General features: G+C 57.7%; 91 protein-coding genes and 14 pseudogenes (2 of these 105 cut by a window edge). 48 read left to right on the top strand and 57 right to left on the bottom strand.

The features are described 5' to 3' along the window. The 4 genes and pseudogenes from JFV26_RS00580 to JFV26_RS00595 form a co-directional block, all read left to right on the top strand. Window positions 1–901, top strand: the 3' portion of a protein-coding gene (locus tag JFV26_RS00580) for an acyl-CoA dehydrogenase (RefSeq protein ID WP_201188777.1). 893 nt of this gene lie to the left of the window's left edge; only the last 901 of its 1,794 coding nucleotides appear in the window; its start codon lies beyond the left edge, outside the window; it ends in the stop codon at window positions 899–901. Between the two features lie 39 nt (window positions 902–940). Then, window positions 941–3,051 (top strand): annotated as a pseudogene (locus JFV26_RS00585) (3-hydroxyacyl-CoA dehydrogenase NAD-binding domain-containing protein). Window positions 3,052–3,105: 54 nt separating this feature from the next. Then, complete coding sequence (locus JFV26_RS00590) at window positions 3,106–4,290, top strand: acetyl-CoA C-acyltransferase (RefSeq protein ID WP_201188779.1); 1,185 nt, start codon at window positions 3,106–3,108, stop codon at window positions 4,288–4,290. Further along, a complete protein-coding gene (locus JFV26_RS00595) occupies window positions 4,290–5,060 on the top strand; it encodes an SDR family NAD(P)-dependent oxidoreductase (protein WP_201188781.1) in 771 nt (256 codons plus the stop codon). Before JFV26_RS00590 ends, JFV26_RS00595 begins: the two co-directional genes overlap by 1 nt. 432 nt (window positions 5,061–5,492) lie before the next feature. Here JFV26_RS00595 and JFV26_RS00600 read toward each other — a convergent pair whose 3' ends face one another. From JFV26_RS00600 to JFV26_RS00635, 9 genes and pseudogenes are all read right to left on the bottom strand, one after another. Further along, on the bottom strand, window positions 5,493–6,989 hold the full coding sequence (locus JFV26_RS00600; protein ID WP_201188783.1) for a cytosine permease: 1,497 nt from the start codon (window positions 6,987–6,989) through the stop codon (window positions 5,493–5,495). A gap of 460 nt (window positions 6,990–7,449) precedes the next feature. After that, entirely contained in the window at window positions 7,450–8,247 is a 798-nt protein-coding gene (locus tag JFV26_RS00605; protein WP_201188785.1) for an SDR family NAD(P)-dependent oxidoreductase, read from the bottom strand. A 326-nt stretch (window positions 8,248–8,573) separates the two neighbouring features. Further along, on the bottom strand, window positions 8,574–9,689 hold the full coding sequence (locus tag JFV26_RS00610; protein ID WP_201188787.1) for an AraC family transcriptional regulator: 1,116 nt from the start codon (window positions 9,687–9,689) through the stop codon (window positions 8,574–8,576). A 577-nt stretch (window positions 9,690–10,266) separates the two neighbouring features. After that, a pseudogene (locus JFV26_RS34605) lies at window positions 10,267–10,782 on the bottom strand (methyl-accepting chemotaxis protein); the annotation flags it as partial. A gap of 342 nt (window positions 10,783–11,124) precedes the next feature. Next, window positions 11,125–12,408: pseudogene (locus tag JFV26_RS34610) on the bottom strand (PDC sensor domain-containing protein); the annotation flags it as partial. Window positions 12,409–12,457: 49 nt separating this feature from the next. Further along, window positions 12,458–12,985, bottom strand: coding sequence for an NAD(P)-binding domain-containing protein (locus JFV26_RS00620; RefSeq protein WP_201188791.1), 528 nt, complete (start codon window positions 12,983–12,985; stop codon window positions 12,458–12,460). A 12-nt stretch (window positions 12,986–12,997) separates the two neighbouring features. Then, on the bottom strand, window positions 12,998–13,948 hold the full coding sequence (locus JFV26_RS00625; RefSeq protein WP_201188793.1) for an NAD(P)-dependent oxidoreductase: 951 nt from the start codon (window positions 13,946–13,948) through the stop codon (window positions 12,998–13,000). A gap of 102 nt (window positions 13,949–14,050) precedes the next feature. Further along, entirely contained in the window at window positions 14,051–14,932 is an 882-nt protein-coding gene (locus JFV26_RS00630) for a phytanoyl-CoA dioxygenase family protein (RefSeq protein WP_201188796.1), read from the bottom strand. A gap of 95 nt (window positions 14,933–15,027) precedes the next feature. Continuing rightward, the gene (locus tag JFV26_RS00635) at window positions 15,028–16,008 is read right to left on the bottom strand and encodes an aminotransferase class IV (protein WP_201188798.1); all 981 of its coding nucleotides are present in this window, start codon (window positions 16,006–16,008) and stop codon (window positions 15,028–15,030) included. Between the two features lie 147 nt (window positions 16,009–16,155). Between JFV26_RS00635 and JFV26_RS00640 the strand changes: the two genes are divergently transcribed. Then, window positions 16,156–17,220 (top strand): NAD(P)-dependent oxidoreductase, encoded by a 1,065-nt coding sequence (locus JFV26_RS00640; protein WP_201188800.1) that lies wholly within the window; start codon window positions 16,156–16,158, stop codon window positions 17,218–17,220. 80 nt (window positions 17,221–17,300) lie between these two features. Here the strand turns inward: JFV26_RS00640 and JFV26_RS00645 are convergent, their stop codons facing one another. Continuing rightward, entirely contained in the window at window positions 17,301–18,392 is a 1,092-nt protein-coding gene (locus tag JFV26_RS00645) for an AraC family transcriptional regulator (protein ID WP_201188802.1), read from the bottom strand. A 406-nt stretch (window positions 18,393–18,798) separates the two neighbouring features. On the opposite strand from JFV26_RS00645, the gene JFV26_RS00650 reads away from it, so the two are divergent. The 7 genes from JFV26_RS00650 (at window position 18,799) to JFV26_RS00680 (ending at window position 27,399) form a co-directional block, all read left to right on the top strand. Next, window positions 18,799–19,440, top strand: coding sequence for a TetR/AcrR family transcriptional regulator (locus JFV26_RS00650; RefSeq protein WP_201188804.1), 642 nt, complete (start codon window positions 18,799–18,801; stop codon window positions 19,438–19,440). Between the two features lie 119 nt (window positions 19,441–19,559). Continuing rightward, window positions 19,560–20,591, top strand: coding sequence for an AraC family transcriptional regulator (locus tag JFV26_RS00655; protein ID WP_201188805.1), 1,032 nt, complete (start codon window positions 19,560–19,562; stop codon window positions 20,589–20,591). Between the two features lie 160 nt (window positions 20,592–20,751). Beyond that, entirely contained in the window at window positions 20,752–22,056 is a 1,305-nt protein-coding gene (locus JFV26_RS00660) for an alginate export family protein (RefSeq protein WP_201188807.1), read from the top strand. 144 nt (window positions 22,057–22,200) lie between these two features. Continuing rightward, complete coding sequence (locus tag JFV26_RS00665) at window positions 22,201–23,082, top strand: 5'-nucleotidase, lipoprotein e(P4) family (RefSeq protein WP_201188809.1); 882 nt, start codon at window positions 22,201–22,203, stop codon at window positions 23,080–23,082. 119 nt (window positions 23,083–23,201) lie between these two features. Then, window positions 23,202–24,542, top strand: coding sequence for an OprD family porin (locus JFV26_RS00670; protein WP_201189005.1), 1,341 nt, complete (start codon window positions 23,202–23,204; stop codon window positions 24,540–24,542). Between the two features lie 518 nt (window positions 24,543–25,060). After that, window positions 25,061–25,957 (top strand): alpha/beta hydrolase, encoded by an 897-nt coding sequence (locus tag JFV26_RS00675; RefSeq protein ID WP_201188811.1) that lies wholly within the window; start codon window positions 25,061–25,063, stop codon window positions 25,955–25,957. Between the two features lie 146 nt (window positions 25,958–26,103). Beyond that, complete coding sequence (locus JFV26_RS00680) at window positions 26,104–27,399, top strand: NAD(P)/FAD-dependent oxidoreductase (protein WP_201188813.1); 1,296 nt, start codon at window positions 26,104–26,106, stop codon at window positions 27,397–27,399. A gap of 32 nt (window positions 27,400–27,431) precedes the next feature. Here JFV26_RS00680 and JFV26_RS00685 read toward each other — a convergent pair whose 3' ends face one another. After that, window positions 27,432–28,232 (bottom strand): SDR family NAD(P)-dependent oxidoreductase, encoded by an 801-nt coding sequence (locus tag JFV26_RS00685; RefSeq protein ID WP_169369657.1) that lies wholly within the window; start codon window positions 28,230–28,232, stop codon window positions 27,432–27,434. Between the two features lie 380 nt (window positions 28,233–28,612). Between JFV26_RS00685 and JFV26_RS00690 the strand changes: the two genes are divergently transcribed. Next, window positions 28,613–29,512, top strand: coding sequence for a phytanoyl-CoA dioxygenase family protein (locus tag JFV26_RS00690; protein ID WP_201188815.1), 900 nt, complete (start codon window positions 28,613–28,615; stop codon window positions 29,510–29,512). Between the two features lie 274 nt (window positions 29,513–29,786). On the opposite strand, the gene surE is transcribed toward JFV26_RS00690, so the two are convergent. From surE to JFV26_RS00735, 9 genes are all read right to left on the bottom strand, one after another. Then, window positions 29,787–30,758, bottom strand: a complete 972-nt coding sequence (gene surE / locus JFV26_RS00695) for a 5'/3'-nucleotidase SurE (RefSeq protein WP_201188822.1) — start codon at window positions 30,756–30,758, stop codon at window positions 29,787–29,789. A gap of 458 nt (window positions 30,759–31,216) precedes the next feature. Next, on the bottom strand, window positions 31,217–32,488 hold the full coding sequence (locus tag JFV26_RS00700) for an OprD family porin (RefSeq protein WP_201188824.1): 1,272 nt from the start codon (window positions 32,486–32,488) through the stop codon (window positions 31,217–31,219). 73 nt (window positions 32,489–32,561) lie between these two features. Further along, window positions 32,562–33,767, bottom strand: a complete 1,206-nt coding sequence (mhpT, locus tag JFV26_RS00705) for a 3-(3-hydroxy-phenyl)propionate transporter MhpT (protein ID WP_201188826.1) — start codon at window positions 33,765–33,767, stop codon at window positions 32,562–32,564. 83 nt (window positions 33,768–33,850) lie between these two features. Continuing rightward, the gene (gene dmpG, locus JFV26_RS00710; protein ID WP_201188828.1) at window positions 33,851–34,870 is read right to left on the bottom strand and encodes a 4-hydroxy-2-oxovalerate aldolase; all 1,020 of its coding nucleotides are present in this window, start codon (window positions 34,868–34,870) and stop codon (window positions 33,851–33,853) included. A gap of 10 nt (window positions 34,871–34,880) precedes the next feature. Beyond that, window positions 34,881–35,816: an acetaldehyde dehydrogenase (acetylating) gene (locus JFV26_RS00715; RefSeq protein ID WP_201188829.1), complete on the bottom strand. Its 936-nt coding sequence runs from the start codon at window positions 35,814–35,816 to the stop codon at window positions 34,881–34,883. Between the two features lie 32 nt (window positions 35,817–35,848). Continuing rightward, entirely contained in the window at window positions 35,849–36,643 is a 795-nt protein-coding gene (gene mhpD, locus JFV26_RS00720; protein WP_201188831.1) for a 2-keto-4-pentenoate hydratase, read from the bottom strand. 14 nt (window positions 36,644–36,657) lie between these two features. After that, window positions 36,658–37,521, bottom strand: a complete 864-nt coding sequence (locus JFV26_RS00725; protein WP_201188833.1) for an alpha/beta fold hydrolase — start codon at window positions 37,519–37,521, stop codon at window positions 36,658–36,660. A gap of 15 nt (window positions 37,522–37,536) precedes the next feature. Next, window positions 37,537–38,490 carry a 3-carboxyethylcatechol 2,3-dioxygenase gene (mhpB, locus tag JFV26_RS00730; RefSeq protein ID WP_201188835.1) on the bottom strand — a complete coding sequence of 318 codons (954 nt, stop codon included), beginning with the start codon at window positions 38,488–38,490 and terminating at the stop codon, window positions 37,537–37,539. Window position 38,491: 1 nt separating this feature from the next. Continuing rightward, complete coding sequence (locus JFV26_RS00735) at window positions 38,492–40,150, bottom strand: bifunctional 3-(3-hydroxy-phenyl)propionate/3-hydroxycinnamic acid hydroxylase (RefSeq protein ID WP_201188837.1); 1,659 nt, start codon at window positions 40,148–40,150, stop codon at window positions 38,492–38,494. A 134-nt stretch (window positions 40,151–40,284) separates the two neighbouring features. Between JFV26_RS00735 and JFV26_RS00740 the strand changes: the two genes are divergently transcribed. Both JFV26_RS00740 and JFV26_RS00745 read left to right on the top strand, forming a co-directional pair. Continuing rightward, a complete protein-coding gene (locus tag JFV26_RS00740; RefSeq protein ID WP_201188839.1) occupies window positions 40,285–41,061 on the top strand; it encodes a DNA-binding transcriptional regulator in 777 nt (258 codons plus the stop codon). Between the two features lie 132 nt (window positions 41,062–41,193). Further along, window positions 41,194–41,976 (top strand): HAD-IIB family hydrolase, encoded by a 783-nt coding sequence (locus JFV26_RS00745; protein WP_201188841.1) that lies wholly within the window; start codon window positions 41,194–41,196, stop codon window positions 41,974–41,976. A 97-nt stretch (window positions 41,977–42,073) separates the two neighbouring features. Here the strand turns inward: JFV26_RS00745 and JFV26_RS00750 are convergent, their stop codons facing one another. The 5 genes and pseudogenes from JFV26_RS00750 to JFV26_RS00770 all read right to left on the bottom strand — a co-directional run bounded on the left by JFV26_RS00750 (window position 42,074) and on the right by JFV26_RS00770 (window position 48,132). Next, window positions 42,074–43,774, bottom strand: coding sequence for an FAD-dependent oxidoreductase (locus JFV26_RS00750; RefSeq protein ID WP_201188843.1), 1,701 nt, complete (start codon window positions 43,772–43,774; stop codon window positions 42,074–42,076). Between the two features lie 6 nt (window positions 43,775–43,780). Beyond that, entirely contained in the window at window positions 43,781–45,139 is a 1,359-nt protein-coding gene (locus JFV26_RS00755) for an MFS transporter (RefSeq protein ID WP_201188845.1), read from the bottom strand. A 75-nt stretch (window positions 45,140–45,214) separates the two neighbouring features. Continuing rightward, the gene (locus JFV26_RS00760; RefSeq protein WP_201188847.1) at window positions 45,215–45,535 is read right to left on the bottom strand and encodes an NIPSNAP family protein; all 321 of its coding nucleotides are present in this window, start codon (window positions 45,533–45,535) and stop codon (window positions 45,215–45,217) included. Further along, window positions 45,504–47,283 (bottom strand): annotated as a pseudogene (locus JFV26_RS00765) (FAD-dependent oxidoreductase). The gene JFV26_RS00760 and the pseudogene JFV26_RS00765 overlap by 32 nt, the downstream one beginning before the upstream one ends. A gap of 33 nt (window positions 47,284–47,316) precedes the next feature. Continuing rightward, window positions 47,317–48,132, bottom strand: coding sequence for a shikimate dehydrogenase family protein (locus JFV26_RS00770; RefSeq protein ID WP_201189009.1), 816 nt, complete (start codon window positions 48,130–48,132; stop codon window positions 47,317–47,319). 145 nt (window positions 48,133–48,277) lie between these two features. Here JFV26_RS00770 and JFV26_RS00775 point away from each other — a divergent pair, with 145 nt between their 5' ends. After that, window positions 48,278–49,051 (top strand): IclR family transcriptional regulator domain-containing protein, encoded by a 774-nt coding sequence (locus tag JFV26_RS00775; RefSeq protein WP_201188848.1) that lies wholly within the window; start codon window positions 48,278–48,280, stop codon window positions 49,049–49,051. Window positions 49,052–49,055: 4 nt separating this feature from the next. Here the strand turns inward: JFV26_RS00775 and JFV26_RS00780 are convergent, their stop codons facing one another. Next, window positions 49,056–49,943, bottom strand: a complete 888-nt coding sequence (locus tag JFV26_RS00780; protein WP_201188850.1) for a helix-turn-helix domain-containing protein — start codon at window positions 49,941–49,943, stop codon at window positions 49,056–49,058. A gap of 338 nt (window positions 49,944–50,281) precedes the next feature. Here JFV26_RS00780 and JFV26_RS00785 point away from each other — a divergent pair, with 338 nt between their 5' ends. The 8 genes and pseudogenes from JFV26_RS00785 to JFV26_RS00820 all read left to right on the top strand — a co-directional run. Next, on the top strand, window positions 50,282–51,556 hold the full coding sequence (locus JFV26_RS00785) for an OprD family porin (RefSeq protein ID WP_242487704.1): 1,275 nt from the start codon (window positions 50,282–50,284) through the stop codon (window positions 51,554–51,556). 246 nt (window positions 51,557–51,802) lie between these two features. Then, the gene (locus tag JFV26_RS00790; RefSeq protein WP_201188852.1) at window positions 51,803–54,199 is read left to right on the top strand and encodes a membrane-bound PQQ-dependent dehydrogenase, glucose/quinate/shikimate family; all 2,397 of its coding nucleotides are present in this window, start codon (window positions 51,803–51,805) and stop codon (window positions 54,197–54,199) included. A 314-nt stretch (window positions 54,200–54,513) separates the two neighbouring features. After that, the gene (locus JFV26_RS00795; protein WP_201188854.1) at window positions 54,514–55,353 is read left to right on the top strand and encodes an SDR family NAD(P)-dependent oxidoreductase; all 840 of its coding nucleotides are present in this window, start codon (window positions 54,514–54,516) and stop codon (window positions 55,351–55,353) included. A gap of 116 nt (window positions 55,354–55,469) precedes the next feature. After that, entirely contained in the window at window positions 55,470–57,215 is a 1,746-nt protein-coding gene (locus JFV26_RS00800) for an FAD-dependent oxidoreductase (RefSeq protein WP_201188856.1), read from the top strand. Next, complete coding sequence (locus tag JFV26_RS00805) at window positions 57,215–57,547, top strand: NIPSNAP family protein (RefSeq protein ID WP_201188861.1); 333 nt, start codon at window positions 57,215–57,217, stop codon at window positions 57,545–57,547. The genes JFV26_RS00800 and JFV26_RS00805 overlap by 1 nt, the downstream gene beginning before the upstream one ends. Window positions 57,548–57,629: 82 nt before the next feature. Beyond that, window positions 57,630–58,990, top strand: a pseudogene (locus JFV26_RS00810) (MFS transporter). Window positions 58,991–59,301: 311 nt separating this feature from the next. Further along, on the top strand, window positions 59,302–59,991 hold the full coding sequence (gene aqpZ, locus JFV26_RS00815; protein ID WP_201188863.1) for an aquaporin Z: 690 nt from the start codon (window positions 59,302–59,304) through the stop codon (window positions 59,989–59,991). A 216-nt stretch (window positions 59,992–60,207) separates the two neighbouring features. Further along, a pseudogene (locus JFV26_RS00820) lies at window positions 60,208–60,381 on the top strand (transporter); the annotation flags it as partial. A gap of 510 nt (window positions 60,382–60,891) precedes the next feature. On the opposite strand, the gene JFV26_RS00825 reads toward JFV26_RS00820, so the two are convergent. Beyond that, on the bottom strand, window positions 60,892–61,566 hold the full coding sequence (locus JFV26_RS00825; protein WP_201188865.1) for a polysaccharide lyase family 7 protein: 675 nt from the start codon (window positions 61,564–61,566) through the stop codon (window positions 60,892–60,894). Between the two features lie 302 nt (window positions 61,567–61,868). Here JFV26_RS00825 and JFV26_RS34065 point away from each other — a divergent pair, with 302 nt between their 5' ends. Then, window positions 61,869–62,003, top strand: a complete 135-nt coding sequence (locus tag JFV26_RS34065; protein WP_274610312.1) for a hypothetical protein — start codon at window positions 61,869–61,871, stop codon at window positions 62,001–62,003. A gap of 35 nt (window positions 62,004–62,038) precedes the next feature. Here JFV26_RS34065 and JFV26_RS00830 read toward each other — a convergent pair whose 3' ends face one another. The 4 genes from JFV26_RS00830 to JFV26_RS00845 all read right to left on the bottom strand — a co-directional run bounded on the left by JFV26_RS00830 (window position 62,039) and on the right by JFV26_RS00845 (window position 64,145). Next, window positions 62,039–62,242 (bottom strand): hypothetical protein, encoded by a 204-nt coding sequence (locus JFV26_RS00830; RefSeq protein ID WP_201188867.1) that lies wholly within the window; start codon window positions 62,240–62,242, stop codon window positions 62,039–62,041. Between the two features lie 312 nt (window positions 62,243–62,554). After that, window positions 62,555–62,836 (bottom strand): DUF1654 domain-containing protein, encoded by a 282-nt coding sequence (locus JFV26_RS00835; protein WP_446739886.1) that lies wholly within the window; start codon window positions 62,834–62,836, stop codon window positions 62,555–62,557. A gap of 178 nt (window positions 62,837–63,014) precedes the next feature. Beyond that, complete coding sequence (locus tag JFV26_RS00840) at window positions 63,015–63,350, bottom strand: c-type cytochrome (protein ID WP_201188869.1); 336 nt, start codon at window positions 63,348–63,350, stop codon at window positions 63,015–63,017. Window positions 63,351–63,899: 549 nt separating this feature from the next. Beyond that, a complete protein-coding gene (locus JFV26_RS00845) occupies window positions 63,900–64,145 on the bottom strand; it encodes a hypothetical protein (RefSeq protein WP_201188870.1) in 246 nt (81 codons plus the stop codon). A gap of 531 nt (window positions 64,146–64,676) precedes the next feature. Between JFV26_RS00845 and JFV26_RS00850 the strand changes: the two genes are divergently transcribed. Together JFV26_RS00850 and map are read left to right on the top strand one after the other, a co-directional pair. Continuing rightward, window positions 64,677–64,907 carry a hypothetical protein gene (locus tag JFV26_RS00850; protein ID WP_045060682.1) on the top strand — a complete coding sequence of 77 codons (231 nt, stop codon included), beginning with the start codon at window positions 64,677–64,679 and terminating at the stop codon, window positions 64,905–64,907. A 390-nt stretch (window positions 64,908–65,297) separates the two neighbouring features. Further along, window positions 65,298–66,089, top strand: a complete 792-nt coding sequence (gene map / locus JFV26_RS00855; protein WP_201188871.1) for a type I methionyl aminopeptidase — start codon at window positions 65,298–65,300, stop codon at window positions 66,087–66,089. 189 nt (window positions 66,090–66,278) lie between these two features. On the opposite strand, the gene JFV26_RS00860 is transcribed toward map, so the two are convergent. The 4 genes from JFV26_RS00860 to JFV26_RS00875 all read right to left on the bottom strand — a co-directional run bounded on the left by JFV26_RS00860 (window position 66,279) and on the right by JFV26_RS00875 (window position 70,864). Continuing rightward, entirely contained in the window at window positions 66,279–67,292 is a 1,014-nt protein-coding gene (locus tag JFV26_RS00860; protein WP_201188873.1) for an isocitrate dehydrogenase, read from the bottom strand. A gap of 344 nt (window positions 67,293–67,636) precedes the next feature. Continuing rightward, window positions 67,637–68,398: a DUF1275 family protein gene (locus tag JFV26_RS00865; protein ID WP_201188874.1), complete on the bottom strand. Its 762-nt coding sequence runs from the start codon at window positions 68,396–68,398 to the stop codon at window positions 67,637–67,639. Between the two features lie 365 nt (window positions 68,399–68,763). After that, window positions 68,764–70,008, bottom strand: a complete 1,245-nt coding sequence (locus tag JFV26_RS00870; protein ID WP_201188876.1) for a malic enzyme-like NAD(P)-binding protein — start codon at window positions 70,006–70,008, stop codon at window positions 68,764–68,766. A gap of 625 nt (window positions 70,009–70,633) precedes the next feature. Then, a complete protein-coding gene (locus JFV26_RS00875; RefSeq protein ID WP_201188877.1) occupies window positions 70,634–70,864 on the bottom strand; it encodes a hypothetical protein in 231 nt (76 codons plus the stop codon). A 140-nt stretch (window positions 70,865–71,004) separates the two neighbouring features. Here JFV26_RS00875 and JFV26_RS00880 point away from each other — a divergent pair, with 140 nt between their 5' ends. Beyond that, on the top strand, window positions 71,005–72,660 hold the full coding sequence (locus JFV26_RS00880) for a SulP family inorganic anion transporter (protein WP_201188881.1): 1,656 nt from the start codon (window positions 71,005–71,007) through the stop codon (window positions 72,658–72,660). Window positions 72,661–72,733: 73 nt separating this feature from the next. On the opposite strand, the gene JFV26_RS00885 is transcribed toward JFV26_RS00880, so the two are convergent. The 5 genes and pseudogenes from JFV26_RS00885 to JFV26_RS00900 all read right to left on the bottom strand — a co-directional run bounded on the left by JFV26_RS00885 (window position 72,734) and on the right by JFV26_RS00900 (window position 76,913). Beyond that, window positions 72,734–72,919 (bottom strand): ribbon-helix-helix protein, CopG family, encoded by a 186-nt coding sequence (locus JFV26_RS00885; protein WP_201188883.1) that lies wholly within the window; start codon window positions 72,917–72,919, stop codon window positions 72,734–72,736. 348 nt (window positions 72,920–73,267) lie between these two features. Next, window positions 73,268–74,563, bottom strand: coding sequence for an NRAMP family divalent metal transporter (locus JFV26_RS00890; RefSeq protein WP_201188884.1), 1,296 nt, complete (start codon window positions 74,561–74,563; stop codon window positions 73,268–73,270). A gap of 130 nt (window positions 74,564–74,693) precedes the next feature. Beyond that, window positions 74,694–75,233: pseudogene (locus JFV26_RS00895) on the bottom strand (DUF2252 family protein); the annotation flags it as partial. 56 nt (window positions 75,234–75,289) lie between these two features. Next, on the bottom strand, window positions 75,290–75,406 hold the full coding sequence (locus tag JFV26_RS34615) for a DUF2252 family protein (RefSeq protein WP_446739887.1): 117 nt from the start codon (window positions 75,404–75,406) through the stop codon (window positions 75,290–75,292). Window positions 75,407–76,001: 595 nt separating this feature from the next. Next, the gene (locus JFV26_RS00900; RefSeq protein WP_201188886.1) at window positions 76,002–76,913 is read right to left on the bottom strand and encodes a LysR family transcriptional regulator; all 912 of its coding nucleotides are present in this window, start codon (window positions 76,911–76,913) and stop codon (window positions 76,002–76,004) included. A 105-nt stretch (window positions 76,914–77,018) separates the two neighbouring features. On the opposite strand from JFV26_RS00900, the gene JFV26_RS00905 reads away from it, so the two are divergent. Beyond that, complete coding sequence (locus tag JFV26_RS00905) at window positions 77,019–78,365, top strand: MFS transporter (protein WP_201188887.1); 1,347 nt, start codon at window positions 77,019–77,021, stop codon at window positions 78,363–78,365. Between the two features lie 31 nt (window positions 78,366–78,396). Then, complete coding sequence (locus JFV26_RS00910) at window positions 78,397–79,671, top strand: glucarate dehydratase family protein (RefSeq protein ID WP_201188889.1); 1,275 nt, start codon at window positions 78,397–78,399, stop codon at window positions 79,669–79,671. A gap of 88 nt (window positions 79,672–79,759) precedes the next feature. Here JFV26_RS00910 and JFV26_RS00915 read toward each other — a convergent pair whose 3' ends face one another. From JFV26_RS00915 to JFV26_RS00945, 7 genes and pseudogenes are all read right to left on the bottom strand, one after another. Continuing rightward, entirely contained in the window at window positions 79,760–80,704 is a 945-nt protein-coding gene (locus JFV26_RS00915; protein WP_201188891.1) for a bifunctional 5,10-methylenetetrahydrofolate dehydrogenase/5,10-methenyltetrahydrofolate cyclohydrolase, read from the bottom strand. Window positions 80,705–80,924: 220 nt separating this feature from the next. Continuing rightward, window positions 80,925–81,323, bottom strand: a pseudogene (locus JFV26_RS00920) (helix-turn-helix transcriptional regulator); the annotation flags it as partial. Between the two features lie 9 nt (window positions 81,324–81,332). Beyond that, a complete protein-coding gene (locus JFV26_RS00925; RefSeq protein WP_201188893.1) occupies window positions 81,333–82,094 on the bottom strand; it encodes a bestrophin-like domain in 762 nt (253 codons plus the stop codon). 285 nt (window positions 82,095–82,379) lie between these two features. Beyond that, complete coding sequence (locus tag JFV26_RS00930; RefSeq protein WP_201188895.1) at window positions 82,380–82,793, bottom strand: VOC family protein; 414 nt, start codon at window positions 82,791–82,793, stop codon at window positions 82,380–82,382. A gap of 150 nt (window positions 82,794–82,943) precedes the next feature. Next, window positions 82,944–83,537, bottom strand: coding sequence for a hypothetical protein (locus JFV26_RS00935; RefSeq protein ID WP_242487705.1), 594 nt, complete (start codon window positions 83,535–83,537; stop codon window positions 82,944–82,946). A gap of 71 nt (window positions 83,538–83,608) precedes the next feature. Then, window positions 83,609–84,204 (bottom strand): annotated as a pseudogene (locus JFV26_RS00940) (TetR/AcrR family transcriptional regulator). Then, on the bottom strand, window positions 84,191–85,042 hold the full coding sequence (locus tag JFV26_RS00945) for a 3-hydroxybutyryl-CoA dehydrogenase (protein WP_201188897.1): 852 nt from the start codon (window positions 85,040–85,042) through the stop codon (window positions 84,191–84,193). The pseudogene JFV26_RS00940 and the gene JFV26_RS00945 overlap by 14 nt, the downstream one beginning before the upstream one ends. A 166-nt stretch (window positions 85,043–85,208) precedes the next feature. Here JFV26_RS00945 and JFV26_RS00950 point away from each other — a divergent pair, with 166 nt between their 5' ends. Beyond that, the gene (locus tag JFV26_RS00950) at window positions 85,209–86,234 is read left to right on the top strand and encodes an AraC family transcriptional regulator (RefSeq protein WP_201188899.1); all 1,026 of its coding nucleotides are present in this window, start codon (window positions 85,209–85,211) and stop codon (window positions 86,232–86,234) included. A 40-nt stretch (window positions 86,235–86,274) separates the two neighbouring features. Here the strand turns inward: JFV26_RS00950 and JFV26_RS00955 are convergent, their stop codons facing one another. Next, the gene (locus JFV26_RS00955; RefSeq protein WP_201188901.1) at window positions 86,275–87,180 is read right to left on the bottom strand and encodes a hypothetical protein; all 906 of its coding nucleotides are present in this window, start codon (window positions 87,178–87,180) and stop codon (window positions 86,275–86,277) included. Then, window positions 87,173–87,751, bottom strand: coding sequence for a DUF6932 family protein (locus JFV26_RS00960; RefSeq protein WP_201188903.1), 579 nt, complete (start codon window positions 87,749–87,751; stop codon window positions 87,173–87,175). The genes JFV26_RS00955 and JFV26_RS00960 overlap by 8 nt, the downstream gene beginning before the upstream one ends. Before the next feature lie 166 nt (window positions 87,752–87,917). Between JFV26_RS00960 and JFV26_RS00965 the strand changes: the two genes are divergently transcribed. Then, a complete protein-coding gene (locus JFV26_RS00965) occupies window positions 87,918–89,729 on the top strand; it encodes an ABC transporter ATP-binding protein (protein WP_201188905.1) in 1,812 nt (603 codons plus the stop codon). Between the two features lie 3 nt (window positions 89,730–89,732). On the opposite strand, the gene JFV26_RS00970 is transcribed toward JFV26_RS00965, so the two are convergent. After that, window positions 89,733–90,683, bottom strand: coding sequence for an alpha/beta hydrolase (locus tag JFV26_RS00970; protein ID WP_201188907.1), 951 nt, complete (start codon window positions 90,681–90,683; stop codon window positions 89,733–89,735). A 270-nt stretch (window positions 90,684–90,953) separates the two neighbouring features. Between JFV26_RS00970 and JFV26_RS00975 the strand changes: the two genes are divergently transcribed. From JFV26_RS00975 to JFV26_RS00990, 4 genes are all read left to right on the top strand, one after another. Then, entirely contained in the window at window positions 90,954–91,799 is an 846-nt protein-coding gene (locus JFV26_RS00975; RefSeq protein WP_201188909.1) for an SDR family NAD(P)-dependent oxidoreductase, read from the top strand. A gap of 219 nt (window positions 91,800–92,018) precedes the next feature. Beyond that, window positions 92,019–92,945 (top strand): ribokinase, encoded by a 927-nt coding sequence (gene rbsK, locus JFV26_RS00980; RefSeq protein ID WP_201188911.1) that lies wholly within the window; start codon window positions 92,019–92,021, stop codon window positions 92,943–92,945. Between the two features lie 42 nt (window positions 92,946–92,987). Continuing rightward, window positions 92,988–94,319, top strand: coding sequence for an L-fucose:H+ symporter permease (fucP, locus tag JFV26_RS00985; RefSeq protein WP_201188919.1), 1,332 nt, complete (start codon window positions 92,988–92,990; stop codon window positions 94,317–94,319). Next, window positions 94,316–95,374: an aldose 1-epimerase family protein gene (locus JFV26_RS00990; RefSeq protein ID WP_201188921.1), complete on the top strand. Its 1,059-nt coding sequence runs from the start codon at window positions 94,316–94,318 to the stop codon at window positions 95,372–95,374. Before fucP ends, JFV26_RS00990 begins: the two co-directional genes overlap by 4 nt. Here JFV26_RS00990 and deoR read toward each other — a convergent pair. Continuing rightward, window positions 95,367–96,137: a DNA-binding transcriptional repressor DeoR gene (gene deoR / locus JFV26_RS00995; protein ID WP_201188923.1), complete on the bottom strand. Its 771-nt coding sequence runs from the start codon at window positions 96,135–96,137 to the stop codon at window positions 95,367–95,369. The genes JFV26_RS00990 and deoR overlap by 8 nt on opposite strands. A gap of 121 nt (window positions 96,138–96,258) precedes the next feature. Between deoR and deoC the strand changes: the two genes are divergently transcribed. Beyond that, window positions 96,259–96,942 (top strand): deoxyribose-phosphate aldolase, encoded by a 684-nt coding sequence (gene deoC / locus JFV26_RS01000; RefSeq protein WP_201188925.1) that lies wholly within the window; start codon window positions 96,259–96,261, stop codon window positions 96,940–96,942. Here deoC and JFV26_RS01005 read toward each other — a convergent pair whose 3' ends face one another. Both JFV26_RS01005 and JFV26_RS34620 read right to left on the bottom strand, forming a co-directional pair. After that, entirely contained in the window at window positions 96,943–97,941 is a 999-nt protein-coding gene (locus JFV26_RS01005; RefSeq protein ID WP_201188927.1) for an NAD(P)H-quinone oxidoreductase, read from the bottom strand. It abuts the gene before it with no gap. Window positions 97,942–98,078: 137 nt separating this feature from the next. Next, window positions 98,079–98,210, bottom strand: a pseudogene (locus tag JFV26_RS34620) (MFS transporter); the annotation flags it as partial. Here JFV26_RS34620 and JFV26_RS01010 point away from each other — a divergent pair. Then, window positions 98,195–98,828: pseudogene (locus tag JFV26_RS01010) on the top strand (LysR substrate-binding domain-containing protein); the annotation flags it as partial. The pseudogenes JFV26_RS34620 and JFV26_RS01010 overlap by 16 nt on opposite strands. Before the next feature lie 96 nt (window positions 98,829–98,924). Here JFV26_RS01010 and JFV26_RS01015 read toward each other — a convergent pair. Further along, window positions 98,925–99,647 carry a pirin family protein gene (locus tag JFV26_RS01015; protein ID WP_201188929.1) on the bottom strand — a complete coding sequence of 241 codons (723 nt, stop codon included), beginning with the start codon at window positions 99,645–99,647 and terminating at the stop codon, window positions 98,925–98,927. A gap of 327 nt (window positions 99,648–99,974) precedes the next feature. On the opposite strand from JFV26_RS01015, the pseudogene JFV26_RS01020 reads away from it, so the two are divergent. Both JFV26_RS01020 and JFV26_RS01025 read left to right on the top strand, forming a co-directional pair. Next, window positions 99,975–100,924, top strand: a pseudogene (locus JFV26_RS01020) (GlxA family transcriptional regulator). A 187-nt stretch (window positions 100,925–101,111) separates the two neighbouring features. Continuing rightward, the gene (locus JFV26_RS01025) at window positions 101,112–102,590 is read left to right on the top strand and encodes an ATP-binding protein (protein WP_201188931.1); all 1,479 of its coding nucleotides are present in this window, start codon (window positions 101,112–101,114) and stop codon (window positions 102,588–102,590) included. On the opposite strand, the gene JFV26_RS01030 is transcribed toward JFV26_RS01025, so the two are convergent. Further along, window positions 102,555–105,392, bottom strand: coding sequence for an ATP-binding protein (locus tag JFV26_RS01030; protein ID WP_201188933.1), 2,838 nt, complete (start codon window positions 105,390–105,392; stop codon window positions 102,555–102,557). The genes JFV26_RS01025 and JFV26_RS01030 overlap by 36 nt on opposite strands. Before the next feature lie 319 nt (window positions 105,393–105,711). Between JFV26_RS01030 and JFV26_RS01035 the strand changes: the two genes are divergently transcribed. Together JFV26_RS01035 and JFV26_RS01040 are read left to right on the top strand one after the other, a co-directional pair. Next, on the top strand, window positions 105,712–106,287 hold the full coding sequence (locus JFV26_RS01035; protein ID WP_201188935.1) for a flavodoxin family protein: 576 nt from the start codon (window positions 105,712–105,714) through the stop codon (window positions 106,285–106,287). 31 nt (window positions 106,288–106,318) lie between these two features. Further along, window positions 106,319–107,143 carry an alpha/beta fold hydrolase gene (locus tag JFV26_RS01040; protein WP_201188936.1) on the top strand — a complete coding sequence of 275 codons (825 nt, stop codon included), beginning with the start codon at window positions 106,319–106,321 and terminating at the stop codon, window positions 107,141–107,143. Window positions 107,144–107,374: 231 nt separating this feature from the next. On the opposite strand, the gene JFV26_RS01045 is transcribed toward JFV26_RS01040, so the two are convergent. Next, window positions 107,375–107,836, bottom strand: a complete 462-nt coding sequence (locus JFV26_RS01045) for a helix-turn-helix domain-containing protein (RefSeq protein ID WP_201188938.1) — start codon at window positions 107,834–107,836, stop codon at window positions 107,375–107,377. Between the two features lie 277 nt (window positions 107,837–108,113). On the opposite strand from JFV26_RS01045, the pseudogene JFV26_RS01050 reads away from it, so the two are divergent. The 6 genes and pseudogenes from JFV26_RS01050 (at window position 108,114) to ycaC (ending at window position 113,935) form a co-directional block, all read left to right on the top strand. After that, a pseudogene (locus JFV26_RS01050) lies at window positions 108,114–109,096 on the top strand (MBL fold metallo-hydrolase). A 71-nt stretch (window positions 109,097–109,167) separates the two neighbouring features. Next, complete coding sequence (locus tag JFV26_RS01055; RefSeq protein ID WP_201188940.1) at window positions 109,168–110,091, top strand: LysR family transcriptional regulator; 924 nt, start codon at window positions 109,168–109,170, stop codon at window positions 110,089–110,091. Window positions 110,092–110,372: 281 nt separating this feature from the next. Continuing rightward, window positions 110,373–110,788, top strand: a pseudogene (locus tag JFV26_RS01060) (DoxX family protein). Next, window positions 110,781–111,404, top strand: a complete 624-nt coding sequence (locus JFV26_RS01065) for an antibiotic biosynthesis monooxygenase (protein WP_201188942.1) — start codon at window positions 110,781–110,783, stop codon at window positions 111,402–111,404. The pseudogene JFV26_RS01060 and the gene JFV26_RS01065 overlap by 8 nt, the downstream one beginning before the upstream one ends. Further along, window positions 111,401–113,239: an amidohydrolase gene (locus JFV26_RS01070; protein ID WP_201188944.1), complete on the top strand. Its 1,839-nt coding sequence runs from the start codon at window positions 111,401–111,403 to the stop codon at window positions 113,237–113,239. Before JFV26_RS01065 ends, JFV26_RS01070 begins: the two co-directional genes overlap by 4 nt. A 69-nt stretch (window positions 113,240–113,308) precedes the next feature. Then, complete coding sequence (ycaC, locus tag JFV26_RS01075) at window positions 113,309–113,935, top strand: isochorismate family cysteine hydrolase YcaC (RefSeq protein ID WP_201188946.1); 627 nt, start codon at window positions 113,309–113,311, stop codon at window positions 113,933–113,935. Between the two features lie 101 nt (window positions 113,936–114,036). On the opposite strand, the gene JFV26_RS01080 is transcribed toward ycaC, so the two are convergent. Beyond that, a protein-coding gene (locus JFV26_RS01080; RefSeq protein ID WP_201188948.1) for a mechanosensitive ion channel family protein crosses the window boundary here: on the bottom strand, window positions 114,037–115,343 show its 3' portion. Its footprint extends 124 nt past the window's final position; only the last 1,307 of its 1,431 coding nucleotides appear in the window; the start codon falls outside the window, past its right edge — the gene reads right to left on this strand; it ends in the stop codon at window positions 114,037–114,039.

Consider the following 115,343-nt stretch of genomic DNA (forward strand, 5'->3'; position numbering starts at 1 on the left):
CGGCCTAGGGGCCGCCAGCCTGGCCTGCCAAAGCTACCTGCACGCCCTCGACTATGCGCGTGAACGTCCGCAGGGACGACACGCCAGTTGCAAAGATCCCCTGACGCGTCAGGTGTCGATCATTGAACACGCCGATGTCCGTCGCATGCTCCTGATGCAGAAGGCCTATGCCGAAGGCAGTCTGGCGTTGTGTTTGTACGCTAGCAGCCTGGTGGAGGATGCCCACACTGCCACTGATCCAGACAGCCGAGAGGACGCCGCCCAATTGCTCGATCTGTTGACGCCAATGGTCAAGACCTGGCCTTCGCGTTATGGCTTGAGCGCTTGCGACTTGGGTATCCAGATCCTCGGTGGCGCGGGCTATACCCGTGAGTACCCATTGGAGCAGCTGTACCGCGACAACCGGCTCAACCCCATTCATGAAGGCACCGAGGGTATTCAGGCGCTCGACTTGCTGGGGCGCAAGTTGGGGCCGAAGGGCGGACGAGGTTACGCGTTATTTCTGTCGCAGGTTCGCCGCAGTCTCGATGACGCCGCAGGGCTGGCGCATTCATCGGTGCTGGCGGCGCAGTTGGCCAAGGCACTGGCGATTCTGGAGGACGTGACGGCGTCATTGCAGCGTCAGGTCGGTATCGAACCTGACCTTGGGCTTTGCAACGCCACCGCGTACCTGGACCTGTTTGGTCGAGTGCTGGTCGGCTGGATCTGGCTACGCCAGGCATTAGTCGCAGAGCGGGCATTCGCTGCGGCTACAGCCGACAGCGAAAGCGATTTCTATCAGGGCAAGTTGCATACCGCTGCCTATTACATGGAGTGGGAGTTGGCGTCGTTGCAGGGCCAGGCGGATTTGCTGTGTGCCGGTAACCGCACCACGTACGACATGCAAAACGCCTGGTTCTGACTTGGTTGGCCAAGCCCTTAATCCATTGGGAGACAGTTGATGAACACCCTGATCCACTACCGCGTCGAAGAAAACCTGGCCCTGATCAGCCTGGCCCGTCCGCCCGTCAATGCGCTGGGGCAAGCCCTGCGTGCTGCTTTGGCTGAAGCCTATGATCGGGCGATCGCTGATCCGGATGTGCAGGCTATTGTGCTTTACGGCGAGGGTCGAGCCTTCAGCGCGGGCGCCGACATTGCCGAGTTTGGCAGCGCATCGGCCTTTGCCACGCCAGACCTTGCCAGCCTGTTGAATCGACTGTCGCAGTCCGAGAAACCCTTGATTGCCGCCATCGGTGGTCTGGCGTTGGGCGGTGGGCTGGAGGTGGCATTGGCCTGTGGTTATCGAATCAGTGAAGTCAGCGCTCGATTGGGCCTGCCAGAAGCAAAAATAGGCCTGCTGCCGGGTGCTGGAGGAACGCAGCGATTGCCACGGCTAGTGGGTGCCGAAGTGGCTTTGGATATGATCCTCTCCGGAGAGCCCGTCTGGGCGGTTCGTGCCCGTGAAATCGGCTTGGTGGATCGTCTGGTAAAAGGCCAGCAAACGCTGCTGGACGCTGCCTGCGATTTTGCTCGGGAGCTCTTGGCCCAGGCTGCACCTGCACAGCCCGCCTGGCGCCGACCACAACCGGCAGATCAACTGCCTGCCGGTTTTTTGACGAGTTCGAACGGGCACGTGCCGCGCGCTGGCGCGGGCAAATCGCACCTGGGCTGGCGCTCGCCGCAGTGAAGGCTGCCTGTGAGCTGCCACTGGAGCAAGGCCTGGCCCATGAGCAGGTGCTGTTCAAGCAAGTGGAGGCATCGCCGCAATCAGCGGCTTTGCGTCACCAGTTTTTTGCCCAGCGTGAGGCCGCCAAAATCTCTGGGGTCAGTGCAGATACGCCACTTCGTACCATCGACGCCGTCGCGATTATCGGCGCAGGCACCATGGGCGGCGGGATCGCCATGAACTTCGCGAATGCCGGCATCCCCGTCAAGTTGCTTGAACTCAAGGCCGAAGCCCTGGATCGAGGCTTGATTCAGATTCGCAAAGTCTATGAAACCAGCGTCAAACGCGGCAAATTGAGCACCCAGGCGCTGGAGTCGCGCATGGCGCTGATCTCCGGGACCCTGGACTATGCGGATATCGCTGAGGCCGACCTGGTCATCGAAGCGGTGTTCGAAAGCCTTGCCGTCAAACAGGCGGTGTTCCGCACGCTGGATGAAGTCTGCAAGCACGGCGCCATCCTGGCCAGTAACACCTCGACCCTGGACGTCGATCTCATCGCTCAAGTGACGCGCCGTCCGGAAGACGTCATAGGCCTGCATTTTTTCAGCCCGGCCAATGTCATGCGCCTGCTGGAAGTGGTGCGCGGTAAACAGACCGCTCCCTCGGTGCTGGCGACGACCCTGGCCTTGGCCAAACGTATCGAGAAGGTGGCGGTCGTTTCCGGGGTCTGCTTCGGCTTTATTGGTAACCGCATGTTGGAACCCTATGCGAGGGAAGCCCATCGTCTGGTTCTTGAAGGTGCGACGCCGGCTCAGGTTGATGGCGTACTCACGGAGCTGGGGTTGGCCATGGGCGTGTTGTCCATGTATGACCTGGCCGGGATCGACGTGGGTTATCTGGTGCGTGAGTCACGTCGCGAGGCCATCGCCCATGACCCGAGTTATTGCAAGCTGGCCGATGAGTTGTATGCCCGGGGTCACTACGGGCAGAAGACCGGGCGCGGGTTCTATCGCTATGAAGGGCGTGAGCGACAGGAAGATTATGAGGTGATCGCCTGTGCCGAAGTCCTTGCCGCAGAGCTGGAGATTTCTCGGCGAGCGATTTCCAATCAGGAGATTCACGACCGCTGTCTGTTCATGCTGATCAATGAAGGCATTCAGTTGCTTGATGAGGGCATTGCCGAGCGCAGTGGCGACATTGATCTGGTCTGGGTCAATGGCTACGGCTTCCCTGCGTGGCAGGGCGGGCCGATGTACTACGCCGAGCAACTGGGATTGGAGAAAGTATTGGCGGGTATCGAACACTATCGGGAGCAATTGGGCAGCTACGGCGACATGTGGTTTACCCCGGCCGATTTGCTCAAGCGACTGGTTGCGGCCAAGAAAACTCACATCCACACATTGTGACCCTTCCGGGCCACCTGTTCATGGGTGGCCAAGACTTATCCTGGAACCCAGACCATGCAAGAAGCCGTGATTCTATCAACCGCCCGTACCCCCATTGCCAAGGCTTTTCGAGGGGCTTTCAATCACCTGAAATCACCGAGCATGGCCGCTTTCGCGATAACCGCTGCCGTTGAAAGGGCCGGGGTCGATCCCGCAGAAATCGAGGACCTGGTCATGGGCACCGCGATGCCGGGAGGCACTGCGGGCTGGAACGTGGGGCGCATGAGCGCACTGGCGGCAGGTTTGCCCCATAGCGTCTGCGGCCAGACCATTGACCGTCAATGCGCTTCGGGTCTGATGGCGATTGCTACTGCGGCCAAGCAGATTATCTACGACGGCATGCGCGTGACCATCGGCGCCGGTCAGGAAAATATCAGCGCCGTGCAGACACGCAATATGGAGTGGGCGTTCGCCGAGCGCGACTTGCAAGTCGAGCGTTATGCCGCGCACGCGTACATGCCGATGTTGCAGACCGCGGAGCATGTCGCCAAACGTTATGGCATCACCCGCGAGATGCAGGATGCCTATTCGTTGCAATCACAACAGCGGGTTGCGGCGGCGCAACAAAGCGGCGTGTTCGAAGAGGAAATTATCTCAGTCAGTACCACCCGGGCGGTGACTGATAAAGCCAGCGGCGCGGTGAGTTATGAGCCGGTTACGCTCAATCTCGATGAGGGCAATCGCCCGGGTACCCGTCTTGAGGACCTGGCCAATCTGAAACCGGTGATCGAGGGCGGCTGCATCACGGCGGGTAACGCCAGCCAACTGTCCGACGGCGCCAGTGCTTGCGTGCTGATGGACGCGCGTTTGGCGCAACAGCGAAATATCGAGCCCCTGGGGCTTTATCGCGGGATCGCCGTGGCGGGTTTGGCTCCTGAGGAAATGGGCATTGGGCCTGTTTTGGCGATTCCCAAACTGTTGAAGAAGCATGGTTTGAAAGTGGATGACATTGGCCTGTGGGAACTCAACGAAGCGTTCGCCTGCCAAGTCATTTACTGTCGCGACAAACTCGGCATTCCCAACGAGCGACTCAACGTCAATGGCGGTGCCATTGCGATTGGTCATCCCTACGGCATGAGCGGTGCCCGGATGGTCGGGCATGCCTTGCTGGAAGGTAAACGGCGCGGCGTGAAGTACGTCGTAGTGACGATGTGTGTGGGCGGTGGCATGGGTGCCGCCGGCCTGTTCGAGGTGCTTTGATGAACACGATTTTTTCTTTAGCGGGCAAAACCGTTCTGGTCACCGGTGCCTCCAGTGGCCTGGGCGAACACTTCGCCCGACTGGTGGCGAAGGCGGGCGGTCGGCTGGTGATTGCGGCGCGTCGCGTCGAGCGTCTTGAGGCGCTGGCCACTGAACTGCAATGGCATGGGGCCGAGGTGCTACCCGTGGCGCTGGACGTCACCCGGCGCGACAGTGTTGAAAGTGCCTTCGATGCGGCTCAGGCCGCTTTTGGTTGTGTCGACGTGGTCATCAATAACGCCGGCGTCGGTGGAGCAGTTCGGGCGCTGGAGGTCAGCGAAGAAGAGTGGCGTGCAATGCTCGCGACCAACCTGGACGGTGTCTGGCGCGTAGCTCAATGCGCTGCGCAACGACTGGCCAAAGCGGAGCGGGGAGGCAGCATTATCAATATCGCGTCAATTCTTGGTGAGCGTGTCGGCAATGGCCTGAGTCATTACTGTGCTGCCAAGGCAGGGGTCGTGCAGTTGACCAAGTCACTTGCCCTGGAACTTGCTCGTTACGACATTCGCGTCAATGCGATAGCCCCCGGTTACTTTAAAACCGAGATGAATGGTGACTACTTCGACACGGATAAAGGCCAGGCATATATCCGCGATACCGTGCCGATGCGTCGTTTGGGACGCGTTGAGGAGCTGGACGGACCGGTGCTGTTGCTGGCCAGTGCCGCTGGCAACTTCATGACCGGTTCAGTGTTGGCGGTCGATGGCGGACATCTGGTGAGTTCGCTGTAAGCGTCAATGTGATAACGCGCAGGGGCTCAGGTATCTGGTTTGATCTCTTGCGCGCTGTCTGTCCCCCGCAGGTTTGAGTCGTGCGTCAGCAGTACGGATGCCCCCGCCAGGATTCGCCCCGCAATTACCCTGTCGAGTGATCACCGGGAGTCTCTTCTTGGGGGCTTCTTCGATCCGTTTTTTCAACTGTCCGCACTTTAGCCTGTTAGCGCTGATTGAGAAAATCACCTGCAAGCCGCCGAGGGGAAGGTCTGTCTTTCCTCATCACGGGTGTCGCAACTCATAACTGCCGAAAGCAGTTCAGTTGTTTAGCAACCAGTGGTCAGGAGTGTTGATTGCGGACCTTTTTGGATTCTGCAATCTGGATTTTTGCGGGGGAGAGGGTAGTTGCTAGGAAACCGCCCCATAAGGGGCGGTTGAAAGGAGGGGATTTTAAAGGCTGACTTTCAGGCTGCCTGGCGTTGCTTCTAATGCCGGGCGGCTAAACTCTTTACCCACAAAATTGTAGCCACCTTTTTTCAACGGTAGTGCAATAAGGCGCATGGCCAAGTAGTAAGTAATACCCGAGAGTACCAGGACTGGAATAGAAGCTCCGAAGTAGCGGAATCCGGGGCTCATTGCCGCAGTGACGGGGTCATAAAGTTTCAGATAACCGTATATTGCAATAAAGGTGACGGCGACAGCGACCCAGTTGATGCCGTTCCAGAAAGTGTATTGGCTGTTCTTCGTGGCAAAGAGGCTGGCAGGGTCCAGTTTCTCGTTGCGCAGGAAGAAATAATCAACAAGTGTTAAACCGGTGATGCCGACAAACATGACGCCATTGTAAGACAGCCAACTCATTACCGATGCCAGCAGCCATTCTGTTTTAAATGCAAAGTAAAGTCCTGGCGCTAATATAAGGGCCAGTAGCAGTCCCCAGTTGATTCGGGCAAATAGTTTTATCTGCTGAATCGACACGGCGGACAAATAAATCATAACGACCATGGTGGCGATGTTCGCTGATAGAACAATCGTCATGACGATTGAACCAAAGACTTTGCCACCCACTGCAATCATCCAGACCGTAGGGTCATAGGTCCCTGCACTGATGGCGGCCAACGCTGCAACGGTAGAGATGATCGCGGCACCCAGAATGCCGACCCCAATGACCGAAGGTCCGATCATGTGTTTTTTATGCTTGACCAGGCGGGTCAAGCCGCCCATTACCGGCCACCAGGTCAGGGCATTTGAAACACCAAACTCGATTGCCAGCGAAAACCCCTGGACAGGGTCCTTGGTCAACATTTGATCCGCAGCTACCTGGCTATGCCAAAGTGTCGACACGCCAAATTTGTTGATGAGGATGCCCATCATTACTACGGTAATCACCATATGCAGCGGCCCAATATAGCCATTGAGTCGCTCGAAAAGTTTCGGTCCCTTGAGGGCGATAGCCCATACCAGAACCAGCGCCGCCAACGCCACGCCGATGACGAGGTGTTCATGGGCGTTGCCGGTGATTTCTGAACCTGTCACCGTCGCCGCAATGTTGGCCGCGCCTCGGGCCGTCAAGGCTTCAACGACAAAGGTCCAGCCGACTAATGTCGCGAGCAGGCCAAACAATGGGATGATCGCGCCTCTATAGCCAAACGATGACTTGGCCGTGTCGATGACATCGGTTCCATATTTGTAACTGGGAACGCCAGAGGCCAATGTGACGACAGCCATCCCGATAATCAGCCCGACAACATAGCCCATGACGCCTAATCGCCAGTCTCCCACGTAGGGTAGATAGCCACCGATCAAAAAGGCCCAGGTAGCCGCGCTAAATGTGCAACAGGTCCAGAGGAATGAACCGTACGACTTATAAATCCGTTCACCGCTCAACACCGGCAGTCTGCCTGCCAGCGCTTCCTGTTCTATCGAATGAGATGATTCAATTGATTTCATTTATTTGTACTCAAGAAATGATCAACAATGTTGAAATCCAGAGAATCACACCCAGTGCAATCCAATAAACGGCTTCATTTATTGTTGATTTAGCAGACGACCAGCATTCGGAAGTGGAGTGTTCTCCATTGCACATTTCCTCCAGCTGTATCAGTAAGTCCTTATTCAAGCTCTCGCTTGTACTGATCATCCCTGAGCTCGGTTCTATATTAGCTTTGCTCATATCTATGCCCTCTGGATGCAGTCCGAAAACACGATCCGTTTTAGTCTTTTACTGTGAGTTGGGCAGGAATGGTTAGACATTGAAGTAGCCTTCTTATTGTTAGATTAGCTCAACGGGCAGCCTGCAGGACTCGGGACGCACGCAAACAAAATGCTTCGCTGAATTGAGGCTGCGCTGTGTTGAGACCGCTGCTTTTTCGAATTCGGCAATCATCGACTGCTCCCTTCGTTTACCTCATTACTGTGCTGTGTAAGCACCATCGACCGTCAGGAGCGACCCGGTTATCCACTGGGCGTCGTCGGAGGCCAGGAAGGTGACCGCTTTGGCCACGTCCTGGACGTTTCCGATTCGCGGCCAAGGCGTCAGACTTTCCAAAATGGCTTTGATCTTCGGATCGTCCAGCTCCTGACGAACCATGGCGGTTGCCAGAAACCCCGGGCAGATGGCGTTGACGTTGATCTTTTCGGCAGCGAAATCCACCGCCAGCTGACGGGTCAGATTATTCACCGCGCCTTTGGAGGCACAGTAAGAAGGCTCCTGGGCCAGCCCTACCAGCCCGCCGATCGACGAGACATTGACGATACGTCCGCGAGTACCGTCGGCACGCGGTGGTTGCTTGAGCATCTGAGTGATCGCGAATTTACAGCCCAGCCAAACGCCTTTCGTGTTGACGTTCATGGTCAGGTCGTAATCGGCTTCGGTCTCTTCGACGATGGTCTTCAACTCGATGCAGACACCGGCGTTGTTGATCATCACGTCGAGGCGACCAAAGTGTTCGACCGCCTGTTTCACGAGGTTCTCGACATCTGCGGCTTTCGAGACGTCGGCCTTCACGTATACAGCCTGGCCTCCTTGCTTGCGGATTAAGGCGTCGGTGTCGATGTCCAGGTCGGCTTCAAAACCTTCCGGGCGTGCCTTTTGAACCAGATCCGAACACACGATCCGGGCCCCCTCTGCCGCCAAGGCCAGTGCAATGGCCCGGCCGTTGCCGGAGCTCGAACCGGTGACGATGGCTACTTGATCGATAAAACGCATGGACTTGTCCTCATTACAGGGTTTCTGGGTGAGCAGGGTTGTTCGGTTCCGGGTGCTTTCGCCGGTTTAAAAAATGAAGCGCGTTGCAAGCAGCTTAAAGTGCGAGCGATGCGTCCAACAGGTGAATGGCGGCCATTTGAAATAGCGAAACTGGACACTTTTTCAGTACGCAGACCAGGCCTCTACGCCCACCTGTCAAGGCACTTGCTACTTGGAAATACCGGCACCCTGACGCTTGTTCGTGGAAGCGCTGGGTGCCGGGCTGACTCGCCCGGGTGTCGGATCGAGTCATGCAAGTTGAGTCGAGCCGAAGCTCAACCCGTTGATCAGAGACTGAAGGCGCTCACGCTGCTGGTGCTGCCGTAGTTTTTTCCATAGCTGAACCCCACTGGCTGTTCGTGTCCTCGATTGAGCACGCGGTATTCTCGAGGCGAGCGTCCGGTCCAGCGTTTGAAGGCATGCCTGAAGTTGGCTGCATCGCTGTAGTTCAAATGCTCGGAAATCGCCTCGGTGGTCATGGGCGTGTTCAGCAGGTAGCGGATAGCGAGTTTTTTACGTACTTCGACCAACAGTGCGTTGTAGGAAGTGCCGAGGACGTCCAGCCGGCGGCGCAATGTGCGCGGCGACAAATGTAGCCGGTCGGCGACGTCGGAAAGGGAGGGGATGCTGTTGCTCGAATTGAGTAGCAGGTTTTGTACCTGATAGCTCAAATCGTACTTCTGGATTATTTCCTTGTGCTGCGCCTGGCAGACCAGTTTGCAGCTGCTGTGGGTGATGCTGTTGGATTGGGGCAGTTTGCGCTCCAGCCATTCCTCGGCAAACACCAGGCGAGTCTCACTGCCGTTCAGCCGTACCGGGACACCAAGAATCCGGCCAATTTCTTCTGCTTCGCTGGCGTTTCCGGTAAGGCTCAAGTCGATGTATTCGGGATTGAAGTCCTTGCCCAGAATGTCGTGCAGCAGCGTGAGCAGCTTGGAGACTTCCAGGCACAGCCAGTACTTCCACTCCAGAGAGACGAGCCCATATTGATCGAACAGTTTTAGCTCGGCTTGCCCAGCATGGCGATGCAGGCTCAAGCCGAATTTAAGATTGATCAACACACCAAAGGTGCTGGCCGTTTCCAGAGCTTCCAGCAGTGTCGCACTGCTCAACATCGCAAAACCGACGATGCCATAGGAGGTCAGGTGCAAGCGCTGGCCCACCGTCAGGCTGAGCAGAGGGTTCTGTGCAGCTTGTACGAATGCGCTATGGATCAGTTCCTGTTGGTTCAGCGAGATTTTTGTTTGCGGGTTGTACAGGTCCTGGATCGAAAGCGACCCTGTCTTGACGCAGCTGCTGAGCGTGACCTCATCAAAACCGAGCAATCCCGCTGCGGCCAAAATTTCGGTCGTTGAAAATACCTTGTCGTCCAAGGTGACAGGGGTTGCTTCATTGATGCTCATCGTACGGCCCTCGCAGGTGTTGCCAAGCAGGAAAGACTGGGGTGATGTCCGAGGTGTTGTGCCTGGAGATCACTTCAGTTCATTCATGTGTAAAACGCGGTCAGGGCAGGCCGGGGGCGTGAGCAGGAGATTGGCGTCGATAGGCGGCGCGCAATGTTTGCTCGGTAAACGAAGAATCCATCATGGCCGGTGGTCATTTGTGAACGATGACCATTGGCCGTGCTGTGAGCTGTCATTCTCATCTTTTTATCTCCTGACCTAAGGCGCTGCGTACAGGCCCTGTTTTTTGTTGATCTATGTAGGTAGGAATCGCTGTTATCTGACCTGGATTTCATTAGTAGGTCGTGTGACCTATTAAATTCGGTCGATCGACCTAAGTCAAGCGTGTTTTCACAAATTGCTGCGCCCTGATGACGAGCGGAAGGGGGACTATCGAAAAGCCATGGCGCAGGCGTGTGCCAGAGCCATCAGGGCTCTGGTATGGCGCATCATGATTGCGGCCGATGGCGCGCAAGCATCAAGAGGAGGGGCCGCGCTGCCGACAGTCGAGCAGCGACAGCGGGGTGGATTGCCTATGTCAGGCGCGGAACTGCTGAACCTTTTCGCTGAGTGTCTGGGCCAATTGATCAAGTTCCGAATTGATCTGCGCGGATTCGTTGCCGCTCACGCTCAAGGCTTGGGTCAGATCTCGAATATTGTTCACGTTCAGATTAACTTCCTCGGCGACCGCGCTTTGCTCTTCAGTCGCGGTGGCGATTTGCAGGTTCATCTCGTTTATCTGGCCGATGGCATTGGTAATGTTTTGCAGCGACTCGACCACCTTACCCACCTCGTCGACGCTGACCTGTGTCAGCTCATGGCTGTCTTGCATCGCACCGACCACGGTATCGGTGTCCTGCAGCAACGACTCGATGACTTTCTGACTTTCAATGACAGAGTCTTGAGTGCGCTTGGCCAGCGTCCTGACTTCGTCGGCGACCACGGCGAAACCTCGACCTGCTTCACCTGCCCGGGCAGCCTCAATGGCGGCGTTCAGAGCCAGAAGGTTGGTCTGCTCGGCAATGCTTCTGATGACCTCGAGCACACTGCTGATCTGGCTGCTGCTGGTGGCGAGGTTTTTGACCTGAGCCATGGTTCCGGTCATCCCCAGTGCCAGCTTGTCGATGGCCTGCGTTGCATGCTCGATAATGTGCCTGGCTTGTAACGCTGCCTTGTCGGTGTCTTGCGCCGCCTGGGCGGCGCAAGAGGTGCTGCGTGCGACCTCTTGGGCCGTGGCGGCCATTTCGGTAGAGGCGGTGGCCACCTGATCGACTTCGCCAGCCTGTTGCTGAAGGCGTTCACGTGACTGACTGGCGACGACGGAGGCCTGAGCGGCCGCTTCTCGGGTTTGCTGGGCGGCGTCCTGTATGTCGCGGACGATGGGCTGTAGTTTGTCCAGAAAACGGTTGAGCCAGCCGGTGAGTTCGCCCAGCTCATTTTTTTGCGCGTAGGTAATGCGTTTGGTCAGATCACCGTCACCGACTGCGATCTCTCGAATCATGTCCGTAATGGATTTGAGCGGGCGGAACACTTTATGCGTGCTCAACGCAATGAGGGCCAAGCCTATGATCGCCAGCAGGGCACCGAGACCCACAACCCTGACCGTCGAATCATAGCGTTGGGTATCGAGTTGCGTGCCCAGAGTGTTGGCCGGTGCCATCAACACGTCCCATGGCACGTCTATCTTCACTGACCAAGGGGCCGCTCCAGGTAAGGGTTCGAAGGACGACAGCAGTTGAAAGGTGTCGCCATTCTGTTGGCTACGGGTCGTTCCCGTCGTTTCTGCGGCATTAATTTGTTGCTGGCTGCCAAGTCCGACTGCGTCGGACATTTTTCCGCTGGCTTGCTCATTCGAGCTATTGGCGGCGACCACGCCAGTGTTGCTGAGAACGCTAACAGTTGCTTTGCCTGCATAGAGCGATGCGGCCAATTCCTGGCTCTGTTTCTGCAAATCGGTGATGTTGATGTCGATAGCAACAACGCCTATGAAACGGGCATTTTCAATCACGGGCACCGCCAAAGAAATCAACCGGACAGGGTTGCCGTCTAGTACGTCGGCGTAGGGCGAGGTGAGACAGGGGGCCAATGTCTGTTTCACGCAGACATACCAATAGTTGTACGGAACTCCGCTGGCATCCGGGGTTGTTCTGTTGAACATTTCCTCTTCGAAGACGCTCATCTCTGGGTGTCCAGGGCGGGTTTGTGACCAGTAACTGGAATAGCGGCCTGTGGCATTGCCACCCAGCTCGGAATTGCCCTGGAAATCGGCATCACCCGCTGCGAGGGCATTGGGCTCGAACGCAACGAAAATACCGAGTAGCTCGGGATGGGCTGCTAATGTGAGCCTGGTTTGCTGCAGGAGATTGCGGCGAGTATCGCTTTCGTTCGAAAGCCCTTCGGTAATCTGCCCACGCATATACAGAAACTGCCTGGACAGGTCGTTAGCCAGCAACAACGCATCATCGAACTTTTTCTTCACCTGCAGACGCTGAACTTCGCCACTGCTCGTCAGCTGTCGGCGCGCGGCCTCTTCGAGTGTTGCACTGCTGCGTTCGCGTATGAGGCGGTCTGCTTTGTTCGCTTCGTAGAGGTTGGTGCCGATCACCGCGCCCAGTGTCAGTGTCGAACACAGCCCGGTCAGGGCCACGATTTTGAGTTTGATCGAGAGAGTACGTGGCATGTCGACGCAGCCTGATAGCGAGAGGAGAGAGGGGCGAGTCAAACGCCGGTCATGGTTCCAGAATGGCGCCGCAATCGGTGCCCAAATAGGTCAACGAACTGCTGAGTTTCTGGCACAGCGGTTTCAGGCGTTCGAAAGCCCGGCGTGGTCCGGAGCAACGGAGTTGCCAGGCGCTGTGGCTTGAGTCTGGCGCGGGGCTGTCGAGGCGGATTTCCAGGTAGTCGATATGCTCGCTACGAGCCCATTCGCCCATGGAGCGTGCCGATGCGGCGGGGCGCGTGTGCGAAGTGTTGAAACTGATCAACGCTTTGCCGTGCAGGCCAAAGGTGGTTTCAGGACTGCATAGCCTTGCATTCATCAGGAGCTGATCCGGAAAACAGGCAATGACCACATCGCTGGCTTCGATGGCCTGCTCCAGGTTGCGCAGCAGTTTGACGCCATCGCAGGGCGCCACCAGATTGCACCGCAACGGATCGAGCCCTGCCACCTGGAAACCCTGGCCCGCCAGGATGCGTGCGATGTTGCTGCCCACAGTGTCCAGGCCGATGATTGCGATTCTGTCAGGGGGTGTGGTCATGTCAGTTCTCCGTCAGTCGAAGAGGGCTATATCAGGGGTGCATGGCGCGGAACAGCGAAGCGATGTCTTGCTCGCCCATGCCTTTTTCTGCGCCATGTTGCAGTAGGTAAGGAACGCATCGGTGGCCGCGTATGGGGCGTTGGCACTGCGCAAGGCATCGCGGACGATTTCCTGGCCGGCGACATGGACATCGACAGACGCCTGGTCACCGCCGTAGTTATCGTCCTTGATGCGGTCGCTGGCTGTTTTGATCCCGTCTGCCAGCATCTCGATCATGATCGGCGAAAGTTGCTCGAACGCCTGTGGCGTCACGCCGGCGCTGCTTGCCAGAACGGCACCTTCGAGCCAGGCGGCGAGGGCGCCGAAATAGAACGCATACAACGCAAGGTAGGTCGGGGTGCAGGTGGTTGGGTCAGGCCCGAGGTATTTCGGGTTGCCAGCCAGCACGCGCAGCGTGCTTTCGTGCAGGGTGTAGGCGGCGTGATTTCCGGAGTACAGGATGGCTGTGTTGAGCCCTCCAATATCCTTCGGATAACACATGATTCCGCCGTCCAGATAAATGCCGTTGTGCCGTTCAACGAAACTGCAGATGCGTTTCACATCGGCCACGGTGCCGGTACTGAGGTTGACGATGGTGCGTCCCTGTAGGTCCAGGGAATCGTGTAAGTCATGCAAAACAGCTTCAGCGGCCAACTTGTCGATCATGCAAATAATGATCAACTGACTGCCCGTGACTGCGTTTGCAATATCGACGGCAACCGTAGCGCCGGCACTTGCGAGCGCAACACAGCGCTCCGGGCTGCGGTTCCACACGGTCACCGGATAACCGTTCTGTAGCAACGTCTTTGCAAGCGTACTGCCCATTGCCCCCATGCCGAGAATGCTGACGCTGTTGTCGACCGAGTTAGTCAAAGACATGGCAAGCCTCACAAAAAAAGCCAAAAACAGGCGATCGAACAGCAAACATGTGCCGGGAAAAGGCCGTTACTTGAAAGCACTGAAGCCAGGCTCGAAAAAACCGTGGACAGTCTTGCCGAGCACTATCCACGGTTTGCGCGACGAGGCTTATTTCGGAGGATTCAGGCCGATGTAATCGGCGATCTCTTCGTAATTGACCTGCCACAGACCAGGCAGGCCATACAGGTCGGCGGTGAAGGAACGGAATCCCAGTATTTGCTGCACGCGCGGTGTCAGTGTCCGGACCAGGTCCATGTTGACGACAAATGGATAGGCCTCTTCTGGTACGAGCCAACCCAGGTTGAAGGTGAAGGCCACGCCGCGGCGGTACTGATCGGCGGTGACGTTGGCGCCGCCGCCATGGGCGATCTTTCCGGTAAAGAACAATGCATCGCCGGGCTCCAGGATCGCCGGTACGGTCTGATCATGGGTGCCCCGGTCGTTGTAGTCGGGCCAGTTCTGACTCCCCGGGATGATCCGGGTGGCACCGTTCTCTTCGGTAAACGGCGTGAGTGCAATCAGGAAGTTACAGATCACGTCCGGGGCCTTGACGCCCATTTCCTTGAACGCCATGTAGTTCTCGAAATCGCGGTGTAGCGGTTGAGGCTTGTTACCTGGCCCAATCTCGATGACTTGAGCGGTGCCCATCCAGTAAGTGTCACACCATGGGCTGAGGATCGCGTGGGCCAGCTGATGGACTTTGTCGTGATCGATGATTTCTTCACGGAAGGTCTTGCTGTGAGTCACCAGGTTGGTCAAACGTTTGGTTTGAGCACCGTGGAAATCCTGGGCCCCTTCATTGGTCTTGGAGGACCCGGCTGGAATCTTGTCCATTTCCGGTTGGATCTCGGCGTTGAATCGAGCGACTTGCTCTGCGTTCAACAAGCCCTTGATGATGACACCCGCGTCCTCGGCGAGGATCTTCAGAACCTCTTCCTTGGGGGTATCAATCGTGATTTCCTTGAAGACGTTTTTGCTTGTGCTAGCCATGGTCAAAACCTTTCGTCAGGCTGAATAGGGTGGGTGGATTGAAGGGGGGCAGAAGCGGCTTTGCGCAGAGGAAAGCCCCAGGCTCAACGCGACCCTCAAGTGGGGTGGCTGTAATCGACTGGGGTGCCCAGCCAGCCATCCCAGCGTTTGGTCCAATAAAGGTTGTGCAGTGTTGTTGTCAGTTCGCCAGGGCCTGCTTTACCCCCGAGCACTTTGCCGTCGACGGAGTTGACGGGCATGACTCCTCCAGCGGTGGAGGTCAAGAAGGCTTCGTCGGCGTTGCGCAGTTGCTCGACGTGAACTTTTTCGACATGAATTGGCATACCGATTTGTGCTGCCAGTTCAAGGGCGGTTTTTCGGGTAATACCTTCCAGGCAGCCGGCGTCGGGAGTGAACAGTTCCCCGTCCTTGATCAGGAAGATGTTTGAGCCGGGAGCTTCAGTCAGGTTGTCCTTGGCATCACACAGCACCGACCAGTCGGACTTGTTCCGCCCGGCCTCGAACAGCGAAAGCTTGAGGTCCATCCAGTGGAAATTCTTGGCGGTCGGGTCCACGGACTCGGGTGGGATACGAAGGTATTTTTGGCTGACCATCAGATCGATACCGCGAGTACGCTGTTCGTCCGGGCAGATAAATACATACGGCACTACGAAGGCGTAGAAGCGGTTTTCGTAGTTGTCCGGATTTTTGCGCCGAGCGCTGTCCTGCGGTTTGCCACGGGTGACCGCCCACCAGACGTAAGCTTCTTTGGTACCCGCCTGCTTCACCAGCGTGGTGAGGATGTCGATGGTCTGAGCCTTGGTGTAAGGGTTGCGCAAGTAGAACTTGGCACAGCCCCTTTCGAAGCGTTCCAGGTGATCTTCCAGACGAAACAGCCAGCCCTTGCTGACGCTGACTACGTCATAGACGGCGTCAGCCTGTGTGAAACCCAGGTCGGATAAGGGAACGGTGGCGTGATCAAGATCGGCGTAGATGCCGTTGGTGAAGGCCGACCCATGAGCGTACTTCGGATCGAAGGCGGCACGGGCGTGAGCCGGGTCATTCAGCATGATGTGTTGTGCTTGGATGATGCTCATTTTTGATATCTATCCACCGTTGAAGATGGGCTTTGCCGCCGCGTCCGCCGCTCGGTCATCTAGCCCGTGAGCTCATAGTAGAGGCGTCCCGACATCCTCCAACAGGTGAGCGGGGGCCAAAATTCAAATGCTCGACGGCCACAACTTTTGACACTCGACTTTGGTCGTTTCAACCCCTTTGAACAGTGGGGTGGTGTTGATTCGCTCACGGATATCACGATCAGCCAAGGACTCTTTGTTGGCCATAAATCACCTTTTTCAATCATGCGAGCCTGCCTAGAGTTAGCCCGGCATCACGCTCTGTGTCGCCGAGTTGTTTATTCGTCAGAAGGGTTTGATATGGAAAAGTCCGACGTTACGTTCATTGGGTTGGGGCAAATGGGCGCCGCCCTGGTTTCGCCATTTCTTCAGGCGGGGTTGACTGCCACGGTGTGGAACAGATCGCCCGACAAAAGCGCGGCCCTGGTGAAATCGGGTGCTCGTATGGCGACCAGCTTCGAGCACGCCATTGCCGCCTCAGAGCTGATCATTGTCTGTTTGGCCGATTACGAAACCAGTAACGCGTTGTTCCATGTCGAGGCGATAAAGCCGCTACTCAAAGACAGAACGGTGGTGCAGTTCACCACGGGGAACGAAAGCGAAGCGCGTCTCGGCGCGCAGTGGGCCGAGCAATTCGGTGTGCGCTATCTGGACGGGGCAATCATGGATTACCCGACCCAGGTGGGTAAGCCTGAGTGCATGTTGCTGGTATCGGGTGAGCGCGACGTCTGGGGCAACTGGGAGTCAAAACTCAAGCTGCTGGGAGGGCGTATGACCTATGTCGGCGAGAAGCCCGAGGCCGCCAATCTGCTCGACGGTGGGCTGTTGACCATTATGTACGGCAGCGCCTTCGGCCTGATGCAGAGTGCGGCGATGCTGGCTGCTGAGGGCGTCGATATCAAGACGCTGAAAGGCGCGCTGGATGTCTTCAAACCTGTCATTGAAGCCACTTGGCAACGGACGGTCGATCTGGTCGATAAACAAGACTACTCCGGTAATGAAGCGTCCGTTCATGTGCATGCGCTAGGTGTGCGCTCTTTGCTCAAGCGCGCGAAACATGCGGGGGTGGAACATCGTCTGCTCGAGTTGTTTGCCGGCTACGTGGATGAGGCTGCTGCCAAAGGCTATGAGAAGGATGAATTACCGGCGGTGTACGAAGTGTTTCGACGCTGAAAGGCGTTTGGCGGCTGGCGATTTTTTATCAAGCTCCGATCGTTGATCGGAGCTTTTCTCGTTCTACCGGTCAGGTTGACTCAAGTGTGCCTTATGCTCGGAATGCTCGATGATCGACTATTGCCTGCAATAGCCTGCAGACCAATGGGCATGCAGTCGATCTCTCGATTCTGCGAACGAAACGCCTTGGGGCCAGTGCCAGTCCAGCGCTTGAAGGCATGACGAAAATTTGCAGCGTCGCTATAGCTGAGTTTTTCGGAGATGGCTTCAGTCGTCATTGGGGTGTCAAGCAGATAACTGATGGCCAGCTTTCTGCGAACACCTTCAAGGATCTGGTTGTAAGAGGTCTGTCCCGCTTCCAGGCGCCGTCGTAATGTACGGGGAGACAGGTGCAGTTGGTCAGCGATTTCCGGGAGGGTGGGAATGCGCTGGGTCGATGACAACAGGATCCTTTGCACTTGATAACACAGGTCATAACGTTGGCTGATTTCCCGAAGCTGGTGTTTGCACAGGGTTTTGCAGGTGTTATGGGTGATGCTGTGAGACTGCGGCAACGAGGCAACCAAGTAACGGGTGTCGAAACAGATGCTATTTTCCGGGCTGTTCAGGGTCACAGATGTTTGCAGTAAACCGCTGATGGAGTCGGCATCCTGTTCGCTCCCACTGACGTTCAAAGTGACCCGGGCTGGTGCGAAGTCCTGTCCCTGAATATCTCTGAGCAGCGTGAGCACTTTTGCGGTTTCCAGCAGCCCACAGCAGTATTTGTCCGCACCAAGTAAGGAGAAATGGTCGACCAAAGTGATTTTTGTCAGGCCATCCTGGTGCCCCAGACGCAGCTGTTGTTTCAAGTTCATCAGCAAGGCGAAGTCATTGGCAATATTGATTGCCTCTTCCAGCGTTGCGCTGCTCAGCAGTGTAAATCCGACCATGCCGTAGGCGGTCAGGTGCAACTGCTGGCCGACCCGCAGCGCCAGTAATGGGTCCTTGATGGCGGAGCAGCAGGAGGAGAGGACCATGAAAAGCTGATTCAAGGAGACCCTGGTCGAAGGCTCATCCAGGGCCTGTTGTGTGAGCGCGGCGCTAGCAAGGCAATCTTCCACCGTATCTGGCCGATGTTTGGCGAGCGCGACCACGGCGAGGAGTTCGGCAGTCGAGAAAACCTTGTCGTCCAAGGTGATGGGTGACGTGTGTATTGAGACCATTTCACAGCCCTCGTCGATTGATCGCGTGCAAACCCTGATCTGATTGGGTTCCATCAGTCAGGAGCCGATACGGATTACTCGGTTATGGCGGGCCGGGGAGGGTGATGATCACAGTTAAGAAAAATCGCTACAGACTGAACGCGGCGATTAATCGCTCTGATTGCTCGGTCGTGTTTGACGCAAAAATACGCATAGGTCGATTGACCTATAAAATACGGTCGATTGACCTATGTCAAGCGAAGGAACTAAAATTCGTTGCAATCTTGTCGGGTGGGCGACGTCAACCGGACGTTGCAGGGACTACCCTTGCGTCTGGACCGGGCCCGAGCAAACTGGCATGTTCATGAAATTAATTTGAGTCTGGAGGGAGCGTCTAATGCCGACGGAAACTGCACGAGCCGAGTCGTTGTTTGAGAGAACGGCGAGTCCTCGCGAAAAAAAACGCGTTCAGCGTATTGAAGACATCATAGAAGTCGCCGCGAGCATTTTCGTCAGCGACGGCTATGCGCAGTTTTCCGCCCGCAAAGTGGCGAGCGAACTGGGCATCAGCCTGAGCAACCTCCAGCACTACTGCGGGACGACTGAAAACCTGCTGGCGTCGATGATCAGGGCCAAAATAGAGAGTTTCGTCACGCTTTTTCACGATATCGCCAGCAACACCGCGATGCCGCCTCAAGAGCGCTTTATGGCAATACTCGATGGAGACATGGCCGCCACGCTGGACCCATGGATTGCTTCGTTTTCATTTCAGGTCTGGGCGTTGGCAGAACATGATGAGGTTGTAAATGCCTTGCTGAAGAGGATTTACGGTGATTTTTGCCAGACACTCAGCGAGTTGATTGTGGAAGTTAACCCTTCGATATCGCTCGAGAAAGCTAGGGTTCACGCGATCCTGATCGCCTCTCAAATCGAAGGCGTAATGTTTTACAACAAACAGATCGGAGCCGAGTCGGTGAGTTGGGACACCCTGCTCGATACCATGAAAACGTTGTGGTTGAAGACGATCCTCGAGGGGTGATTTTCAAGGTGTGGAGATCGGCCAGTCCCACCTGCTTTATTGGTCATTTGCCACCTGTTTGATGGCAAAGGCCAAGCCTACCCTTCCTCTCAAGATTGTTATCGAGGGGGATCCACGTCATGGCAATGTCCACGGATCAAGAGATTGATCGGATGGCTACGCTGCACTTCATCGCACTGGTGGACTCACTGGTTTGTGAGACCGGACATGCAACCGAAGCGCTTTTGCAGGGTGTCGATCTCAAGGTTGAAGAGCTTCATCAGGGCCTGAAACTCATTACATCTGCTCAGGAATTCTCGATTCTGCGCAATGCCTTGCGTCTGACGGGTGACAGGCATCTGGGGCTGGTGCTAGGCAGCCGATGCAAGTTGGCGTCCTATGGGATTTTCGGATTCACTCTGCTTTCCAGTAGCAATCTCAGAGCGGCACTGGCCTTGTTGTTTGAATACCCGTTGCCGCTCGGCACGGGTTACGTCCTGAAATTGACCGAAGTCAACGGCGTTGCGACGCTCCATATCAGTGACACCTTCGAGATCGAAGCAGAACTGCGTTTATTGGCCGTCGAGTTCTGTTCGATGGCATTGCAGAGGCTGATAAGCGACCTGCTCTGGAAAGACCTGCCATTGCTGGCCGTCAATATTCGCGGTGCTACGAGCGCCGACTGCACTGCCTATCAAGCCCATTTCAAGTGCCCAGTGTCGATTGGGCCGGGTTCGTCCTGTGCGCTAATGTTTGATGCTCGCTGGCTCGATCTGCCATTGCCGTGGGCTCATCCGGCAGCGCACGGTGAAATGCAGAAACAGTGCTCTGAATTGAAATCCAACCTTGAGGTTCCGCGTAATTTTCTGAGCAATGTCCGTTCAGCCATTTGCGCCCAATTCGACAAGTCTCCAACCCTGACGAATGTTGCCGACTCCGTGGACTGTTCGAGCAAAACATTACAACGTCATCTGCGCGCCGCCGGTACAAGTTTCAATGAGGTGCTGGGTGAACTGCGTTATGAACGTGCGCAAAAATTGCTGTTGCAGCAGGTGCCGGTGGCGCGGGTTGCCGAGCAACTCGGTTTTAGCGAGTCGGCGGCCTTTCGCAGAGCCTTTCAACGCTGGAGTGGCTGCACGCCCTCCCAGTATCGATCTCGTATTCGGCACTGATGTGTCGCTGCCAGGCTGGATTGATCTGTGTCTTGTTCGATCCCCTTTTTGACCCGTTTGCGCCTTTAGCCCTTTGCCACTAACTCAGACAATCCTTATCAAGTCGCCAGTGGTTGGTGCGTGATTTTTCACATCATGGCTATTGAGAAAGGGGCAGGTTATGAAAGTTTCGGTTCGCTATTTGGCTGCGGGCGTGGGGGCCTTGTACGCGGGTTCAAGTTTTGCTCTTGAGAGCTTCAATATTGGGGATGTGCTCGTAGAACCCTCGGTGACGTTGGGCGCTGCCTATCTGGATCACCACAATCAAGACTTTGGTGCGCGTACAAGCAGTATCGGTCTTGAGGTTGATCGTTCCTCCAGCCGCTTTGAAGGCTTCGTCCTGCCGGCACTGAAACTTACGGGTCCACAGACTGCCTACGGCACGATGTTTGGTGGCGTTTCTGCCGTAGGCGCGATGACCCGAGGTGGCAGCGATGCTGGCGGTTTCACCCACGGCGACCCGGAATCCATCGGCCTGGAAACAGCCTTTGTCGGCTGGAAAAGCGGTGATCTTTTGTCTGGCCTTGGGAAAGATGCCATTTCGCTGAGTGCCGGCTCGCAGAACTTCATCATTGGCGATGGCTTCCTGATTGGGGATGGTCACGCCGACCAGGGCAAAGATGCGGCGGCCTGGATTGGACCACGCACGGCCTTCAAGCAGGCTTACCTCGCGCAACTTAACACCGGCAAGATTCACGCGGACCTGTTTGATCTGACTGCTACGGCCGATCTGGACTACGCGGACTACAAGGAAAACCTGCGGATGCGGGGTGCCAACCTTGAGTGGCGCGATACCCTCGGTACGCTTGGCGCCACCTACTACCACACGATGGATGCTGATAACGCCTTGCGTGACGGCGTCGATGTTTATGATCTGCGCGCCAAGGGCACACCGATTGCCAGTCTGCCGCAGATAGGCGTAGCCGGTGAATACGTATGGCAGAAGGGCGGTGATGCAAACAAGTCGGCTCACGCCTGGTACACCCAATTGAGCTACACCTTCACCGATCTGCCTTGGACTCCCACTCTGAGTTATCGCCGCTCCGAATACTCCAGCGACTATGACGCAATGGCCTATGGCTACGGAGGAGAGTATGGCACGTGGTACCAAGGCGAGATCGTCGGGGAGTACATGCTGTTCAACAGCAACGAAAAAATCGACTTGCTTAAATTGACGGTTAAACCCAGAGAAGATGTGACTGTCGGCCTGATGGGTTATCGATTTACCCTGGATAAAGCGCCTGCTGGTGTCGACAGCCGTGACTTTGCCAAAGAGTTGGATATGTACGCGAACTGGAACGTAACTCCGGCGCTTACTGTGAGCGCATTGTATGGTGTTGCGTTGCCTGGTGACGCTGCGAAACAGAGTTTTGGTAACAACAATACCTCGCAACTTTTCGAAACGCTGGTGACGTGGAGTTTTTGAGTAAGTTAGTTCTGTCGCGTGATGTTGGGCTGCGGCCCAACTTCAGAATCAGCGCGAGCCAGTTGTATTGAAAGTCTGAATCTATTTGGTGGATAAGCAATGGGCAATTCGGTCAAGCGCCGTTTTTGATAAAGGATGGAGTATATGATGAAGAAAATCACTCGGGTTTTAGGTTCCCTTGCGCTGGCTTGTTCGCTAGTGACGGGGTCGGCATTGGCGGAGGAAGTGGCCAGTGAAACAAAAAAACCGCCTTTGGAAAGTACGACTGGCATAAAGTCGAGTGGCTTCGAAAATAACAATGTCAATGCACTTCTGTGGCTTCAGAAGTCGGCGGAGGCACGAGCACTGTTCTATCAGGCCTTCAATTTAGGTGACATGATCCTGGATAAGGCGCTGGCGGATAAAAGCTATAAGAAAAAGCCGGCAGTGGTGGTAGATATTGATGAAACCATTCTGGAAAACGGCCCTTACCTGGCGCTGCTAGCGCTTGAAGGAACGGACGATTACCCATTCTGGGACGAATGGACCGATGTTGCGGATGCAGCCGCAACGCCGGGTTCTGTTGAGTTTCTCAATGGCGTAGCCAAAAAGGGTGTGGATATATTCTACGTGTCCAACCGTTATCTGGAGAACGTTCCGGGAACCCTGAAAAACCTTAAAAAACTCGGGTTCCCTCAGGTCGAGGAAAGTCATTTGCTGTTCATGGATAGAAATGGCAGCTCGACCAAAGAACCGCGCAGACAGAAAGTTTCACAGACGCACGATATCGTTCTGTTGATGGGCGATAACCTTATCGATCTTTCTCAAGCCTTCGAAATGCCAACCAGCGAAGAAAGAAACAAAAAAGTTGACGAGTTAAAAGATCAATTCGGAAAACGCTTGGTAATACTGCCCAACCCGACCTACGGCTTCTGGCTTGACCATCTTCAAGAAGGGTATGGGAAGATGAATGCCGAACAAAAGCGCAAGGCAAGACTTCATGCGCTTGAGTACTGGAAAACCGATCTGCTAAAAGTTTCTCGCTAACCCTTAATCATCAAGTGCGCGCCGGAATAGGCGCGCGGCTTAGCGGTGCTCTTTGTTGACAACTACAGCGTATGAATGAGCAGAGCCATCTATAAGGCCAACGAGTTGAGGTGGATAAAATGACACAAAAGGTACAGTCTTTTAAGCAGGGGCTTATTGCGCTGGCAGTTACCATCGCAGTGCCAGAATTGGTAGAAGCTGATGAACGTGCGAACACTTCACCCGTCCCAAAAGGTTTTGTCGGTGATAGTAGTTTTGAGCTGCTTTTGCGTAACTACTATTTCGGCCAGAACAATACACGAGGGGCAAAAGACAAAAAGGATTGGACGCAGGGATTTCTGGCCACCTACAAATCAGGATTCACCGAAGGGCCGATTGGATTCGGCTTCGATGCCTTTGGCTATTTGGGGGTGAAGCTCGATGGCGGAGGTGGGACCACACGTACCGGTAACCTGCCGATAGGGCGTGATGGAAAACCGGAAGATGACTACGGCCATGCCGGCGGGGTCTTGAAAGCCCAGGCTTCAAAAACCTTATTGAAGTGGGGGCAGATGCAGACAACTGCTCCGGTCTTTGCGGCAGGCGGAAGCCGCCTCATGCCACAGATGGCGACAGGTTTTAATCTGCTCAGCAAGGAGATTGAAGGGCTGGATCTTGAGGCGGGACATTTCACCGCGGGATACGGGCCGACGACGACCAGTTCCAAAGGCGAGTTGTTTGCTTACTACGCCAACAAGACGACGCCCAGCGTCGATTTCGCCGGTACCAAGTACAAGATAAATGACGTGCTGTCCGCCTCGCTGTACGGGTCCCAGTTCAAAGATATCTGGAATCAGTATTACGCAGACCTGAACTACCGTCAGCCGCTGTCTGATGGACAGACGTTGGCGGCGAGCTTCAACATCTACAGGACGTTGGACGAAGGAAAAGCCGAAGCAGGGGACATCAACAATACGTCTTGGTCCCTGTATACCGGTTACACATTTCTTACCGCCCATACGCTCTCTCTGGCCTATCAGAGCGTGCGAGGGGATACGCCGTTCGACTATGTAGCTTTCGGGGATAACGGGGCGGGCGCGTATGGCGACTCGATTCTCCTGGCCAACTCTGTCCAGTACTCTGACTTCAATGGCCCCGGAGAAAAGTCCTGGCAGGCACGTTATGATTTGAAATTCGATACCTACGGCGTTCCGGGTCTGAGCCTGATGGCGCGCTATATCAATGGCAGAGGCATTGATGGGACGAAGATGGATGAGGACAGCCCTTATCAGGTCTACGGTTACGGTAAGGATGATCGAGAGCGTGAAACCAACGTCGAGCTCAAGTATACGAAGCAATTAGGTCCAGCCAAGGTGCTGCTGCGTGCCCGCCAGGCCTGGCACCGCGGCGATGCCGAACGAGCAAAAGTCGATCGCAGTGAAATACGCTTGATTGTCGACTACCCCATCAAGTTTTTGTAGGTTTCGGATTTTTCGATTCGTTGGTTTCAGGGCCGGGGTGTCTTATGACTCCCCGGTTTTTTGCGCCTGTAATGCCCTTTTGGGCGCGATGAATGGCACAAAAAAAGGCGTCCAGAGGACGCCATAAAATCACCTGAACCAAGGGTATTGCCAGGTGAACCCGAACGAAATGGTGGAGCGTTGGTAAGGCGCAAATTTCGTTGGGTCTCGCAGGAGAGCGAGTGGATCTACTTTAAAACTAACCGTGATTTTCTAAAGGTGCAGCGTGGCCAATGGTCGGTGATGGATGGCCAGTTTGTTGTGTATCGACATCTCATCTTTATTTGATGCAGTGGCGTAATGAGAGGAACACGCTGATTTCGGTTCCCCCCGAAGGCGTTTGAGCTGGCCGGATGATCCATGCATTTTGGCCGCGACGCACCTGTGAGGCAGTAGCCACCATCCCGATACTTTGAACAGCTATCCGGTTCGCCAGTCGAGACCGGTCAGTTCATTTTATCGACACAGGGGCCTGACAGATGCGCACCGATATAAGCTTTAAAACAACCGACGGCTTGACCTTGAAAGGGTGGCTGTTTACGCCGGGGGACAATTTCAAGGCGCCTTATCCGACGATCGTCATGGCTCATGGTTTTACGGCGGTCAAAGAACAATATCTGGATAAATACGGCGAGGCCTTTTCCCGTGAGGGCTTCGCTGTGTTGATCTATGACAACCGCAATTTCGGTGCAAGCGAAGGCCAGCCACGTCAGGAGGCCGATCCGCTGCTTCAGGTTCGTGATTACCGCGATGCAATCAGTCACGCCAGCACGCTCGACGTCGTCGATGCGCAGCGTATTGGCGTTTGGGGCTCAAGCTACAGCGGTGGTCACGTACTGCAAGTTGCAGCGTTTGATCGTCGGGTTAAATGCGTCGCCTCACAGGTGCCAGCCATCAGCGGTTCCATGGACGTACGTTTCGCTATCCGTCCCGACCTGCTCCCAGGTGTGATCGACTACTTTGAGCAAGATCGCGCCGCTCGTTATGCCGGTGAGCCGCCGATTGTCATGGAAGTGGTGAATGAAGATCCGAAAAGTGATTGCGCCTTGCCAGGTCAGGACTCTTACGATTACTTCATGGATAGCCACCGCGCCGTTGCCCCAAGCTGGCGCAACGAGGTCACGCTCAAAAGCATCGAACTGTTGAACGAGTACGAACCGGCTTACGCAATCGACCGCATCAGCCCAACCCCACTGCTGATGATTGTGGCGAAAAAGGACACCGTTACCGTTCCGGATCTGGCACTAAAAGCCTACGAGCGAGCGTTGCAGCCCAAGCAGTTGATGCTGCTCGACTGCGGGCATTTCGATCCCTACTTGAGTGAATTCCCGGCCTCAAGCTCGACTGCGGTTGAGTGGTTCAAACAGCACCTCTGACTTCACGCGATGAGTGTTCACCTGTTGCACTTTCGAAGGCAATGGGTGAGGGACTCTAACGGGTCATACCACCAGGCATGTTCCTGGATTGTGGATAGACCTGAGGTTACGACTTCAGGGTGAACAGTGCATTTGGGGTAATCGTATTGACTCACCGTATCGTTATCGTCGGCGGCGGCGCTGGCGGGTTGGAATTGGCAACTCGCCTGGGTAAAACCTTGGGTAAATCGAACAAGGCCCACATTACGTTAGTGGATGCCAACCTTACCCATATCTGGAAACCGCTGTTGCACGAAGTCGCCGCGGGTTCTCTGAATCCTTCGGTTGATGAACTCAACTATGTGGCCCAGGCCAAGTGGAATTATTTTCACTTTCAATACGGGAGGATGAGCGGACTCTGCCGTGAAGACAAAAAGATTCGATTGGCGACCAGCATCGATGGAACCGGCGAACCCATCAGTGACGAGCGCGAAATAGCATACGACACGCTGGTATTGGCGGTTGGAAGTCAAAGCAACGACTTCGGTACAAAAGGGGTCCAGGAGCATTGTCTTTTCCTGGACAGCCGCGCTCAGGCTGAGAGGCTGCACAGAGCGCTGCTGAGTCGTTACTTGAGTGGGCATGCCTCCAACGCGGCACAACCTTTGCGCATCGCCGTCGTAGGCGCTGGCGCGACGGGTATTGAGCTGTGTGCCGAGCTGCACCACGCCGTACGCCTGATGCAAGGTTATGGCGTGCGAAAGGCCTGCCCGGAAGACTTGTGCATTACCTTAATCGAAGCGGGGCCGCGAGTTTTACCGGTACTGCCGGAACGCATCAGCCAGGCTGTTCATCGTGAACTGCACAAGATCGGCGTGGAAGTGTTGAGAAACTCTGCGGTCAGTGAAGTTACTGACGACGGATTAACGATCTGTGGTGACGAGTTTATTCAGGCCGATATTCGGATCTGGGCAGCGGGGATTCGTGCACCGGCCTTTTTGCAAGATATTGATGGTCTCGAAACCAACCGGATCAATCAGTTGGTGGTGCAAGGAACATTGCAGACTACCCGCGATGAGTCGATTTTCGCGCTGGGCGATTGTGCCGTGTGCCCGATCCCGGAGACTGAAGGCCGTACTGTACCGCCGCGCGCGCAGGCCGCTCACCAGCAAGCAGAGTTGATGGCACGAAACATAGCCTTGCGCATCGCGGGCAAGGCCCTGCGGGAGTTTCATTACAAAGACTACGGGACACTGATTTCTCTGGCTTCGTTTAGCGCAGTAGGCACCTTGATGGGCAACCTGACCGGCAGCCGATTTGTTGAGGGTTTGCTGGCCAGGGCGTTTTACCTTTCCCTGTATCGCATGCACCAGGCTTCGTTGTATGGCGTGCGAAAGGTGATCTTCATGATGATCGCGGACCTGCTGCAAAGGAAGGTTCGGCCGCGCTTGCGTCTGCATTGATAAAAATCCCCTCGTTAGAGGGGATGTGAACCTCAGACCGAGTAGCGGGAAAGGGTTTCACCGCCGTCGATGCGCACTAGCGCACCATGGATGTAACTTGAGCGCTCGGAGGCGAGGAACACCGCTAGATCGGCAACATCGTCGATTTCCCCCCAACGCTTGAGTGGAATCGTTTCACTAAAGTCATCGACATAGCCGGGCTGCTCCATCAAGGCGCGAGTCAGGGCGGTTTTGGCATACGTCGGACAGATACCGTTCACGCGGATGCCTTCGTGGCCGTATTCGATCGCCAGGCAACGCGTCAGGTTGGCCTGGGCGCCCTTGGAAACGTTGTACACAGATTGCCATGGGTGACCCTGCAGGCCTGCGGTGGACACCAGGTTGATGATGTTGCCGCCCCCGCCTTGGTGCAGGAATGCCCTGACTGCGGCTTGGGAGCCGAAGAAAGTGCCTTTCACGTTGACGTTCAGGCACAGATCCAGTTCTGCCTCAGAGAACTCATGAATCAGTTTGCCGTCGCGATAGACGCCGGCATTGTTGATCATGATGTCGATTCGCCCGAACGTCCGGGTGGCTGCTTCGACGAGTGCCGTCAAGTCGCTGCTGCGGGTCACGTCGCAATGCTGGAACAGCGCTTGGCCGCCACGTTGAGTAATCAGCTCGGCCGTTGTCAGCTCAGGTCGCTCGTCGAAGCCGCCAGGATTGCTCGCCTCGCTGATATCGCCGATCACCAGATGAGCGCCTTCCTCGGCCAGTTTCAACGCGATGCCTCGACCGAGCCCCGTGCTCGCGCCGGTGATCACTGCGACTTTTCCAGCCAGTTTCATATCCATTCAAGGGTCCCTTGTAGTTGTGAGTTCATGGGCTACGCCTGCGCGTTACCGGTGAACTCAGGGTAGAGCGGCCTTGACGGTGGCGAACAGGTGAGCAAGGGCCAATTTCCCGCTGCTCAATGGTCATGTCCTGAGCGGACGTAGCGCAAGGCGTCATCAGCGGTTGAGCGTTCGCCTTGAACACCGTGATGACGTGTCGCATACGATCCCCTTTTTGACCCCTTTGCGCCTTTAACCCCTGCGACCTTTGCCCGGACAATCAATGGCAAGCCATCCCGATTGGCTGGATACATCAAGAGTGAGTCTCAGTGCTTTGCACGTATTTTCCTGTTGTCGATCGCCTGAGAAAAACCACCCACCCCATCCAGAGGAGTACATTCATGTCCAAGCTGTCCCTTGTGACCCTGCCGGGCAACGCTTCGGTAGAACAGGTCGTTGAGATCATCGAGCGTGATGGCGGTGTCATCATTGCTGACTTCATGCCCAATGATGTCCTTCTTGAACTCAACGGGCAGATCGATGCGGCGCTCGATACCTCCAGTTTTGGTCATGAAAACGTTTTCGTTGGCACATCGACCCGCCGTGCAAGCCGATTGTTTGCGCGCTGCAAGCGAATGGTGGATGTCGTGATGCACCCTTTGTATCTGGGGGCAGCACGCAGAATCCTGCAAAAACCGGTGGACGTATGGTTCGGCCAGGAGCGGACGACCATCACCCCGCAAATTCAGATTGGTATGACCCAGGCAATCCAGCTTCACCCAGGGCAGGGTAAGCAACCGCTGCATCGCGACGATACGAGCTTCCTTTGGCGTCACCCGCACTATGGCCGTGAAGCGCGGTTGCAGATCATGCTGGCGCTAACTGATTTCACCGCGGCCAACGGTGCCACTAAAGTGATTCCTGGTAGCCACAAATGGGACGACGAGCGTTGCCCCATGCCTGAAGATACTGTCGATGCTGAGATGGCTGCTGGTTCCGCTTTGTTGTTTATCGGCTCGACCTATCATGGTGGTGGTACCAATGCCAGTGACAAGCCTCGCACCGGATTGACTATGGCTCTCGACCTGGGCAGTGTCCGTCAGGAAGAAAACCAGTATTTGTCTGTGCCGTTTGACACGCTCAAGCAGTTGCCCAGCGAAGTGCAACGTCTGCTGGGGTGGGATGCGGGTGACAACTACATGGGTTGGATCGAGACGGGGGGGAAGCTGGTGAGCCCACATACTTTCCTGCAGGCTGATAATGTTCCTGAGGCATTGGGGTTGATCAGTACAAATCGCTGACAGACCACTTACATACTGAAAGCCAAGACTGAATGATTGCAGTTTTGGCTTTTTTTATTTTCAGAAAGTACCATTGTGTTCTGGGATGGCCTGCCGCTGATGTAAAAAGCGTTCGAGGACACCTGGATGATCACAAGTCCAAAGTGCGGGGAATCACTTGAACAGCATGCTCGATAGGGAGCAGGGGGATGCAAGTGTAAGTTATTTCTCAAGCAGCACACAGAGACATATAAAAATGTCAAATGGCCAAAGAGTGGCCATTTGAATACAGAAGCTACTTCGATAGTTTCAAGCTTGAAGCATTCCAACCTGTGGCCGGCGGTACACCATAACTTGAATCAATCAGGGTGACAGCGGCGTAGCCTTGCAGCAATGCACCAACGTCAGTCTCTGTGTTTTCTTTATCTCCAGTAAATGAATATCCGATTTCATAAATGCCAGGTGTTTTTTGAGCATAGGATGTAGTGAATGAATCCTTCGTTGCGAGAGACGTATACTTGGTACCTTTCGCTTCGTGCCTTGGGTAGTTGACGTTAAGCACGGTGTGTTGCGGAAGCAGGGCGTTTTGATCGGCGTTATTAATCAGTGCTCTGACAAGGTTAACCAAATAGGCAGATGCGTGGCCAAAGTCAGGCGTCTCAGTGCTGTTAACATCATAATCACCTCCGATCTCCTGGCTGATCGCAATGGCGGGAATACCTTCTTTTGCGGCTTCAAGAGCGGCACCAAATGTGCCCGAGTTGCTGACCGTTGATCCGGTATTTTGACCGGAGTTTGTCCCTGCGATCACCAGGTCTGGCTTTTTATTCTCAAACACAGAGGAAAGCCCAAATAGAACAGAATCTGCGGGAGAGCCAGGAACCGCACTGCTACCTTCACCGGCGGTTGTTCCATTTTTTACAGGGCCCACGGACCATACATTCGCATTTTTATACTCTGGTGATTTGGAGAGGTCAGGATGAACAGCGGAAATTTTACCCCAATATGTCTTTCGAGCTCCTGAGCCAGACTGTCCGTTAGAAGGCGCCACCACAGTTACAATGTGGCCAGCTTTAGTCAGCGCAGCGTAAGCGGCTCTAATTCCAGGTGCATTCCAGCCATCATCATTGGTTAGAAGTATACGGAGATGCGTTGACTGAACCCCCATTTTAAGTGGCTCGGTGGCCGTCTCCGATGCCATGCTGAGACCGGTGAATAATGTGGAACTCAACATTGCAGACAATAGAGTTAGTTTTGTATTGTTCATTCTGGTTCCTTGGGTTGGTTAAGTATTTGGTGAAGTATGATTGATAACTATGCGGGTACTGTGTTTAGTCGATGGGGTCGATAAAAACTCACCCTCTGGCGTGCTCCCCGTTATCTTCAATCTGTTGAAAATTATGTAGGGTCGGAAATTCGAAAAAAGGCGAGAACAGGCCAAAATAAGAGATCGAAAAAGACACAGGTCGGCGCCACGAAATAGTTAACGCAGACAATTTCCAGAAACATCAAGTAACTCTTTATTTTGCTCACTACGGATAGCATTCAATTTCGGCGATGAGGGCCGTAAGGTATTGCACTTTCCCATCGCCTGGCGTTGATCCAGCCTGATTGCTCCGGAAGTACTTTGCGAAGCTCACCCCATGGCGAAAAAGAAAAGCTTACAGTCGAGGGGCTCTGGGCGGAGTCTTTTGTCAGGCGGACTTCCATTGCTTTATATGAAACTCACCATAGCTTCCATGTGTAATCGACATTCACCCGTAGCTCATTGTCGTCCCTGTGGCTGGCCTGGGCGGTGAAGTCGTTGCGGTACCAGGCGTTGCGCACGCGCAGGGCCAGGCCCTTCAACGGTGTGCCCTGCAGCACGTAGGACAGTTCGATATCCTTTTCGCTTTCTGTCAGGTTGGAGCCGCCCAGCTTGGACAGTTCAATATTGTCGCCGCTCACGTAGCGCAGCATGCCATTGAGCCCCGGCAAGCCCATGGCCACGAAATTGTAGTCATACCGTACCTGCCAACTGCGCTCCTTGGGGTTGAGAAACTCGGAGCTCAGCGTGCCTTCGGTGATGACGAGCGGCTCGGTGCCGAACAGGTAGGGCATGGCAGTCTTACCGGTCAGTTGCATGTAGCCGGCACCGAATTTGTGAGCGCCCACGGCGTACGTCAGCATTAGTGCCGCATTACGGTTGTCTACCGGGCCGGCCTTGGCTGCGCCGTCTTCCCCGGTGACGAACAGACGAAAGTCGCTTTTCAGGCTGCCGGGGCCCATCGGACGAGTATCGACAAAGCCGTAGAAGTCCTTGCGGTACAGGTCTGCGAGCTCCGCGTGGTAATACTTCAATGTCAATTGCGGCGACCAGGCATAGTCGCCGCCGAGGAAGGAAAAACGGTCCGACTCGGCGGCACCATTGAAGCGTCCGTTGGGTGAGGCCACCGACATCTTCTGGTAGTTGGTGGAGTCACGCAGGTTGATGCGGTCCAGCCAGCCGACATGCAGGGTCAGGTTGTCGATTTCCTGGGACTTGAGGTACGCGCCACGGAAGGTCTGTGGCAGCAAGCGGGTAGGGCTGGCGAAGGCGATTGGCAGGAGCGTACTGATGGTGCCCAGTTGCAACTCGCTTTTCGATGCCCTGACCTTGGCGGTCAGGCCCAGCTCCGAATATTCACTGGCCGGTTCCCGGGTGGTGGGGTTGTACGGCAGCAAGCCAGTGCCCGTGCGATCAGGCGAAGAGTCCAGGCGTACACCCAGCAACCCCGAGGCGTCCAGACCGAACCCCACAGGTCCTTCGGTATAGCCCGAGCGCACGTTCAGGATGAAGCCTTGCGCCCACTCACGGGCAGCTGCCTGGGGCGTGGCATTCACGTAATTGCGATCGAAGTAGTAGTTGCGCATCGTCAGATCAGCGTGGCTGTCATCGACAAAGCCGCTGGCGTAAGCCTGGGTAAAGGTTAAAACGCAGGTGCAGGCGCTGAGCGCACGAAGAGTAGTCTTGAGCATGCCGGTGTTCACTTTTATTGTTGTTGGGGGGTGAACCCGCACCGCTTGGGTACGGGGTATTGCGAGTGGGTTGTCAGTCAGGCTGAGAGCCGTTGCGTCGTACTGACAGGTAAAACATCGCCAATGCCGCGATGACAATCCCCGGTGCCGAGGCCATCATCACCCCGGTGGTACCGGTGCCCAGCGCAAGCATCTTGCCGGCTACCAGCGGGCCGCTCATCGCCCCCAGCCGGCCAATGGCGACCGCGCTGCCTACGCCCGTAGCGCGCACGGACGGGCGATAGAAATGCGGTGCCAAGGCATACAGCACGCATTGCCCGCCGGTGGCAAAAAAACCGGCGACGAAACCGGCCGCGAGCATGCTCTGAAGTTGGCTGGCCATGCCCAGCGCGGTCAGCGAAGCGAGAATGCCGATATAGATCAGCGCCGACAGAGCCCAGGCCGGCAGTCGGTCCATCACCCAGCCCAGCAGTAAAGTCCCGGTCGCGGCGCCAAGCTGCAGGGCAAACATCACCCAGCTTGCTGATCGGGCGCTGAAACCCTGGCCGACCAACAAGCTCGGCAGCCAGTTGATCAAGATGTACACGACCATGAGGGTAAAGAAATAACTCACCCAGATCATCGCGGTCGGCAGTGCTGCGCCCTCGCGGAACAGGCCCCGGACCACGCCGATGGGGGCGACGTCCTGGACGCTGCGAAACTGCGCCGACTCCGGCAGGTAAAGCCCGAGCAGCGGCGCGATCAACAGCGGAACCAGCCCGCCCACGCAGAACACCACCTGCCAGCCACCGGCTAATTGAGCGATACCAATGCTGGCCGCCACCGCGGCACCCAGCGGCACGCCGCAATACATCAGGCTCACGGCCATGCCACGCAGGCGCGGGCCAGCCACTTCACTGGTCAGTGCAATCAGGTTGGGCAGGGCGGCACCCAAACCCACACCTGTGAGGCAACGTGCAACCAGCAAACTGTTGAAGTCCCAGGCCATGGCCGTGACCAGCGAGAACAGCCCGAACAGGGCCACCGACGCCATCAGCACACGTTTGCGGCCGATGCGGTCGGCCAGCCAGCCACCCAGGAAAGCACCGGGCATCAGGCCGAAAATCCCGGCACTGAAGACCCAGCCCATGTGTAATTTATCCAGTTCGAAAGCGGCCGCCATGCCTTGGGCGGCGATCCCGGAGGCCTGCAGGTCAAGGCCTTCCATGAGGGCGACGAGGAAACACAGACCGATGGTCCGCGTCATGTGCAGTGGCGTTGTCTGGTTGAGCGTTGTCATGGGCAGTACCCGTTTTATTGTTGTAATGGGCAAAACAGGGCCGACTGACCGCTGCGTGGGCGGCCAGTCGGGGTGATGCCTGGTTAGCGCTTGAGCAGATCCAGTGCGACGTCAACGATCATGTCTTCCTGACCGCCGACCATCCGCCGTTTGCCCAGTTCGACGAGGATGTCGAGGGTCTTGAGGCCGTACTTTTCGGCGGCGATTTCGGCGTGGCGCAAGAAGCTTGAATAGACACCGGCATAACCCAGCGCCAACGTCTCGCGATCGACACGCACCGGACGGTCCTGGAGCGGGCGAACGATGTCGTCGGCGGCGTCCATCAGCGTGTAAAGGTCGGTGCCGTGGTTCCAGCCCAGGCGCTCGGCGGCGGCGATGAACACTTCCAGCGGCGCGTTACCGGCCCCGGCGCCCATGCCGGCGAGGCTGGCGTCGATGCGGTCGCAGCCTTCCTCGACGGCGGTGATCGAGTTGGCCACGCCCAGGCTCAAGTTGTGGTGGGCATGCATGCCGGTCTCGGTTTGCGGTTTGAGCACAGCCTTGAACGCACGAAAGCGGTCGCGGATGTCCTGCATGTTCATCGCCCCACCGGAGTCGGCCATGTATACGCAGGTGGCGCCGTAGCTTTCCATCAGCTTGGCCTGAGCGGCCAACTGTTCGGCCGGGATCATGTGGCTCATCATCAGGAAACCGACGGTGTCCATGCCCAGCTCGCGGGCGTATTCGATGTGCTGTTTCGAGACATCCGCTTCGGTGCAATGGGTGGCGATGCGCACCACCCGGGCACCGGCGTTGTAGGCCGCTTTCAGGTCGTGGACCGTACCGATGCCCGGCAACAATAAGGTAGTGATTTTGGCGTGACTGATCACATCGGCGGCGGCTTCGATCCACTCCAGATCGGTGTGCGCCGCAAAGCCGTAGTTGAAGCTCGAGCCTTGCAGGCCGTCGCCGTGGGCGACCTCAATCGAATCGACCTTGGCCTTGTCCAGGGCGCGAGCAATGTCCTGCACATTCTGGATCGAATACTGATGGCGAATCGCGTGGCTGCCGTCGCGCAAGGTCACGTCGGAGATGTAGAGTTTTTTGCCAGGATTAAAAGTCATGTCGATCTCCTCAGGCGTTCAGCATCGACTGCGCCATGCGCTCGGCGGTGGCCAAGGCTGCGGAGGTCATGATGTCGAGATTGCCGGCGTAAGCCGGCAGGTAATGGGCGGCGCCTTCGACTTCGAGGAACACCGAGGTCTTCAGGCCCGAAAATTTTCCAAGGCCTGGAATGTTCAATGGTGCGTTTTCAGGGATCACGTCGAACTGCACTTTTTGTTTAAGGCGATAGCCCGGCACGTAGGCCTGCACGGCAGCGGCCATTTTTACGATGGAGGCCTCGACCTCAGCCTGATCGGCTGCCTCAGACAACACGAACACCGTGTCGCGCATCATCAGCGGTGGCTCGGCCGGGTTCATCACGATGATCGCCTTGCCCTTGGCTGCACCGCCGATCACCTCGATGGCTTTTGAAGTGGTTTCGGTGAATTCGTCGATATTGGCGCGGGTACCGGGGCCGGCAGACTTGCTGGCAATCGAGGCGACGATTTCGGCGTAATGCACCTTCGCCACGCGCGACACCGCGGCGACCATCGGGATGGTCGCCTGGCCACCGCAAGTGACCATATTGACGTTGAGCCGGTTGAGGTTCTGCTCAAGGTTGACCACCGGAACGCAGTACGGACCGATGGCCGCGGGCGTCAGGTCGATCAGTCGGATGCCGGGTTTGATCGAGCGCAGGAACGCATCGTTCTTCACATGCGCGCCAGCACTGGTGGCATCGAAGACGAAGTCGATGTCTTTGAACACATCCATGCGGGTCAGGCCTTCAACGCCTTCATGGGTCACCGCCACGCCCATGCGCTGAGCGCGGGCCAAGCCGTCAGAGGCCGGGTCGATGCCGACCATGACCGCCATTTCCAGGTGCGTGGCGTTCCGCAGCACCTTGATCATCAGGTCGGTGCCGATGTTGCCGGAGCCGACGATGGCGACTTTGAGTTTTTTCATTGTTATGACCTCTATTGCACGCAAGTTGCCGATCACTCGGCAGTGAACTCCACACCCACCCGACCGATGCCTTCGATCTCGGCCTCGAAACGGTCACCGGCAGCGACTGGCACCATCGGTCCGAGTGCTCCGGTGAGAATGATGTCGCCGGCCCGCAACGGATCGCCCAGGCGCGCCATGGTGCGGGCCAGCCAAACGGCCGCATTGAGCGGATGACCAAGGCATTCGGCGCCGCTGCCGCTGGACACTTTTTCACCATTGCGGGTCATGCACATGCTGGCTTGGCGCAGGTCGAGCCCGTCGATATGTCGAGCCGGCCCTCCCAATACAAAGCAGCCACTCGAGGCGTTGTCCGCCACGGTATCGACGAAGCGGATGTTCCAGTTCTGCACGCGGCTGCCAACGATTTCCAGTGCCGGGACGACCCAGCCAGTGGCCGCCATCACGTCGGCAAACGTGGTGTCGAGGCGGGGCAGATCGCGTTCGAGGATCAAGGCGATTTCGGCTTCGATTTTGGGTTGCAGCACGCGGCCCAGCGGCACGCTTTCGTTATCGCCGTAGCACATGTCGGCGAACAGCGTGCCGAAGTCCGGCTGGTCGACGCCCAACTGCGCCTGCACTTTGGGGTTGGTCAGGCCGATCTTGCGGCCGACCACGCGGCGGCCGTTGGCCACGCCGTGGGCGACGTTGAGCCGCTGGATGGTGTAAGCGGCCTCGGCGTTGTCTTCGCCGATTTGCTCGCGCAGTGGCGCGATGGCTTCGCCGTCAGCCTCGGCCTGGCGCAGGTTAGTGGCCAGTCGTTCCAGGGTGTCTTGAATAAGGGTCATGTCAGCCTCGGTGATCAATGGGTCAGGAAGTCCAGGACCATGCGGTTGAAAGTCTCGGCGTGTTCCCACTGGGCCCAGTGGCCGCAGCGATTGAACACATGCAGTTGAGCATGGGGCAGGCCGGCCAACAGGCGCAGGCCAGTGTCCATGGGTACGAAGCGGTCTTCGCGGCCCCAGACGATCAGCGTTTGGGTGGTGATCTCGTGCAGGCGATGGCTGAAATCCGGAAACTGCTTGGGGTTGAGGGTGCTGCTCTTGACGAAGTTTTCCAGGTGGTCGCGGCGCGCAAGGATATTGTCCAGGCGGGTCTGGAACAGTTCGTCGGTCATGCTGCTGGCGTCGAAAACGAAGACGTTCATCATCTTCTTCAGGTTTTCGATGGTCGGTTCGCGGTACAACGCGCCGATCAGCTTGATGCCCTCGGTAGGCTGTGGGACGAAGGCGCTAGGGCCACCGGTGCCGCCGCCCATCAAGACCAGTTTGCCGATGCGCTCCGGGTAGGCGAGGGCAAACGCCACGGTGCTGTGCCCGCCCATGGAGTTGCCGATGATGTGCACGCGGTCCAGATCCAGCGCATCGACCAAACCCTTGAGGGCCTGGGCGTTGAGGTCCGAACGCGAGCCGTCGCAAACGATCGGGTCGCTTTTGCTCCAGCCTGGGCAGTCCATGAGGATCACGCGATAACCGGCGTTCACCAGCGGTTCGATGTTGCGGTGGAAGTTGGCCCAGCCGCTGGCGCCGGGGCCGGAGCCGTGGAGCATGACCACGGTTTCGGTTCCCTGACCCACGTCGTTGTAATGCAGTTGCAGGGCCAGTTCACCTTCCTTGATACGGGCAAAACGGCTGGTGGACGCTTCGGTGAATGCAGTGGCAGTCATGACAGTTCCTCGGATTCAGTGGTTGTTGTTCAGCGGCTGGGCGCCAAGGGCGGCGAAGCCTGCGATCCATTCGGGAATCGGACGGTAGTAGCGGCCTTCGCTCTGATAAGGGCCGAAGGCGGATAGTGCAGCGAAGGCAGCGACCCAGGTTTTCACTTCGTGGGTGGACTTGCCGGCCAATGCCGACAGCTCGTCATTGCCCAGCGCATCGAGGTCGCTCAGCCGCCCCTGTTCGAGGGTGTCGAGAAACTGCCGGTCCCACGTAGGGTTGAGCGGGTGCAGGCTGTATTGGTCTTCGACGAAATCCAGGGCTGCCTGAATGACCCGCTGCTGACGCGCCTGGCGTTCATCGGCAGGCAAGTTGCGGCCGCTGCCCATCAGGCGATCGGCCATGCGCGCATCGACCCTCGCCAGTTCCGGAACCGGAGGCTGGTGGGACAAACCACCGGAAGCCAGAAACATCACGCGTTTGTTCAGCGTCAGCGCCCACTGGCCGATGGCTTCACCGAGCAGGCGCGCACGTTTGAAACCGGGCAAAGGCACGGCCACTGAGTTGATGAACACCGGAATCACCGGGCAGCTTTGCAAACCGCCAAGCAATAATTCCAGCGGCTGGGCGAACGCGTGATCGACCTGCATACGATAGGAAACGGCAGCGTCGACACCCGCATCGAGGACCGCCTGGGCGCAGGATTCGGCCAGCGCTTTGGGTACGTCCAAGGGGCCGGCGGCGGTGTCGAAATCACCGATGGCGTGGGCGGCCATGCCGATGCAGAAGGCCGGCATCACGTCGTAGAAAAAACCGTTGTAGTGGTCGGGGCCGAAGAGCACGATTAGCTCCGGGTCGAAGCGGGTGATGCGCTCGCGGGCGTCGGCGATCATGCCGTCGACTTCGGCCAGCACGTCAGGCGTCGGGTCGACGTAACCCACCAGCGGCGTGTGCGACAAGCAGTGCAGATAGGCGCTCATCTCAGGCCACCTTGCTGGCAATGATCGCCGCGGCAGGTGGCGGCAATGCCTTGAGGGCCAGGGCCAGTTGATCGCAGGTCTGGCCGACGGTTTGCGGAATGGCCAGCCCGGCAAGGAAGCGGTCCGGGCGCACCAGGGCGATGGACGCCGAACCTCGGGCGAACCATTCCTTGAGACGGCCGGTGCTGTCGCCGATGCGAATCACACCCTGGCTAACGTCACTGACGGCTTTGAGCTGGACGTCTGGCAACACTTGGATAAAGCGTGTGCCCAGTGCTTGCCATTGTTCTTTCTGTGCAGCCGTCAGGCCCCAGGTCGGGTCGCAGCCCCAGGCGATGATCGCGAAGTGCTCGCCGATCACTTCATCCAGCAATACCGTATCGCCGGCTTCGGTCAGCACCCGAGGCTGAATGAACATCTTGCCCACGGGGGAGCGTTTTTCGCTGGGTACGATCAAGGCACCCTGGGTGTATTGCGGCATCGGTTTGAAGCGCATTTCCACGAAGTAGCGTTTGACCGGTGGCACATAGTTAAGCAGCCACGATACGCCATCGCGCAGGTTGCCTTGCCAGCGCTTGGGCGGTGCCAACACGTGGCCGGCGAGCACGGAAAGGTCAATCATCGCCTTGGCGTGGTCACGGCGTTCCTGTTCATAGCTGTCGAGCAGGCTGTCGGCGGCCAGGCCCTTGATCACCAGTGACAGTTTCCAGGCAAGGTTGGAGGCATCGCGCATACCGCTGTTGTAACCCTGGCCTTGCCATACTGGCATGATGTGCGCGGCGTCACCGGCCAGCAGCACCCGGCCCTCACGGAACCGCCCGGCCAGGCGGGCGTTGTGGGTATAGACGCGGCTGCGGATCAATTCGATGTTGTCCGGGTTCGGCAGCACCTTGCCGAGAAGTTTGCGCATGTTCTCCGGTTTGCTCAGCTCGGCTTCGGTCTCACCGGGCATCACCATGAACTCAAAACGGCGCACGCCATGGGGCAGGGCGGCGGAAACGTAAGGGCGTACCGGGTCGCAGCACAGATAAACATGCGGCGTGCTCAACGGGTCGTTGGCAATGTCGACTACGATCCACTGATTTGGCGCGGTTTTGCCTTCGAAGCTGATGTCCAGGCTGCGCCGAACCAGGCTATTGCCGCCATCGCAACCAATCAGATACCGGGCATGCAGGCGTTCGCTGCGGCCGTTCTGATCCTTGAGGTTGAGCACCACAGCGCTGTCGCTTTGTTCAAAGCTGTCGAGCTCACGGCTGAACAGCACCTTGACGTTGGCAAAACGCTGCAAGCCTTCGAACAGGACACGGTCGGCCAAGGGCTGGATGAAAGCATTGCGCCGCGACCAGCCGAACTCATCGGTCCTGGGCTGTATGTCGGCAAAGCAGCGACCCTTGGGCGTCAGGAAGCGCATGGCGTGCCAGGGGGTAGTGTGCGGCAGCACGTTGTCGGCCAGACCGACGGCCTGGAACGTACGCAGGCTTTCGTCGTCCAGACCGATAGCGCGGGGGTAATCGATCAGGCTGTCGAGCTTTTCCACTATGGTGACATTCACACCACATTGGCCCAGGTAATTGGCGATCATCAAGCCAACAGGACCGGCGCCGACGATCGCGACGTCGGTGGTCAGTTCCAATGTGGAAGGCGTGGGGGCAGAACTCATGGGTATCTCCGTACAGCGCTTTTGGATTTCTTGTTGGGCGCAGTATGGAAATCGCAGGGCTGGTCGACAACGACAACCCTTGATAGTGTGCACTAGGTGCACATCGTTGATTTATAACAATAATGGAGCCATCCATGAGTGACACAGAATACAAGTCCGTACGTGGGCTGATGCGCGGTCTGGCTCTGATCAATAGCTTGAACCGCTTCGATGGCGGGGCCAGCACGGTGCAACTGGCCGAGCAGATCGGACTGCATCGCACCACGGTCCGACGGTTGCTGGAGACCTTGCAGGCAGAAGGTTATGTGCGGCGCAGTGAGTCAGATGACAGCTATCGACTGACGTTGAAGGTACGCGAACTCAGTGAAGGTTTTCGCGATGAGCAATGGATCTCCTCAATCGCCGCACCCTTGCTCGGTGAGTTGCTGCAGAAAGTCGTCTGGCCCACCGACCTGTGCACACTGGACGGCGATGCCATGGTGATTCGCGAGACGACCCATCGCTTCAGCCGCCTGTCGTTTCACCGCTCCATGGTTGGCCGGCGTCTGCCGTTGCTGATGACCGCGACGGGGCGCGCGTACTTTGCGTACTGCTCGCCCGCTGAGCGAGAAGAACTGATTGAGTTGATGATCAGCCGTGAAGATGAACAGTCGGTGCTGGCGGCGGATCGTCGTTTTGTCGATCGGCTGGTGGAGCACACCTTGGCCAAAGGGTATGGCGAAAACAACTCGCACTGGGGCCTGGAACGCAAGATTGCCGCCATTGCGATCCCGGTCATGCACGAGGAACGGGTCATGGGCTGCCTGAACCTGGTGTACATCGCCAAGGCGATGCCCATTGAGGAAGCGGCGCGCCGTTATCTGCCGGCGATGCAGGGTGTAGTGAAACAGATCCAGGCTCAATTGGGCTGATGTTGCCTGCGTTGAAAGCCAATTCACCAAGTAAAGCTTACTGGCGTTCCACCGACAGAAAACATCAGAACTGGCCGTCACCGAATTGGGTTCGGTATTCTGCGGCTTTTCTCCAAACGGTATGAAAATCCTATGCGTCCACTGACCGATCACGCACCAGACACATTTGCCTCTATACGATTCGTTTTGACTGATATGGATGAGACGCTGACTCACCGTGGGCGTTTGGCAGCCGCTACCTATGAGGCGTTGGAGCGTCTCCAGGCAAGCGGCATTAAGGTGATACCTGTGACTGCCGCACCTTCCGGATGGTGTGATCAAATGGCTCGGATGTGGCCAGTGGATGGTGTTATTGGGGAGAACGGTGGACTGTTTTTCAGACGCGGCACGGACTCCCATAAACTCGTGCGGGACTATTGGCATGACGGCGATCAGGCCACCCTCGCACATCAAAAAAGAAAGCAGCTCATAGAGTTTGTCCTGGACCGATTGCCTTGGGCCCGCCTGGCGGAAGACCAGGATTTTCGACAGACAAGTGTGGCATTTGAACTACCCGGCGAGGATGCCCATCGCCAAGCGTTGGGCGATGCCCTGAGTGCCGCCGGTGCCGAGCATACGTTTAATAACCTATGGGCGTTGGGCTGGTTTGGGGCCTACGACAAACTGACCATGGCGCGACGCGTCCTGCACCGGATCTACGGACTTGGCACCGAGCAAATGTTGGACAAGGTTTTCTACAGTGGTGACTCGCTCAATGACGGCCCAATGTTTAATTTTTTTCGGCATACCTTGGGTGTCAGTACCATTCAGGAGTGCCTGCATCAATTACCGAAAGCGCCGGCCTGGATTAGCACCGGGCCTGGAGGGGCTGGATTCGTGGAGGCAGCTGAGGCGATCTTGGCCTGTCAGCGTTAAACGCCTATAAGTCCCGCGTTGCCGGCGCAGTAATCCTGTACTGCTGTGCGTAAAGCAATCAGTCGGATCAGAACCTATAGCGGCTGCCTCCTTCTGCCTACTCTGAACATCCGGCAAGTATTCTTCCGGCAATGTAGCCAAACGTCATGCCCGGGCCGAGGGTGATGCCGCCGCTTGGGTAGTAACCGTTCATGATGCTGTTCATATCATTGCCCACGGCGAATAAGCCGGGGATCGGCGCATCATGTTTATCCAATACCCGAGCACAGGCATCCGTGTTCAAACCGGCGAAAGTCCCCAGACTGCCGGGCACCAGCTTCACGGCGTAGAACGGCCCTTGGCGCAGGCTGCCCAATGAAGGGTTGGGGTTGTGCAGCACGTCTCCTTGAGCTTTGTTGTACAACGACTCGCCGCGATCGAAGAGTTGATCGTGACCTTCCTCGGCGCCCTGATTGAATGCGCTGACTGTGACTTGGAGTTGCTTCGCATCAATCCCGCATTGGCGCGCCAGTCCGATCAAGGTCGGATCCTTGAGCAGGTAGCCTTGGCGTACGTAGGATGCCGTCGGAAAAGGAAATGGCTTGGACCAGCCCAGACCATAGCGTCGCTGGGCACGATGGTCGCAGATCAGCCAGGACACCGGCGTTTCTTCCGGCCTGGTGACATTGAACAGTGCACACATGTAATCGTGATAGGAGTTGGCTTCATTGACGAAGCGCTGACCATCCTGGCGCACGGCGAGGAAGCCCGGCTTGGCCCGATCCATCAGATGCGGGAAGCCGCTGAAACCACCGTCTGCTCGCGGCACCCGGGACACCGGCGCCCAGGCCGCGGCGTGCGGCAGGTCGGATACAACACCTGCCCCGACGCTTTCGCCCAGGCGCAGGCCGTCGCCAGTATTGCCCTTGGGTGCGGCGCTCAAGTGCTCGGTGCCATTGGGTGCATGGGCAAACAGGCTGGCAATGCGCTGTTGGTCGTGTGGGAAACCGCCACAGGCGAGCACGACACCACACCGCGCACGAATTTCGACCAGTTGCCCCGCCCGTTCGATGCGTGCCCCGACCACGCGATCATCCCTGTTCAGCAGCGCTCTCACCGGCGCATCCGTCAGCAGACGGACGTTGCGATCCAGCGCGCTTTTCAGCAAACGGGCGACCAGTGCGTTGCCGTTCACCAGGTGCATGCCTCGGCCATGCCTGATCAGGTCATGGGCATGGCGCAACAGACGCTTGCCGGCGTAGAACAGTGAGTTCGCAGACCTGCTGGCATTGAGGAAATGATTGAGGTCAGCGCCGCCGGCGATGCCCATGCCGGCGAGGCTGATGACGTCGAGCGGGCGCCGAAGTTTGTTGATCCAGGGTCCTAGTCGACGGCCGTCGAACGGTAGGGCGCAGACCGAGCGGCCACCTTTGGAGTAGCCTTCGCTGGCGTGAAAGTCCGGCATCTTGCTGCCGGAGAAAAACTGTACCTCGGTATGACGCTGAAAGAACTCGACCATCTTCGGACCTTGCTCCAGATACTTCTCCACTCGCGGATCAAGCACGTCGCAGTGCAGTTCATTGCGTAGGTAGATCCGGGACTGCTCGATGCCTTCAACTATTCCGTCGGCGATGGCCAGTGGGTTGCGCGGAACCCATAACCAGCCTCCCGACCAGGCACTGGTACCACCCAGTTGCGGCTCCTTTTCAACCACAATGACGTCCAGGCCGAGTTCGGCGGCGGTGACCGCCGCTGCCAGCCCCGACGCTCCAGAACCGACGATCAGAACATCACAGAGTATTGGGTCGCTGTTGTGCATAGAGGGTTACCGCAAAGAGGAATGAGGTTGGGCCAGGCCGGCGGGTTGTGTCAGGCTGCCTTTGATGAATACCGCGATGCCAGCAATCAGGGCCGGAACTGCCAGAGCCGCGAAGACCGTATCGAATGACCAGCCAGCACCGAGCATGTGAGCGCCGGCGAAGCCGCTAGCGATTGATCCCAGCCCGCCGATGCCTCGCATCCAGCTGACACCGGTGGCGCGCGCCGGCGTGGGATAGAAGTTGGCCGACAGCGCATACATGCAGGCGTTACCACCATTCATGCAGAAGCCCGCCGCAGCGGCGAGTACCGCGAACAATGCGAAACCGTGGTTAGCGGTGCCGATCAGGAAAATCGCCAGGCCACCCAACAAGTAAGTTAGCGCCAGTGTGTGGTGCGGGTTGCGGCGATCAATGAACCAGCCGAGAAACAGCGAGCCGAAGGTTCCGCCAAACTGGAACAAAGCAGTGATCAGCGCAGCATCACTGACACTCAGGCCATTGTCTTTGATCAATGTCGGCAACCAGCTACCGAGCAGGTAGACCAGGAACAACCCCATGAAATAGGTCAGCCAAAGCAGCAGCGTCCCGGTGAAGAAACCCTTGGACAGAATTCGCCCCACCGGGCTGGCGCGAGGGCGTTCGACCTCGTCGATTGTGAACCGTGTCTGGTCGTTTGCGAGTTCTGGTGCCAAACGCTGCATGATCCGTGCACTGCCTTGTTGGCTCTGCACCGGACGTCGGGTGACTAGCCAGCGCAGGGACTCCGGCAAGCCGGCGATCAACAATGGCAACGCCAGCAGCGGCAATAAACCACCTATGAGCATTACGCTCTGCCAGCCAAAAAGGGGGATCACATAGGCCGAGGTAAAACCGCCCGCAGCCGCGCCGAAGGTGAAGCCACTGAGGACCAAGGTGATCAGCATCGAGCGTCGATGGAGCGGGGTGTATTCGCTGACCAGAGTACCTGCATTCGGCATGGCCGCGCCCAGACCAAGACCGGCCAACAGCCGCAGGACTTCCATCCATTCCAGGTTCGGGGCGAAGGCCGAGGCGAGGGTTAGCGCACCGAAGAACGCCACAGCGCAAATCAGCACAGGCTTGCGTCCCAGGCGGTCGGCCAACGGTCCGGCAATCAACGCGCCGATGGCCACGCCAATCAAAGCCGCACTCATCACGGGTCCCAGGTCCAGCTTGCTGACCGCCCATTCACGGGCCAGTTCGGGGGCGATGAAACCCATGATTGCGGCGTCGAAACCGTCCAGCGCAATCACCAGGAAACACAACACGACAATCCGCCACTGAAGGCGACTCATAGGGCGGGCGTTGATCAACTGGTCAACATTGATCGATTGCAAGGTGCTCATGGCGACCTCCATTATTATTTTTATTAGCGATGGCTGGCCGCTCCTTGTCAGAAGCGGCTCAACGCTGCTGCGGGGCTACTTCAATGGCGAAAAATCGGTCGGACGCAGCAGTCGAGATTCCAGGGTTACCACCGCGTCCAGTTCCTTGTTCTGCCGTGCGAATGCCTGCCAGCGTGGGTCGGCAGCCATGGCGTTGCGACGGGTAATACGGTCGTCGAGACTGGTATAGCCCCAGATATGCACCACCTGATTGGCTTCGCCGAATTCGGTTGTGAAGAAGCCAACCAGATTGCCCAGATGCTCTTCCTGCACGGCCAGAGCGGCACTTTTGTAAAGAGCCAGCCAATCGGCGAGTCTGGTCGGTTTAAGGGTGTAGGTGCGCAGTTCGTAGTACATGGTTTTCTCCAGTGCGGGATGGGTGTACAGCGGTGTTTTCGAGGTGGCTGGCGATATCGCTTGCTGCGAGGTAGCCGAAGGTGATGCCTGGGCCGAGGGTAATTCCGGGGCCAGGGTAGGTGCCGTTCATGATCGAATTCATTTCATTGCCAGCGGCGTAAAGGCCGGGGATTGGAGTGCCGCCCTGATCCAACACGTTGGCCTGGCCATTGGTGACTAGCCCGCGGGCGGAGCCGAGATCTCCGGTAAACAACCGGATCGCGTAATAGGGCGCCTTACGCAGTGGTTTGATGCACGGGTTGGGATGGTGTAACGGGTCACCCATATAGCGGTTGTAGGCTGTGCTGCCCTTGCCGAATTGTCTGTCGACGCCTTGCTCCGCATCGGCGTTGTACTGCGACAGAGTCTCTTCCAGGGCGCGCGCATCAATACCGACAGCGCTGGCTAACCCGGCCAGGCTGTCGGCACGCAGCAGGTAACCGGCGTCGATCAACGCGCTGTTGTCGACCGGCCGCGGTCGCGCCAGACCCATGCCGTAGTTGTTCAGAGCATCGGCATCACAGATCAGCCAGCAGGGCGCATTTGCGCCGCCGTTGGCGAACATGCCTTCGACGAAACAGTGATAGGAGTTGGACTCATTGACGAAACGCAGGCCGGCGCGGTTGACCGCGATCACGCCGGGCTTGGCGCGATCAGTGACCAGATGAGGGAAGCGCTCCAGGCTGCCATCGGACTTGCGTAGTACCGAGACCGGGGCCCAGAAAAAATTCGCTGCAAGGTGTTCACCGATAGCCGCTTTGACGGAGGCGGCCAGCCGCTGTCCGTCGCCCACATTGCCAGGTGGCGACAGGGTCCAGTGTTCCGAATCAGTTGCCGGGCGCTGCTCGGCGGCCTTTGGGCTGGCGGCAAAACCACCCATGGCCAGCACCACGCCCCCTCTGGCGAAAACCGATCGGGTTTGGCCGCGCCACGCTAATCTGGACACCCTTAACCGTTCCCTGTTTGACGATCAATGATTCGGGCACCGCTTGTAGCCACAGTTCGACGCCATTGGCCAAGGCTGTGGTGGCCAGACGGGCGATCAAGGCGTTTCCGACGGTCAGACGTGTGCCGCGCGGATGGCTGAGGCGGTCGACGGCATAACGTCCCATCAGTTTCAGGCAGTGCCAGAGGGATTTTGGCGAGCGCTTGAAACTGAGGAAATGCTGGATATCGACCCGATTGACCATCATGCCGCCGAACAGCAGCATCCCGTCCGGAGGTCTTTTCAGGTCTTTGAAATGCTCACCCAGTCGGCGCCCGTCATACTCGTCGATTTCCAGCGCGCGGCCGGCCTGCGTACCGCCGGGAAGGTCCGGGTAATAGTCGGGCGACAGCGGCCGTAAGCTGTATTTGAGTTCGCTGTGGGTTTCCAGATAACGCAGAGCTTCACGGCCCTGCTCGATAAAGGTCTCGATCAACTCAAGGTTGTAGCCGGTACCAATAACCTCCTTGAGGTAGAGACGCATCTGCTCGGCGGGCAGATGGTGCCCGGCCGCGCGGGCCTGGTCGGTGTCGTGAAGCCAGACGGCACCACCGGAAATCGCCGAAGTGCCACCGAAGGCTTCGGTCTTTTCCACGAGCAAAACCTTAAGACCGCGACAACTGGCGGTTACCGCCGTGGCAAAACCGGCGGCACCGCTGCCCAGAACAATCACATCATAGGTCAAGCTGGCGTTCGCCGAAGACAGGGACGTCGTCGTGTTCATTGTCTATCACCTGTTAAGGACAGCGCTGGAGGTTCAGATCTCCAGCGGTGTCACGCCCATGAAATGACCGAGGTTGCCCAGTTGTGCCAAGGCCATTTCCGGACCGGCCTGGATCGGGCAGCCCATGCGGCGGGCGAAGGCGAGAAACGGTGTAATTGCCGGCGAGGTCACCACATCAGCCACCAGCGTTGTGGTTTGAAGGGTTTCCATCAGGGCTACTGGTAACGGCATCGGCCCATTAACCGTGGCGCCCATACCAACCGGCGATGCGTTGACTACCAGGTCGAACGGCTCCAGTGAGGTCGGGTTTGCACCGATGACAATCTTGGGAAAGTCGCGGCGCAAAAGATCACCGAAGGCCTCGACGCGCTCTTGGCTGAGGTCGCTAATGACCAAGTGGCTGACCCCGGCCTGGCACAGCGAATAGGCAATCGCGCTACCGACGCCGCCCGTACCGATCACCAGAGCCTGTTTGTGTTGAGGGGCAAAATTGTGCTTGCGCGCGGCATTGAGAAAGCCATCGCCGTCAACGATATCGCCCACCAGCCGACCGTCGGCCTCACGGCGGATCACATTGACCGAGCACAGTGCGATCGAGCGTTCACTGAGCACGTCCAGGCGGCTGGCGAGCAGTTGTTTGTAAGGGACGGTCACCACGCAGCCGCGCAGGTTTTGCCAACCGCGCAGGGTTTGGACGAAATCATCCAGCGCGCTCTGCTGCAGGTCGATGGCGAGCATGGCGATGTTCTGCTGGTGGTCGGCGAACCAGCGGTTGAAGTTTTCCGGAGACTTCACCTGGGCAATGGGTGAGCCGACGATGGCGACCAGTTCAGTCGAACCTTGAATCATGTGGAATTCCCGCTTATTGGCTGTGTTGTGGGCCGATACTGCAAGCGGGGGGCGAAACGGACAATCAATCGGAATGGCGAATTTATTGATAATCGCATTCACAGTGCGATAATCGCTGCCTAACTCCAACAAAGTATCCAAGTCGATGAAGCAGCCAAACATCCACTCACGGGATTTGATTGTCGGCCTCCAGAAGGGGCTGGCGTTGTTGCAGCTTTTCTCCCAGGAGCATCCACGCTTGAGCGTGCCCGACGCTGCCAGGCTGGCTGATATGACTCAGAGCGCCGCCAGACGCTTTTTACTCACCCTGGTGCATGACGACTTTGCACAGACCGATGGTCGTTACTACTGGTTAACCGCCAAGACGTTGCGCATCGGCCAGGCTTATGTCGATTCGGCGGTATTACCGCGCATGTTGCGGCCGATCGTCGAGCAAGTGGCGCGAACCACCCAGGAGCATGTATCGGTGGGTGTTCGCGACGGTGACGATATCGTCCATATCGTGCGTAGCCGTTACAGCCATATCACCTCGATGTCGATCCGCCCTGGCTCACGAGTGCCGATGTATTGCACTGGCAGCGGCCGGCTTTGGCTGGCGAGCCTTTCGGCGCAGGAGCTTGAGGCGTATTTCACTCGCAATACGCCACGCGCCATAACCCCTTACACCGTGACCGATCAAGCGCAGATCTGTGCCGAAATTGCCTTGGCGAACGAGCGCGGCTATGTCCTGGTGGATCAGGAATATGAAGTGGGCATGCGGGTATTGAGCGTGCCGCTGAGTGATCGGGAAGGTCAGTTGCAGGCAACGTTGACCCTCACCACGCATGCCTCGCGCATGACCCTCGACGAGATGCGCGAGCGTTATCTATCAACGCTGTACGAGGGGCAGGCGCTGCTACGGCCAATCATGACTCTTTGAGCGTTCAGCGGCCCGAGGCCCGGGCCTCCAGACGAAATTCACTGGGACTGTGCTGGGAGTGTTTGCGAAAAAAACGGCTGAAATAACCGACATCAGAAAAGCCCATGCCGTGGGCTATTTGCTTAACACTCTGGTGTGAATGGGCTAGCTCGCGCTTGGCCTCGAGGATCAACCGGGCGTTTATCAGGGTCATGGGCGTCGTGCCCAACTGCTCATGGCACAGTCGCCCTAGAGTGACAACGGTGATACCCAGGCGATTGGCGTAGTCATTGAGCGACAGGTGTTCGCGAAAATGTCGATTCACCAGTTCGCGAAAAGCAATGATCTGCTGGCTGCGCCGATCATGGTGGTGCACAGGCAAACCGTCCTTGTACTCGCCCAGGCGCAGCATCTGGATCACCAGCGCGAGCAGCAATGACATGCTGCACGCGACGTGTTCCCTGCCACGGCTATGATATTCCTCGTACAACGCCCGATACAGCGGCTCCAGCGGGTCATCGGCGGGCTCCCAATGCGGCAGGGCGACGATGCAGGGCTTCTGGATCTGCGGTAACAGGCCGGGGGAGAGCACTTGGACGATGCTTTCCAGCGGGTGCTGGACGGCTGTGATCACATGCCCGTCGACCCGTCCGTGCCAGGCGAAGCCATGGACGATCTGCTCAGGGATGAACAGCAGACATGGGGCCTTGACCTGGACCCGTTGGTTATCCAGCAGCACTTCACCTCCACCGCTTTGCAGGTACAGCATCTGCAATAACCCATCGTGTCGATGGGCGGCGATTTCCCAGTTGTAGGCGCCGGAGCGTAGGGAGATCGATTCGACATGCAACGATTCATGCCAGATCGGCGGCGCCAATTCACCGTACAGGGCGTAGTAGGGGATTTTGTTCATTATTTTTATGTTCTACGGGAGCACGTGTTTCTACCTTAACGAAGAATTCGTGCGTTAGGCAATGCACGTTTGATTTGTCGTAAAAGTTTCTATGATTGTTGGTTTTGTCCATTTTGTGAGAGGGGCCGCACTTTTATCCTGAGTGTCGGCCATTGCCTCTGATGTATCAATTTAACGGGGCATTGGCTCCCTGCTGTATAGGGGGGACTCCAGCAATCAAAGTTGTGCTTGTCGAGATCGATACTGACCAGTGCTAACTCGCCCTTGCCGATGATGGTTGAGTATTTAACGTTTTAAGTGCCATTTGGCCTGGCCTTAAGTTTATAGAGACCTATTGAATGACCTTAAATCTCATGGGTGAGAAATTAGCCGGGTGTATCACTTTAATGCTCGGTACGTTATTGTCGTTGCAATCCTCAGCTGCAGGCGCTGAAGGGTTTTCCGACGACACCAAGATCGATCTGACGCTTAAGAACTTTTACCAGAATCGTAATTTCCTGGGCAATAACGTTGCCCAGGGACAAGCGGTGGAATGGGTTCAATTTTTCACCCTGGATGTTCGTTCAGGCTATACGTCAGGGCCGCTCGGCTTTGGAGTGGATATGATCGGCCAACTGGGTATCAAACTAGACGGTAGCCCGGGCACCAGTGGCACGCAACTGCTGCCGCCGGGCTCTCCCGACGATGTCAGTCGTATCGATCCCGCCGTTAAGATCAAGTATTCGAAGACGGTCCTCAAGGTTGGCGACACGGTAATGAATTTACCGATCCTACGCTCTGACCCCGGCCGCGCTAAACTGCAGACCTATGAGGGCGCCACGCTCACTTCGCAGGAAATTGAAAACCTGACGTTATATGCCGGTCAGATTCGTGCCACCAGCCTACGTAACTCCATCGATATGGACAGCAACCTCACTTACGGAGGCGCGATATCAGATCGATTCAACTATGTGGGGGGCGAGTACCACTTTAACCAGAACCGCACGATGATTGGCCTCTGGAATGCGCAGCTCAAGGATATCTACCAGCAGCAGTTCATCAACCTGACTCATACCCAACCGCTTGGCGACTGGGTGCTGGGCAGTAATGTGGGGGTGTTCTTCGGCAAAGATGACGGAAGTGCGCGTGCTGGTGATCTGGACAACAAAACAATCACCGGTTTGTTCTCTGCCAAGTACGGCATGCATACATTTTACGTTGGCTTGCAAAAGGTGGGAGGCAACAGTTCCTGGATGCGCGTCGGCGCAACCGATGGGACCAGCGGCGGCGGGAGTTTGGCCAATGATAACCTCAACTCCAGCTTCGACCGTGAAGACGAACGCTCCTGGCAACTTCGTTACGATCTGGACTTCGCTCAAATGGGAGTGCCAGGCCTTACTGTCTCAAACCGTTATATCCGGGGCGACAATGTCAGGGTTAGAGATAGTGGCATCGGCAATGGTACGGAGTCCGAACGCGAACTTTTTATCAGTTATACCGTGCAATCTGGAAGTTTTAAAAATCTGAACGTTGTCTGGAAGAACTCAACCGCCCGTCATAGCTGGCGTACTAGCTCGACCAGTGACTTTGACGACAATCGCTTATTCATCAGTTACCCTATTTCGTTATTGTGAATGCGTCCTCATGCGTTTGACAATTGTGACAATGCTTCAATAATAAGCGGGTTGTCTGATCTGTTTACTTGCAGTTTTGAGCGCGGTGGCTCTGTAGAGTGTTTCGGCCATTCGCGAATCATTTATTACTGTTTCGTAAACTATTTGTTGGCTTTAAAAATATTCGTGAATGAACGACTGCCGTCACTAAACCGATGGTGGAGGGTTCAATCATGGCTTTAGCACATTCGTGAACAGGTGGACTCGATGGATACCTCACATAGCCTCGGAAAATATGCGAATCGTATTTTCCTGCTTATTATTTTAATTTCAGGCGTCATCCTGGCGCTCGGCGGCATAAAGCTACTGTCACTGGGGGGGTCTTATTATTATCTGATTACCGGTGCCTGCTTGGCTGTGGCCGCAGTATTAATGTGGCGAGGTAACGCTTGGGGGGCCTGGCTCTATGTCGCCACGCTGTTGTGGACTCTGGTCTGGGCGTTGGCGATTGGCGGCATTGATTTTTGGGGGCTGCTTGGTCGTCTGGCGTTTTCCTTCGTATTGGGCCTATGGCTGCTGACACCCTGGTTTCGCCGCTCGATGGTCGCAGGGCCACGTTCTCTCGTCCTTGGCCGGGCCGCTGTAGCCGGCCTGTTTGGTCTGTTGCTGGTAGTGATCGTCACCGGTTTTGTGCAAGGCGACAAGTTTGAAACCGCCGCCACTGAGTCCTTACCGCCAGCGGAAAAAATGGACCTCGATGGCAAGGATTGGAAAGCCTATGGCAAGGACGAATCCGGTACGCGTTTCTCTCCACTTGATCAGATCAATACGGGCAACGTAAAGAACCTTGAAGAGGCCTGGACCTATCGCACTGGTGACTATCCTCCACCTGACAAGGGCAAGAAGCGTCGTTTGGAAGTGACGCCGCTGAAGGTTGGCGACACCCTGTACTTGTGCACCCCACGCAGTGACATTGTGGCCTTGGATGCCGAAACCGGAAAAGTCCGCTGGAGGCACAATACCAGCAGCAACCTCACCGGTATCTCCGGCTCGGTGGCCTGTCGCGGTGTTGCGTATTACGAAGTACCAGGCGCTGGTGGGCGCTCCAGCCCGACGGCTTGTGCTACACGGATCTATTCGCCTACCGTCGACGCACGACTGGTTGCGGTGGACGCCATGACTGGAGAGTCCTGCCAGGACTTCGGCAACAAAGGTGAGATTGATCTCAAGCGGGGCCTGGGTGACGTCATTCCCGGTTATGCATTCGTAAGCTCGGCACCGTTGGTGTTGCGCGGCAAACTGGTCGTCGGTGGCTGGATCACTGATGGACAATTCGTCGGCGAACCCGGCGGAGTGATTCGTGCCTATGACGCGCTCAGTGGCAAGTTTTCATGGGCCTATGATCCGGGTAACCCGAACGATCGTGCAGAACCGGCCGAAGGCCAAAGCTACGTGCGTGGTACGCCGAACTCCTGGGGCCCAAGCAGCGGCGACGAGCAACTGGGTCTGGTTTACCTGCCTACCGGTAACGCCGGCCCGGACTATTTCGCAGCGCAGCGCAGCCAAGAGTCTGACGCTTATGCCAGCTCCGTGGTTGCACTGGACATCGAAACCGGTAACAAGCGCTGGCTGTTTCAGACGACCCACCATGATGTCTGGGACTACGATGTGGGCTCGCAACCGACGCTAATCGATCTGGAAATAAACGGTCAAAAAGTACCCGCGTTGCTGCAACCAACCAAGCGCGGCCAGGTCTTTGTTCTGGATCGACGTACAGGCAAGCCTTTGTCCGAAGTGAAGGAACTGCCCGCGCCACAGGAAAATGCGGTGCCCGAAGAACACTTGGCGGCGACCCAGCCGTACTCGGTTGGCATGCCGGCCTTCGACGGCTACCAGTTTCCGTTTAACGAGAACAGCATGTGGGGCGTTACCCCGTTTGACGAGATGATGTGCCGTATAAAATTCAAAGAGGCGCGCTTCAACGGTCCCATGACCAACCCTGGTACCGACCACTACATCACCATGCCTGGCTCATTGGGCGGGGTAAACTGGGGCAGCGTGTCGGTTGATCCCGAACGTAAGCTGATGATCGTCAATTGGTCGCGTGTAGCCATGTACAACCGCCTGATTCCCCGAGCAGAAGCCGACGCCTTGGGCCTCAAACCTGACATTGGCGCTGGGGCAGATGTGGCAGGTGGCGTACCTCAAGCTGGCACACCTTATGCGGCCGATATCAGCCCCTTCATGTCGATACTCGGTGCGCCATGCCTTAATCCGCCTTATGGCCTTGTCACGGCGGTCGACCTCAACACCAGGAAAGTGGTGTGGAGCAAGCGCTTGGACACCACACGCGACAGCGGTCTGTTCGGGATAAAAACGCATCTTCCTATTCCTATGGGTACTCCAAACCTTGGCGGTTCCTTGACCACCCGAGGCGGTCTGGTGTTCATCTCTGGTGGTCAGGAACTGTCGCTACGAGCAATGGACCTGCGTACCGGCAACGTATTGTGGAGGGGCCGTTTGCCCGCAGGCGGCCAGGCAACCCCCATGACTTATATCTCACCGCAAAGTGGTGATCAGTTTGTGGTCATGGCGGCTGGGGGGCACAACCTGATGTTGACTCAGCCGGGAGACTCCATCGTGGCTTACAGGCTGAAGAAATAGAGCGCTGATTCAGGCGGTGTGAAAAAACGCTGAAGGTGCTTCAAGCTAACGCCTCGACTAGTTCGGGGCGTTTGCTTTTGTGCGGGCAGCAAGCGAGTGCCTGAGCGTGCTCGAGGTCGTCGGCTGATCGCCATGACCCGAATCGCCGCTCGGCGGTTTTTGCGTACTTGTGGTTGACGACTTTGTCGTAAAAGTCTCGACGGTTGCCGGGTTTGTCCATTCTTGTGAGCCGCTGCGCGCTTCTATCCTGAACATCGCCCATTGCCTCGAGTGCAGTTGGGTGAACTGTCTAGAAGTGCGTGCTGGAGATAACAATGAACAATAATGATCTGCAGAAAAACTGGCTAAACCTCGACTCTATGGTCTGCGTGATCACAGGCGCCGCGGGCGGTATCGGTGCGGCGATTGCCGCCGCGCTGGTACGTCAGAATGCCCATGTGGTGTTGCTGGATCGCGACGAGCAGAAATGCCGCGAATTAGCCCTTGAACTGGCGCAAAAAAGTGAAGCGGATGTCTCGGTGTTGTACTGCGATATCGCCAATCCCCTCAGCGTGCAGCAGGCAGCCGAGCAGGTACAGGCGCTTCATGGGCGCTGCGATGTACTGATCAACAACGCCAGTGTGCTGCAGGCCGGAGCGCTCGAAGGGCTGTCCCTGGAAAACTGGAATCAGGTGCTGTCGGTCAACCTTACCGGTTATCTTTTATGTGCCCAGGCGTTCGGACGGATGATGCTGGCCCGGCAAAGCGGCAGCATTGTACATATCGCCTCGATTGCTGCGCATTACCCGCAAACCTTCAGCGGTGCCTACAGTGCGGCCAAGGCCGGAGTTGCGATGCTCTCCCGACAGATCGCTGCAGAGTGGGGCCCACGGGGCATACGCAGCAATGCCATCTGCCCGGGACTGATCCGCACGCCCTTGTCGGCAGCTTTCTACGAAGACCCCAAGGTCGAGCAGCAGCGCAAGGCGATGACGGCTAACCAACGGATCGGCGAGCCGGCGGACATCGCCGATGCTGTGCTGTTCCTTGCCAGCTCGCGGGCAAGTTATGTCAACGCTGCGGAGTTGACCGTCGATGGTGGTCTGGAAAGCATGTTGATGGCGTTGATTCCTCGTCCCGGTTTTGAGTCACCTGTGACCCGCCATCAGGCCTGACATCCGTTCGGCCGCCAGCGGCCGAATCCCGACTATCCCAGCATGCCCGTGCCCGTCGCTCAATCAATGTCGACGACGGCTTCCGTGCGGCTGGCTTCTATCGAGTGAGACTGACTATGACGACAACAAGTGATGTGATCCGCCGGTGCGATGTACTGGTGATCGGCGCCGGTGCCGGCGGCCTGGCGACCGCTATTACCGCCCGCAAGCAAGGGCTGGAAGTCATTGTGATCGAAAAGGACGCGTACTTCGGCGGCACTACCGCGTTTTCCGGCGGTGTGTTGTGGATTCCCGGCAACGGGTTGGCCAGGGCCAACGGCATCAAGGACAGCCGGGAAGCCGCACTGACCTACATGAAGAACGAAACGGGTGATTTCTACGATGCAGAGGCCGTCGACGCTTTTCTCGATAACGCGCCGCAAATGATCGACTTTTTTCAGCGCGAAACCGAGGTTCAGTTCATTCCGACCCTGTACCCGGACTATCATCCGCAGGTCGCCGGAGGCGTTGATATCGGCCGCTCGATCCTCGCCAGGCCTTTTGATATCCGCCAACTGGGTGCCGATATGGCGCGCCTGCGGCCGCCGCTCAAAACCATCACTTTTATCGGCATGATGTTCAATTCGTCGAATGCCGACCTGAAACATTTCTTCAATGCCACCAAATCTCTGACCTCGTTCCTCTATGTTGCAAAGCGTCTGGTGACCCATGCCAAGGAACTGCTGCTGTACCGGCGCGGTATTCAGGTTACGAGCGGCAATGCCTTGGCAGCTCGGCTGGCGAAGTCGGCGCTGGACCTGGGGATTCCGATTCTTACTCAAACCAGTGCCCAGCAACTGCTCAAAAGCGGGGGGCGAGTCAATGGGGTTGTCGCCCGAACAGAAGACGGCGTGGTGCAGTTTGAAGCACGCTACGGTGTAGTGCTGGCCAGCGGCGGCTTCTCCCATGATCAGCAACGGTTGAAGCAAGCCTATCCCCACGTACGCCGCGGCGGTGAGCATTTCTCGCCGGTGCCGCAGACCAACACGGGCGACGGCGCCCGAATGGCTGAAGCCCTGGGCGGCACAGTGGAAATCAAGCTCAAGGCGGCAGCCGCCTGGATGCCTGTGTCGAAAGTGCCGATGGGCAATGGAGGATTTACAGCCTTCCCGCATTTACTTGATCGCTACAAACCCGGGGTGATTGGTGTGACCCGCAATGGGCAACGTTTTACCAACGAATCCAACTCTTACCATGATGTTGGCGCCGCCATGATCGAGGCCTGTGCCGATCAGGCCGAAACCGCCATGTGGCTGGTCTGCGACCGTCGGACCATGGCCAAGTATGGTCTCGGTTATGCCAAACCGGCCCCTATGCCACTTGGTCAATTGTTGCGCAACGGTTACCTGCAAAGCGGTAAATCCCTGGCCGACCTGGCGCACAACGCCGGTCTCAATGCTGCCGGTCTGGAGCAGACGGTACGTGACTACAACCGTACTGCGGGGCAGGGTGTGGATCGGCAGTTCGGCCGTGGCACCACCACTTTCAACCGTTACCTCGCCGATCCGCAGAACCTGCCGAATCCGTGTGTGGCACCGATTGGCGACGGACCTTACTACGCCCTCAAGGTGATCATGGGCGACTTGGGGACCTTCGATGGCATCAAGACCAGCGTGCGCGGCGAGGTGCTCAATGACCAAGGGTGTGCGATTGATGGGCTATACGCGGTGGGCAATGATCGGGCGAGCATCATGGGCGGCAACTATCCCGCCGCCGGGATCACGCTCGGGCCCATCATGACCTTCGGTTATCTGACGGGCCTGCACTTGGCTCAGGTGGCTGCTGAAAAGCAAACCGACAGCGCTCGCAAGGATATTGCCTGATGAATCTCAAACCTGTTGTCGATCACCGCATTTACACCATCCGGCCACGCTGCATGGCCGAGTTCGTCGAGGTCTTTGATCGCTTGGCGATGCCCATCCTGATTGAGCATTTGGGGCCACCGCTGGGGTTTTACACCAGCAGCATCGGTCCGCTGAACCAGGTGGTGCACTTGTGGGGGTACGACAGTCTTGATGATTTCGAAAGGCGCAGCCTGGCGCGTGATACCGATCCGCGGTTCTCGATCTATCTGCAGGCCTCGGCACATCTGATCGTTGCCCAGGAAACCCGGATTATCCGTCCGGTGCGGTTCAACAGTCTCGAAAATATTTGAGCGAACCGCGGCCACCTTCGTTTCACCCAATAAAAAAGCGGGAGCAGTGATTGGGCGCCCCTACAACACAGAGGTGATTTTCATGCTGACAACCCAACCTATAGACATTCACGCGCTGATCAACAGCCGTGCCATCGGCAGCTTTCAGAAGTGGGTGGTGTTCCTCGGTTTCCTGATCATCGGTCTTGATGGCTTCGATGTGGCCATCATGGGCTTTATCGCTCCGCAGTTGAAAATTGACTGGGGCCTGAGCCATCAGCAATTGGGCCCGGTTTTGAGTGCGGCACTGATTGGCCTGGCTGTCGGCGCTCTGGTCGCCGGGCCGCTCGCCGACCGTTATGGGCGCAAGATTGTGCTGGTGAGCAGCGTATTTATATTCGGTCTGTGGACGCTGGCAACGGCCTTTTCCCCGGATATCAGCGCCATGGTGATACTGCGTTTCATGACCGGACTGGGCCTGGGTGCGGCAATGCCGAATGCCAGTACCCTGGTTTCGGAGTACGCGCCGCAGCGTAATCGTTCGTTCATTATCACCGTGGCCTTTTGCGGGTTTTCCGCGGGCGCCGCTGGTGGCGGTTTTCTTTCAGCCTGGATGATTCCTGCCTTTGGCTGGAAAAGCGTGCTGATTCTGGGCGGAGCCTTGCCGCTGATGGTAGCGCCGTTGTTGTATTTTAAACTGCCGGAGTCGGTGACCTTTCTGATCGCCAAGCAGGCGTCGAGCGCACGTATCCACGCCATTATGGAAAAACTTGCACCAGGTCTCAGTGACGCGAATTCGACCTTCTGCTTGCCTCTCAAATCGCTGACCCAGGTTTCAGGGGCGCAAATCGTGATGTCGCGCTCCTACCGTTTTGGCACCCTGATGTTGTGGAGCGGTTATATGCTGGCGTTGTTCCTGGTCTACCTGTTCAGCGGCTGGCTACCGACCCTGGTGAAGGAGGGGGTGGTTACAGCGTTGCGGACGCGGCCATTGTCACGGCTATGTTCCAGATTGGTGGGCCGGTAGGCGCGCTGTGTATCGGCTGGGGGATGGATCGCTGGAACAAATACCGTGTGCTGATGACCGTGTTCGTGTTGAGCGGCGGGGTGATCTACACCATCGGCCAAGCCACGGAGCACTTCTTCCTGCTGTGCCTGATCGCCTGGATGGTGGGGTTCTGTCTCAACGGCGCAAGCGTCGGCATGAATGCTCTGGCTGCCAACTTCTACCCCACCGAAGCCCGCGCCACCGGTGCCAGTTGGATGAGCGGTATTGGACGCATAGGAGCGATCCTCAGCGCTTTTGCCGGCGCGCAGATGCTCAGTTGGGGCTGGACCTTCGCCGAAGTATTCTCAGCGCTTGTGTTACCCGCCAGTCTGGCGGCCCTTGCGATTTATGGGCTGGGGCGCAGTGCCAAAGACGTGCTTGCCGACAGAAACGTTGTTTCTGCGCGAGGTCTTTGAAGTCGCTCTTCAGACGCTCTGGCGAATCCTCAAGCAATTCTGAACAAATATCGCAATTGTCCCCGACCGGCACAACCGGCTGTTAGTTTGCCGACCGTTGAGTTCAGGGATGACGGGGGCAATACCACCGCAGGACGCGCAGACGGAGGAACCCTGGTTCTGGCCGTAGTCGCAAGAGGCTCAGGATCGGCGCCTTGCGATCGATAAGACATAGACACACGGAGGTGTCATTCAACTCCTGGCGCTCGTCGCGTCAGCCTTTCTCTAATGTGAATTTTATCCTGCGACCTCAGGGTCGTGAGGGGTTGTGAATGAAGCAATACGGGGCAGAGTTTCTCGGTACGTTTTGGCTGGTGCTGGGGGGCTGCGGCAGTGCCGTGCTCGCGGCCGGCGTGCCGGCAGTGGGCATCGGCTATCTCGGTGTATCCCTGGCGTTTGGCTTGAGTGTGTTGACCATGGCCTATGCCATAGGGCCCATTTCCGGCGCCCACCTCAATCCGGCAGTTTCCATCGGTGTTTGGGTCGGTGGGCGGCTGCCCTCGCGCCAACTGTTGCCTTACATTCTTGCGCAAGTATTGGGTGGGCTTGTTGCCGGTGGTGTACTTTTTCTGATCGCTAGCGGCAAGGCCGGTTTTGATGTAAGTGCGGGCTTTGCTGCCAATGGTTATGGAGAACACTCGCCGGGGGGCTATTCGTTGTGGGCGGCCTTTATCTGTGAGGTCGTGTTGACGGGAGTGTTCGTGTTGATCATCTTGGGAGCTACGTCGGTACGCGCCGCTGCTGGATTTGCACCGCTGACCATTGGGCTTGCGCTAACCCTGATTCACTTGATCAGCATTCCGGTGACCAATACCTCGGTCAACCCCGCGCGCAGTACGGCGGTCGCATTCTATGTGGGCGACTGGGCGATGTCACAGCTCTGGCTGTTCTGGCTTGCGCCGATTCTCGGGGCGGTAGCGGGGGCGTTGGTTTATCGATTGATTGCCGGCGGGCGCGACTGAACATCTCCTTGCGTCAACCGGGGGCAGGGCGGTTACCAGAGGCGGCCCTGGCCCGAGCCTTTCCTTTTCTATTTGTCCTGTAGAAAACGCTTGAGCATCTTCAGGTCGCGACGTCTCTGGCGGAGTTGAAAAATATTGACCTTGTGGTGGCAACCCTCATCGAACGCGTATGGGGCATCGCGGTATTCGCGCCAAGGACAGAGCTCGCTTTCCGAATCAAGCTTCGAACTGGCGGACGAGCTCTATCGCGGCGGTTCGCAAAGCTGTCTCGAAGCCTTGGATGCCCAGCGTTGGTTGTACAGCGCGCAGCAGGAGCTGATTACCCGGTGTTTGGCAGAACAGAGCAACCGGGTGAACTTGGACAAAGTATTAGGGGGCGGTTGGAATTGACCGTCGATAGTTGCGCCGTGCTGGCCGATATCGTTCTGAGGATGATGGGCGCCGGGGTGTCCATCGATGCCTTTGGCGTGGTTTGTTCTTTGCTGGAGTGCCCTGTGTCAGTTGCTCTTCACCGATATCAAAACCTTGGCTCCACCATTAAGTCGGCCAGCTAAAACAAACCCCTGGGCCATAATAAGTACGTGATAACGCCGGTGGTTTCAGGCAGAACTCCATAAGTTGTGGTGACGCCTTCGCGGGCAAGCCTCGCTCCTACAGGTTTTGTGTCGTTCGCCAAACATGTGCACGACATCAATCCCTGTAGGAGCGAGGCTTGGCAATCTCCGTTTGATGCGAGAACCAACAAAACGCGGCTGCACTCATCCGTTCCGCTGTTCGCCGTTGGGCGCGCAGGGGAGTGCATGCGGATTTGGTCGGTATGAACTGCAGGGGAAGGATGAAGCAAGGCGAGCCAGCGGCCGGCTAATAAGTTGGGCCGCCAGCAAATAGCCGGAGCACAGATTAGACGTGATTCACGGATAGCTGGCTGACGACGCAAATCGAGCCATCGCTTGGCGGGGTGGCATCCGTGTAGTCAATTTGGTTGTAAATACCGCCATGGAAATCGAAAGATTTGGACATCCAGGAGCTGCCGAGTTGCAGGGTTGGGGAGGATGCGGACTTGCCGCCGACGCTGGCACTCACGACAACGACGCCAGCAGATGTGCCATGGATGCTCACCTGAAACTTCGCAGCTAACGCAACGTTGCCAAGCAGAAATTTAGGCGTTGGGTCGGCACCGTTGTAGTCCTTTCGAAACGCATAAGTGAGCGAGCCCTTCTCCCAAAACACCTTGATTGCCGGATCCACATCGCCCTGGACGTGCATCTGTGAAACCACGACCTTTTGCGCACCGTTGACCTTCACCAGTGTCATCTCTTGCTGGTTCCAATGGTCGGCAGCACTAGGCAGAGTCCAGTAATTCGACTCTTTCCATTCGCAGCGCGTTCGATGTGTACTCTTGCTTGATGCTCCCTTGGTGGGTGCTGTGAGCTGAATAGATCCATCTGCCAGCCGGATGATTACGGTAGGGCACACTTCCAGAGCCTTGTTGCCGTTCAACTCAAGCGCCACCGGGTTGGTGGCTGACGTCGGTAGTGGGGTAGCGATGTCGAAGTTACTGATATCTACAGTCATGATTGTCATCCTTGTCATGAGATTTGCACTCATCGGTTCCGCTGGTTGCCGTTGGGCGCGGAGGGGAGTGCATGCGGGGGAGGAGAAGGTGCTCAGCATTGGATTTGGCTTTTGGCTCGTTGTATCTCGCCAATGAATCATTGAGCTGACTCACGGTCATATCGCCGACCTTTACTTTTAGGACGTTCAAATGAAGCGTGCAGTAATAATGTTCATGGCCATTTCAGGCTCTCTCCTGTTGGGAGGCTGCGGGCCTCACTGGGACGACGGAGAAAGGTACGGTCGAGATCGGGGTTACGATCATGGTCGTGGATATGACCGAGGCGATGACGATGATCGAGGGCATGACCGCAGATATGATCGTCGTGACAATGATCAGGGGTATGATCGCAATCACGGTCGTGATCGTGATGAAAGAGACGACTAATCCGCGCTGACTTTCCTTTTGCGTTTCTCTTCGGTCATTTTTCCGCTAAGCACTGACACCAACGCTAATCTGTGAAATCCCGGGTCCGCTACTGGCGACGACCTGGGTTTGCGGCATCAGGTTGTCTTCGTGCGCAGGGGTGGCCTCCCGGAATTCCGACCAATGCGCGGTGGCATCCGGCGCTTCCTTTTGCTGCCAGCGCGCATCAAGCGCCAGGATCAGGAATTTCACTTTCTGTTCCGGTGTCATCGTCATTCCTCGGTTGTTTTCCCGATGTATCCGTCACCCGGTGCACAGTGAAACTTTCCGCCGTGATCCGCTGCTGGCGTCATTCACTGGTCTATCTCAAATTGTTCTTCCAGCCGCGGGCCTCTCGGCTTGTTCTCCCGCTGGATAACTGTTCTTGGCATTTTACACTGCACGCCCGGGTCAGTTGCCAACCCTCTGAACCGTTGAGGCCGGTTCATCGCTGCCTGTTCTTGTGTCACTAAAGAGTGGCGCGGCTTTCGCTGCTGGGCCGGTGTTGTGCTGGCTTGAGATGAATGTCAGGCATCGGCTAATTCAGTCGCAGTATTTCTGCCAGCCGATTCTGACGGCGCCGTCACAAAGGTGCTCAATGCTTGCACCGTTCACTTCTTCAATGTCTCGCATCACCTGTTGCCACGCCTCAGGGCTTTCGTCCTTTCGCCTGGATACGACGACTGCTTGTTTCTCCTGGACCGCAGGGGTCGCAATAAGCTGCTGTATTCGCCGACCAACAAGCTCATAGGAATTTCTGGGTTTAGATGCCTCGTTTGAGGACAGATGCACTTTGCGCTCCTTGCTTATGCTGTATGCATACACAGTATTGCTCCTGGCATATTCTGACAAGGGCGATTTGCAGGTCGAGCGTTTACGCATGAAAAAATAGCGAGGGGCAGGGGGTGAAAATCCTTTTGTCTGCTCAATCTGCGCTTTGGTCTTTGAGTGCTTTCTGAGACGTATGTCGCCGGAGATCAAGGCATCGGGTCGAGCTAGCGCACTATTTTTGCTGATGCAGGTATTTCTGAATGGCATCAATTTCAAGTTTGCTTGGCTTTGCACCGTTGTCAGCTTTGAGGCTGGCGTTAGCCCAATGCGGCATTGGCGCCTTTAGAGGCTTTCCGTGGTCGTCGATACCGCTCAACACGGCTCTCTCAAATACTTTCGATTTCCATTCACTGGCATCTCCGGCCAGCTTGGGCGCCGATCCTCCCATACCCCGAGGCCCGTGGCAGACACTGCAGTTATCTTGAAAAAGTGTTTCTCCATCTGGAGGTGAGGCCATTGCAGATGAGCAAGAGAGGAGGGCAGCGATCGTAAGAAATACGCATTTCATTTTAGGCTCCTTGGCGACCCAACAGTGACGTGGGCTGCTTAGGGGGCGCTAAGTGAAAGCGTAGCAGGAGGCGAGGGGACGAAGGCGCGAGAGGCAATGAAAGAGACGAAAAAGCCGGCGCTGGGCCGGGCTTTCTGTAGATGGAGCCAAATCCCTTTGGCTGATCGCATTGTGCCGGGTGGATGTGACGAAGACATGACATGGCAGATACAAGAGTTCGCGCAAAGTGGGCTTCCCGATGCCGCCCCTCGACGGCCGGCGGGCAGCTTTTTCCCGCTTGCGGACTGACTGCCTCTAAGTGGCCGCGATAAAGACCTGGAGTCTCTTGCAAGAGGCGCGGGGCGGTAATGGAACTCGAAAAGTGGGGTTCGTATTGTTCACACAAGTTACGGGTGCTCCATGGGAGTTCCGCTGTGGGTGATCAATGTCTTTGGGCTTGATTGGGGAGAGTATTTAAAATCCGACTCAGACAAGTAGGCCGCGTTAAGCAGCTTGAAACAGTTAGTGCCATACGCTAAAAGTATTTTTTAAAACTATGCAGGACGTCCTTTACCCCGTTTTAAGTGTTGATACAAATTCAGCCAGTGAAGGATCTTTTTCAGCGTTTTGCTTGTGCCTGCCGATGAAAATCCACTCGTCTTCTGCCCAAAAAATCCGTGTGGTTTTAGGTGATTTACAGTCAAACACAACCTGATAGATTCTCGTTTCGCGCTGCTGGACGACGACGCATTGTTCAAGGCAAACCAACAATCGCTGCCCTGGCTCCAGTGTCGGAGCATTGAGCGGGACACACATCTTAATTCCTGTTTTTCGCATGATGACTTTCGTCCTTAAAATTCAGAAACCGTATGCGTTAAATCAAAAGCAAAGGAGATCCGCTGCGGCGAGGGACTCATTTCATACCTTTGAGCATGACGCCATATGTGCTCTTCAAGGTGTAATCATCACGGTCAAGTAAGTCATTTTGGACCCGTACAGACAATTACCTTCAAGACGTGGAGCTGATCGTGAGAGCTTTTTTTGGTTCGGTTTTGTTCTCGGCCTGGCCGTCAGGGCCTTCTATCGTTTGAAGCTCATCCGCAAGGCGGTGTGCCTTCAAAGACAAAGCATTGGGCTGGTCTGCTCAGGCTGGCGTACCTCAGGAGGTTCGTGGTTCTGCTGATGACTAGCCTCCGGAGGCTCATATGTGCATAATATTATCATGCAGTGATAATAGAAAGGCAATCTGCTCGACTTTGCCTCAGGCAGGAGCGACGTCTTTTGCTCAATTGCAGGGAGGCAAAATCACGCATGAGAACAGAAAGATGTGAGCGCTTGGAGAGCTGCATGAAACGTGAGGACGTAAAAATCAAACACGCTGAAGGCATTCAGTTTGACACCCATTTGATTGCCAATCCGGCCAACACCCAGGAGTGGATCGCCTTCTTTAAAAAGGAAGCAGGAAGAAGCTTTTTCCTGGTCAATGACAACGAAGAAATTGAACCCTTCCGACACCTTGATGATTTGATTCATGAACTACGTGAAATCGGCATCAAGGTGGCTGAAATTCATTTTTGAATTCTTTTTCCTTGGAGTGTCGTCATGTCTGTCAGGGTCGAGCATCTGTCTAGTCAGAGTGAAGATCTATGGTCCGTGTGTATAGGTACCCGGCGAATTCAGTTCCGCAATGAGCAGGGCGCAAAGGACTACGCGGCAAAGCTGAAAGAGCGTATAGAAGCTCCGCATATATACCCGTATGCAGTGTCTGCAACCGGTGGCGGAAATTACAGTAAGTAATTAAATGTGTTGCCCTTGTTTTAGTATAAAGATTGAAACATAACAAAAATAATAAGATTTCCTGTTTGAGTGTGATGCATGAGTCGGCGAGTTATAAGTAAACATCTTTGAACTTATGTCGGATCTATTCGACAAGTGAATGCTCGTTCATTCAGTATCTGGAGTCGCATAATGAGGGTGAAAGTGCCCGCTAAAAAGCCAGCGGAAATTGCCCTGTCACGGGCTGCTGGTAAACTGGCTGCGGAGGTTTTGAGCATGATCGCGCCTCATGTCAGGCCAGGTGTTTCTACCGATGAGCTTGATACGCTGTGCCATGACTACATAGTCAACGTGCAGAAGGCCATTCCAGCCAATGTCGGATATCACGGTTTCCCTAAAACCTCGTACACCTCTGTCAATCATGTGGTGTGCCACGGAATTCCGTCGGATAAAAAGCTTCGGGATGGCGATATCATCAATATCGACATCGCAGTTCTCAAGGATGGTTGGTTCGCTGACACAAGTCGCATGTACTTTGTGGGTGAGCCAAGCGCTGAGGCTCGCCGGATAGTGGACACCACCTATGAGGCAATGTGTGCCGGCATTTATGCAGTAGGCCCTGGTGCCACGCTCGGTGATGTCGGGCATGCCATTCAAACTGTGGCGCACCGTGAGGGCTACAGCGTTGTGCGCGAATACTGCGGACATGGCATCGGCATGGTTTACCACGATGAGCCGCAGGTCCTTCATTATGGGAACCCCGGTGAAGGTCTGAATCTGAAACCGGGAATGATTTTCACCATTGAGCCAATGCTCAATGCTGGCAAGCACGAGGTAAGAACGCTTGGTGATGGCTGGACGGTGATCACCAAGGACCTTTCGCTCTCGGCCCAGTGGGAACATATGGTCCTGGTCACTAATGATGGCTTCGAGGTCTTGACTCCCTGGCCAGACCAATCAGAGGAACACCAGGAGATTTTTTAATCGGGTGGCCAGTCTTCCTGTTACACAGGGGCGCCAGTGATTCCCGGGCGTTTTTGCCTGGAGTCGGTGCTGATGGGTAAAGATCTACCCCCGCTAGGGCATTCTGATTTCTCTTCAATCAAAGAAGGTCGATAGGTGCGGCGCAGGATATAAAACGCCAGCTCTGACTGAGCTGGCGATGACGTCTATCTAGTCACGCATGTAGGCCACCAAGGCGTCAGCGAAGGACTCGGTCGTTCCGGTTCCGCCCATATCCGGTGTCACCTGATCGCAGGCGGTTTTCAGAACAACGCGGATAGCGGTACGAATGCGTGTCCCTTTGTCCACCATGCCCAGATAATCAAGCATGTCCGCGGCAGCCAGCAACAATGCGCAGGGGTTCGCGATGTTCTTGCCCGCGATGTCCGGTGCCGAACCGTGGACCGCTTCGAAGATGGCCGCCTCGGCGCCGATGTTAGACCCGGGCGCCAGGCCCAATCCACCCACCAGGCCTGCGCACAAGTCTGAAAGGATGTCACCAAACAGGTTGGTGGTGACAATGACATCGAATTGATGAGGATTCATGACCAGTTGCATACAGGCGTTATCGACGATCATTTCGTGGAATTCGATTTCCGGATAGTCCGCAGCGACCTCACGCGCAACCTCAAGAAACAAACCGGAGCAAGACTTGATGATATTGGCCTTGTGCACCGCGGTAACTTTCTTGCGGCCTTTGCTACGAGCCAGCTCGAAGGCGTATCGCACAATGCGTTCGGAGGCGGTGCGTGTTACGCGAATGCTCGCCAAAGCGACTTCGCCGTCCTCTGAAATACTTTGTCCTTCGGGTAAGTAAGCCCCCTCGGTATTTTCCCGCACCGTGATGATGTCGATATCTTCGAAGCGCGAACGGGTCCCTGGGAAACTGATCGCTGGTCGGACATTGGCGTAGAGATCGAAATGGCGGCGAAGGTGAACGTTGATCGATGAGAACCCACGGCCAATCGGTGTCGTCAGAGGGCCTTTAAGTGCAATGCCATGTTTGGCGATCGTATCGATAGAGGCAGGTGGCATCAGCTGTCCATGTTGCTGCAATGCCTCCAGGCCGGCCTCAACGAAGTCGTAGCGAAGATTGCAGTCAAGGGCGTCGAGTACGCGTAGCGTCGCTTGCATGATCTCGGGGCCGATGCCGTCGCCCTTGATGATTGCGATTGTTCTGCTCATGGTCTCTTCCTTAACAGAGCTTTGTCAGCCTGCTGTATTGATTGGGTCATTGAGACTGATGTCACGAGTCTGCTGATAGGCATTGACTGTCTGACGGCTTTCGCCGCGCCAGCGTGCTGTGTTTCATCCTCCGCGCCGTGACTGCGCAGGTCATCGCGGATCAAATGACGGGCGTCCTGAGACGGGTGTCAGATCTCGCGCCGCACAGAACTACTCGAGGATGCTGCTGTTACGGGGCGAGCTACCGGATCAAGCGTGCTGTCACTGCTCCACCGAATATGCGCATAACATTAACATACAATGTTAATGTTATGCGGCAGGCGCGCTCAGCAAAAGTCATTGGCTCACTTTCGCATGACGCGGCGGACAAAAAGCCTGACGTCGTCAAAGGCAGGCACGATTGCCAGCGTCACCAGCACCATCGCGAGCGGTACCGTTGAGATGTAACCAATGTGCTTGAACCCAAATGCCCCCATCACGCCGCCGAAGAAGAAATTCAGCGCCAGCAGTATCAGTATTTTGAGCCGGGTCCGATTGGCGAGAACTTTTGGCTGTGTCGATGTGCTGGCGGCATTCCAGTAAAAGAGTTTTCCCAACTCAATTCCGATGTCCGTGATGATGCCGGTGATGTGAGTCGTTCGGATTTCGGCTTTGGAAATTTTGGTGATCACCGCGTTTTGTAGCCCCATGATGAAGCACAGGAGCATCACGGTGACTGACACGAACAAGCCATCCACGGTGGATAGTTGAGCGCCCAGAAAGCCAAAGCAGATAAGCAGAAAGGCTTCGACCAAAAGTGGCACTGCAAACTCACTGTGCATCCGTCTGCGTCGGGAGTAATTGACCATGACCGCAGAGCACGCAGCCCCAACCAGAAAAGACAACAATGCGCCGGTGCCACTCAGCACCAGGTCGTAGGCTCCCAGCACACTGTTGTCTGCCATCGCAGAGACGATGCCCGTCATGTGTGAGGTGTACTGATGCACCGCCAGGAAACCGCCAGCGTTGATTGCTCCCGCGACGAAGGCCAAGGCAAAGCCAAGATGTCGGTTTGCGGTGGTGGTACGTCTTCGCCCGGTGAGGCTCCTGACATATTTGATCGGCATTTATTCACCCTTGCCTCAAGCCTATGAGGAGCAAAAAAGCCAACCGATTATGTATATCTGATATCACCAGGTCCTCGCGATTTAGACGGGTCTGCTCGTTGAGTGTTGAATCCGATGGCTGCCGTTTCTTCTGATCGGTGCTCAGGACTGCCTGGGATGGCAAACCTGCGTGCTGATTACCTGCCGGGGGAGTAGACGGGGATCGCGAAAGCTTCACTTGGCGATCGGCCAAAAGCGGGTAATTTTGCAAAATGGCGGACTGTCGATATTCAGGAGGTGCAGCGGCTGGATAACCCCAGGTGCGACAGCTGCCAACCGTGAAAAAGGTCGTGCAGCTGCGGCACATCTGCGTGATTGACGTCAGCTTAAAGCGGGTAGTGCGCCGGGTAATGCAGCTTCGCAACGCCGGTGTCGATAGCGGCCTTGGCCACTGCACCGGCTATTGCTCCGAGCAGGCGAGCATCGAGCGCTTTGGGGAGAATGTAATCGCGGCCAAACTCAAGCTTATCGACGTTGAACGCTTGCAGCACTTGCACCGGTGTCGGCTCTTTGGCCAATTGGCGCAGTGCTTCCACCGCGGCAATTTTCATCGCTTCGTTGATCCGGGTTGCGCGAACATCCAGCGTCCCGCGGAAGATGAATGGAAAGCCCAGAACGTTATTGACCTGGTTCGGGTAATCAGAGCGACCGGTCGCCATGATCAGGTCATCACGTGTGGCCATGGCCAGCTCGTAGCTGATTTCAGGGTCCGGGTTCGAGCAGGCAAACACGATCGGGTTAGGTGCCATCGCTGCCAGTGCTTCTGCCGGGAGGAGATTGGCTCCAGACAGGCCGACAAACACGTCAGCACCGGTCATGGCTTCCATCAGCGTACGAGGGCCACCGTCGTTAACGAACTGTGCCTTGTATTGATTGAGGCCTTCCCGAGCGGAGTGGATAACACCGACACGATCGACCATGTATAGGTTGCTTTTTTGAGCGCCGAGACTAAGCAGCAGGCGCATGCAGGCAGTGGCGGCAGCACCGGCGCCGAGGCAAACAATTCTCGCACTCCCCAGGGTTTTGCCCTGAATCTCCAGTGCATTGAGCATGCCGGCGGCAGTGACGATGGCAGTACCGTGTTGGTCGTCATGGAAGACCGGGATGCTGCACTGTTCGATCAGTGCTTCTTCGATTTCAAAGCACTCAGGCGCTTTGATGTCTTCCAGGTTGATGCCGCCAAAGGTGTCGGCAATGCGCACGACTGTATCGATAAAGGCCTGGGAGCTCTCGGCATTGACTTCGATATCGATCGAATCGATACCGGCAAAACGCTTGAACAGCAATGCTTTGCCTTCCATGACCGGCTTGCTGGCCAAGGGACCTAGATTGCCGAGGCCCAGAATGGCCGTGCCGTTGGTGATCACGGCCACCAGATTTCCTTTACCGGTGAAGCGGTAGGCATTCTCTGGATTCTTCGCAATTTCGCGTACGGGCTCCGCTACGCCTGGGCTGTAGGCCAGTGCGAGTTGGGCGGCTGTGTCGGCAGGCTTGGTCAGCGCGATGCTGATTTTCCCAGGGGTCGGGAATTCGTGGTAATCCAGTGCAGCCTTCTTGAAGTCGGTAGTCATGCGATCCCCTAATTAGACGTTGATTATAATCGTATGTTAACACTATTATAATGCAAGGCAACGAGGTCCTGACCCAGAGACCAGGGACAAATTGCCGGCTGAACGCTGCTGATGAAGGGGTTTGTCAGCCAGCGGACCCTCTCTATTGACCCTAAGACTTCAGGGCGGGCCTGTATCTGGTGGTCAATAGAGATCCTCCTATGCTTGAACCCGTCTTAGGCCACCTCGTGTGGCCATTTTTTTGCGCGCTCGAATGTCCCCAGCGTCAAGACGCTGAAGTTATGGGCGTGGCTCAAGTGAACGTGGTAATCAAAATAGCGGGGAGCGAAAGGGGAGCAGGCTTGGTGTTCTGTTCCTGTTAGCCAAACGTCGAGCCTGTCTATTGGAGGGAAATACCCCGGATCAGCATTGATCGGTGGTCCTGGCTGTGAGAGGTGTGGTGAGTTCGTGGGAAGGGATGGAGCGTGTCGATTCTTTCTTTGAGTGTGGCGGCATGGTCCTTTACCCCCTGGTCAGTACGAAATTGGATGTTGCGGCTGCCGAAACTAACAGACCAAAGCGCTTCGCTCTGGCCGGACAACTACGCAACCTTTATTGACATGATCAAACGCCCTGAGTGGAACCATCAGAAATGAACTTCGGCGGACTTGATACCCAGCTCTCGAAGCTCATGGATCAGTTCATCGAGGCGTCCAAATGACTCAATTTCTTCGTTGTCATTGACCAGGAAATAGCTCCTGCCTGCTTCCTTTTTGAAAAGAATGATCCACTCCTGCGTATTGGCCGGGTTGGCTATCACATGCGTGTCGAAGTGCATGCCTTCACCGTGTTTGGTTTTGACGTCTTCGCGTTTCATTCGAGGGCTCCGGGCATATGTTTATGCGCTCTTGACACCGTATCTACAGTGCCGCTGGTGTCGTACGAGGCTAGGCCAATTGCTTTGCTATTATCACTACGTGTGAATAGTATGCACATGCTACCAACGCGAGGCTAGTCATGATTGCGATACGAGAAGCTTGGAAAGCAGGCTTGTTAGGGCCCGAGCATTGGCTTCGAAATATCGTCTCAGGGGTCATCGTCGGGGTGGTGGCGCTACCCTTGGCCATGGCATTTGCCATCGCATCGGGCGTCAAGCCGGAGCAAGGGATCTACACGGCGATTGTGGGTGGTCTATTGGTTTCGCTGTTCGGCGGGAGTCGACTACAGATCGCCGGCCCTACCGGGGCGTTCATCGTCATTCTGGCCAGCGTAACGGCCAAGTACGGCGTTGATGGCTTGCAGATCGCGACAATGATGGCGGGCGCAATATTGTTACTGCTCGGCATCACCAAGCTTGGCGCACTTATCAAGTTCATTCCCGATCCCGTGATCGTCGGGTTCACCGCCGGTATCGGTGTGATCATTTGGGTCGGGCAGTGGAAAGACTTTTTGGGTTTGCCGAAAATCAGTGGCGACCATTTCCATGAGCGGCTTTGGCACCTCATCCAGGCGCTGCCTGGCCTCCATGTGCCCACGACCCTGCTAGCCCTCCTGAGCCTGCTGTTGGTGATACTCGCGCCTAAAGTACCAGGCGTAAGGCGTGTTCCCGGTCCTCTGATTGCCATGGTCGTTGTGACGGCGTTGCATTCCTGTTTTCAGTTCGATGGCGTGGCAACGATCGGGAGTGCATTCGGGGGGATTCCACAAGGATTGCCCAAAATGGGCCTTCCTGAAATAACGCTGCCGCAGATCATTGAATTGATTGGTCCTGCGTTCGCGATCGCGATGCTGGGGGCGATCGAGTCGCTGTTGTCTGCGGTTGTCGCCGACGGGATGGCCGGCACCAAACATGACTCCAATCAGGAGTTAATCGGACAAGGCATTGCCAACCTGGTCACTCCTCTGTTTGGTGGCTTTGCTGCGACAGGCGCGATCGCTCGAACAGCGACCAACATCCGAAATGGTGGCAACAGCCCCATTGCCGGTTTTGCGCATGCTGTCACGTTGATTTTATTGATCCTCTTCCTGGCACCTCTGGCTTCGGATATCCCGCTGTGCGCGTTGGCTGCGATATTATTTGTGGTCGCTTACAACATGAGCGAACTGAAGCACTTCAAACGCATGGTCACACGAGCCCCAAAAGCGGACGTTGCGATCCTTTTAATCACCTTCAGCCTGACTGTTTTCAGCGATCTGGTGATTGCAGTGAATATCGGGGTCATCCTCGCCATGCTGCAATTTATGCGTCGGATGGCTTCATCTGTGGAGGTGCAGCTAATGGTCGAAAAAGAGCTGGAGGCAGAGTTGCGCATGAATGGGCATGTACATCTTCCACCTGGTGTTTTGGTTTACACCATTGAGGGGCCTCTCTTCTTTGGCGCAGCAGAAACCTTTGAGCGCGTTTTGGCTCAAACGCACACCGATCCCGGGACGTTGATTATTCGCCTGAAGCGGGTGCCGTTCATGGATATCACGGGCTTGCAAACGCTGCTCGAAGTTATTGAGCAGTTGCGCAAACGCAGCATCGTCGTGAAGTTGTGTGAAGCCAACGAAAAAGTCCTTGGCAAGCTCGACAAGGCAGGGGTTCTTCAGGCACTCGGCTCAGAGCATTATCATGCTGACTTCAGTGGTGCACTGGGCAGTTACGCCGAGATCGACAAGCCGCTGGGCTAGAGATGAGGTGCAAATCAGTAGAGAGAAGGAGCGATGAGCAGGCATTCGTCGTACCCGCTCATGCGCAGATGAATCACTTGCCATTGGCCGCAGTTCTGCTTTTGGTGGCGTAGGACACGCCATGCGTCTCCAGATAGTCCCGAATAAGCTGACGAACGACCTGAGAGGGCGTCAGATCCTGAGACGCGCACAGCTCCTCAAGCGCTTTTTTCTTGACGGGATCAATGAGCACAGTTAATCGTGCAGTCTTATTTTCCATGGAATTGTCTGTACCCTAAAACGGTCAATGTTAATCAAATTATAATGGTCGAAGATTTATTTGTCACCGGTCAGGTTCGTTACAGTCAACTGGGTTGACCCGAAAGGCGCCGGTTTTTGCGATCTGGCGCCCACGGCCGGATCTTTTCCCGGCTCTCACGGCACGGCTTTTCCTGGCGTATTCGGCGGCGTCAATCCGGTTACAGGTCAGTGCAATACCCAAAACGTCCCGGTGATTTCCGTGGTTTTCATTCCCGCAATTGCCCTCGAACCAGACAATACCCTCGTGGGCCCACGGATGGTTTTTGGGCTATCGCCAAGGTCACCAGGCAAGTATCAGAGAAAAGCTCTACGTTGATAACATACCCCAGAACATCCCGATCACTACAAAAGCCATTGCTATCGTACCGCTCCAACCCAACACCCTGAGCCCAGGGTGGATGACGAAAGAACCCATTATTTTTTTGTGTGATGCCATCAACATCATGATGAACATGATAGGCACCGCAATGACGCCATTGACGACTGCACTCCAAAGCAATGCTTTAATGGGGTCAATCGGTGCAAAGCAGATTAATACTCCCAATAATGTTGCCGCAGTAATGATGCTATAAAAAGCTTTGTCTGTTACCGGCTTGGCCGCCAGGCTGTTCCTCCATTGAAACGTTCCGGCCACGGCATAAGCTGCAGAGCCGGCCAGCACGGGGACCGCTAACATGCCGGTGCCAATGATGCCTGCACTGAACAACCAAAACGCAAACTCGCCGGCAATCGGCCGTAAGGCACTCGCCGCCTGTGCAGATGTTTGAATATCTGTGTTGCCATGCATATTCAGCGTGACGGCGGTGGTCAACATAATGAAAAACGCAATGATGTTGGAAATACCCATCCCCACCATTGTGTCAATGTTGATGCGCGTAAAGTTGGCTCTCGCCTGGTTTGGTGCATCAATCAGCGACTGAGCCTTGGGGTCCGCCGCCATGTCCTCAACTTCCTGTGATGCTTGCCAGAAAAAGAGATAGGGGCTGATGGTCGTGCCAAAAATGGCAACCACCATGGTTATGTACTCCGGCTTCCAGGACATCTTGGGCCATAAAGTCTGGTGAATGACCTCGGTCCATGGAATGTGCACGGCAAACATAATGCCCACATAAGCCAGCAATACCAGGGTCAGCCACTTGAGTACCCGCACATAGCGCTTATAGGGGATGAAGACCTGTAGAAGCAGAGAAACCACACCGAAGCCTACTGCATACAAGTGAGGCGATCCGCCGATCAACAGCTTCAACGCCGCACCCATCGCTGCTATGTCGGCTGCAATATTGATGGTGTTGGCGAACATCAACAGGACGACGATGCTATATAAAAAAGGTCGAGGGTAATGTTTTCGTATATTGGTCGCTAGCCCGTGCCCGCTAACCCGGCCTATTTTTGCGCTGATGATCTGAATGCCGACCATCAAGGGAAAAGTGAAAAACAAAGTCCAGAGCGTATTCAGGCCAAATTGCGCACCCGCTTGCGAATAGGTCGCGATACCGCTTGGATCATCGTCCGCTGCGCCAGTGATCAGGCCGGGCCCGAATTTTCTTATCCACGAGCGATAGGTAACAACCGGAGGCTTGTCCATGAGTTCTTTTTTGTTCATGTCGTGTTTCTCAGGGACATGGGATGCCACATCACATTTTGACTGGGGCGCTTTAGCGGGAGTTCCGGAATGTTAATTCCGCGGGATTTTTCCAGGCTGGAGGCTTTCAAGGCGTGAGTTATTGAATCTCCTAATGTTCCAGGGCATAGCGTCGGCAGTGATTCAGGTATCCCTCTTCATGCTTCCCTGCCAGTTGCACAATACTGGTCCATAGCCAGGACGGCGCATCAAGCTGTCCTGTCCGGTTTACCTGTAATTCAGCGATCCAGCTATTTCGAGTTGCCCGATCCATCTGCCGCGCATGTGCAATTCCAACAACGCGTGCGAGGTACCCCACCGCGTGCATGGCATCAATCTCGCTTAATTCATCCAGTTCAAGCTTCATGTCCTGAGGCAGCAACTCGCGGATAAAAAAGTCGTGCTCCAGAAACCGCGTCGTGATCATTCGTTCTCCGAGCGAAGGTGAAAGTTGCCGGGCTCCCTCCAGTACTCTTTTGCCGTTGTCGCGCGGCATATGAGCTCGAGCTGCCCGAGGCACCGCGGCACCCACGGCTTCCTTGATGTCGATCAAACAATATTCCGGTGCTGCTTTTTCACCCACCCCCAGCAGCACCGCGTAACGCAACAAACCGAGTGAACTGCATCTTTTGACCCAGTAAGCCGAATCTAATGGCAATCACAGATTGCGGGTCCTTGAGGCAAGCGCCGGCCTGGTTGGCTGTGTAGCTATTCGTAAAACTGGACGGTGCTGCCTCGAACATAGGCGTGTGCCGAGCGGGCCATCTTCTTGTTGCGTAGCTGAGTCAAATGCGGGAGGCGTTGCGATGGGCGGGGAGGGGTCATGGAAATAGCTCGGCGTGGGCAACGGTTGACGCTTGGCCCAGGCTAAATGTTTTAAAGTAATTCGGAATTTATTGAGCGTGATCTGGCCGTCCTTCGTCAGCACGGCGTGCTGTTGGAGCAGAGTTTCGACCTTCGCTGTTTGGTGTGGGCAGCGATTGGTCCCATACGCAACATGAAGACAGCATCAGTTACGGTACGGCGCTGGAGCAGCTTCACGCTCTGGAGTGTTCGACACAACTGATGCATCGATGCTGGTGAGTGCGCCTCAAGTGCCATTGATAGAGCGCTGTCGCGCAGTCTCTGAACGGGCAGTCTGATGAGTTGACCCGACGTTTTGAACCTTCTCATTTTCGCGCAGATCAAACGTGTACAGCGTCAGGCATTGCCTGCCCGGAGATGATCAGATGAAACGCACAACTGCACTAATGTTAGTAATTACAGCCACCCTGCTGCTCGGTGGGTGCTGGCCGTATTGGCATGATGGGCATGGGCATGGAGGTGATCACGGTCGCTACTACGGAGGTCAGGAGTCCCACCGCTACTAATGCCTGGGCCCAATCCGAAAGGATTGGGCTTTTTCATGTCTGCCAAGAACCTACTGTGAAACAGCGCCCCATCCGTCCCTGACCGCCCGTCGAATCCCTTCCAGCAGCATCGCAAACGCCGGGTTGTCATTGTTCTCGCGCCAGATCAAATGCAGTTCGCTTTGCACTCCTTCGCCCAAGTCGATATCGCGAAACACCACGTTCTTGAACACCACGCTGGTGGCGCAGCGCGGCACCAGGGCCAGTCCCATTCCAGCGTTGACCAAGGCCAGAATGGTCAGGGATGAGCCCAGCCACTGCACGTATTCCGGGGCGACACGGGCGGAGCGCAGCATGCCGGTCAGCAGTTCGTTGAACGGCGGGTAGGCGGCGTGGGAGTACATTAAAAACGGTTGGGCATCGAGGTCTTGCACCGACACGGTTTCGGCAGTGGCCAGCCGATGATTACTGGGCACCGCCAGCACAAAAGGTTCGCGCACCAGGCATTCAGTGGCGTAACCGGTTTCCAGCAACGGCGCGCGGACGATGCCCAGGTCGATGCGGCGGGCGCGCAGGGCTTCGTGTTGCTGGTAGGTGTTCATCTCCGACAGATCGATTTTGACGTGGGACTGTTTGAGCCGTGCCTCAGCGATCACTTTGGGCAGGAATTCATACACCGCGCTGCCGACGAAACTGATGTTGACTGAGCCGATGTCGCCTTCGGCGAAGCGTCGGGCGGTGGCGGCCGCTTGCTGGGCGCGCTCCAGCAGGTTCTGGGCTTCGATGAAGAACGCACGACCGGCCGCCGTCAGGGCGACGCTGCGGGTGGTGCGGGTAAACAGTTCGACGCCCAAATGGTGCTCCAACAGTTGAATCTGTCGGCTCAGCGGTGGTTGGGTCATGTTCAACCGTTCGGCGGCGCGACGGAAGTTGAGCTCGGTCGCGACCGTGGTGAAGCAGCGCAGCTGGGTAAGCTCGAACATTGATCTAATCCAGGTATCAATCGAGTGCCAAGTTAGATTAGACGGGATCAATTGCCGCGTCCATGATCGACTCGCCCCTAAAAAAACAAGATCGGGAGTCGCCCCTTGAAAACCCTCCAGAGTTCACCGCAACCCACGGTACTCGCCCGTGCCGCAGCCAAAGTGAAGCGCCATGTGCTGCCGCTGTTCGTGGTCATGTTCATCGTTAACTACATCGACCGTGTGAACATTGGTTTCGTGCGTAGCCACATGGAGACTGACCTGGGCATTGGCGCGGCGGCCTACGGACTCGGCGCCGGTTTGTTTTTCGTCGGCTATGCATTGTTTGAGGTGCCGTCCAACATGCTGCTGCAGCGGTACGGCGCTCGCGTCTGGCTGACGCGGATCATGTTCACCTGGGGCTGCGCGGCCATGGCGATGGCCTTCGTCAAAGGCGAGACCAGCTTCTATGTGCTGCGCTTTATTCTCGGCGCGGCTGAGGCCGGGTTTTTCCCCGGCATCATTTACTACTTCACCCAGTGGCTGCCGGCGTCCGAGCGCGGCAAGACCATGGCGGTGTTCCTCAGCGGTTCGGCGATAGCCTCGGTAATTTCCGGCCCGGTGTCCGGGGCGCTGCTGAACATCAACGGCTTGAGCCTGCATGGCTGGCAGTGGATGTTCCTGATTGAAGGCTTCGCTTCCATCGTGCTCTGCGGTTTTGTCTGGTTCTGGCTGCAATCCCATCCGCGCGAGGCGAAATGGCTGAGCGAAGAGGAGCGGGGCGCGTTGATTGGCGCCATCGCGGAGGAACAGCAGACCCGTGAGGCCGCGAAGGGGCCCAGGCCCTCAATGTTCAAACTGTTGGCCGACCGGCAGATTGCGCTGTTCTGTTTCATCTACTTTTCCATCGCGTTGACGATCTACGGCGCCACGTTCTGGCTGCCGAGCATGATCAAGAAAATGGGCAACCTGGGCGACTTCCAGGTCGGCCTGTTCAATTCGGTGCCCTGGCTCATTTCCATCGTTGCGATGTACGGCTTCGCCGCGATGGCCAGCAAGTGGAAGTTTCAGCAGGCCTGGGTCGCGCTGACGCTGGTGATCGCCGCGTTCGGCATGTTCATGTCCACCACCGGCGGCCCGGTCTTCGCTTTTATCGCGATCTGTTTTGCCGCCATCGGCTTCAAGGCTGCGTCGGCGCTGTTCTGGCCGATTCCCCAAAGCTATCTGGATGCGCGCATTGCGGCGGCGGTGATCGCGCTGATCAACTCAATTGGCAACCTGGGCGGCTTCGTCGCGCCCACCGCGTTCGGGTTCCTCGAGCAATCCACTGGCTCCATCGAAGGCGGGATGTATGGCTTGGCGGCGACCTCGCTGGTGGCCGCCGTGGTGATCTTCTTTGCGCGCACAACCCCTCGCAGCCGTACTGGCAAATCAACCGAAGTCGTGGTGCCGAGCCACGCCGCGACGCATTAAGCCCTGGATATAGATCAATCGGAGCCTGACCTTGAAAATCAAACGAGTTACCGTGACCCCCATCGCCTTCCGCGATCCGCCATTGCTCAATGCCAGCGGCATTCATGAACCTTTCGCGCTGCGTTCGATCATCGAAATCGAGAGCGACAACGGCTACATCGGCCTCGGCGAGAGCTACGGTGATGCCCCGGCCCTGGCGATCCAAATGCAACTCAAGGATCAACTGATCGGCCTCGATCCGTTCAACCTCAACCAGTTGCGGGCCATCGTCCAGGCCACCGTGGCAGCGAACAAAACCACCCGCGTGGCTGGCGCCGAGCTGGCGCCCGGCTCCCACGCCAGCAAGGCTGTGAGCAATGCTTACTCAGCCTTTGAAGTGGCGTTTCTTGACCTCCAGGCACACTCGCTGAACGTGCCGTTGGTGGACCTTTTGGGCGGTGCGATCCGTGACGAAATCCCGTTCAGCGCCTACCTGTTTTTCAAGTATGCGCAGCACATCGATTCACCCTATAAACCAGACAGTTGGGGCGAGGCGCTGAACGAAGAACAGATCGTCGCCCAGGCCCGGCGGATGGTCGAAACCTACGGCTTCAAGAGCATCAAGCTAAAGGCGGGCGCGCTGGAGCCGGAACATGAAGTGGCGTGCATCAAGGCGTTGAAGAAAGCGTTTCCCGGTTACCCGCTGCGGATCGACCCGAATGCTAACTGGTCGCTGGAAACCTCGATTCGCATGGCCGAATTGCTGGGTGATGACCTGCAATATTACGAGGACCCGACGCCGGGCCTGGAAGGCATGTCCGAGCTGCACAAGCGCACCGGCCTGCCGCTGGCGACCAACATGGTGGTCACCGATTTCGATGAGTTCCGTCGCAGCGTGGCGCTGAACAGTGTGCAGATCGTGCTCGCCGACCACCACTATTGGGGCGGCCTGCGCGACACTCAGGCGCTGGCGAAAATGTGCCAGACCTTTGGCCTTGGGGTGTCCATGCATTCCAACTCGCACCTGGGCATCAGCTTGATGGCCATGGCGCATGTCGCGGCTTCGGTGCCGAATCTGGATTACGCCTGCGACACCCATTACCCGTGGCAGGAGCTGGATGAAGAGGTGATCAAGGGCGGCAAACTGCCGATTGTCGATGGCTGCGTGAAGATCACCCGGGCAGCGGGTTTGGGGCTGGAGCTGGATCACGATCAGTTGGGCAAGCTGCACGACCAGTATTTGACGTGCGGCATTCGCCAGCGCGATGACGTGAGGCAGATGCAGCGCTATCAGCCGGAGTGGAAGACAGTTAAACCAAGGTTTTGATCGTCGGGTTGAACACGGAGCTTGTGGCTGGCCCTGACCCTGTGGCGCGGGAGCAAGCTCCCCGCCACAGGGTCAGGGCCACGCACGGTCAGTTGATGTCCGAATCACACCCGTCTGCATCCGACTCACGAGCTGCGGCCGCACGCTGCAACTTGGCGGCAATCAAGGTGTTCTTCAGCAGATACGCAATGGTCATCGGCCCGACGCCACCCGGCACCGGCGTAATCGCGCTGGCGATGGTGCGGGCGCTGGCGTAGTTGACGTCACCCACCAGATGGCTGCCGGATTCGTCAGTGATGCGATTGATCCCGACATCAATCACCACCGCCCCCGGCTTGAGCCAACTGGCGTCGATCAAATGAGGACGACCCACCGCCGCAACCACGATATCCGCCAATCGGCACAGTGCCGGCGCATCAACGCTGCGCGAGTGCACCACGCTGACCGAACAGTGAGCCTGCAACAGCAAGGTTGCCATCGGTTTGCCGACAATGTTCGAACGGCCAATGACCACCGCGTGCAAGCCGCTGATATCACCGCACGTCTCTTGCAGCAGGCGCATGCAGCCGCTGGGCGTGCACGGTGTCAGCACTTCCATGCCTTGCACCAGTCCGCCAACGTTCTCGCGATGAAAACCGTCGACGTCCTTGATCGGGTCGATGGCGTGAATCACCGCCGCCTCATTGATATGACCCGGCAATGGCAATTGCACCAGAATTCCGTTCACGGTGACGTCGGCGTTCAGTTGGGCGATCAGTTCCAGTACCTGCGCCTGGCTGGCATCGTCCTGCAGACGGTATTCAAGGGAGCGAATCCCGACTTCCTTGGCCCGCAGCAGTTTATTGCGCACGTAGACATGACTGGCCGGGTCGTCGCCGACCAGCAGAACCGCCAGGGCAGGATAAATTTGCTGTTCGGCCAGGGCCAGAAGCTCTGTGCGAACTTCTTCCAGTACCAGGGCAGAGATGGCTTTGCCATCGATATCCCGGGCCAGTGATGGGGTACTGCTGATCAAATGCGTCACCGTCGTCATTGAAGGAGCAGGGCGCAGGTTACCAGTCGAGGGTAGCGGTCTACCACCGGCAGTGGATGGACAGGATGTCGCGGGGGGCAGGGTGAAGGAGATCAACTGTGGGAGCGAGCCTGCTCGCGAAGGCGGCGGCACACTCAACATCCATGTGCCAGACAGACCGCTTTCGCGAGCAGGCTCGCTCCCACCGGGTTTGCTGGTAAACACTGAAGGTGAGTGAGGCTCAAAGTGCCTGCCGATACCTTCCCGGCGTCATCCCGAACCAACGAATACAGGCTTTGTGAAAGCTGCTCTGATCACGAAACCCCAACAACGCACCGATGTACTTCACGCTGCGCGCCGAGTTGCGCAGGAAGTTGTGCGCAAGCATCAACCGCGCCTCATCCTGCAACGCGCAAAAGTGTATGTCTTCATTGCTCAAGCGCCGCTGCAAACTGCGCGTACTGACCCCGACCACCTGAGCAATCTTGTCCAGATCACTGGGCACGCCCTGGGCCAGTCGCTCGGACAACACCCGCCGAGCCCGTGCAGTCATCGAACCGTTGAGCAGCAGGTTCAAGCGAGTGCGGGCGTATTCGACATGCAGCACATCCAGCGCCGGGTCGGCGGTGGGCAGGGCAATTTTTGGAGCCTACTGCCCCAGCCGTGTCAACGTATGCTGCATCGGCTCCAGCGACACACTGATCAACCCGTCCAGTGGCCGATTCAGCTCTTCAACCAGCAGAATCGTCGCGGCCGTCGACAATGCGCACATCAGCAGCACCACCAAAATCGTGCCATTGCGCGGAGCGAACAAACCGAACGAGCCGAAGATGATCGACAGCCAGGTGATGAGAACCACCAGCATGATCGGTGGGATCGACTGGTTGGCCTTCAGCAGGGTCAGCCAGCGTGCGGCGAACACCGCGTCCATCATCTGCAACGCCGAGGCCTTCAGGCTGCGCTGATTGTCGGTGCTGGGGGAGAGTGCGGCGACCTGCTGTTGCAGGGCTTCGGAGCGAATGATCGCTTCAGGGCTGTCGAGCATTGCCAGGCGGGACCGATCCCGGGAGGCGAGGGTTTGCAGGATTTTCTCGTAATTGTGCTTGAGTTGCGTGCGGATCGGCTGGGTCTCCGGGCCATAGCGCGCCAGCACCCGGTCGAATTCAACGACCTTGGCCGCGGCGCCTTCCAGCTCGGCATTGGTGGTGTCGAAGGTGCCTTTGGCCGAAGACACCAGCAGGCCCAGCACCAGCGCCGACATGGTCGCGATCAGGCCGGTGGCGAGCTTCAGGACGGCGACCGACTCATCGCTCAGGTGATGCGCGGGCAATCGCTGGCGCACGTACGAACCCAGCAACGCACTGCCGAACAGGCAGCAGAACACGATTAACGCGATCACCAGATGATTCATTCAACCTCCGCTGACACGGTCTTCGGGGGGGGGCGACGTTTACGGGTACATGATCACAATGCCTTTAAGTTTGAAACGAGTGAAGGCATTGGCTGGCACGGCTTGCTCCTGCAAGGGAGTCCGCGGCTACACGGGATGGCTTGTTGACGGTAGCAGACTGTTACGGAGTTGCCAGAGCGCCTGATGCAGCAATGTTAGGGAGGGTCACAGGTTATTCATCGTTGCCAGAGAGCCCAACCTTTCGAGGTTGGGCTTTTTTGTGCCCGCAAGATTTCTGCGGTGTGCTTACTGATCCTTCTCGCAATTGACCATCCACGCCACGCCAAACCGGTCCACCAGCATTCCGAAGCGTGCGGCCCAGAACGTCGCTTCCAGCGGCATTTGCACCGTGCCTCCGTCTGCCAGTGCCGTAAAGACGCGCTCGGCTTCGGCCACGCTGTCGACGTTCAACGAGATCGAGCAAGCGCTCATGTCATCGATGGGACGGTCGGGGGTGGTGTCCGAGCCCATGATCGCCTGGTCCCCCACCGACAGGCGGGTATGGATGATCAGGTTGTGATAATCCGCCAGGACGTGATCTTTGGCCGGGGTTTCGCCGAACGTCATCATGGCGTCGATATGGCCGGGCAGGGCCTGGGCGTAGTAGGTGAAGGCAGCTTTACAGTCGCCGTTGAAGATCAGGTAGGGATTGATTTTCATGCTGTGCTCCCGGTAACCGAGTGGGCTGGAGGCCAGGTTGGCCGCCAGCTTCAATAGGGTTCGACCTCAAGTAGCAAAGCGTTAGATGCGAGGTCCTGCCGGAATTGTTCAGACGTTTTTTCTATAGGAAAGGCACGGCTTATTGCTTGTTCAATCGACGATGACGCGTTCGTCGCCGATGCAAACGGTCAACTGCTGACCGGCCTTGTTGAACGCGCAGTCTGGCAGCGCCCGTTGTTTGCTAATGGCCACGGGCGCACCAACATAGATTGCAGTCAGCGCGGCGGCGACGAATATTTGACCAAACATTTTCAGCCGCGAAGGCGTACGCATTTTGATCCTGCTGCGAGCATACAGACCACTGCCCATCAACACTGCGCCGATCAGCATGTAGACGGCAATTATGTGCGGGCTGCTGCTGTAGATCACTTGCTCAGCGTCGTTCGGGTAGTGCAGTTGCCACCATAGGCCGATACACAAAGGCACCAGGCCAGAGCCGATCCAGCCGGTGATCGAGCCGGGCAGTCGACACAGTACCGCGATGATCAGGCCCAATGTAGCGACGACCCAACCCATCAAATACGATTGCGTGGCCATGCCGCCGCCCATGAAGGTGCCGCCGACATCGGTCGGCTTGAGCAAGAACCAGTTGAAGACGACAACATGCGAAATCAGCACGAGCACAGCGAGCCAGCTTAGCGGGTAGTAGAGCCATGACCAGGGAGAAAGGGCGCGCGGGAGCACACGAAATCCTTTTTGTGTTTTGAGGGCGTGCCAGTATGCCGTCTGCTTAAGTGCTTTGCATCGCCCGGACCTCAGGCCGCTGCGCGTGGGGCCGAGGGCCGCAGCAGACGCTCGACGGCGCCGCTGACCAGGTTTTCCAGCAGCTCATCACGCTCCACGTCAGCCAACGGATGCTGCGCCAGCCAGCCGGGCACGCTGTTGAGCAAATTGCCAATCGCGTGTCCGGCGGCCAACTGGCCCTGTTTACTGAGCCGGGATTTGCTCCCGAGCATCTGCAATAACGTGCGTTCGTATTGCTCGCGTAACTGTCGAACCCGTGCCTGCTGATCGTCATTCAGGCAGTCACTGTCACGCTCCGCCAGACGAAAGTGCCAGGGCATTTCCTGGTGCAGGTTCAAGTGCGCCTGAATCAGGTTAGACAGCATGCCTCGTTTGGTCTTTTTTCCATGCGCCCAAGCGTGGCCAACAGTTTTTCATAGAACTCTTCGATCAGGTCCAGCAACAAGTGCTGTTTGCTCGGGTAATGGTGATACAACGAGCCTGGGGCGAGCCCCAGGCACGTGGCGAGTTCGCGCATGCCAACCTGGCCGAAGCCCTTGCTGGCGAACAGCTCCAGCACTTTGTCCCGGTACTCGGCGAAGCGCGAACAACGCTCAGGCATAGGCATGGAAGCCGCGCCCCGTTTTGCGTCCCAGGTAACCGGCGGCGACCATTTCCTTGAGCAGCGGCGCCGGGCGGTATTTGCTGTCGTTGAAGCCGTCGTAGAAGGCTTCAAGTATCGCCAGCACGGTGTCCAGGCCAATCAGGTCCGCCAGGGCCAGCGGGCCGATCGGCTGGTTGCAACCCAGGCGCATGCCGGCGTCGATGTCATCGGCGCTGGCCAGGCCTTCCTGAAACACCAGGATCGCTTCGTTGATCATTGGCACCAGAATCCGGTTCACCACGAACCCCGGACGGTTGCCGGCGGTGATTGCGGTTTTGCCCAGTGTGGTGGCCATCTCCAGCGCCAAAGCGTGGGTCGCGTCGCTGGTTTGCAGACCGCGAATTACCTCGATCAAGCCCATCACCGGCACCGGGTTGAAGAAGTGCAGGCCGATGAAACGCTCGGGCTGACTGACGGTGGCGGCGAGTTGGGTAATCGACAGCGATGAAGTGTTAGACGCAATCACGCACTCGGTACTGACCTGCGCGACAATCTGCTGCAAGACGCGCAGTTTCAGGTCGAGGTTTTCAGTGGCGGCTTCTATCACCAGTTGCACGCTTTGCAGACTGCTGTAGTCGGTGCTGGTGCGGATTTTATCGAGGGCGGCAAGTTTCTGTTCTTCGCTCAATGTCGCTTTGGCGACCTGCCGATCGAGGTTCTTGCCGACGGTCGCGACAGCCTTTTGCAGCGCGCCTTCGCTGATGTCGATCAGGGTCACGTTGAAGCCGGCCAGCGCGCAGACCTGCGCAATGCCGTTGCCCATGGTGCCCGCGCCGATCACGCCGATGTGTTGCAGATTCATGCTTGAAGTCCTTGCGATCAAACCCTTCGATACCTTGGCCGCCGCAACGGCCGAAGGCGTACTATGGCCGCGAGTCTAAAACCGGCAGGGCGGTTGTCCTATGCCGCAACTGTTCAACGGCACTGGTGTTTTTTGCCATTCGGGTGATGGGGAGAAAAGCGTTCACATGCGGGAAACGGACTCAGTGGCGGCCTACTTCATGCAGGCGATGATCCATGGGCTGGCGGACAATCCCCAACGTCTGACGGCTGCGCTTGAACAAGCCAATATCGCCCCGGCATTGCTCGACCAGCCCACGGCCCGGGTGCCGGCCAGTGCTTTCGCCGCGCTCTGGCTGATCCAGATTCGCGAACTCGACGACGAGTTCTTCGGTCTCGACAGCCACGGCATGCTGCCGGGCAGTTTCGCGCTGATCTGCCGGGCGCTGATCCAGGAACCCGACCTGCACAAAGCCATGCGCCAATGCCTGGCCAACTTTGCCCTGTTCCTCCACGATTTTCGCGGCACGCTGACCGTGCGCGGCAAGCGTGCTGTCATCAGCCTGCAAACCCGCTCGACCGACAGCGACCTCAGTCGCTTGGGCGAAGAAACCTTCCTGGTGTTGATGATCAGCCTGCTGTGCTGGCTCGGCGGGCGGCGCATCCCCATCGACCGCGCGGATTTTCGTCATGCGCGCGTCTCGCTCAGCGACGACCGTTTGCTCTGGGGCCCCAACCTGACCTTCGGTGCCGAACGTACCGAAATCGAGTTCGCCAGCCACTACCTGCGCCTGCCGGTGGTGCAGGACCTGGCCTCACTCAAAGTCTTCCTGCGCACCGCGCCGCAATGGCTGGTCATCCGCTTCCGCAACCAACATGGCCTCGCGTCCCGGGTTCACCAACGCTTGCGCAACAGCCATTACAGCCAATGGCCAACCTTGCAGGCCTTCGCCCTCGAACAACACCTGAGCCCCAGCACCTTCCGCCGCAAACTGGAGCGCGAGGGCTGTTCGTATCAGGAAATCAAGGATGAGGTTCGGCGCGGGGTGGCGTTTGAACAGTTACGGCAGAGCACGGCGAGTATTGGTGACATCGCCGAGCAACTGGGCTTCCAGGAGCCGAGCGCGTTTCATCGGGCGTTCAAGAAGTGGACTGGGGAGAGTCCGGGGCGGTATCGGGCGCGGTTTCAAGAAACAGCCCACGCTTTCAAATAGCAAGGGGCTGTTCTGCACTCGGTTTACTTGAAACTCTGAATCAGCCAGTCCACGGAAACTGCTGCAAGATATAACGAGGTTTGCTGGAGCCGATTCGTTTGGCGCTCAATGTGACGTTGTAAATTTTATAGAGGTGGAGGTTCACCGCATTCGGGTTAGGGATTTCTCTCGCAATGCCTCCATAGATCACCAATCCATCGGTGGTTTTGAATTCGAACGATCGTTTGTCTGGTAACGCACCGATAAACTCACCCGTAAATGTCTCTATCGTTTCCTGAATGTTATCCAGGTTCAGTCGAGCCTTGCTGCGGCGAACCTGTTCGCTATCGGTGAATTGAAATTGCTTGGTGCGGGTGGTTAGCGAACAAGAAGCATCGTAGCTGGAAAGCTTCCCCAAAAAATCCGAAACACTGGAAATCGCTCTATCGGCAAGTCGCGAAACAGGCTCGGAAAGTTCTTCATCACTTTTGGTCGTTGCCTCCAGCAACTCTGCCATCAAATCGATTGCCAATGAAACTGAAGTGGTGCCCTCAATTTCGAGCTGTGATTGCGCCGGCACTTCCTCCAATTCGAACCCAAAAGAGCCCAAAGCCGTTCCCGTTATGAGTAGTTGATTACTCGATCGATTTGGAATCGGACCTTTGTCGGCTAGCGTGCCGGAGATCGACGCGGCGATTGTGGCAATAGCTTCACTAAATGCCTGGGTGGCGGCAGCGCCAAATTCGGCCAAAACGCCATGTGCCCCCCAAACAGGGGAGCCACGATAGGTCAGGATGACCTTTGCCGGTTGATAGGTGTCTTGACTATTAGCTTCGAGATACGATTTTGCTTCATCTATCCGAGAGCGAATAGACATCGTAGACAGCTTGCTGAGTCCAGGCTTGGCCAGCTGCTTCTCCAGGAAAAGAAGTTCTGCTGACTTATGCAGATATTCGTTCCTATTCATGAGTGAGCTCCTGTTTTCGAGCCTTCAGCATGGCGAGTGCCGCTTGATCCTGCGCAGGGGCAAGGTCAACCCGCAGGAATCCCTTCCACTGCTTTGTTCTTCGATGGGACCACATGCTGTACCAGTACGATGTAATTTCTACCAAGCGCTCTGGCGCATCAGTGAGGGATTGAACATAAAAATCAACTTTGAACTGATTTTTTATGCAGGACTGTTCCTCCCGCGTTGCTCCCAACAATCTTAGTTGATCAGGCTGTAGGCCATCATAGAACTCGTCCCCCTCAGAAGTGAAGGTAACGACATCGATGTCTCTTGGGGCGCGTTGATCAGTGAGCTCTATGTTCTCCGTGAAACTCCCGTCTAGCCACTGAAAGCCTTCGGCCATGCCCATTTTATGAAGCTCGGAACGGTGTGAAAGGTAGCCTTGCAAAATATCACACCGGGCCAGGCTGATCGCGAAGCGATCCACGAATACCAAGAGGTCTACCTCATAGGGAGATCTGTCCATCCCGGCAGGATTTTGTTCGTTGACTGGAGGAATAAGTCCCTCTGGATTCCACTTGGGGATCAAACCCGGGCTCCTTGCGTAGTGGTCTGAAAGTCGGTCGATCCTCTTCCTGGCTCGGGCATGCGTCAAGCGAACAAACGTTACAGTTCTTTCGCAACTTTCCCCATCGCCGACTGAAGTACCATGGCCCAAGTCCTTACCAGCCGTTCTTTAGCGAGCCCCGTGTCCTATGCCAACCCTCACCCGTTTCGCCGCTCTGCTCGACCAGGCAAAACGTGCCTTGCTGTTGGTCTGGGGCACCTCCCGCGGGTTGTTTCTGGGGTTAGTCCTGGCAACCCTGATTGCCGGCGTCCTCCCGGCCCTGGCCGCCTGGCTCGGCCAACGCATCGTCGACGCGGTCGTCACTGCCATGCAATTGCACGCGCAGCAGGGCAGTGCGCCGTTGTGGCCGGTGGTGCGTTATGTGTTGTTTGAGGCCGGGGTGCTGGCGTTGTTGTCCGGGACTCAACGGGCGCTGTCGGTTCAGCAGTCGCTGTTGCGGGTGCAGTTGGGGCAGAAGGTCAACACGATGATTCTGGAGAAGGCCCAGACGTTGTCGCTGGTGCAGTTCGAGAATTCGGAGTTCTACGACAAGCTGGTGCGGGTAAGGCGCGAGGCTTCGACCCGGCCGTTGGCGTTGGTGATGAAGTCGTTGGGGCTGATCCAGAATCTGATCGTGCTGATCAGTTTCGGCGTGCTGCTGGTGCATTTTTCACCGTGGGCGCTGGTGTTGCTGGTGGTCGGGGCGTTGCCGGTGTTTTTTGCCGAGGCGCATTTCTCCGGGGATGCCTTCCGGTTGTTCACCCGGCGGGCGCCGGAGAGCCGGCAGCAGAGTTATATCGAAACGCTGCTGTCCCACGAAAGTTTTATCAAGGAGGTCAAGCTGTTCGGTTTTGCGCCGCTGCTGTTGAAGCGTTATCGCGACACGTTCAAGCGGCTCTACGCCGAAGACCGCCGCCTGACCCTGCGTCGCGATGGCTGGGGTTTTGCCCTTGGCTTACTGGGCACCGGGGCGTTTTATCTGGCGTATGCGTGGGTGGTGGTCGATACCGTTCACGGCAATATCACCCTCGGGCAGATGACCATGTACCTGGTGCTGTTCAAACAGGGACAAACCGCCGTCAGCAGCAGTCTGAGTGCGATCAGCGGTTTGTACGAGGATGGTCTTTACCTGTCGGCCCTTTACGAATACCTCGCAGAGCCAGTGGTGAGCGATACCGGCCATCTGACCGTGGGCGTGGTGCCCGGTGATGGGCTGCGTTTCGAGAATGTCGGGTTCCGTTATCCGGGCGCCAGTCGAGCTGCGCTGGAAGGCATTGACCTGCACCTGGTGCCGGGTCGCAGCATGGCGCTGGTGGGGGAGAACGGTTCAGGCAAGACCACACTGATCAAGTTGCTGACCCGGCTCTATCGCCCGGATCAGGGTCGCATCCTGCTGGACGGCAGCGACCTGCAAACCTGGGAAGAAGATGCGCTGCGACGGCGCATCGGGGTGATTTTCCAGGACTACATCCGCTATCAATTCTCCGTCGGCGAGAACATCGGCGTCGGCGACACCCTGGCTTTCGACGATGAAAAGCGCTGGAAGGAAGCCGCCGCTGAAGGCATGGCTGCACCTTTTATCGAAGGGTTGGATCGCGGTTATGCCACGCAACTGGGGCGCTGGTTCGCCGGAGGGCAGGAGTTGTCGGGCGGGCAATGGCAGAAGATCGCCTTGTCCCGCGCCTACATGCGCCGCGATGCTGACATCCTGATTCTGGACGAACCAACCTCAGCCCTTGACCCGGCGGCGGAAGCAGCGGTGTTCGAACATTTCAGCCAGCACACCCAGGGCCGCATGACGTTGCTGATCTCCCACCGATTTTCCAGTGTGCGCAACGCCGACCACATCATCGTGCTGGATCAGGGCTCGATCCTGGAGCGGGGCGATCACGACAGCCTGGTGGCCGCGGGCGGGCGCTATGCGCAGTTGTTTGACTTGCAGGCGCGGGGTTATCGCTAGGCTTCAAGTGTCCCGGGAATCCCGGTTCACCGTTGCGACCTGAGCAGGTTTGGTTTTCATCAGGTTTTCGATGGCCTGGCGATACTGGCTGCCGCCCAGGCTCATGCTGTTGTTGTGCGTACCGCCGGGCACCAACAACAGGCGCTTGGGTTCGTTGGCGGCATTGAACAACTGCTGGCTGAAGCGCGATGGCATGAATGCATCGGCCAGGCCGTGGACCACCAGCAGCGGCATGCCGATGTCGGTGATCTTGTCGATGGAATCGAATTTCTGCGACAGCAGCCAACGCACCGGCAGCGATTTCACTGGCAGGTTCTCGTCGGCCACTTGCGCGACCGCATCCCCCAGCGAGGTGAAGGTGGACTCAATCACCAGCCCGTGCACCGGCACGGCAACGTGGTCCTTTTTCGCCTGGGCGGCCAGGTCTGCCGCGAGGTCGATGGCCACCGCGCCGCCCAACGAGTGACCGTAGATCAGGCGTTTATTGGCGTCCGGTTGCAGGGTCTTGAAGCGTTCCCAGGCGACGCGAGCGTCTTCGTAAACGCTGGCTTCCGACGGCAGATTACCCTTGCTCTGGCCGAACCCGCGATAGTCGATGGCCAGCACCGAAAAGCCCATGGCCCGCAGTTGCTCGATGCGAAACGCCTGACCGGTGAGGTTCCAGCGCACGCCATGCAAATAGAGGATCGACGGCGCATCGCGGCGCGCGGCCGGCCACCACCAGGCATGCAGGTTTTGATTGCCCTTGAAGCTGGCCGGCTTGATGTCGAACTCTTGCACATCCTGCGGCAGGCCGTGATACCAGCCGGCGGTGCCCGGCTCGATCCGAAACAGCAATTCGCGCTCTTTGTACTTGAGAACCCCGCAACTCACCGGCAGGCCGACGATCAGCAGCGCCATGCACAGCAACGGCAACCAGCGCCGACCCAAGCGGCTCATGAAGGTAGAAAACATGCAACGGTCCAGTCGATCGGGGGAAAGCACGGGTTTTAACAGATGCGCGCCGGGGGCGGGAATTATTTCGACAGTCGTGAGTTGCGCGGTGTCATCCAATACCCCGATCCCCTGTGGGAGCGAGCCTGCTCGCGATGGCGTCGGTACAGCCAGCATCGATGTCGCCTGACACTGCGCTATCGCGAGCAGGCTCGCACACATGGGGTGGCCTTCGGTTATCGCTCACCTGGCCCGCGATGTTAGGGTGACCTGTCTATCAGGAGGATGACCATGAATTTTTCAGGAAGAACGGCAATTGTCACCGGTGCCGGCCGTGGGCTGGGTTTGTGTTACGCCGAGGCGCTGGCGCAACGCGGGGCCAATGTCATCATCAGTGACATTGGTGCAGACAACATCGGCAGCGGCGAGGACGCCTCGATCGCGCTGGACGCCGCGCGAATCCTTCAAGCCCAGGGCCTGAGCGTCATCGGTCACAACGCGGACCTGGCCAGCGAAGAGGGTTGCCGGCAACTGATCGACGTTGCCATCGAGGCCTTCGGTCAGTTGGATATCGTGATTCATAACGCCGGTTGGGTCGGCTATCAGTCCATTGAAGACGCCGACGCATCGTTCATCGAACGCGCATTGGACATCAACGTCTACACGCCTGTCTGGCTATGCAAGCACGCCTGGAAACACCTCAAGCGATCCTCGGCGCCGCGAGTAGTTCTGACCTCCTCCGACCGAGCCATGTACCAGCAATACGCCCAGCCCGGGCTGGTGGCGTATGCCGCTGGCAAAATGGCGCAACTGGGCATCATGAACGCGCTGAGCATGGAAGGTGCGGTGGATGGCATCCTGGTGAATGCCGTGTCCCCGGTGGCCAAAACCCGGATGTGGGGCGTGACCGAAGAGCCGGAGAATCTGAAACCGCAATGGGTCACGCCAGGCGTGATCTACCTGTGCTCCGCGCAATGCGAAGACAGTGGCTACATCCTGCGGGCCAGCAACGGCCAGTTCACCGCGACCCGGTTTGTCGAGAACCCGCAGGTGGTTTATCCGGTGGACCTGGCGCGGATCAAAGCGTCCAGCCCCGAGGAAGTTGCACAGTTGTGGGGCCGGATCAAGGAGTGCTGAGCGCTTTGTCCTGGCCTCTCGGCGCCCCGATCCCGCTTCATCTCCTCTGTGCCAAGGGTCAGTCCTGACCCTTGCGCTCCAGTCTTTTCGCAAAAACCGCTCGTCTTTGCGCGCCTGCCAATCCAATAAAAAGATTGAATAATCACATTAAATGTTATTTAAATAACAAAACAAGAACGCCAGCCATCAGCCTGGCAGCCGCAACAAGGTGGGATAGCAATGAGCAAGATCGCAGTCATCGGCAGCAACATGGTGGATCTGATCACCTACATCGACCGCATGCCGGCTCAGGGCGAGACGCTTGAAGCGCCGGGGTTTGCCCTTGGTTGCGGCGGTAAAGGCGCCAATCAAGCGGTGGCTGCAGCCAAGCTCGGGGCCGATGTGTTGATGCTGACCAAGGTCGGCGATGACATGTTCGCCGACAACACCCTGGCCAACTTCCAGCGCTTGGGCATCGACACCCGTTACGTCCAGCGTGTGCCGGGCGTGTCCAGCGGCGTGGCGCCGATCTTTGTCCAGGCCGACTCCCACAACAGCATCCTCATCGTCAAAGGCGCCAACGCCCATCTCGCCCCGGCCGATATCGACGCCGCTGCGCCAGCCCTGCGCGAATGCGCACTGATCGTTCTGCAACTCGAAATCAATGTCGAAACCGTCTACCACGCCATCGAATTCGGTCGCGAACACAACATCCCGGTGTTGCTGAACCCGGCGCCGGCCTTGGCGGGACTGAGCCGCGAACACCTGGCGCAGCTGGATTTCCTGGTGCCCAACGAATCGGAACTGGCGCTGATCAGCGGCCAGACCGTTGACTCGGCAGAGTCAGCGCTCGCCGCCGCCAAAACCCTGGTCGCCAGCGGCATTCGCCACGTGATCGTGACCCTCGGCCCGCAAGGCGCGCTGTACGTCGGCGCAGAAGGCGAGTTCCGGATACCCGGCCTGCCGGTCGCGGCCCGCGACACCACCGGCGCCGGGGATGCGTTCATCGGTTGCTTCATCCAGCACTGGAGTCGCGAGCGCGATATCCGCGCCGCGATGATCCAGGCGGTCGCCTATTCCGCCTGCTCGGTCACCGGCCTGGGCACCCAGACTTCCTACCCGGACGCTCGCGCATTCGCTGAATTTCAGCGCAACCTCGACGCCTGACGTCGAGCTGATTCGCCCCTTAAAACTTACCGGAGAACAACAATGACAAAGCCTCCGCTCCAACAGACGCCCGATGGTTTCTACCTGAACCGCACGCCCTGGTTCGCCTTCATCTTGCTGTGCAGCATCTTCGCGCTGTGGGCGGCGGCCGCGAGCATGAACGACGTGCTCATCGCGCATTTCAAGAAGGCCTTTCTGCTCAGCGATTTCCAGACTGCATTCGTGCAGTCGGCGTTTTACCTGGGCTACTTCTTCGTGGCGATTCCGGCGGCGTTGGTGGTTCGGCGTTTCAGCTACAAGACCACCATCCTTATCGGCCTGATGTTGTACATGCTCGGTTGCCTGCTGTTCTTCCCGGCGGCGTCCACTGCCAAGTACGGCATGTTCCTGTTGGCGCTGTTCGTGATTGCAGCAGGCCTGTCGTTTCTCGAAACCGCCTGCAACACCTATTCGACCCTGATGGGCCCACGGGAAACCGGCACCCGCCGATTGAACATCTCCCAGACCTTCCACCCGTTCGGCGCGATGGCCGGGGTGTACGTCGGCAGCTTCGTGATGTTCAAGGACACTGACGCCACTCGCGAGCAGCTCACGCAAATGAGCACCTCGGATGCGGCGATCCAGCAACTGCAAATGATCCAGTCCACCTTGCTGCCGTACAAATGGATGATCGCGGTACTGGTGCTGATGTTCATCCTGATCGCCATCACCCGGTTTCCAGCGTGCAAGGGCATTCAAACCGCCAGTAAGAAAACCGCCAGCCTGGGCCAAAGCCTGTCGCGGTTGTGGGGCAACAAGCGTTTCACCTTTGGTGTGCTGGCGCAGTTCCTCTATGTCGGCGCGCAAGTCGGCGTGTGGAGTTTCACCATTCGCCTGGCCATGCAATTGGGCGGGATGAACGAGCGCAGCGCGTCGTGGTTTCTGCTGACGACCTTCGCCGCGTACTTCGTCGGCAAGATGATCGCCAACGTGCTGATGCGCAAGCTGCACCCGGCCAAGGTGCTGGCGATGTATGGCGTGCTGTGTATTGTGTTGCTGGCCTACACCATCCTGGTGCCGAACATCACGGCGGTGTATGCGGCGGTCGGTGTGAGCGTATTCCTCGGGCCGTGCTGGCCAACCATTTATGGCCTGACCATCGACGGCCTCGGTGAAGACACTGGCGTCGGCGGTTCGCTGTTGGTGATGAGCATTGTCGGTGGCGGCGTAATCCCGATCTTTCAGGGCCTGCTCTCCGACTACAGCGGCGGCAATATGCAACTGGCCTACAGCGTGCCGTTGCTGTGTTTCATCGTGATCGTCGCCTACGCGGTGCGCTGCTTGCGTCATTCCGCCAGCGAGCAGGTGCCGGTGGGTGTGGCGGTGACCTCATGAACACACGGATCAATCTCTATCCGGCGCTGTTTGGTGAAGCACCCAGGACGTTGCTGGAGTCAGAGTCGTTCAGGGTCAGCGCCAGCCTGTATCCCAGTGGTGTAATGGCACTGGAATTGGCAAACAGCCGTGGAAAACTGGTGGTGCTGCCGTATCAGGGCCAGATGATCTGGGACGCGGTGTTCGACGGCTGCGACCTGACCATGAGCAACCTGTTCAGCCAGCCCAGACCGAGCCCGACAGTCATCGGCACCTACGGCTGTTTCATGTTCCACAGCGGGCTGCTGCGCAACGGTTGCCCGACGCCCGGGGACGATCATCCATTGCACGGCGAGATGCCCTGCGCGGCAATGGATCGTGCGTGGCTGGAGGTCGGTGAAGACAGCGCTGGACCCTTCCTGCGCTTGGGCGGCGAGTATGAATACGCCCAAGGCTTCGGCGATCGCTATCTGGCCAGCCCGAGCGTGACCTTGCGCTCCGATTCGGGCTTGGTCGATATCGCCATGAAGGTGACCAACCTGGCCGGCAAACCCATGGACCTGATGTACATGGCCCACATGAATTACGCCTACGTCGAGGGCGCCCGGTTCATCGAGCCGTTGGGGTTCGAAAAGGTGCGATTGCGTAGCAGCGTACCGGCCCACGTGAAGCCGACGCCGGCCTGGAGCCGTTACATGGCGCAATTGGCGTTGGAGCCGGAACAGTTTCAATCCCTGGACCGCCCAGACCTCTACGACCCGGAGATCGTGTTTTTCTTCGACGGCGTGCGCGCCGATGCAAACGGCGATGCGCATTTCTTGCTGAGTCATCCGGACGGCGCGGCGTTCTACACGCGCTATCGCCCCGACCAATTCAACCATGCTGCACGCTGGATCCTGCACAACGCCGATCAGCAAGTGGCGGCGTTCGTACTGCCCGCCACCTGTGAGCCGGAAGGCTATCGCGCCGAGTTCGCCAAGGGCCATGTGCGGGCATTGGCGGCGGGGCAGACGGCGGCGTTCACGGTCACCACCGGTTATCTCAATCAAGCCGAGCAACAGGCCTTGATCAGATGATCAGTTGCGCGCCGCTGGCGACAATCGCGTCGCGATAGGCCTTGGGGATTTTCTTGTCGCTGACCACGTACTGGAAATCCTCAAGGACGGCGAAATGCGCGGTGCGCACCGTGTCGAACTTGCTGTGGTCGGCCAGCAGCAAGCGTTGTTGCGCCTGGCGCAGGACTTTCTGCTTGACCTCCACTTCATTGAAGTTGAAGCAGGTCACCCCAAAGTCCTGGCTGATGCCGGCGGCCGAGACGAAGGCCCAGGTCAGGCGCACATTATCGAGGATGCCGGTTTCGCTGGTGTTCTCGAACACCTGGTTTTTGCGATGGAACGTGCCGCCGCAGACCACGATGTGGCAGTTGGGTTTTTGCGACAGTTTGAGCAGCACGTTCAGGGAGTTGCACACCGCAGTGAATTCGAGCTCGTCGGGGATGAAGTCCACCACAAACGGGGTGGTGGTGCCGCAGTCGAAGAACACTGTGTCGCCGGGCTGGATAAAACGCGCGGCGAGTTTGCCGATGCGGCGTTTTTCCTCGACGTGCCGGGTGTCCTGTTCGGCTACGCGGTAATCGCCGGGTTCGTTGCCGTCGTGGATTTTGGTGATGTAGCCGCCGAGCAGGCGCAGGTGGTCGGTGTACTTGCTCAGGTCGCGGCGCAGGGTCATCTCCGATACGTCCAGCAATGCCGCCATTTCGCGCAGGTGAATGGCGCTCTGGTCTTGCAGGGCTTGTTGAATCAGCTTGAGACGCTCGGCTTTTTTACTGTCCACAGGCATTCCGGGGTTGATTGTTGGTGTTATTTAAGTAACATTATTTGTTAGATTTGTAACGTTTTTGCGCAAATGATCCTCGATTGTGGCGCAGGGGCATTTGAATATACAAACAGGAGTTTTTACGATGGCCCATCTCCCACCCCAGGCACTGGCGCAGTACATCGATCATACCTTGCTGGCGCCGGACGCTTCCCGCGAGCAAATCGCCACCCTGTGCCGCGAGGCTGCGCAACATGGCTTCTATTCGGTATGCGTAAACTCCGGGCAAGTGCCCCATGCCACGCAGTGTCTGGCGGGGCACAGCGTCAAGGTTTGCGCGGTGGTCGGCTTCCCACTGGGGGCCGGGCTGAGTGATACCAAGGCCTTCGAAGCCGCGCGGGCGATTGCGGCCGGCGCTGGCGAAATCGACATGGTGTTGAACATCGGTGGCTTGAAGGATGGTTTGTTCGCCGAGGTTCAGGCCGACATCGCCCAGGTCAAACAGGCCTGCGGCAGCGTGCCGTTGAAAGTCATTCTGGAAACCTGCCTGCTTACCGACGCTGAAAAAGTGAAGGCCTGCGAAATCTGCCGCGAGCTGAACGTCGCCTTCGTCAAGACCTCCACCGGCTTCAGCCGCAGCGGCGCCACCGTCGAAGACGTGGCCCTGATGCGCCGCACCGTGGGCCCGGTGATGGGCGTGAAGGCCTCGGGCGGCGTACGGGATTACCCGACCGCCCTGGCGATGATCGAGGCCGGCGCGACACGCCTGGGCAGCAGCTCAGGCATTGCAATCATCGGTGGCGCCGGGGCGGCGGGTGAGGGCTACTGATCAGTCCATCTGCAATACAATCTTGCCGATATGATCGCCGGCTTCCATCCGTGCGTGGGCCTTTGCCGCGTCGGTAAACGGGTAGACCTGATCGATCATCGGCAAGCAACGCCCGGCCGACAGCACTGGCCAGACGTATTCGTACAACCCTTGGGCGATGGCGGCTTTTTCTTCCTGGGTCCGCGCGCGCAGCAGTGACCCGGTGATGATTGCGCGTTTGGCCATGATCCCCAGCAAGTCGACGTCCCTGGCGTGGGCGCCGCCGAGGAAGCCGAGCATCACCAGTCGACCTTCCATGGCCAGGGCGGCGACGTTGTTGTTGAAGTACGAGCCGCCCATGATGTCGAGGATCACATTCACGCCCTTGCCGGCGGTTTTTTCAGCGATGACCTGGACGAAATCCTGATCGCGATAGTTGATTGCCTTGGCGCCGAGTTTACGAATGGCCTCGCATTTTTCCTCGCTGCCGGCGGTAGCGAACGCTTCCACGCCGAACTCGCGGCAGAGCATCAGCGCGGTGGTGCCGATGCCGCTGGTACCGCCGTGAATCAATGCGCGTTGACCTTTGCTGGCGCCGCCCATTTCAAACAGATTGGCCCAGACCGTGAAGAAGGTTTCCGGAATCGCTGCGGCCTGAATCCAGTCCATGTCATCGGGAGTCGGCAGGGTCTGGCTGGCGGGGGCCACGCAATATTGCGCGTAACCGCCGCCGTTGGTTAGCGCACAGACCTTGTCGCCCAGCACAAACTCACTGACCCCTTTGCCGACCGCTACGACTTCGCCGGCCACTTCCAGCCCGGGGATCGGGCTCATGCCGGGCTTCATCGGGTACTTGCCGGCGCGCTGGATCACGTCGGGGCGGTTGACCCCGGCGGCGTAGACGCGGATCAGCACTTCACCGGCGGCGGCCACGGGCATCGGCACATCCCGCGGTTGCAGGACCTCGGGACCGCCGGGTTGGGTGATTTCGATCAGGGTCATGGTTTGGGGCAGGTTCATTTTTGGGTTCCTGTGCAGGTGATCGTTAGTAAGTGGGACTGTGTGTTGTTGCTGAAGATCAAAAGATCGCAGCCTCGTTTCACTCGACAGCTCCTACAGGGGGGGCGATCCACTGTAGGAGCTGGCGCAGCCTGCGATCTTTTGATCTTGGCTGTCAGCTGCATCGCCAATTCCAAAACCAATGCAACCACAATGGCCCCACACGCAACCACAAACAACAACGCGTGATGCCCGCCACTGGCATTGAAAATCGCTGAATAGGCAAATCCTTGGCCTGGACGATCGGCTGACCGGCACGGTGCGGGTCAGCACAAGCCATCGATTTCCTGATCCCGGCGATTGCCTGATTGTACGACAAGCACCCGGAGGTGCAGGTGCAACTGGACGCGTCCACGCAGATGATCAGCCTGGCCAAGCGTGAAGCCGACATCGCGGTGCGCAACGCCCGACCGGACAACCCGGACCTGATCGCCCGGCGCATTGCGCGCTGGCCGGAGGGGCTGTTTGCCTCGCAAAGTCATGTCGACGCCCACGGTGCGCCGGAACCGGGGTCGGCGTTCGAAGGGCATGACTTGGTGGTGTATCAGCCGTATCTGGCGAGTAACAAGGAGATGACCCTGGTCTCGGAGCCGCTGACCCATGGGCGGATTGTTTCAAGTAGGGGCTCAGGCTTGCTGGTGCGGCGATCCATCGCAGCGGGGATCGGGCTTGGCGAGATTCCGGTGTACATGGGCGCACGGGACGGGTTGGTCAGGCTGTGGCCGGAACGCACGCGACCGGCGCCGTACGACGTGTGGCTGGTGCCCCATGCCGACTTGCGGCACACGGTGCGGGAGAGGGCGGTGATCGAGGAGATCGTCGCGGGGTTTTCCAATACCGGCGAGTGAACAGGCCCCCGTAGCAGCTGCCGAGCCCCAGCGAGGCTGCGTTCGGCGGCGCAGCCTCGCTGGGGCTCGACAGCTGCTACGCAAGGGAAGTGTCTGTCATGGCATTTCCGGCAATTCCTGCGGCCGCAAATCAAACACCAACACTTCGGCATCCACGCCATTGCTCAAGGTCAGCACCTGTTCTTCGCGAACCCGCACGCCGTCGCCTTCCTGCAACTGCACGCCGTTGAGTTCAACATTCCCACGAGCGACATGCACATAGGCATAACGGTTGGTCGCCAATTCCAGGGTCGCGCTTTCCTTGCCGTCGAACAGCCCGGCATACACTCGCGCATCCTGACGCACCGACAGCGAATCCTTGGCCCCGTCCGGGGAGATGATCAGTTGCAGGCGGCCACGTTTTTTCTGGGTACTGAAGTGCTCTTGCTGATAGCGCGGTTTGGCGCCGCTGACCTCAGGAACGATCCAGATTTGCAGAAAATGCACGCCGCGGGTGGCCGAGTGGTTGTACTCGCTGTGCGCCACGCCGCTGCCGGCACTCATCAATTGCACGTCGCCGGGGCGGATCACCGAACCGGTGCCCAGGGTGTCCTTGTGTTCCAGGGCGCCTTCGAGCACATAGGAGAAAATCTCCATGTCCCGGTGCGGGTGCTGGCCAAAGCCTTTGCCGGCTGCCACGCGGTCATCGTTGATCACCAACAGATCGGAAAAACCCTGCTCTTTCGGGTTTCGATAGTTGGCGAAGGAAAAGGTATGGAACGACTTCAACCAACCGTGATTGGCCGCGCCGCGATCCGAGGCTTTGCGAAGGGTCAGCATGATGAAATCTCCTGTCAGGACGTGAATTCGTCCGAGTGAGGAGAAGGTTAATGGTTACTGATCGATGCAATAAGTAGATGAAAATTGAAATACTGTCCCTTTCAGGTTGACAGTTTTGTGCGCGGGATCACGTATGCATATTTGATACAAAGGCCATAATGCACAGCGAACAAAACCTGTGGGAGCGGGCTTGCTCGCGAAGGCGGCATCACATTCAACATTGTGGGTGCCTGATACACCGCTTTCGCGAGCAAGCCCGCTCCCACAGTGGATCGGTGTTTAACCGACGGGCAGTTCTCTTTTTATAACCTCAGTGATGTCCACCCCATGAAAACCGTGGCAATGGTGCTGTTCCCCAACTTTCTCCTGCTCGACATGGCCGGGCCCATGGAGGTGTTTTCCATCGCCAACCGTTATCTGGAACCGGCCGATCACTATGTGTTGTCGATGATCGGCACCGAGCACGGTCCGTTGCGTGCCTCCAATGGCGTCAGCGTCCAGGCCGACCTGCATATCGATCAGGCCTGCGACCGTTACGACTTGCTGCTGGTACCGGGCGGCCCCGGGGCCTACAACGAAAAGCGCGAGCCACTGCTGGCCTGGCTGCGCGGTGCCGTTGCCCGTGCCGAACGTTATGGCTCGATCTGCACTGGCGCGTTCGTGCTCGGGCATGCCGGGTTGCTGGACGGTTTTCGCGTGACCACCCACTGGCACTACACCGAACGGCTGATCAAAGGCTTTCCCAAGGCGACGGTACAGACCGATCAAATCTTCGTTGAGGACCGCAACCTGATCACCTCCGGTGGTGTGACGGCTGGCATCGACCTGGCGTTGGCGGTGGTCGCTCAGGACCACGGCAAAAAAGTCGCCCAGGACGTGGCCAAAGTGCTGCTGGTGGTGATGAAACGCCAGGGCGGGCAGGCGCAGTTCAGTCCGCTGATGGCCGCCGTCGCTCCTCACGAAACGCCGGTGACCCGAGTGCAAAACTACGTGCTCGAACACCTCGACGAAGCCTTCAGCATCGAACGCATGGCGAGTCTGGCGAACATGAGTTCGCGGCACTTCGCCCGGCTGTTTGCCCGGAAGTAAACATGACGCCCATGGCATTCCTGCAAAGTGCGCGCATCGATCGTGCGCGAAATCTGCTGGAAACCAGCGACGCACCGCTCAAGACCGTGGCCTACAAAAGCGGCTTCGGCAGCGTGCGGCACATGCGTTTCCTGTTCAGTGAAAAGCTCGGTTTGACCCCCGCGCAGTACCGCGAACAGTTCAGCTAGAGCGGTTGTGTCCGTTGTGCGCACCGTGATGTCCGTAATGCTCCCGGTATGGTAGTTGTGTGGTCATCGATGCCTGCCAAGATACCCGGGAACTCTTTGCGATGGAGATGCGGGAGCCTGGACGGACGCGCGTGACGGATTTTGCAGCACCTTGGTGCCCGACCAGGTTTTCAGCACGAGAACGTGCATGAACAGCCTCAGAGATTTAACCCGCGATGCGGTGCTGCGGTTCGGCCCCTACGCGTTCCACTTAAACCAACGGCTGATCCTGGAAGGTGATCGGCCGCTGCGCATGGGTGGCCGGGCGCTGGACATTTTGCAGGTGCTGGTCGAGCGCGCCGGCCATGTGGTCAGCAAGGACGAGTTGATCGCCCGGGTCTGGCCGACGTCGGTGGTCGAAGAGATCAACCTGCGCGTGCACATCGCGGCTCTGCGTCGGGCGCTGGGTGATGGCCAGAACGGCGAGCGTTACATCGTCAACATTCCGCAGCGCGGCTACAGCTTCATCGCCCCGGTCGAACGTGTGCCGGAAGGCACGCCGGTGTTCATCGGCAGCCTGCACAAACCACAGCACAACCTGCCGGCACGACTCACCTCGATTACCGGTCGAGATTCTATCGTTGGCAGTGTGGTGCGCCAGTTGCCGGTTCGGCGGTTCATGACCCTGGTCGGTCCGGCCGGGATCGGCAAGACTACGGTGGCCTTGCGCGTGGCTGAGTTGCTGTTGCAGCACTACCGCGATGGCGTCTGGATCATCGACCTGGCGGCTATCGACGACCCGTCGCAGGTGGTCGATCAATTGCTTCAAACCCTGGAACTCGACGCTGGCCTTGCGCCGCTGGCGCCACGGCATGCGTTGCTGGTGCTCGACAACTGTGAACACCTGCTCGAACGCTGTCGCACGTTGGTCGATGATCTGTTGGCCGCCGCGCCGCGTCTGTCGATCCTGGCCACCAGCCGAGAACCGCTGCAGGCACTCGGCGAAACCGTGTCGCGGTTGCCGCCCTTGGTGGTGCCGCCAGCCTCGGCATTGCACAACGTGGCTGAAGCCATGGGCTACTCGGCGGTGCAGCTGTTTGTCAGCCGCGCCCGTGCCCGCCAGCAGGGATTTGCCCTGCGCGAACAAGACCTCAAAGCCGTGCGCGACATCTGTCGGCGGCTCGACGGTTTGCCCCTGGCCATCGAATTGGCCGCCGCGCAGATTGATGCATTGGCGCTGGTCGGGTTGCACGCGCAACTGGACAACTGCTTCCAACTGCTGACCCAGGGCCGGCGCACCGCCGTGCCACGCCATCAGACCCTCAAAGCCGCGCTGGACTGGAGTTACGAACGGCTGAGCCCGCTGGAGCAAACGGTGTGGCAGCGCTTGGCGGTGTTCAAAATGGCCTTCACCCTCGACGCGGTGATTGGCGTGATCAGCTGCGCCTCACTGCCGCCCATGCACCTGTTGGAAGTGGTGGAGCGACTGGCGCGCAAATCGCTGCTGTCGATAGAACAGGGCAGTGGCGTGCCGCGTTATCGCTTCCTTCACACTACCCGTTCTTATGCCCTGGAGAAACTCGAACGCAGCGGCCACCTGCGTGCGCTCGAGCTGAGCCATGCGCACTACATCAGCCACGCACGCTGGATCTCAGGCGTGCAATTGCCCGGCGAGTTCATCGAGTAGGTGCCGGACTTTCGTCAGGTCCGGCGTGGCAAAACCTTCGGTAAATCGTCCATAAATCGGCGCCAGCAACTCATAAGCTCGCAGCGGGTGACCCTGACGCTGCCAAAGCTGCGCCAATGACGTGGCACTGCGCAGCTCCCAAGCCAGCGCACCCTGGTCTTTCGCAACCGCCAACGCCCTCAGCAAAATATCCTCACTCCTGTGGGAGCGAGCCTGCTCGCGATGGCGTCCATCCAGACAAACCAGCTCTGGCGAATTCTCCTGCGCCATCAACGCATCCGCCTGAGCCCGAAGAATCTCCGCCGTGCTCCAACCCGCCGCGCCACTTTCAGCACGCTCCAGCAACCCCCTATCAATAAAACCACCGTCCAGCGTCACCATGATCTCTTTCACCAGCCCGGCACCCGGTTGCGAAGGCCCCTCGGCACCCTCAATCACCTGCGCATACTGCCGGGCCCAGTTATAAAACAGCAGCACCGAATGCTTCTGCGCTTGCTCGCGCAACAGACGCAAGAGATCGCGGGCGGTAGCGGTGTCGCCGTTATAATGGGCGATCAGGCAACCGGACAGCGCCAGGGTGTAGCAGATGGAGGTGCCATGGTTGATCTGGATCGCGATGTCCAGCGCCTGGCGGGCAGTGCGCCAGGCTTGTTCCGGCTGGCCTTGCAGCCAGAGGATCCGCGCCAGAATCGTCAGCGCGGCGACGCTCTGGTCGTACTGCACGCCAAAACAGTGGGTGAAGCGGTTGAGGTGCCCGCTTTGGGCCATGCGCTGGATGACCTGCTCGGCATGCTCCCGCGCTAGCGCTTGATCTCCGGAAAAGTGCAGCGCCAGTACTCGTAAACGGTGGGTGCTCAGCGACAATACTGCATCGCCGTGCAGCCCCAGTCGGTCGAACTGCTGGCTCTGCTCCAGGGCCATCTGGTAGTTGCCGCAACAGAGATTGACCGCCATGTGCCCGGACACCGCCCGCAACTGCCCGGCAACGTCATTGCAACGTTCAGCGAGGGTTCTGGCGCTGACGAAGGCGTCGACGGTTTCGGCAGTGCCGCCCTGGGCGTGATAGCAGGAACTGCCGAGGGCGAGCTTCAGGGCGATGGTCAGGCGAGGGCAGGGCTCGGCGGCGGCATCGACCAGCGCCAAGGCCCGGCGCACGTACACGCCATGCTCCTTGAGCAGCGACAGTTCCTGCCACAGCGGCATCGAACTGGCGGTCAAGCGGATCGCCAGCATCTGCGGACCGTTCGCGTGCAATCCCCATTCGAGGGCGGCGCGGATGTCCTCCAGGCTCCGTGCATAGCGCTCGATCCACAGGTGCGTGGGCGTTTGCTCCCAGACGTCCCGGGCCTGTTGCATCAAGGCCAGGCAGCGCTCGGCATGTCGTTGGCGGGTGTCCGACACTTCGGCGGCCAGGTGAAGTTTTTCCAGGGCATAGCTGCGGGTGGTGTCGAGCAGGCGATAGAACACCTCTTCATCACCGACTTCCACGTTCAACAACGACTTGGCTACCAGTTGCGTGATCGAGGCAAGTACCGCGTTGGGTTCGATGTGTTCGCCGACGATCACCGCCGCTGCAGATTCCAGCGTGAAGCCGCCCCGGAACAGCCCTAGTCGGCGCAGGCACGTCTGCTCGCAAGCACTGAGTAGTTCGAAGCTCCAGTCCAGCGTCGCGCGCAAGGTTTGATGGCGGCCCAACGTCGTCCGGGAGCCTTGGGTCAGCAGGCGAAAACTGCCTTGCAGTTGCGTCAGCAAGCCGTCGATGCCGAGGTCGGCGACTTGCGCGGCCGCCAGTTCGATGGCCAGCGGAATACCGTCCAGACGCTGGCAAATTTCAATCGCCAAGGGCAGCTCTTCATCGCTCAGCTCGAAACTGTCCTGGCTGGCCATCGCCCGCTCGACGAACAGTTGCAGGGCAGAAAAACTCAGGGCCTGGGCGCGGTCGAGCACGGCGATGGGCGGCGGGCAATCCAGCGATTCCAGGCGTTGCACGTACTCGCCTTCAGCCCGCAGGCTCTCGCGACTGGTGGCCAGAATGTGTACCTGCGGCGCACTGCGCAGAATGTCTTCGCACAGCAGCGCAATTGCATCGATCAGGTGTTCGCAGTTGTCGATCACCAGCAGCATCTGACGTTCACGCAGGAAGGCCGCCAGGCCGTTCATCGGCTCGCTGTCGTGCAGCGCCAGGTCCAGCAGCGTTGCCAGATGCGCAGTGATCATCGCCGGATCGTTGAGTGGCGCGAGGTCCAGCAAGCGGATGCCGTCGCGGTAATGATCGATCAGTTGTTCGGCCACCCGCAGGGCCACGGTGGTCTTGCCGATACCGCCGGGGCCGACCAGGGTGATGAAGCGCTGGCGGGCCAGATGTGTCACCACGCTGTCCACCAGGTGCTGACGCCCGATCAGTCGGGTGCGACGCACCGGCAGGTTATGTCGGCGCGGCTTGTGGACCTCGTTGTCGGGATGCTGCTCGATAGACGCCAGCGAGAACGGCGCAACAAAACTGTAACCGCGCTGAGCCACCGTGACGATGTAGCGCTGGCCGGCCTGACCGTCGCCCAGCGCCTTGCGCAATGCCGCCATGTGCACTCGCAAATTGATGTCTTCGACGACGCTTTTGGGCCACACCTGCGCGATCAATTGCTGCTTGCTGACCACATTCCCGGCGTGCTCCAGCAGGATCAGCAGAATGTCCATGGCACGCCGACCCAGGCGCAAAGGCTGGTCGCCTTCCAGCACCAGGCGTTGTCCCGGGTAGATCCGGTAAGGGCCGAAATGCAGGGCCTGATCGGGGGAAGGGGTCAACGGGTCACTCCTGCTTGCATCCGTCTGGTACGCGGTCTCCGAGCATACTCCTCAGGATTGTCCGGCAGTGCAATGAGGGCTCGACTGACTGTCAGGTGTTCGCCGCGACTGTCGCGATCCCGGCACCGCTCGCCACTTCGTATTTATTGGGCGCGAGTGTGACAAAAAAGGCGGTGGGACATCAGGCGCGGTTTTGAAAATTAACAACGTTTAACTCGTCGAGCGTCAGGTCTACGCCCAAAACTCTAGGGCTTCAAGTTCTACGAAGGCCTTTGTCTTCGCGCTGTAAAAGGAATGGACACTTCTGGAGGATGCCGGAATGAGCGATGTGGTGGTGGTCTATCACAGTGGCTATGGGCACACCCGCGTCATGGCCGAAGCCGTGGCTCTGGGCGTGGAACGGCACGTGGGCAGCACCTGTCGGCTGATTTCGGTGGAAGACGTGGACACGCAGTGGGACCACCTGCACCGGGCCGATGCGATCATCTTTGGCGCCCCGACCTACATGGGCAGCGCCTCGGCGTCGTTCAAGGGCTTCATGGAGGCCACTTCGGCGTTCTATCTGGGCCAGCCCTGGCGCGACAAGCTCGCTGCCGGGTTCACCAATTCCGGCTGCCTGTGCGGCGACAAACTCAACACCTTGCTGCAGATGGCGGTGTTCGCTGCCCAGCATTCGATGATCTGGGTCGGCCTCGACGTGCTGCCGGCGCGTAGCAGCACCGGGCTGTTCGACGGGCAACTCAATCGCCTGGGCAGCTCGCTGGGCGCCATGGCCCAGTCGAATGTCGAACAGTCCCCCGACGATGCGCCACCGCCCGAAGATCGCTGCACCGCCGCGCACTTGGGCGAGCGGGTCGCGCGGCTGGCCGAACGTCTGCATCACTCACCGATTTGATCCCCCAAACACCCCCAAAGGAGTACGCCTCATGAGCACATTCACCACCCGCGACGGTACCGAGATTTACTACAAGGACTGGGGCACCGGTCAGCCGGTCGTCTTCAGCCATGGCTGGCCGCTGAACGCCGACAGCTGGGAATCGCAGATGATCTTTCTGGCGTCCAAAGGCTATCGGGTCATCGCCCACGACCGTCGTGGCCATGGCCGCTCCAGCCAACCGTGGACCGGCAACGACATGGACACCTATGCCGACGACCTGGCGCAACTGATCGAACGGCTGGACCTGAAAAACGCCGTGCTGTTTGGCTTCTCCACCGGCGGCGGTGAAGTGGCCCGCTACATCGGTCGTCACGGCACTGGTCGGGTCGCAAAAGCCGGGCTGATTTCCTCGGTGCCGCCGCTGATGCTCAAGACCGAAGCCAATCCCGGCGGCCTGCCTATCGAAGTGTTTGATGGCATTCGTCAGGCCTCGCTGGTCGACCGTTCGCAGCTCTACAAAGACCTCGCCGCCGGTCCGTTCTTCGGCTTCAACAAACCGGACGCCACGTCATCCCAGGGCATGATCGACTGGTTCTGGCTGCAAGGCATGACCTCCGGCCACAAGAACGCCTATGACTGCATCAAGGCCTTCTCGGAAACCGACTTCACCGAAGACCTGAAGAAGTTCGACGTACCGACACTGGTGGTGCACGGCGATGCGGATCAGGTGGTGCCGATTGAGGCGGCGGGGATTGCCTCGGCCCGGCTGGTCAAGGGCTCGACGCTGAAGGTTTATCCGGGTGCGCCGCATGGCTTGACCGATACCCACAAGGACCAGCTCAACGAAGATCTGTTGGCGTTCCTGAAAGGCTGAAGATCAAAAGATCGCAGGCTTCGCCAGCTCCTACAGGGTTGTGCACCTACCTGCAGGAGCACGGCTTGCCGGCGATGGCGTCCTTGAGATCGCCTCAAAGCCTGATCAAGCGAAATACAAACGGTGGGAGCGAGCCTGCTCGCGATAGCGGTGTGTCGGTCAACCAATGTGTTGAATATACGCCGCCATCGCGAGCAGGCTCGCTCCCACAAGTAACTGTGTTCACTGGACTTACGGATGTACGCATAACCCTGTAGGCGCTGGCAAAGGCTGCGATCTTTTACGGTTAAACTCAGGGGCGCGCACCACCTGACACCGCCACGAAAACGGCGTGATGCCTTCGCTGCGGGTGAAAATGTGGCAGAAGTGCGCTTGATCGCAGAAGCCACAGTCCAGGCTGATTTGCGTCAGGGTCAGGTCGGTGTCCTGGATCAATTGCTTGGCTTTCGCGATGCGCTGGCCGCGAATCCAGTCCTGCGGCGAGAGGCCCGTGCTGCACTTGAACGCCCGGGAAAAATGGCTGCGTGACAGCGCGCAGGCCTTGGCCAGTTCAGTCACTTCCAGGGTATCGCTCAGGCCTTCGAGAATCAGTTGCTTGACCAGGTTTTCGCGCCAGGGGGCGAGGCCGCCGGTGGTGGTTTTTGGCGCTGGCGTGGCGGGCGCCCTGACGGCGTTGAACTGAACGTGGGCCATGACAAATGTCCGTGTCGGTGGGAATGCGCGGGCGCACTGCACGCAGGATCAACATCTTCCTTTTTCAGGAACGCAGGTCCGTGCAGAGGACTTCATTTTTGGTCGCGGGGCGTTGGCAGGCGAGTTAAACGTTGTTAATTCCATGCCCGGTTCGGGATGGAGAAACCGCGCTAACTCAGCACATCGTTGCAAGTGTGCGCAGGTTGGGTCGGTGCAAGATGGGGCACGTATGGCGCGCCTTCGCAGGTCGCTTTCCTTGAAGACAAAAGGTGAAGGCATGAAGCATTCTCTGGTTTGCACACTGGGCCTGGCGGTTGCGCTGGCGTCCGGTATTTCCATGGCGGCGGCACCGGCTCAGGTCGGCACTCAAGCGCCGGGTTACTTCCGCCTGGCCGTGGGCGATTACGAAGTCAGCGCACTGTTCGACGGCTACAACGACCTGTCGCCGAGACTGCTCAAGGGCCTGACCCAAAGTCAAATCCGCGCACTGTTGGCCCGTCGCTCGATTGAAACGCCCGGCGTGCAAACAGCGTTCAACGCCTTTCTGATCAATACCGGCAAGCAACTGATCCTGGTCGACACCGGGGCAGGGCAGTGCATCGGCGCCACGGCCGGCATGCTCTCGGACAATATGAAAGCCGCCGGTTATCAGCCGGATCAGGTCGACACGATCCTGTTGACGCACCTGCACCTGGACCACGTGTGTGGACTGGTCGATGGCCAGCAGAAACCGGTCTTCGCCAACGCCACGGTCTACGCGGCCAAGGCTGAAGCTGATTATTGGCTCGACCCGCAAGCCATCGCCAAAGCACCCGAAGGCGCCAAGCCGTATTTCAAAATCGCCCAGGATTCGACCGCTCCGTACGTCGCGGCGGGCCGCTTTAAAACCTTTGACGCCGGCCAGTCACCGGTGCCGGGTGTCGAGGCCACGCTGGAAGCCGGGCACACGCCGGGCAGCACCACCTACCGCTTCACCTCCAACGGCCAGAGCATTTTGTTCATGGGCGATTTGGTGCATAACCTGGCGGTGCAATTCCTCCATCCTGAAGTGTCGATCGGTTTCGACGTCAACAGTCAGCAGGCGATCAAGAGTCGCGAGCTGGTCTTCACCGATGCAGCGACCAGCAAGACTTGGGTCACGGCCGCACACTTGCCGTTCCCGGCATCGGCCATATCGCCGCCGAGGGCAAGCATTTCCAATGGGTGCCTGTGGAGTACGGCCCTTACAAACGAGCGGCCAAAGTGCCGTTGATCGAGTAAAGTCCAGGGCTAACACAAACTCTGTGGCATTCACCACCTGGCGTTGGTGTAAACACAAGGAATCCATGCTGATGAACCGTAACGATCTGCGTCGCGTCGACATGAACCTGCTGGTGATTTTCGAAGCCCTGATGTTCGAAAAGAACCTGACCCGGGTCGCCGAAAAACTCTTTATGGGCCAACCGGCGGTGAGTGCGGCGCTGGGGCGTTTGCGTGATCTGTTTGACGACCCGTTGCTGTTGCGCAACGGTCGCGGCATGGAACCGACGGCGCGGGCGCTGGCGATTCTCAAGGAGCTGCAACCGGCGATGGACGTGATCTCCGGCGCGGTCAGCCGCGCCAAGGAATTCGAGCCGGCCAGCAGTTGTGACGTGTTTCGCATCGGGCTGTCGGACGATGCCGAGTTTGGGTTGTTTCCACCGTTGTTGAGCCAACTGCGGGAAGAGGCTCCGGGCATAATCGTCGTGGTTCGGCGGGCCAACTACCTGCTGATGCCAGCATTGCTGGCGTCCGGGGAAATCTCGGTCGGCGTCAGCTACACCACCGATTTGCCGGCCAACGCCAAGCGCAAAAAACTGCGGGACATCCCCTGCAAAGTCCTGCGCGGGGACAAGCGCCCGGGCTCTCTGACGCTGGACGAGTACTGCGAACGGCCGCATGCGATGGTGTCGTTTTCTGGCGACTTGAGCGGCAATATTGATCTCGATCTGGCCAAAATCGGTCGCAGTCGCCGCGTGGTATTGGGTGTTCCGCAATTCAGTGGTTTGCGGGCGTTACTGGCCGGGACCGAAATGATCGCCACCGTGCCCGATTACGCCGCGTGCGCCTTGGTCGAAGGCTGTGCCCTGCGCGCCGAAGACCCACCGTTTTCCATCGAAGCCGCGCAGTTGTCGATGGCCTGGAGCGGCGTGCACGACAACGACCCGGCAGAGAAATGGTTACGCTCGCGGATCAGCCAGTTCATGTCCGAACCCCTCAACAACCCTACCCCATAATCCCTGCCAAACACCGATCAAATGTGGGAGATGGGCTCGGTTACCAACCAGGCAACGCGGTCAATGTAGGAGCTGCAAGGCTGCGATCTTTTGACCTTCAGTAAAGTCAGCACCTTCGAACATCAAGATCAAAAGATCGCAGCCTTCGGCAGCTCCTACTGGGGGCTGCGTCGAGGGCAAAAAGAGCACGTATATCCAATTTTTCCCCACCTGACCCCGGCACTATCAGATCAAGTGCCGGCGAAGCCATGCCGGTGATTTTTCAATGGAGCAGGTAGGCCATGAACGCAGCGGGATGGGATGAACGGGCTCGGAACTTCGGGCTGCTTTTTTGCGGGGCAGCGGCGGATTGTTTCTGTTGTGGGTGCATGGCTTGCCCAAGTTGCTGGACTACAGCGCGCAACTGCAACAGATCGAAGACCCGTTTCACCTGGGCGCGAACGTCACGCTGATCCTGGCGATTTTCGCCGAGGTGCTGTGCCCGCTGCTGATCGTCGCCGGGGTGCTGGTGCGTTTGGCGTGCTTGCCTATTCTGTGTGTGCTGTTGGTGGCGCTGTTGATTGTGCATCCGCAATGGAGCCTGTTCGAAGGGCAGTTCGGCTGGCTGCTGCTGATTGTGTTCACCAGCATCCTTATCGCCGGGCCGGGACGGCTGGCGCTCAATGATCGTTTTGCCGGAGTCTTTCGTTATGCCTGATGCCAACCGTGCCGACGCTGCAAAGCCGGGTTTCGAGGAAGTCGTGACCCTGATCGTCAAGCACCGGGTCAAGGCCGGTTTCGAGGCGCCTTACGAAGCCTGGCTGCGCAACATTGTCAGCATCGCCGGGCGGCGAGAAGGGCACTTGGGCGTGGACGTGGTGCGCGGCAAGAACGCCGGCCTCGACACCTACACCTGCGTGTTGCGCTTTTGCTCCACCGAAGCGATGCAACTGTGGCTCGATTCGCCGCAACGCCTGGAATTGGTCAACGAAGCCACACCGATGCTGGCCGACGGCGACCAGACTGAGGTCAACCCGGTCAACGAGTTCTGGTTTTCGCCACTGGCCGACGCCGCTTCGCCACCGCCGCGCTGGAAGCAAGCGGTGGTCACCTTGTTGGTGATTTTGCCGCACACCTTGCTGGTGCCGCTGATGTGGGGGCCGCTGCTCAAGCTCAACGCCTTCCTGTCCAACTACGTGGTTGCCACTTTTCTGATCACCGTGACCATCGTGGTTTCGGTGGTGTACCTGTTCATGCCGAGGGCGACACGCCTGTTCGCGCCATGGCTGACAGCCGACACGTCACATTCCACTCTGCCTGAGGAACCGCTATGAACGCCGATCTGATTTTATTCAATGGCCAATTCCACACCGTCGACCGCGAAAAGCCGTTGGCCAGCGCGGTGGCAATCAAGGACGGGCGCTTTGTCGCGGTCGGTAATGACGGCGAAGCCATGGCCCTGCGCGGTTCCGGCACCCAGGTCATCGACCTCAAGGGCCGCTGCGTGATCCCCGGCCTCAACGACTCGCACTTGCACCTGATCCGTGGTGGCTTGAACTACAACCTCGAACTGCGCTGGGAAGGCGTGCCTTCGCTGGTCGATGCCTTGCGCATGCTCAAGGATCAGGCCGACCGCACGCCGACGCCGCAATGGGTGCGGGTGGTCGGTGGCTGGAACGAATTCCAGTTCGCCGAAAAACGCATGCCGACCCTGGAAGAACTGAACCAGGCCGCGCCGGACACCCCGGTGTTTGTGCTGCACCTCTACGACCGCGCCTTGCTCAACCGTGCTGCATTGCGCGTTGCCGGATACACCCGCGACACGCCGAACCCGCCGGGCGGCGAAATTGTCCGTGATGCCAACGGCAACCCGACCGGCATGCTGGTGGCACGCCCGAACGCGATGATTCTCTACTCGACGCTGGCCAAAGGGCCGAAGTTGCCGCTGGAATATCAGGTCAACTCGACCCGCCAATTCATGCGTGAACTCAATCGCCTCGGCCTGACCAGCGCCATCGATGCCGGCGGTGGTTTCCAGAATTACCCGGACGATTACCAGGTGATCGAGCAGTTGAACAAGGACCGGCAACTGACGATCCGTATCGCCTACAACCTGTTCACCCAAAAGCCCAAGGAAGAGCTCAGTGATTTCAAAAACTGGACGTCGAGCGTGACCCTGCACCAGGGCGACGACTACCTGCGGCATAACGGCGCCGGGGAAATGCTGGTGTTCTCGGCGGCCGATTTCGAGGACTTCCTCGAGCCGCGCCCGGACCTGCCGCACACCATGGAAGACGAGCTGGAGCCAGTGGTTCGTCATTTGGTGGAACAGCGTTGGCCGTTCCGTTTGCATGCGACCTACAACGAATCCATCAGCCGCATGCTCGACGTGTTCGAGAAGGTTAACCGTGACATTCCGTTTAACGGTTTGCCGTGGTTCTTCGATCACGCCGAAACCATCACCCCGCAAAACATCGAGCGGGTGAGGGCGCTGGGTGGCGGCATTGCGATTCAGGACCGGATGGCGTTCCAGGGCGAATATTTTGTCGAGCGTTACGGCGCCAAAGCCGCCGAAGCCACGCCGCCGATCAAGCGCATGTTGGCCGAAGGCCTACCGGTCGGCGCCGGCACTGACGCCACGCGGGTATCGAGCTACAACCCCTGGACTTCGTTGTACTGGATGGTCAGCGGTCGCACCGTTGGCGGTTTGGAACTGCACACCGAAGGCCTTTCGCGGCTGACCGCGCTGGAGCTGTTCACCCACGGCAGCGCCTGGTTCTCTTCCGAGCAGGGCAAGAAAGGCCAGATCAAGGTCGGCCAATTGGCAGACGTCGCGGCCCTGAGTGCCGACTTCTTCAGCGTCGATGAAGAAGCGATCAAGTGGATCGAGTCCGTGTTGACCGTGGTTGGCGGCAAAGTGGTGTACGCCGCTGGCGACTTCGAAAAACTTGGCCCGGCCAGCGTGCCGGTGCTGCCGGACTGGTCGCCGGTGGTGAAAGTTCCGGGTCACTGGCGCCCGACCTCGCCGATGCAGGCTCAGGCTCACCATTGCAGTGGGCCGTGCGGCGTGCATTCCCACAGCCATGAAAAGGCGCGCTTGTCGAATGCGCCGGTCAGCGATTTCGCGGGTTTCTGGGGCGCCTTTGGTTGCTCGTGCTTTGCCTTCTGACGAACATAAAAAAGCGCCGGCCCAACGTGCCGGCGCCATAAGCACCCTCCCACTACCGAGGAGTTTCATATGAGCAACGTTCCGTACAAACGTCTGAACAAAGATGACGCGGTGGTCTTGCTGGTCGACCACCAGACTGGCCTGATTTCGCTGGTGCAGGATTTCTCGCCCAACGAATTCAAGAACAATGTGCTGGCCCTTGGGGATCTCGCCAAGTTCTTCAAACTGCCGACCATCCTCACCACCAGCTTCGAAAGTGGCCCGAACGGCCCGATGGTGCCGGAGCTCAAAGAACTGTTCCCGGACGCGCCGTACATCCCGCGTCCAGGCCAGATCAACGCCTGGGATAACGAAGACTTTGTCAAAGCCGTCAAAGCCACTGGCCGCAAGCAATTGATCATTGCGGGTGTGGTGACGGATGTGTGCGTGACGTTCCCAACGTTGTCGGCGCTGGCTGAAGGATTTGAAGTGTTTGTGGTGACTGACGCCTCAGGCACTTTCAATGAAACCGTACAACAAGCCGCCTGGGCGCGCATGTCGGCGGCCGGTGCACAACTGGTCAACTGGTTCTCGGTAGCCTGCGAGCTGCAAGGCGACTGGCGCAACGACATGGAAGGCCTGGCGAACCTGCTGTCGCCGCGCATTCCGAACTATCGCAACCTGATGAACAGCTATTCGGTGTTGACCTCGAAATAAGCAACACACCTCCCTGTAGGAGCTGCCGAAGGCTGCGATCTTTTGACCTTGCTTTTATTAAGATCAAAAGATCGCAGCCTTCGGCAGCTCCTACAGGGGCCTTATCCGCGCTTCTGCAACCACCCCAGAAATCCTCCTTTCTTGATCGGCACGGGGTTGGCCATCAACGCCAGCCGACTGTTCTGCTGCCGAACCGCCTGCAACTTGTTCAACGCCTGTCCAACCTCGCCTCGCTGCTCCACGCAATGGCGGGTCAGGGCTTTGTCGATTCGATAAATGATGCTCGACGTCAACGCCGTGAAGCAGGCCTGGGACGGTGTGTCGGTGAGGATGCTCTGTTCGCCCATGACTTCGCTCGGCCCCATGCGCCCGGCTTCGGTTTGCCCGGTGCCGTCGGGCACGGTGGCGCTGACCACACCGGTGGCGATGACGAACAAACTGTCCGGAACTTCATTCAGGTCCAGCACCACCTGACCCGCCGCGTACTGTTGTGGGACCATCGATTGGGCCAGTCGATCACGTTCGTCCTCGCTCAGGGAACGGAAAATTTTCACTTCATCCAGTAACGCCCGCGCCCGGGTCGACGGCTCGATCACACCATCGAGCTGCCGGGAAATACCCGCCGCTTCCAGATGCCGATGGGCCAGGTCAAACAGTTGATTACGCACCTCGCCTTTCTTGCCCAACTCGGCGATAAATCCGCTGGCAACGTACTCGGACATGGTTTCGCCGGCCTCTTTCAGCAGCGCTTTCGGCGCCGGGTTGAGCAGTAACGTGCTGCTGCCCTGAAGCGTGCGATCCAGCGCATCCAGCACCCGACGCGGACGAATATGGTTAGGCACTTGAATGCTGATCGACACACCGTGCATGTTGCTCGGGCGGCTCAGGTTGACGATTTTCGCCTTGGCCGCCACTGAGTTCGGCACCACCGCCGTGGTGCCGGCGCTGGTGAGCAAATGGGTGGCGCGCCAGTCGATGTCGAGCACTTTGCCTTCAACGCCGTCGATCACCACAAAGTCATCCACCTGATATGGCTTGGTGGTGTTCAGCACGATCCCGGAAAACACGTCGCTCAATGTGCTCTGCAGCGCCAAACCGACCACAATCGCGACCACCCCGGACGTCGCCAGCAAGCCTTTGACCGGCAGCTCCAATACATAACCGGCCGCCGCGACGATGGCCACCAGAAATACCAATGCACCGATGACATCCTGCAGCAGCCGCCCGCTGTGGCCGATACGGCGCATCAGCACCAGGCCGATGACTTCGGTGAGCACCCGCGCGGCGTACAGCCACCAGAGAATCCCCAGCGCCGTGGCCCCGAGTTGCGCCACGCGGTCGTCGGCGAACAACGGTGCCTGTAATGGGCTTACGCCGGTGTTGATGATGATTGCGCTGAAAATCAGGA

It is taken from the genome of Pseudomonas sp. TH31 (assembly GCF_016650815.1).
Taxonomy (GTDB): Bacteria; Pseudomonadota; Gammaproteobacteria; order Pseudomonadales; family Pseudomonadaceae; genus Aquipseudomonas.

Coding starts and splice junctions, on each gene's coding strand:
- mhpT (WP_201188826.1), bottom strand. CDS start 33,767: ATGACAACGCTCAACCAGACAACGCCACTGCACATGACGCGGACCATC.
- JFV26_RS34615 (WP_446739887.1), bottom strand. CDS start 75,406: ATGACCCCTCCCCGCCCATCGCAACGCCTCCCGCATTTGACTCAGCTA.
- JFV26_RS01045 (WP_201188938.1), bottom strand. CDS start 107,836: ATGGCCCACGTTCAGTTCAACGCCGTCAGGGCGCCCGCCACGCCAGCG.
- JFV26_RS34065 (WP_274610312.1), top strand. CDS start 61,869: ATGGTCGTGGATATGACCGAGGCGATGACGATGATCGAGGGCATGACC.
- aqpZ (WP_201188863.1), top strand. CDS start 59,302: ATGAAGCAATACGGGGCAGAGTTTCTCGGTACGTTTTGGCTGGTGCTG.
- JFV26_RS00740 (WP_201188839.1), top strand. CDS start 40,285: ATGAGTGACACAGAATACAAGTCCGTACGTGGGCTGATGCGCGGTCTG.
- JFV26_RS00925 (WP_201188893.1), bottom strand. CDS start 82,094: ATGAATCATCTGGTGATCGCGTTAATCGTGTTCTGCTGCCTGTTCGGC.
- JFV26_RS01065 (WP_201188942.1), top strand. CDS start 110,781: ATGCCTGATGCCAACCGTGCCGACGCTGCAAAGCCGGGTTTCGAGGAA.
- fucP (WP_201188919.1), top strand. CDS start 92,988: ATGACAAAGCCTCCGCTCCAACAGACGCCCGATGGTTTCTACCTGAAC.
- JFV26_RS00885 (WP_201188883.1), bottom strand. CDS start 72,919: ATGGAAAATAAGACTGCACGATTAACTGTGCTCATTGATCCCGTCAAG.
- JFV26_RS00675 (WP_201188811.1), top strand. CDS start 25,061: ATGCGCACCGATATAAGCTTTAAAACAACCGACGGCTTGACCTTGAAA.
- JFV26_RS00860 (WP_201188873.1), bottom strand. CDS start 67,292: ATGAGCAGAACAATCGCAATCATCAAGGGCGACGGCATCGGCCCCGAG.
- JFV26_RS00790 (WP_201188852.1), top strand. CDS start 51,803: ATGGATACCTCACATAGCCTCGGAAAATATGCGAATCGTATTTTCCTG.
- JFV26_RS00795 (WP_201188854.1), top strand. CDS start 54,514: ATGAACAATAATGATCTGCAGAAAAACTGGCTAAACCTCGACTCTATG.
- JFV26_RS00755 (WP_201188845.1), bottom strand. CDS start 45,139: ATGAGCACCTTGCAATCGATCAATGTTGACCAGTTGATCAACGCCCGC.
- JFV26_RS01040 (WP_201188936.1), top strand. CDS start 106,319: ATGAGCACATTCACCACCCGCGACGGTACCGAGATTTACTACAAGGAC.
- JFV26_RS00870 (WP_201188876.1), bottom strand. CDS start 70,008: ATGACTACCGACTTCAAGAAGGCTGCACTGGATTACCACGAATTCCCG.
- deoR (WP_201188923.1), bottom strand. CDS start 96,137: ATGCCTGTGGACAGTAAAAAAGCCGAGCGTCTCAAGCTGATTCAACAA.
- mhpD (WP_201188831.1), bottom strand. CDS start 36,643: ATGACCCTTATTCAAGACACCCTGGAACGACTGGCCACTAACCTGCGC.
- JFV26_RS00725 (WP_201188833.1), bottom strand. CDS start 37,521: ATGACTGCCACTGCATTCACCGAAGCGTCCACCAGCCGTTTTGCCCGT.
- JFV26_RS00630 (WP_201188796.1), bottom strand. CDS start 14,932: ATGGCTAGCACAAGCAAAAACGTCTTCAAGGAAATCACGATTGATACC.
- JFV26_RS00780 (WP_201188850.1), bottom strand. CDS start 49,943: ATGAACAAAATCCCCTACTACGCCCTGTACGGTGAATTGGCGCCGCCG.
- JFV26_RS00975 (WP_201188909.1), top strand. CDS start 90,954: ATGAATTTTTCAGGAAGAACGGCAATTGTCACCGGTGCCGGCCGTGGG.
- JFV26_RS00735 (WP_201188837.1), bottom strand. CDS start 40,150: ATGAGTTCTGCCCCCACGCCTTCCACATTGGAACTGACCACCGACGTC.
- JFV26_RS01035 (WP_201188935.1), top strand. CDS start 105,712: ATGAGCGATGTGGTGGTGGTCTATCACAGTGGCTATGGGCACACCCGC.
- JFV26_RS01025 (WP_201188931.1), top strand. CDS start 101,112: ATGAACAGCCTCAGAGATTTAACCCGCGATGCGGTGCTGCGGTTCGGC.
- JFV26_RS00970 (WP_201188907.1), bottom strand. CDS start 90,683: ATGTTTTCTACCTTCATGAGCCGCTTGGGTCGGCGCTGGTTGCCGTTG.
- JFV26_RS00840 (WP_201188869.1), bottom strand. CDS start 63,350: ATGAAATGCGTATTTCTTACGATCGCTGCCCTCCTCTCTTGCTCATCT.
- JFV26_RS01015 (WP_201188929.1), bottom strand. CDS start 99,647: ATGCTGACCCTTCGCAAAGCCTCGGATCGCGGCGCGGCCAATCACGGT.
- mhpB (WP_201188835.1), bottom strand. CDS start 38,490: ATGAGCGCCTATCTGCACTGCTTGTCGCACACGCCGCTGGTGGGTTAC.
- ycaC (WP_201188946.1), top strand. CDS start 113,309: ATGAGCAACGTTCCGTACAAACGTCTGAACAAAGATGACGCGGTGGTC.
- JFV26_RS00745 (WP_201188841.1), top strand. CDS start 41,194: ATGCGTCCACTGACCGATCACGCACCAGACACATTTGCCTCTATACGA.
- JFV26_RS00865 (WP_201188874.1), bottom strand. CDS start 68,398: ATGCCGATCAAATATGTCAGGAGCCTCACCGGGCGAAGACGTACCACC.
- JFV26_RS00875 (WP_201188877.1), bottom strand. CDS start 70,864: ATGAAACGCGAAGACGTCAAAACCAAACACGGTGAAGGCATGCACTTC.
- JFV26_RS00950 (WP_201188899.1), top strand. CDS start 85,209: ATGCGGGAAACGGACTCAGTGGCGGCCTACTTCATGCAGGCGATGATC.
- JFV26_RS00965 (WP_201188905.1), top strand. CDS start 87,918: ATGCCAACCCTCACCCGTTTCGCCGCTCTGCTCGACCAGGCAAAACGT.
- JFV26_RS00655 (WP_201188805.1), top strand. CDS start 19,560: ATGGCAATGTCCACGGATCAAGAGATTGATCGGATGGCTACGCTGCAC.
- dmpG (WP_201188828.1), bottom strand. CDS start 34,870: ATGACTTTTAATCCTGGCAAAAAACTCTACATCTCCGACGTGACCTTG.
- JFV26_RS00700 (WP_201188824.1), bottom strand. CDS start 32,488: ATGCTCAAGACTACTCTTCGTGCGCTCAGCGCCTGCACCTGCGTTTTA.
- JFV26_RS00880 (WP_201188881.1), top strand. CDS start 71,005: ATGATTGCGATACGAGAAGCTTGGAAAGCAGGCTTGTTAGGGCCCGAG.
- JFV26_RS00825 (WP_201188865.1), bottom strand. CDS start 61,566: ATGACTGTAGATATCAGTAACTTCGACATCGCTACCCCACTACCGACG.
- JFV26_RS00955 (WP_201188901.1), bottom strand. CDS start 87,180: ATGAATAGGAACGAATATCTGCATAAGTCAGCAGAACTTCTTTTCCTG.
- JFV26_RS00845 (WP_201188870.1), bottom strand. CDS start 64,145: ATGTGTGTCCCGCTCAATGCTCCGACACTGGAGCCAGGGCAGCGATTG.
- surE (WP_201188822.1), bottom strand. CDS start 30,758: ATGAACAATACAAAACTAACTCTATTGTCTGCAATGTTGAGTTCCACA.
- JFV26_RS00670 (WP_201189005.1), top strand. CDS start 23,202: ATGACACAAAAGGTACAGTCTTTTAAGCAGGGGCTTATTGCGCTGGCA.
- JFV26_RS00690 (WP_201188815.1), top strand. CDS start 28,613: ATGTCCAAGCTGTCCCTTGTGACCCTGCCGGGCAACGCTTCGGTAGAA.
- JFV26_RS00990 (WP_201188921.1), top strand. CDS start 94,316: ATGAACACACGGATCAATCTCTATCCGGCGCTGTTTGGTGAAGCACCC.
- JFV26_RS00605 (WP_201188785.1), bottom strand. CDS start 8,247: ATGCGTTTTATCGATCAAGTAGCCATCGTCACCGGTTCGAGCTCCGGC.
- JFV26_RS01070 (WP_201188944.1), top strand. CDS start 111,401: ATGAACGCCGATCTGATTTTATTCAATGGCCAATTCCACACCGTCGAC.
- JFV26_RS00760 (WP_201188847.1), bottom strand. CDS start 45,535: ATGTACTACGAACTGCGCACCTACACCCTTAAACCGACCAGACTCGCC.
- JFV26_RS00775 (WP_201188848.1), top strand. CDS start 48,278: ATGAAGCAGCCAAACATCCACTCACGGGATTTGATTGTCGGCCTCCAG.
- JFV26_RS00850 (WP_045060682.1), top strand. CDS start 64,677: ATGAAACGTGAGGACGTAAAAATCAAACACGCTGAAGGCATTCAGTTT.
- deoC (WP_201188925.1), top strand. CDS start 96,259: ATGGCCCATCTCCCACCCCAGGCACTGGCGCAGTACATCGATCATACC.
- JFV26_RS00750 (WP_201188843.1), bottom strand. CDS start 43,774: ATGCACAACAGCGACCCAATACTCTGTGATGTTCTGATCGTCGGTTCT.
- JFV26_RS00805 (WP_201188861.1), top strand. CDS start 57,215: ATGAATCTCAAACCTGTTGTCGATCACCGCATTTACACCATCCGGCCA.
- JFV26_RS00770 (WP_201189009.1), bottom strand. CDS start 48,132: ATGATTCAAGGTTCGACTGAACTGGTCGCCATCGTCGGCTCACCCATT.
- JFV26_RS00715 (WP_201188829.1), bottom strand. CDS start 35,816: ATGAAAAAACTCAAAGTCGCCATCGTCGGCTCCGGCAACATCGGCACC.
- JFV26_RS00785 (WP_242487704.1), top strand. CDS start 50,282: ATGACCTTAAATCTCATGGGTGAGAAATTAGCCGGGTGTATCACTTTA.
- JFV26_RS00930 (WP_201188895.1), bottom strand. CDS start 82,793: ATGAAAATCAATCCCTACCTGATCTTCAACGGCGACTGTAAAGCTGCC.
- JFV26_RS00600 (WP_201188783.1), bottom strand. CDS start 6,989: ATGAAATCAATTGAATCATCTCATTCGATAGAACAGGAAGCGCTGGCA.
- JFV26_RS00595 (WP_201188781.1), top strand. CDS start 4,290: ATGAACACGATTTTTTCTTTAGCGGGCAAAACCGTTCTGGTCACCGGT.
- JFV26_RS00665 (WP_201188809.1), top strand. CDS start 22,201: ATGATGAAGAAAATCACTCGGGTTTTAGGTTCCCTTGCGCTGGCTTGT.
- JFV26_RS00890 (WP_201188884.1), bottom strand. CDS start 74,563: ATGAACAAAAAAGAACTCATGGACAAGCCTCCGGTTGTTACCTATCGC.
- JFV26_RS00610 (WP_201188787.1), bottom strand. CDS start 9,689: ATGAGCATCAATGAAGCAACCCCTGTCACCTTGGACGACAAGGTATTT.
- JFV26_RS00620 (WP_201188791.1), bottom strand. CDS start 12,985: ATGACCACACCCCCTGACAGAATCGCAATCATCGGCCTGGACACTGTG.
- JFV26_RS00590 (WP_201188779.1), top strand. CDS start 3,106: ATGCAAGAAGCCGTGATTCTATCAACCGCCCGTACCCCCATTGCCAAG.
- JFV26_RS00900 (WP_201188886.1), bottom strand. CDS start 76,913: ATGTTCGAGCTTACCCAGCTGCGCTGCTTCACCACGGTCGCGACCGAG.
- JFV26_RS00635 (WP_201188798.1), bottom strand. CDS start 16,008: ATGAGCATCATCCAAGCACAACACATCATGCTGAATGACCCGGCTCAC.
- JFV26_RS00830 (WP_201188867.1), bottom strand. CDS start 62,242: ATGACACCGGAACAGAAAGTGAAATTCCTGATCCTGGCGCTTGATGCG.
- JFV26_RS01055 (WP_201188940.1), top strand. CDS start 109,168: ATGAACCGTAACGATCTGCGTCGCGTCGACATGAACCTGCTGGTGATT.
- JFV26_RS00650 (WP_201188804.1), top strand. CDS start 18,799: ATGCCGACGGAAACTGCACGAGCCGAGTCGTTGTTTGAGAGAACGGCG.
- map (WP_201188871.1), top strand. CDS start 65,298: ATGAGGGTGAAAGTGCCCGCTAAAAAGCCAGCGGAAATTGCCCTGTCA.
- JFV26_RS00945 (WP_201188897.1), bottom strand. CDS start 85,042: ATGAATCTGCAACACATCGGCGTGATCGGCGCGGGCACCATGGGCAAC.
- JFV26_RS01005 (WP_201188927.1), bottom strand. CDS start 97,941: ATGAACCTGCCCCAAACCATGACCCTGATCGAAATCACCCAACCCGGC.
- JFV26_RS00660 (WP_201188807.1), top strand. CDS start 20,752: ATGAAAGTTTCGGTTCGCTATTTGGCTGCGGGCGTGGGGGCCTTGTAC.
- JFV26_RS00685 (WP_169369657.1), bottom strand. CDS start 28,232: ATGGATATGAAACTGGCTGGAAAAGTCGCAGTGATCACCGGCGCGAGC.
- JFV26_RS00915 (WP_201188891.1), bottom strand. CDS start 80,704: ATGACGACGGTGACGCATTTGATCAGCAGTACCCCATCACTGGCCCGG.
- JFV26_RS00800 (WP_201188856.1), top strand. CDS start 55,470: ATGACGACAACAAGTGATGTGATCCGCCGGTGCGATGTACTGGTGATC.
- rbsK (WP_201188911.1), top strand. CDS start 92,019: ATGAGCAAGATCGCAGTCATCGGCAGCAACATGGTGGATCTGATCACC.